Annotated in this window: 92 protein-coding genes and 1 riboswitch (1 of these 93 running past the window's edge); of the genes, 49 read left to right on the forward strand and 43 right to left on the reverse strand. The window is 43.1% G+C overall.

The features are described from left to right. Nucleotides 1-302: 302 nt before the first annotated feature. Nucleotides 303-725, reverse strand: coding sequence for a thioredoxin TrxC (gene trxC, locus AAEY93_RS06965; RefSeq protein ID WP_124013673.1), 423 nt, complete (start codon nt 723-725; stop codon nt 303-305). A 1089-nt stretch (nt 726-1814) separates the two neighbouring features. Between trxC and AAEY93_RS06970 the strand changes: the two genes are divergently transcribed. Beyond that, the gene (locus AAEY93_RS06970) at nt 1815-2825 is read left to right on the forward strand and encodes a substrate-binding domain-containing protein (RefSeq protein WP_124013672.1); all 1011 of its coding nucleotides are present in this window, start codon (nt 1815-1817) and stop codon (nt 2823-2825) included. A 545-nt stretch (nt 2826-3370) separates the two neighbouring features. Then, entirely contained in the window at nt 3371-3709 is a 339-nt protein-coding gene (locus tag AAEY93_RS06975) for a cytosolic protein (protein ID WP_124013705.1), read from the forward strand. A 728-nt stretch (nt 3710-4437) separates the two neighbouring features. Here the strand turns inward: AAEY93_RS06975 and AAEY93_RS06980 are convergent. The 5 genes from AAEY93_RS06980 to AAEY93_RS07000 form a co-directional block, all read right to left on the reverse strand. Continuing rightward, on the reverse strand, nt 4438-6144 hold the full coding sequence (locus tag AAEY93_RS06980) for an amidase (protein WP_124013671.1): 1707 nt from the start codon (nt 6142-6144) through the stop codon (nt 4438-4440). A 79-nt stretch (nt 6145-6223) separates the two neighbouring features. Then, nucleotides 6224-7336, reverse strand: coding sequence for an agmatine deiminase (aguA, locus tag AAEY93_RS06985; protein ID WP_124013670.1), 1113 nt, complete (start codon nt 7334-7336; stop codon nt 6224-6226). A 948-nt stretch (nt 7337-8284) separates the two neighbouring features. Continuing rightward, nucleotides 8285-8824 (reverse strand): type II secretion system protein, encoded by a 540-nt coding sequence (locus AAEY93_RS06990; protein WP_351075669.1) that lies wholly within the window; start codon nt 8822-8824, stop codon nt 8285-8287. 360 nt (nt 8825-9184) lie between these two features. Then, a complete protein-coding gene (locus AAEY93_RS06995; RefSeq protein ID WP_124013668.1) occupies nt 9185-10471 on the reverse strand; it encodes an acetyl-CoA hydrolase/transferase family protein in 1287 nt (428 codons plus the stop codon). Nucleotides 10472-10975: 504 nt separating this feature from the next. Beyond that, nucleotides 10976-11617 carry a YitT family protein gene (locus tag AAEY93_RS07000; protein WP_101032633.1) on the reverse strand — a complete coding sequence of 214 codons (642 nt, stop codon included), beginning with the start codon at nt 11615-11617 and terminating at the stop codon, nt 10976-10978. A 1383-nt stretch (nt 11618-13000) separates the two neighbouring features. On the opposite strand from AAEY93_RS07000, the gene AAEY93_RS07005 reads away from it, so the two are divergent. The 3 genes from AAEY93_RS07005 to AAEY93_RS07015 are packed head-to-tail and all read left to right on the forward strand — an operon-like array spanning nt 13001 to nt 17675. Further along, nucleotides 13001-15874 carry a xanthine dehydrogenase family protein molybdopterin-binding subunit gene (locus AAEY93_RS07005; RefSeq protein ID WP_351075674.1) on the forward strand — a complete coding sequence of 958 codons (2874 nt, stop codon included), beginning with the start codon at nt 13001-13003 and terminating at the stop codon, nt 15872-15874. After that, entirely contained in the window at nt 15871-16407 is a 537-nt protein-coding gene (locus AAEY93_RS07010) for a (2Fe-2S)-binding protein (RefSeq protein ID WP_101032635.1), read from the forward strand. The genes AAEY93_RS07005 and AAEY93_RS07010 overlap by 4 nt, the downstream gene beginning before the upstream one ends. Beyond that, nucleotides 16404-17675 carry a c-type cytochrome gene (locus AAEY93_RS07015; protein ID WP_351075678.1) on the forward strand — a complete coding sequence of 424 codons (1272 nt, stop codon included), beginning with the start codon at nt 16404-16406 and terminating at the stop codon, nt 17673-17675. The genes AAEY93_RS07010 and AAEY93_RS07015 overlap by 4 nt, the downstream gene beginning before the upstream one ends. 217 nt (nt 17676-17892) lie before the next feature. Here AAEY93_RS07015 and AAEY93_RS07020 read toward each other — a convergent pair whose 3' ends face one another. The 5 genes from AAEY93_RS07020 to pbpG all read right to left on the reverse strand — a co-directional run bounded on the left by AAEY93_RS07020 (nt 17893) and on the right by pbpG (nt 22794). Then, nucleotides 17893-18369, reverse strand: a complete 477-nt coding sequence (locus AAEY93_RS07020; protein WP_124013665.1) for a hypothetical protein — start codon at nt 18367-18369, stop codon at nt 17893-17895. Nucleotides 18370-18944: 575 nt separating this feature from the next. Further along, nucleotides 18945-20243, reverse strand: coding sequence for an MFS transporter (locus AAEY93_RS07025; RefSeq protein WP_351075682.1), 1299 nt, complete (start codon nt 20241-20243; stop codon nt 18945-18947). 105 nt (nt 20244-20348) lie between these two features. Continuing rightward, entirely contained in the window at nt 20349-20966 is a 618-nt protein-coding gene (locus AAEY93_RS07030) for an FMN-binding negative transcriptional regulator (RefSeq protein WP_351075685.1), read from the reverse strand. 87 nt (nt 20967-21053) lie between these two features. Continuing rightward, nucleotides 21054-21698, reverse strand: coding sequence for a cupin domain-containing protein (locus AAEY93_RS07035; RefSeq protein WP_101032641.1), 645 nt, complete (start codon nt 21696-21698; stop codon nt 21054-21056). Nucleotides 21699-21882: 184 nt separating this feature from the next. Further along, on the reverse strand, nt 21883-22794 hold the full coding sequence (gene pbpG, locus AAEY93_RS07040) for a D-alanyl-D-alanine endopeptidase (protein ID WP_101032642.1): 912 nt from the start codon (nt 22792-22794) through the stop codon (nt 21883-21885). A gap of 425 nt (nt 22795-23219) precedes the next feature. Here pbpG and AAEY93_RS07045 point away from each other — a divergent pair, with 425 nt between their 5' ends. The 4 genes from AAEY93_RS07045 to AAEY93_RS07060 all read left to right on the forward strand — a co-directional run bounded on the left by AAEY93_RS07045 (nt 23220) and on the right by AAEY93_RS07060 (nt 27179). Continuing rightward, a complete protein-coding gene (locus AAEY93_RS07045; protein ID WP_351075690.1) occupies nt 23220-24524 on the forward strand; it encodes an ATP-binding protein in 1305 nt (434 codons plus the stop codon). 11 nt (nt 24525-24535) lie between these two features. After that, nucleotides 24536-25330, forward strand: coding sequence for a mechanosensitive ion channel family protein (locus tag AAEY93_RS07050; RefSeq protein ID WP_351075693.1), 795 nt, complete (start codon nt 24536-24538; stop codon nt 25328-25330). 62 nt (nt 25331-25392) lie between these two features. Further along, nucleotides 25393-26055, forward strand: a complete 663-nt coding sequence (rpiA, locus tag AAEY93_RS07055; RefSeq protein WP_101032643.1) for a ribose-5-phosphate isomerase RpiA — start codon at nt 25393-25395, stop codon at nt 26053-26055. 554 nt (nt 26056-26609) lie between these two features. Continuing rightward, nucleotides 26610-27179, forward strand: coding sequence for an RNA polymerase sigma factor (locus AAEY93_RS07060; RefSeq protein WP_502959324.1), 570 nt, complete (start codon nt 26610-26612; stop codon nt 27177-27179). 283 nt (nt 27180-27462) lie between these two features. Here AAEY93_RS07060 and rsuA read toward each other — a convergent pair whose 3' ends face one another. After that, complete coding sequence (rsuA, locus tag AAEY93_RS07065) at nt 27463-28152, reverse strand: 16S rRNA pseudouridine(516) synthase RsuA (RefSeq protein WP_351075697.1); 690 nt, start codon at nt 28150-28152, stop codon at nt 27463-27465. A gap of 292 nt (nt 28153-28444) precedes the next feature. Between rsuA and AAEY93_RS07070 the strand changes: the two genes are divergently transcribed. The 4 genes from AAEY93_RS07070 (at nt 28445) to AAEY93_RS07085 (ending at nt 32604) form a co-directional block, all read left to right on the forward strand. Continuing rightward, nucleotides 28445-30532, forward strand: coding sequence for a M13 family metallopeptidase (locus AAEY93_RS07070; RefSeq protein WP_351075700.1), 2088 nt, complete (start codon nt 28445-28447; stop codon nt 30530-30532). 147 nt (nt 30533-30679) lie between these two features. After that, entirely contained in the window at nt 30680-31459 is a 780-nt protein-coding gene (locus tag AAEY93_RS07075; protein ID WP_351075703.1) for a RelA/SpoT-related domain-containing protein, read from the forward strand. A 175-nt stretch (nt 31460-31634) separates the two neighbouring features. Next, nucleotides 31635-32036, forward strand: coding sequence for an SMI1/KNR4 family protein (locus tag AAEY93_RS07080; RefSeq protein WP_101032647.1), 402 nt, complete (start codon nt 31635-31637; stop codon nt 32034-32036). Between the two features lie 67 nt (nt 32037-32103). Further along, a complete protein-coding gene (locus AAEY93_RS07085; RefSeq protein WP_351075707.1) occupies nt 32104-32604 on the forward strand; it encodes a DUF4447 family protein in 501 nt (166 codons plus the stop codon). Between the two features lie 59 nt (nt 32605-32663). On the opposite strand, the gene AAEY93_RS07090 is transcribed toward AAEY93_RS07085, so the two are convergent. Next, the gene (locus tag AAEY93_RS07090) at nt 32664-33296 is read right to left on the reverse strand and encodes a glutathione S-transferase family protein (RefSeq protein ID WP_351075710.1); all 633 of its coding nucleotides are present in this window, start codon (nt 33294-33296) and stop codon (nt 32664-32666) included. Between the two features lie 96 nt (nt 33297-33392). Beyond that, entirely contained in the window at nt 33393-35960 is a 2568-nt protein-coding gene (locus AAEY93_RS07095; RefSeq protein ID WP_351075713.1) for a TonB-dependent receptor, read from the reverse strand. Nucleotides 35961-36716: 756 nt separating this feature from the next. Here AAEY93_RS07095 and AAEY93_RS07100 point away from each other — a divergent pair. The 3 genes from AAEY93_RS07100 to AAEY93_RS07110 all read left to right on the forward strand — a co-directional run bounded on the left by AAEY93_RS07100 (nt 36717) and on the right by AAEY93_RS07110 (nt 40574). Continuing rightward, nucleotides 36717-37982, forward strand: coding sequence for an NRAMP family divalent metal transporter (locus tag AAEY93_RS07100; RefSeq protein ID WP_351075716.1), 1266 nt, complete (start codon nt 36717-36719; stop codon nt 37980-37982). Nucleotides 37983-38192: 210 nt separating this feature from the next. After that, nucleotides 38193-38657: a YehS family protein gene (locus tag AAEY93_RS07105; protein WP_101032653.1), complete on the forward strand. Its 465-nt coding sequence runs from the start codon at nt 38193-38195 to the stop codon at nt 38655-38657. A 228-nt stretch (nt 38658-38885) separates the two neighbouring features. Further along, a complete protein-coding gene (locus tag AAEY93_RS07110) occupies nt 38886-40574 on the forward strand; it encodes an NAD-dependent malic enzyme (protein WP_124013599.1) in 1689 nt (562 codons plus the stop codon). A 147-nt stretch (nt 40575-40721) separates the two neighbouring features. Here AAEY93_RS07110 and AAEY93_RS07115 read toward each other — a convergent pair whose 3' ends face one another. Then, nucleotides 40722-41156: a DUF3069 domain-containing protein gene (locus AAEY93_RS07115; protein WP_124013598.1), complete on the reverse strand. Its 435-nt coding sequence runs from the start codon at nt 41154-41156 to the stop codon at nt 40722-40724. Nucleotides 41157-41938: 782 nt separating this feature from the next. Here AAEY93_RS07115 and AAEY93_RS07120 point away from each other — a divergent pair. Continuing rightward, entirely contained in the window at nt 41939-43786 is a 1848-nt protein-coding gene (locus AAEY93_RS07120) for a tetratricopeptide repeat-containing diguanylate cyclase (RefSeq protein ID WP_124013597.1), read from the forward strand. 34 nt (nt 43787-43820) lie between these two features. Then, a complete protein-coding gene (queG, locus tag AAEY93_RS07125) occupies nt 43821-45062 on the forward strand; it encodes a tRNA epoxyqueuosine(34) reductase QueG (protein WP_502959325.1) in 1242 nt (413 codons plus the stop codon). A 12-nt stretch (nt 45063-45074) separates the two neighbouring features. Here the strand turns inward: queG and AAEY93_RS07130 are convergent, their stop codons facing one another. Both AAEY93_RS07130 and metE read right to left on the reverse strand, forming a co-directional pair. After that, nucleotides 45075-45287, reverse strand: a complete 213-nt coding sequence (locus tag AAEY93_RS07130) for a dodecin (RefSeq protein WP_101032658.1) — start codon at nt 45285-45287, stop codon at nt 45075-45077. Nucleotides 45288-45502: 215 nt separating this feature from the next. Beyond that, nucleotides 45503-47794: a 5-methyltetrahydropteroyltriglutamate--homocysteine S-methyltransferase gene (gene metE, locus AAEY93_RS07135; RefSeq protein ID WP_351075728.1), complete on the reverse strand. Its 2292-nt coding sequence runs from the start codon at nt 47792-47794 to the stop codon at nt 45503-45505. A 153-nt stretch (nt 47795-47947) separates the two neighbouring features. Between metE and AAEY93_RS07140 the strand changes: the two genes are divergently transcribed. After that, nucleotides 47948-48853, forward strand: coding sequence for a LysR family transcriptional regulator (locus tag AAEY93_RS07140; RefSeq protein WP_101032660.1), 906 nt, complete (start codon nt 47948-47950; stop codon nt 48851-48853). Here AAEY93_RS07140 and AAEY93_RS07145 read toward each other — a convergent pair. The 6 genes from AAEY93_RS07145 to AAEY93_RS07170 form a co-directional block, all read right to left on the reverse strand. Beyond that, entirely contained in the window at nt 48833-49573 is a 741-nt protein-coding gene (locus tag AAEY93_RS07145; protein ID WP_101032661.1) for an HDOD domain-containing protein, read from the reverse strand. The two genes, AAEY93_RS07140 and AAEY93_RS07145, sit on opposite strands and share 21 nt — an antisense overlap. A 119-nt stretch (nt 49574-49692) precedes the next feature. Beyond that, nucleotides 49693-51672 (reverse strand): TonB-dependent receptor, encoded by a 1980-nt coding sequence (locus AAEY93_RS07150; protein ID WP_351075733.1) that lies wholly within the window; start codon nt 51670-51672, stop codon nt 49693-49695. A 142-nt stretch (nt 51673-51814) separates the two neighbouring features. Then, a riboswitch (cobalamin riboswitch) is annotated at nt 51815-52029 on the reverse strand. A 302-nt stretch (nt 52030-52331) separates the two neighbouring features. Continuing rightward, complete coding sequence (locus tag AAEY93_RS07155; protein ID WP_351075736.1) at nt 52332-52997, reverse strand: hypothetical protein; 666 nt, start codon at nt 52995-52997, stop codon at nt 52332-52334. A 126-nt stretch (nt 52998-53123) separates the two neighbouring features. Further along, entirely contained in the window at nt 53124-53441 is a 318-nt protein-coding gene (locus AAEY93_RS07160; protein ID WP_351075739.1) for a DUF3622 domain-containing protein, read from the reverse strand. Between the two features lie 194 nt (nt 53442-53635). Beyond that, nucleotides 53636-55549: a peptidase U32 family protein gene (locus tag AAEY93_RS07165; protein WP_351075742.1), complete on the reverse strand. Its 1914-nt coding sequence runs from the start codon at nt 55547-55549 to the stop codon at nt 53636-53638. Between the two features lie 176 nt (nt 55550-55725). Next, nucleotides 55726-56292, reverse strand: a complete 567-nt coding sequence (locus tag AAEY93_RS07170; RefSeq protein WP_101032665.1) for a phosphoribosyltransferase — start codon at nt 56290-56292, stop codon at nt 55726-55728. 374 nt (nt 56293-56666) lie between these two features. Between AAEY93_RS07170 and AAEY93_RS07175 the strand changes: the two genes are divergently transcribed. Continuing rightward, nucleotides 56667-57326, forward strand: coding sequence for a DNA-J related domain-containing protein (locus tag AAEY93_RS07175; protein ID WP_351075747.1), 660 nt, complete (start codon nt 56667-56669; stop codon nt 57324-57326). 444 nt (nt 57327-57770) lie between these two features. Continuing rightward, nucleotides 57771-58427, forward strand: coding sequence for a thiol:disulfide interchange protein DsbA/DsbL (locus AAEY93_RS07180; RefSeq protein ID WP_124013588.1), 657 nt, complete (start codon nt 57771-57773; stop codon nt 58425-58427). 367 nt (nt 58428-58794) lie between these two features. Here AAEY93_RS07180 and AAEY93_RS07185 read toward each other — a convergent pair whose 3' ends face one another. The 5 genes from AAEY93_RS07185 to AAEY93_RS07205 all read right to left on the reverse strand — a co-directional run bounded on the left by AAEY93_RS07185 (nt 58795) and on the right by AAEY93_RS07205 (nt 64395). Then, on the reverse strand, nt 58795-59325 hold the full coding sequence (locus tag AAEY93_RS07185; RefSeq protein ID WP_351075752.1) for a cytochrome b/b6 domain-containing protein: 531 nt from the start codon (nt 59323-59325) through the stop codon (nt 58795-58797). 3 nt (nt 59326-59328) lie between these two features. Further along, the gene (gene hemG, locus AAEY93_RS07190; protein ID WP_351075755.1) at nt 59329-59850 is read right to left on the reverse strand and encodes a menaquinone-dependent protoporphyrinogen IX dehydrogenase; all 522 of its coding nucleotides are present in this window, start codon (nt 59848-59850) and stop codon (nt 59329-59331) included. 168 nt (nt 59851-60018) lie between these two features. Further along, on the reverse strand, nt 60019-61644 hold the full coding sequence (locus AAEY93_RS07195) for a di-heme oxidoredictase family protein (protein ID WP_351075758.1): 1626 nt from the start codon (nt 61642-61644) through the stop codon (nt 60019-60021). Between the two features lie 141 nt (nt 61645-61785). Next, nucleotides 61786-62949: an imelysin family protein gene (locus AAEY93_RS07200; RefSeq protein ID WP_351075760.1), complete on the reverse strand. Its 1164-nt coding sequence runs from the start codon at nt 62947-62949 to the stop codon at nt 61786-61788. A 42-nt stretch (nt 62950-62991) separates the two neighbouring features. Beyond that, nucleotides 62992-64395 (reverse strand): hypothetical protein, encoded by a 1404-nt coding sequence (locus tag AAEY93_RS07205; protein WP_351075764.1) that lies wholly within the window; start codon nt 64393-64395, stop codon nt 62992-62994. Nucleotides 64396-64609: 214 nt separating this feature from the next. Between AAEY93_RS07205 and AAEY93_RS07210 the strand changes: the two genes are divergently transcribed. Together AAEY93_RS07210 and AAEY93_RS07215 are read left to right on the forward strand one after the other, a co-directional pair. After that, nucleotides 64610-65791, forward strand: a complete 1182-nt coding sequence (locus AAEY93_RS07210) for an MFS transporter (protein WP_351075843.1) — start codon at nt 64610-64612, stop codon at nt 65789-65791. 66 nt (nt 65792-65857) lie between these two features. Further along, nucleotides 65858-66691 (forward strand): TIGR03899 family protein, encoded by an 834-nt coding sequence (locus tag AAEY93_RS07215; RefSeq protein ID WP_351075846.1) that lies wholly within the window; start codon nt 65858-65860, stop codon nt 66689-66691. Here AAEY93_RS07215 and AAEY93_RS07220 read toward each other — a convergent pair. From AAEY93_RS07220 to curA, 4 genes are all read right to left on the reverse strand, one after another. Beyond that, nucleotides 66681-67280: a hypothetical protein gene (locus tag AAEY93_RS07220; RefSeq protein WP_351075767.1), complete on the reverse strand. Its 600-nt coding sequence runs from the start codon at nt 67278-67280 to the stop codon at nt 66681-66683. The two genes, AAEY93_RS07215 and AAEY93_RS07220, sit on opposite strands and share 11 nt — an antisense overlap. Before the next feature lie 268 nt (nt 67281-67548). Continuing rightward, complete coding sequence (locus AAEY93_RS07225) at nt 67549-68169, reverse strand: glutathione S-transferase family protein (protein WP_351075770.1); 621 nt, start codon at nt 68167-68169, stop codon at nt 67549-67551. A gap of 123 nt (nt 68170-68292) precedes the next feature. Then, complete coding sequence (locus AAEY93_RS07230) at nt 68293-68970, reverse strand: type 1 glutamine amidotransferase domain-containing protein (protein WP_335687293.1); 678 nt, start codon at nt 68968-68970, stop codon at nt 68293-68295. Between the two features lie 43 nt (nt 68971-69013). Continuing rightward, nucleotides 69014-70042, reverse strand: coding sequence for an NADPH-dependent curcumin/dihydrocurcumin reductase (gene curA, locus AAEY93_RS07235; protein ID WP_351075773.1), 1029 nt, complete (start codon nt 70040-70042; stop codon nt 69014-69016). Nucleotides 70043-70246: 204 nt separating this feature from the next. Between curA and AAEY93_RS07240 the strand changes: the two genes are divergently transcribed. Further along, a complete protein-coding gene (locus tag AAEY93_RS07240) occupies nt 70247-70693 on the forward strand; it encodes a MarR family winged helix-turn-helix transcriptional regulator (RefSeq protein WP_351075776.1) in 447 nt (148 codons plus the stop codon). Nucleotides 70694-70907: 214 nt separating this feature from the next. Here the strand turns inward: AAEY93_RS07240 and AAEY93_RS07245 are convergent, their stop codons facing one another. Continuing rightward, nucleotides 70908-71873, reverse strand: coding sequence for a sensor domain-containing diguanylate cyclase (locus AAEY93_RS07245; protein ID WP_351075779.1), 966 nt, complete (start codon nt 71871-71873; stop codon nt 70908-70910). Between the two features lie 672 nt (nt 71874-72545). Here AAEY93_RS07245 and AAEY93_RS07250 point away from each other — a divergent pair. The 5 genes from AAEY93_RS07250 (at nt 72546) to AAEY93_RS07270 (ending at nt 79570) form a co-directional block, all read left to right on the forward strand. Then, nucleotides 72546-73511 (forward strand): 2-dehydropantoate 2-reductase, encoded by a 966-nt coding sequence (locus AAEY93_RS07250; protein WP_124013577.1) that lies wholly within the window; start codon nt 72546-72548, stop codon nt 73509-73511. Nucleotides 73512-73715: 204 nt separating this feature from the next. Further along, a complete protein-coding gene (locus tag AAEY93_RS07255) occupies nt 73716-76994 on the forward strand; it encodes an nSTAND1 domain-containing NTPase (RefSeq protein ID WP_351075782.1) in 3279 nt (1092 codons plus the stop codon). 42 nt (nt 76995-77036) lie between these two features. Next, nucleotides 77037-77411: a DP-EP family protein gene (locus AAEY93_RS07260; RefSeq protein ID WP_351075785.1), complete on the forward strand. Its 375-nt coding sequence runs from the start codon at nt 77037-77039 to the stop codon at nt 77409-77411. A gap of 181 nt (nt 77412-77592) precedes the next feature. Beyond that, nucleotides 77593-77775, forward strand: coding sequence for a hypothetical protein (locus AAEY93_RS07265; protein ID WP_124013574.1), 183 nt, complete (start codon nt 77593-77595; stop codon nt 77773-77775). 685 nt (nt 77776-78460) lie between these two features. After that, nucleotides 78461-79570, forward strand: coding sequence for a sensor domain-containing diguanylate cyclase (locus AAEY93_RS07270; RefSeq protein ID WP_351075789.1), 1110 nt, complete (start codon nt 78461-78463; stop codon nt 79568-79570). A 63-nt stretch (nt 79571-79633) separates the two neighbouring features. Here the strand turns inward: AAEY93_RS07270 and AAEY93_RS07275 are convergent, their stop codons facing one another. After that, a complete protein-coding gene (locus tag AAEY93_RS07275) occupies nt 79634-80803 on the reverse strand; it encodes an alkane 1-monooxygenase (RefSeq protein WP_124013573.1) in 1170 nt (389 codons plus the stop codon). A gap of 9 nt (nt 80804-80812) precedes the next feature. Further along, entirely contained in the window at nt 80813-81142 is a 330-nt protein-coding gene (locus AAEY93_RS07280) for a 2Fe-2S iron-sulfur cluster binding domain-containing protein (protein ID WP_124013572.1), read from the reverse strand. A gap of 148 nt (nt 81143-81290) precedes the next feature. Here AAEY93_RS07280 and AAEY93_RS07285 point away from each other — a divergent pair, with 148 nt between their 5' ends. Beyond that, entirely contained in the window at nt 81291-82304 is a 1014-nt protein-coding gene (locus AAEY93_RS07285; protein ID WP_124013571.1) for an AraC family transcriptional regulator, read from the forward strand. Between the two features lie 432 nt (nt 82305-82736). Here the strand turns inward: AAEY93_RS07285 and AAEY93_RS07290 are convergent, their stop codons facing one another. Further along, nucleotides 82737-83564: a class II aldolase/adducin family protein gene (locus tag AAEY93_RS07290; RefSeq protein ID WP_124013570.1), complete on the reverse strand. Its 828-nt coding sequence runs from the start codon at nt 83562-83564 to the stop codon at nt 82737-82739. A gap of 91 nt (nt 83565-83655) precedes the next feature. On the opposite strand from AAEY93_RS07290, the gene AAEY93_RS07295 reads away from it, so the two are divergent. From AAEY93_RS07295 to fdhF, 3 genes are all read left to right on the forward strand, one after another. Then, nucleotides 83656-84561, forward strand: a complete 906-nt coding sequence (locus AAEY93_RS07295) for a LysR family transcriptional regulator (RefSeq protein ID WP_124013569.1) — start codon at nt 83656-83658, stop codon at nt 84559-84561. A 159-nt stretch (nt 84562-84720) separates the two neighbouring features. Then, a complete protein-coding gene (locus tag AAEY93_RS07300; protein ID WP_124013568.1) occupies nt 84721-85437 on the forward strand; it encodes an oxidative stress defense protein in 717 nt (238 codons plus the stop codon). Nucleotides 85438-86034: 597 nt separating this feature from the next. Further along, complete coding sequence (gene fdhF / locus AAEY93_RS07305) at nt 86035-90240, forward strand: formate dehydrogenase subunit alpha (RefSeq protein WP_351075795.1); 4206 nt, start codon at nt 86035-86037, stop codon at nt 90238-90240. A 261-nt stretch (nt 90241-90501) separates the two neighbouring features. On the opposite strand, the gene AAEY93_RS07310 is transcribed toward fdhF, so the two are convergent. From AAEY93_RS07310 to AAEY93_RS07320, 3 genes are all read right to left on the reverse strand, one after another. Continuing rightward, nucleotides 90502-91359: a universal stress protein gene (locus tag AAEY93_RS07310; protein ID WP_233768568.1), complete on the reverse strand. Its 858-nt coding sequence runs from the start codon at nt 91357-91359 to the stop codon at nt 90502-90504. A gap of 29 nt (nt 91360-91388) precedes the next feature. Next, nucleotides 91389-92879 (reverse strand): SulP family inorganic anion transporter, encoded by a 1491-nt coding sequence (locus AAEY93_RS07315; protein ID WP_101032687.1) that lies wholly within the window; start codon nt 92877-92879, stop codon nt 91389-91391. A gap of 815 nt (nt 92880-93694) precedes the next feature. Next, entirely contained in the window at nt 93695-93982 is a 288-nt protein-coding gene (locus AAEY93_RS07320) for a hypothetical protein (protein WP_124013566.1), read from the reverse strand. Nucleotides 93983-94232: 250 nt separating this feature from the next. Here AAEY93_RS07320 and AAEY93_RS07325 point away from each other — a divergent pair, with 250 nt between their 5' ends. Beyond that, complete coding sequence (locus AAEY93_RS07325) at nt 94233-95075, forward strand: sulfotransferase domain-containing protein (protein WP_124013565.1); 843 nt, start codon at nt 94233-94235, stop codon at nt 95073-95075. 156 nt (nt 95076-95231) lie between these two features. On the opposite strand, the gene lgt is transcribed toward AAEY93_RS07325, so the two are convergent. Beyond that, complete coding sequence (lgt, locus tag AAEY93_RS07330) at nt 95232-96008, reverse strand: prolipoprotein diacylglyceryl transferase (protein WP_124013564.1); 777 nt, start codon at nt 96006-96008, stop codon at nt 95232-95234. Between the two features lie 180 nt (nt 96009-96188). On the opposite strand from lgt, the gene AAEY93_RS07335 reads away from it, so the two are divergent. From AAEY93_RS07335 to AAEY93_RS07400, 14 genes are all read left to right on the forward strand, one after another. Then, nucleotides 96189-97034, forward strand: a complete 846-nt coding sequence (locus AAEY93_RS07335; protein WP_101032691.1) for a pseudouridine synthase family protein — start codon at nt 96189-96191, stop codon at nt 97032-97034. A 62-nt stretch (nt 97035-97096) separates the two neighbouring features. Next, nucleotides 97097-97771 carry a DUF2057 domain-containing protein gene (locus AAEY93_RS07340; protein ID WP_164839398.1) on the forward strand — a complete coding sequence of 225 codons (675 nt, stop codon included), beginning with the start codon at nt 97097-97099 and terminating at the stop codon, nt 97769-97771. A gap of 1004 nt (nt 97772-98775) precedes the next feature. Beyond that, nucleotides 98776-99681, forward strand: a complete 906-nt coding sequence (gene nhaR / locus AAEY93_RS07345; RefSeq protein WP_124013562.1) for a transcriptional activator NhaR — start codon at nt 98776-98778, stop codon at nt 99679-99681. 158 nt (nt 99682-99839) lie between these two features. Beyond that, nucleotides 99840-100412 carry a Na+/H+ antiporter subunit E gene (locus AAEY93_RS07350; RefSeq protein WP_124013561.1) on the forward strand — a complete coding sequence of 191 codons (573 nt, stop codon included), beginning with the start codon at nt 99840-99842 and terminating at the stop codon, nt 100410-100412. Then, entirely contained in the window at nt 100409-100669 is a 261-nt protein-coding gene (locus AAEY93_RS07355; protein ID WP_124013560.1) for a monovalent cation/H+ antiporter complex subunit F, read from the forward strand. The genes AAEY93_RS07350 and AAEY93_RS07355 overlap by 4 nt, the downstream gene beginning before the upstream one ends. Beyond that, complete coding sequence (locus AAEY93_RS07360) at nt 100666-100977, forward strand: cation:proton antiporter (protein WP_124013559.1); 312 nt, start codon at nt 100666-100668, stop codon at nt 100975-100977. The genes AAEY93_RS07355 and AAEY93_RS07360 overlap by 4 nt, the downstream gene beginning before the upstream one ends. Next, a complete protein-coding gene (locus tag AAEY93_RS07365; RefSeq protein ID WP_124013558.1) occupies nt 100974-101285 on the forward strand; it encodes a hydrogenase subunit MbhD domain-containing protein in 312 nt (103 codons plus the stop codon). The genes AAEY93_RS07360 and AAEY93_RS07365 overlap by 4 nt, the downstream gene beginning before the upstream one ends. Continuing rightward, nucleotides 101278-102024: an MnhB domain-containing protein gene (locus AAEY93_RS07370; protein WP_124013557.1), complete on the forward strand. Its 747-nt coding sequence runs from the start codon at nt 101278-101280 to the stop codon at nt 102022-102024. Before AAEY93_RS07365 ends, AAEY93_RS07370 begins: the two co-directional genes overlap by 8 nt. Next, nucleotides 102021-102320, forward strand: coding sequence for an NADH-quinone oxidoreductase subunit K (locus tag AAEY93_RS07375; RefSeq protein ID WP_124013556.1), 300 nt, complete (start codon nt 102021-102023; stop codon nt 102318-102320). The genes AAEY93_RS07370 and AAEY93_RS07375 overlap by 4 nt, the downstream gene beginning before the upstream one ends. Nucleotides 102321-102427: 107 nt before the next feature. Beyond that, the gene (locus tag AAEY93_RS07380) at nt 102428-103831 is read left to right on the forward strand and encodes a complex I subunit 5 family protein (RefSeq protein ID WP_233768569.1); all 1404 of its coding nucleotides are present in this window, start codon (nt 102428-102430) and stop codon (nt 103829-103831) included. Further along, nucleotides 103828-106983: a complex I subunit 5 family protein gene (locus tag AAEY93_RS07385; RefSeq protein WP_124013554.1), complete on the forward strand. Its 3156-nt coding sequence runs from the start codon at nt 103828-103830 to the stop codon at nt 106981-106983. Before AAEY93_RS07380 ends, AAEY93_RS07385 begins: the two co-directional genes overlap by 4 nt. A gap of 35 nt (nt 106984-107018) precedes the next feature. After that, nucleotides 107019-107954 (forward strand): universal stress protein, encoded by a 936-nt coding sequence (locus AAEY93_RS07390; RefSeq protein WP_124013553.1) that lies wholly within the window; start codon nt 107019-107021, stop codon nt 107952-107954. A gap of 777 nt (nt 107955-108731) precedes the next feature. Next, a complete protein-coding gene (locus tag AAEY93_RS07395) occupies nt 108732-109670 on the forward strand; it encodes a universal stress protein (RefSeq protein ID WP_351075812.1) in 939 nt (312 codons plus the stop codon). A 447-nt stretch (nt 109671-110117) separates the two neighbouring features. Next, entirely contained in the window at nt 110118-110288 is a 171-nt protein-coding gene (locus AAEY93_RS07400; RefSeq protein ID WP_351075815.1) for a hypothetical protein, read from the forward strand. Nucleotides 110289-110527: 239 nt separating this feature from the next. Here the strand turns inward: AAEY93_RS07400 and ybaK are convergent, their stop codons facing one another. Continuing rightward, nucleotides 110528-111001 carry a Cys-tRNA(Pro) deacylase gene (gene ybaK, locus AAEY93_RS07405; protein ID WP_124013551.1) on the reverse strand — a complete coding sequence of 158 codons (474 nt, stop codon included), beginning with the start codon at nt 110999-111001 and terminating at the stop codon, nt 110528-110530. 76 nt (nt 111002-111077) lie between these two features. Continuing rightward, the gene (locus AAEY93_RS07410; RefSeq protein WP_124013550.1) at nt 111078-112043 is read right to left on the reverse strand and encodes a TDT family transporter; all 966 of its coding nucleotides are present in this window, start codon (nt 112041-112043) and stop codon (nt 111078-111080) included. Nucleotides 112044-112180: 137 nt separating this feature from the next. Here AAEY93_RS07410 and AAEY93_RS07415 point away from each other — a divergent pair, with 137 nt between their 5' ends. Beyond that, nucleotides 112181-113083, forward strand: a complete 903-nt coding sequence (locus AAEY93_RS07415; protein ID WP_124013549.1) for a LysR substrate-binding domain-containing protein — start codon at nt 112181-112183, stop codon at nt 113081-113083. A 727-nt stretch (nt 113084-113810) separates the two neighbouring features. Here AAEY93_RS07415 and AAEY93_RS07420 read toward each other — a convergent pair. Beyond that, on the reverse strand, nt 113811-115343 hold the 3' portion of the coding sequence (locus AAEY93_RS07420; RefSeq protein ID WP_351075820.1) for a SagB/ThcOx family dehydrogenase. Its footprint extends 171 nt past the window's final position; the window shows 1533 of its 1704 coding nt (coding positions 172-1704); its start codon lies beyond the right edge, outside the window — the gene reads right to left on this strand; it ends in the stop codon at nt 113811-113813.

The following is a 115343-nucleotide window of genomic DNA, read 5'->3' on the forward strand; positions in this document are numbered from 1 at the left end:
AGAGTGTAATTTGTTTCATGGGGCTATGATGATCCCATTTGGGACAAAATCAAGCATTTTCAATGATCACGGGTATAGATTATGACCAACGGCCACTATCCTCAAGGCGCTTAACTCACTGCAGATAACAGCGCAAGATCCCCTACTGCACAGATAAAACGACCGAAATCCCAGTAATGCTTGTAAGCCCGGAACGACTTTGTAATTTCAATGCTGAGTTGCGTTTAGACTAGCCATAAAAAAACGCGAGTCATTGCCGCGTTTGTTATTACTTGAGTTCTGGCCGATCTAATGTCCAAAATCTATTTCAGCGATTCGAGCCATTGGTTGAATGATGATGCAGGCATAGCGCCTGATTGTTGGGCGATTGTTTTGCCTTGTTTAAATACCATCAGGGTGGGGATCGAGCGGATATTAAACTGCGCGGCTAAAGCTTGTTGCTCTTCGGTGTTGAGTTTTCCGAAACGGAATTTAGGCTCCCATGTTTTGGCGGCTTGGGTAAATACCGGCGCAAAGTTTTTACAAGGGCCGCACCAACTGGCCCAAAAGTCGACCACCAGTGGTAGTTCTGATTTGGTAGCATGGTGGCTAAAATTGGCGGCTGTCAGCTCAATCGGCACACCAACAAAAAGGTTTTGTTTGCACTTACCACAGGTTGGTTGTTGCTCAAGACGATCTTCAGGGACGCGATTTAAGGTATCGCAATGGGGGCAAGCTATGATCATGGTTAGTCCTTATCCACTTCATTATTGAGACTATTCAATCATAAACCTAGTTGGTGTGTTAAACGAATAATCGTTTAATTTATTATATTATGGCCTGCGGCCACTAACGCTTAAGTTCGCAAGGTTCCACCCTGCACGGGCTAATTCATTTATGGCCTGCGGCCACCAACGTCGTGGCGCTTCCCCCACACCAGACCAAGAGGAAACCAACGGCAGTTCCCTCTTTATTCTTTATAAAAGAATTGGCCCAGCCGCCTCGCAACATTTTTCCTAATGACTTAAATAACAGCAGCGAAAAGTCGCCATGGGGATCGATCTAGCTTTTGACTTCGTTTGTAATCGGCTTCGGCCTTATTCGAAAATGCTAAGTTGAATTTATCCATTTTCAAGCAAGGAATTTATGGACACAAACGAACTAATGATTTGGTTTTTAGCTCGTAAGAGATGATTAAGAAAAGTATCGCAATCAGTTATGCGCCCCTAAAAATGGGCAATGAATCATCTTCAACAAGAACGTTTACTCTGACCCACTAAATTTATGTGGACGCAGTAATGCAGTTAATTAAGCATCTAGACGATTGTGAAAAAATAGATAAACATTTACGCCAGCAGATTCGGAACTTGTATTTATGAGGTCTTTACAAGATAAGCCTCAACAAGTGACATTTACAGTAAAACCCATCAAACGACCGTGATAATGTAACGTTTTCAAGGTAAACGGTTAACTTAGATTACGGTGCTGTTGAGCCTACGATCTATTTACAAATCACCTCGTAATGCCTGTATTTGTCCTCGCAGCCTTAATATCCCCACCCAGTTTCATTTGAATGTCTGTAAAAGCGCTTGATGCTTGGAATGAGCTAAAACAAGCAAGCAATAAAATTAAGACAGGCATTCTAAAATTAGAACCCATTGGTTACTTGTATGGTGTTGCGATCCTGACGCATGGGGGAGTTCAAAACACAACAATATCGATTAGCTCACACTGATATGTTCAGTAATACCGTTTCAGCTCGTATCTTTAAATGAATTTCTTTGATATGTTTTATTGTAAGCAGAGTCGCACTATGATTTATTTCAGGAGGGAGTGTGAGGAGATCACTTTTATTGTTTGTTGCCTTTAGTCTAATACCCATATCTTCTGTCTATGGAAAAGAATTAAAACTTGCCGTGGTACCTAAATTTAATAGTGTTTTTTTTGATCAAAGCAAAGCTGGCTGTATAGATGCTGCGGCTCAAATAAAAGGCGTTGAATGCATATATCGGGGACCAGATATAAGTAATGTTAGGATGCAAGATCAGGTAATAAATCAACTGATTGATGAAGGTATAGATGGTATCGCTGTAGCCGTTACACAATCTAAATATCTCGTTAAAAATAGCCTCAAGAGAGCTAAAGAAGCAGGTATCCCGATTATTACCTATGACTCTGATATTGATGCTTCAATCAACGAAGACCCTAATAGTTTACGCCTAGCCTATATAGGCACTGACAATATTGAATTGGGTAAGTCATTAGGTGAAGAGTTAAAAAAACTTCGGCCCAATGGGGGAACGCTAATAATGCAATCTGGGCGACGAGATTCTCCCAATCTGAATTTAAGACTGATGGGGGTCCGTTCCGCATTATCGGGAAAAAAATACGATGTACCTCCTGGAGAATTGCTTAATAACGATTTGGGATGGACTGAAGTTAGAGAACCTTTCTTTAATTTTGATCAACTGGCTCAATCTGTTATTCAAATGGAGTCTGTAATGAAAGGTAGGCCTGTAAAAGCAGACTCTTTTATTGCTGTTGGTGGTTGGCCGCAAAATGACCAAGCACTTTACCGTAAAATGATTGCCCCGTATCAGGCAAAAATTAATAACAACGAGGTCATCATTGTTATTACTAATACATCCTCTGAACAATTAACTATGTTGGAAGATAATCTTGTTCATATCAATATTGGTCAAGCCCCATATGAAATGGGAAGACAAGCCATTTTGACACTGTATAAAATTGTAACAGAACAAAAATATGACAGAATAATTTACACACCTATCACATTTTGCACACCAGAGAACGTTGATACATGTACCAAGGTTTCGGGATTGTAATCATATTTAAACAGCATGGTATAAAAGCTAACGAATAATTATTTATAATACTTTCCAAATATCTTTTGGACAAAAGTGAGTTTGAGGTATTAATTAACTCAGCTTACTTGGTATTGGTTTAGCTTGATTTATAACGTCGCTTCATTTGAACTTATTGCCTGCAGCATGTGAGCTACAGGACGTAGTAAATGTCGCGATCACAGGGATATGAAAGAGTGACCTTAGTGCAGATGATTAAGCGAGACGCCAGCTCTTGATTTTAAAATCAGCATCCCTGTGGGCTTAACCAAAACATCCCTGTTTTGAATACTCGCTGACTCATCTACACCTGTAATTTAACTCTCTTCGATTTAGCCGCATAGTTGTCTATAGATGAAAGCTAAATAGGAAAAGCTCAAATCTAATTAGATGACTTATTTTGGGGCAAAGACGTGTTTCAAGGTGACCTAGTGAATGACCGTAAATTGCACAGAATTACTAAATCTCTACTACGTTCTGCCCTTGATAATGTTAAAATCTCCGCATCAGAATTACCGAGAAACTCAATGTTTATCCATCATGTTAACGGCATCGACTGGCTAGTGATCACAGCTTTTGAAGAACTGAAAACTATGTTTATCGAAGAAGCCGGTACGATACCCTCTTGCTTCTCTACCGCCAGCGAATTGAACCTGGTTGATCAAGCAAAGCGAACTTATAGATATTTGCCTACTCTCAGAGGCGTAATCACCGATATCGGCACATATCAAAGACAGGGTAACGAAGAAGATTTGAACCCACAGCTTGCCTGCTTAGTTGAGGGGCTTGGTCGAGTATTTATCTATCACGGCGGCTTTGTAGCTTTTGTGGATGACGAGCAAACCTTTATTACCCGAATAGACTGAAAATTATTCAGTAAGTTGAAATCGGCGAATTGGCATCCCTAGCAAGGAATGGGGCATAAATGATTTGCATACCTTGCTGCATTGGTGTGATGCAACTCTGAACTTGAGGACGTTGAAGAAAATAGCGTGAGCCTGACATGGATGTCAGGCTAGCTTTCGTTGGCCAAGGATGGCCTATCGGAAGCGTTAGCATTTTCGAATAAGTCCGAAGCAGGCTTCAAATGAAGTTAAAAGCTGGATCAATCCCCATGGCGACCTTTTCGCTGTTCAGAAAATGTTGCGGGGCGGCTGGGAGTTCCAAGAGGGAATAGCCGTTGATTTCCTCTTGGTCTGGTGTGGGTGAAGCGCCACGACGTTAGTGGCCGCAGGCCATAGCTTAAAAACACTTTGGGGCAAAAATGAGTTAGTAATACTGGCTTAAAAGGTATTGATTCAACTCTGAACTTAAGAACGTTGAAGACTCTTTATAACAGAATGCGTGAGCCTGACAGGCCTTTCTCGCACATCTGACCTATATGGATATTGGAAAGTCGGCAACATCATTGATCATGTCCTTCAAGGCATTCAGGCATCCTGCCTATCAGAATCAGGCTAGCTTACGCGGTACAGGTCGATTGGCATCTAACCGATATGGATATGGGAAAAATGAGTTAAACAAGTATTTACGTTGGAGTTAAAAAAACGGAATTGGCGTGTAAGATCCAATCCCGTTTTTCACTTCTTGGTGCTTATCTGCTAAGCGCTGGCGTGCGTGTAGGGATCAGGCGCTTGCTGCCTGTAGCCTCAAATGCACCCGCAAACCTCAGCAGGTTGTTGTCGTCATAAGCACGGCCCGCGAAAGTTAACCCTACAGGCATGCCAATATCGGCCATTGCCCCCATCGGCACAGTAACCGTTGGTACACCTAAGTGGCGAATAGCAAGGTTGCCGTTAGCGACCCAAATACCGTTGCTCCAAGCGATGTCGGCGGAGGCTGGATTAACATGCGCATCTGCTGGACCCACGTCAGCCATGGTTGGAAACAGCACTGCATCGAGTTTGAGTTCGTCCATCCAGTCTTCCAGATCCAGCTTGCGAGTCTTCTCTAAGCCGCGCAGACCATCCGGTATGCTGTCGATTTGGTTATACGACTTGAGACCTCTTTTGGCCATATTGACGTACTCATCCATGCCAGCAGCAAGATCGCCCTCACGGTTCGGCAAGGTGCCAAGATCGTGCGGGAAAATCAAATGCCCATTAACGTCAGCTAATTTGTTCAGTTTAGGGTCATTGTTGGCACGCAAGAATTCATCTAAAGCCCACCCCGATAGTGCCCATAGCTCATCATCAAGAAACTCAGGTGTGACTAAGCCACGGTTAAATACCGTCGGCGCACCAGGCCGGTCACCTTCACAGTTAGAAACCAGCGGGAAGTCCACTTCAATCACTTCGGCTCCGGCAGATTCCAGTGCTTTGCGTGCCGCTTCCCAGAGGTCGATCACCGATGATCGAGTATTGATGCGCTGACCGGTCGGGCCTCCGATACCGGGGTTTTCGCTAGTGCCAGCCAATTCATCCTTGTTAATGAACATGCGTGGCACCCCGAAACGCTTGCCTTTAAGCGTGTCAGCTTGGGCGGCAAGATCCAGATAAGAGTCTGGACGAACTGTTGATGCTTTTGGGATCTCGACCCAAGGTTGTAGACGCCATAGGTCGCCACGGGTGATAGGGTCGTCTGCCACGATAACGTCAAGAACTTCGAGCATGTCGGCAATAGTACGGGTATAAGGCACCACTACATCCATGGTCGGTGTCAACGGCCAGTTGCCGCGCACAGAAATCACCCCCCGTGACGGGGTATAGGCGCACAGACCGTTATTTGATGCAGGTCCACGACCGCTCGACCATGTCTCTTCGGCTAGACCGAAAGCAGAATAGCTTGCGGCGGTCCCAGTACCCGCGCCATTGGAAGAACCAGAGGCGAAGGGAGCTGTAAGGTAGTTAGCATTGTATGGGCTTTCGGCGCGACCGTAGTGACCACGCTGCATACCACCATTGGCCATAGGTGGCATGTTGGTTTTACCTAAACAAATGGCACCCGCTTCGCGCAGACGTTCAACGGCAAAGGCATCGTATTGAGCAATCAAATCCTTAAACGCTGGGCTGCCCGAAGCCGCAGTGAGCCCCTTAACAAGATAGCTGTCCTTGGTGGTATAGGGAATACCATCGAGTGGGCTAAGTGTTTCACATTGAGCTCGGCGTGCATCAGAAGCCTCAGCTTCCTTGATCGCATCTGGATTGTGAACCACCAGCGCATTCAGCTTGGTCTCTGTCGCTGGGCCGTCGTAAGCATCAACCCGTGCGAGATAAGACTTCACCAGTTCAACCGCTGTGGTGCGACCGGATTCGAGCGCTGTACGCAGCTCGGCAATAGAAACCTCAGTGACTTCGAACATGTTTCGACCTCTTATTGAAAGCCAATTGTGTTAAAACAACAGTGACATACATGGTCATTGTGTTCTCCTTAGTTTTTACTTACTGTCCAGAGGGGATCTGTTGGGTGATGCAATGGATGTTACCACCACCTAATAAGATCTCGCGGGCAGGTACTCCGACAATTTCATACTCGGGGAAAATCTCCTGCAATTTTTGTGCAGCGATATCGTCAGTTGCAGGGTCGAGTAGTGGAAAAACGATACGATTGTTGGTAATTAAAAAGTTCGCATAAGAACCCGCTAAGCGTTCACCCGCCGTGCGTGGAACACCAGTCCCCTCAGTTACGCCTTGCGCTTCCTCTGCTGTGCAATACAAAGGACCTGGCTGTGGTAATAAATGGATTGTTAATTTACGGCCTTGTGCATCCACAGTATTTTGTAAAATATCCAAAGCGGCTTTTGAACGAGGATACTGCGGATCGGTTTGATCATCAGTCCAGTGTAAAACCACTTCGCCTGGGCGAGCAAAACAGCAAATATTATCAATATGTCCGTCGGTCTCATCCATGTACACACCTTCTGGCAACCAGATAAACTGCTGCACATTTAAATAATCACACAGTAATGCTTCTATTTGTTCACGATTAAGATCTGGGTTGCGATTGCTGTTAAGCAAACATTCAGCCGTCGTCATGCAGGTGCCTTCACCATCGACATGAATTGAGCCACCTTCGAGGATCAACTGAGCCTGATAACGCTCAAAACCATGCTGCGTGAGCATCTGTTGTGCGACTTGCTCGTCCTTATCCCATGGAGAGTACAACCCCCCGTTATGACCGCCCCAGGCATTAAAGCCCCAATCAACACCACGGCATTCGCCTTTGGCATTCACTACTACAGTCGGCCCTGTATCGCGAGCCCAGCAATCGTTGCTATCTATTTCGACCAACGTAACGTGGGAAGGCATAACCGTCTTGGCTTGAGTCAAAAATTCCTTAGGTACCCCCATATAAACAGGGGTAGCAGCACCAATGGCATCGGCCACTTTAGCAAAGGTTGCCTGAGCATAAGCCCCTGCAGAGCGCCAGTTATCAGGACGATATGGCCAAATCATCCACACAGCTTGCTGCGGCGCCCATTCGGCGGGCATGCTAAAACCATCTTGAGATGGTTTAGTGGTTAACTGCGTGGCATCCACATTCATGTTTGTCATGAGTTTTGTCTCCGGTAATGCTGAAAAACTATAAGGGAGTGCGCCCTAACATAGGACGACAGAATAAAAATACGCCTAACATTAATCAAATGAATAAATCGAATTACCACATTCATCACGCAAATAGTTAGGCCGAAATTGCCACGTCTACACTAGGTGAGCTTTAGCTTCGATGAAATATCACTGTATATCATATCATTTAAGACTACTTGCGCTAAATACTTGTATGCAGGTGATAGATAAGAATTTATACGGTAAAAAGCTTGCAAGTTTATTGCAAGCTAGATTAAGTGCAATCACAAAATGGGCCAAAAACGAGTGAGATTTATTGACTTAAAAATGGACAAATTCAACTCTGAACTTGAGGACGTTGAAGACTCTTTATAAAAGAATGCGTGAGCCTGACAGGCCTTTCTAGCACATCTGATCTATATGGATATTGGAAATGTCATAGTGATGTCGGCAACATCATTGACCATATACTCCAAGGCATCCGGCTTATCAGATGTGGGCTTAGCTTTCGAGGTACAGGTCACTCATTGGCATCTGACCCATATGGACATGGGGAATGTCATTTGATGGCGGCAACATTATTGACCATGCCACCACGACATTCGTGAATCCATTCACATCAGATCCCCATCGGAAGCGTTAGCATTTTCACTCTTTATTATAAGATTGGCCGAGGCTGGATTCAAATGCGATTAAAAGCTGGAACAATCCCCATGGCGACTTTTCGCATCTGTTATTTAAGTCATTAACGAAAATGTTGCGGGGCGGCTGGGCCAATTTTTCATAAAGAGTAAAGAGGGAACTGCCGTTGGTTTCCTCTTGGTCTGGTGTGGGTGAAGCGCCACCACGTTAGTCGCCGTAGGCCATAAAGGTGTTAGCCGTTAGAGGCCGCAGGCCATAAGTAAAACAGCAACTCAGTGGATGACCACTGACTAATTAACACCCTGTAATCACCGTCGAAATAACCGGTTCACCTGTAACCTTCCAATGATATTGGAAATAACAATTCGTCGCGATAACCTCTGTCGACGTTGGCTCGGCTGCAGCCAACACACCTTTTGGTGCAGCAGCTACCGCATAACTGCCACTTGATGCATAAATTCGATAAGCCCAGTCATTCACATCAAGCCCAGCGGCTTCAAATATTTCCGGTGCTAAAATATAATTGGCAGTAAAACTGGTGTTAGCGGCATTGGACGCTGCGGCCCAAGGTTGATAATTACTGCCTTTGACACCAGAGAACTCAACCGTATCGGAAATGGCCTTGCCTGATGTGAGCGTTTTCGCTTTAAATAACGAAACTGCCGTTTTCATCGACCCTGTTGCACCTTTGATAGCGGCAATATGGGCATCTTTTTTTAAATTGATAAATTTAGGTGCCGCAACAACAGCCAAAATACCTAAAATGATAATCACTACCACCAGCTCTATAAGCGTGAAACCCGATTGGCGGGAACCTTTTGTTAATGTACTCATACAACGAATGCCCTTTGACACAGTCATTGACCGCGCAGTTTGTATAAATTGAGTAAGATGATTATGTTTCAGTGACCATATTTAACTAACCATATTTAACTGACCATATTTAACTGACCATATTTAACTGACCATGTTTAACTGGCCATGTTTAACTGACCATATTTAACTGACTGTATTTCAGTGATTATTTTAACCCTGTATTTAGCCGTAATTACAGAGACTTTTACGCTGATGTTAATAGTTGCGAGCCAAGTGTGTTGTTTAATCTACCAATCTAAGGCACCGGATAAAAATAACACACTACCGTTTCGGCTCACAACTATTACCGCAATGACAAGATTAATAAATCCACAGTATTTAAACCTTCAGTCGCCACATATCAAAAGCTTCTTGGCAAAGCTGCTGTCTAAATTTTGGATGGGCGATGTCGATAAGTGCTCGAGCTCGCTCGCGCAATGACTTACCCCGCAAATAAGCCGTTCCATATTCGGTGACAATATAATGCACATGCGCCCGGGTAGTTACCACGCCAGCCCCTGGGGATAATACTGTGGCAATGCGCGAAACGGTGCCATTGGAAGCTGTACTTGGCAGTGCAATAACCGATCGCCCACCTTCAGACAGTCCGGCGCCGCGGATAAAATCCATTTGCCCGCCTACGCCTGAATAAATTTGAGTGCCCAGTGAATCGGCACACACTTGGCCTGATATATCGACCTGTAACGCGGAGTTTATTGCCATTACATTAGGGTTTTTACGAATAATGGCAGTGTCATTAACCTGCTCAATATCCATAAATATCACCGACGGATTGTCATCAACATAGTCGTAAAGTCGTTGGCTGCCCAACGCAAAACCAGTGACAACTTTACCGGGATGTACTTTCTTACGGCTGTTATTGATGACTCCAAGTTCAACCAGATTAAGTACCCCATCTGAAAATAGTTCGGTGTGTACGCCCAAATCTTTGTGCTCGGTTAAGCACGACAGCACCGCATCTGGGATAGCACCTATGCCCATCTGCAAGCAAGCGCCATCAGGCACCAGTTTTGCTACATGCTGGCCGATGGCTAAACTAATGGCATCGCTTGGGGCTAATAGATGTTGTGGTAACGGCTTGCTCTGTTCATACACAGCAGCCAGCTGATTATAATGAATAAAACCATCACCATGGGTGCGAGGCATCATAGGGTTAATATGGGCAATGATCCGCCCCGCCATTTGGCACGCCGCTAAGGTTGCCTCAACCGATATGCCTAAAGAGCAGATACCGTGTTTATCGGGTGGCGACACTTGAATAATCGCAGTGTCGATATGCTGTTCGCCGGAACGAAACAACTTGGGCACCTCAGAGAGAAAAATCGGAACATAATCGGCATCACCTTGTTGTAACAGCGACCGCGTGGGTGAACCAGTAAAAAAGCAACGATGGCGAATATGTTCTTTTAAACGGGGATCACTGAGCGATTCAGCGCCCTCGGTATGCAGCTGTAATAATGTTAAGCCATGCTTAGTTAGCGCATGTTCGGCTAATGCATCGAGCAACAATGTTGGCGTAGCGCCCATGGAGTGTGTCCATAAAGTTTCACCGCTTTCAATTAAGGATACGGCCTCTAAAGCACTGCTACAAATAATTGGTTTCATTAATATTACTCAAGGTAATTAAGCTATTTGTAGTGTAAGCGGTAAATTAATCCGTTAATAGCATTGGCCTTTGTAACATTGATCTAACACAAAAGAGTGGCATAATTGAGACATTGCAGGGCATTTTTTATTCAGCGAGCATTGAGTAGGAGTATTAAGCAAGAGTATTGAGCGGGATCATTTTGTTGGAGCAATCTCTATAACCCCCTTTGGGGTTGTGATTGTAAATGTCGCACTGAAAAATACGCCGGAGGCCAATATGACACTGATAGGCACTGATAGGTGGGGCTGAGAGATATATGACCAAAACAGCAGAGGCCACTCATTTATAAACAATATTGCGAGGTGTCTGTTGAGCCCATTTGAGCCATGATGCAGTTAGAGTCTTGCGATATTTATTTACTGTGGCCCAAGGCCAGCCTATTAATTTAAGCAAGCTTAATGTAAACCAGGTTCGTTCAAACGAGGTTTACATTAACCAATAAACAGGGTTAAGCACAGTGTTTATACGCCAACGCGGGCATGTTTAGTGTTAGCTTTCGTTTCAACATAAGCTTGGTAACGGCCAGGTTTATGATTAACCGCAATTAACACATTTAACGCAATTGCACCCATCACTGACAATAACACCAACTCAAAAGGAAACAGCAACAGCGAAGAGCTTAAAATTATCGTATCAATTAGCAAGCCAAAGTTACCGGCACGAATTGAATACTTGTTTTGTAAGTAAAGTGCCAAAATGCCTAAACCGCCTAAGCTCGACTTATGTCTGAACATAATCAACACACCGACCCCGATCAACATACCGCCGACTACCGCTGCAAATAATGGATGGACATTATCGATATGAATAAACATCGGCATATAATCCGTCATTAGCGAGACTATTGTCACCGAAATGAAGGTATTGATGGTGAAACGCTTAGAAAGCTGAGTCCAAGCGATATAGTAAAAAGGCACATTGATTAAGAAAAATAACACCCCAAAACTTAACGATGTCAGATGCATCCCAATAATCGCCAAACCTGCGGTACCACCAGTAATAAGCTGATTACTGTTAAACAGAGTCACGCCAAAAGACACCATTACACCGGCACAAAACAAAGCCATAATGTCTTCGTAAAATCGGTGTGTTGGAAATTGCATGCGATTTGCCATCCTGTAGTGAGTAGCGGTTAGTTATTAGCAACCTAGTGATTACATCATGCTGCTAATGCACTGGCCATTGTGCAGTGCTATAAAACAGCAACATATTAAGGGCGCGCAGTGTACCGAATCAACTTGGATTAAACAGTTAGCTAAATGAGACAAATGCTGCGATTTTTGCCATGAGTGTTCACTCAGATTTACGACTTTAGGTACTTTGGTAAACGAAGTGTTTATTAATTGTTACGATATCGATTAGGCTGGGGTCTAAGAGATGCGCTTGATCAAACTTCAGCCGAATATTAGCACTGTATAAATAGATGTAAAAGTTAACCGCGGCAACGATTCTAGACAACCTTAAGTAATCAATTTCTGCCACTTAAGCATGACATGGTTTAGCCAACATAACCTCGGTTTGGAATAATAAACGGCTTTGAATTAACCCTTGCCTGTTACCAAAAAAAGGCATAAATGACAATATAAATAAAGCTCAGACTTAAGCCATGCCCTCCCCCAATAACATTGAGGCCATAGAAGATAATTAACTCCGAAAGTAATGCTAACGACCTGTGGGCTTAGGCGCACATTTACCCATATGCAGGGAGTAAAACCTCCATGATGCCTGGAATATCATGGACTGAGACAGCGCAACTTATCGACCAAGAAATGACAACTTATTGGCGAAGGTGTAACAGCGCGGCTAAGTCACTTCACATATGTCGTCGGGTAAATTGTCGCTGTAACCGATCAAAAATCATCACTCAGCATAATATTGACCGTGCCCATCACCGCGAAACCATTAACTTGACTAATGATTAAACGCTCAACATAACGACACAAGCAAAACAAACTGGTAACTATAGCCTTACAAATCAAACAATTAATTAAAACCTTGATCAAAAAATTCATTATCGAGCACAATTATTTTTTATACTGACTAAAATTGAATAATCAATCTTGGTAGTAAGCTGGTCATACTGAGTTAAACCGATAACGATATGCTGTCTATCTGCTTAATTAAATAGTGAAAAATGGCAATAAGCTCAATTAAACACCACACAACTAAGCGCGATAATGTTGACTAACCTGCAGATAAACATAACCCTTTTTATAACATTCTCGACTGCTAAAAAGGAATATTTGCAGATTAAATCAGCAACAAATTAAGTTGATCAACATCACAGTTCCCATTTGAGAAGTCCTATAACAATCGAGAATATGCATGTTTATATCATTATGTTACCGTGGCGCAATGCTAAATTAGCCTATACACAAGAAAATTAGTCAATAAAAATTAGTTATTACAATCAAGTAAATGAGCCTAAATCGGGCGGCAACTAACCCGGCGTCTGATTTTCCCCTTAAGACAAACTGAGGTGAAATATGGATATATCTAACACGTCGCGCCGGACCTTTATTAAGCAATGTGTGATTGGTGGAGTCGCCGTTTATTCAGCGCCTTTACTGTGGGAAATGAGTCGGGCCAATGCGTCTATCGTTTCTCCTGAACTGGCAGCCCAATGGCAAACTCAGATTAATGGTCAATCCAAACCCAAGTTTCGCAACGATGGCATAGCCAAAGTGACAGGCCAAAAAGTCTATGGCCGAGACTACCGCGCAATGGACATGGCAGGCTGGCCAAAACAGCAAGGCTACGCTTTTATCTTGCGCGCCGCCGATGCATCCCATGTTTATCAAGGATTTTCCCTCGACCACCTCCCGGCTTCGGCTAAACCCTATAAAGTGATCACTGCGGCGGATCTTATTCGCGACAAGGTTAAGCTGCCCGAGTTTTACGGTGACAATATGTTACTGCCAGAGGGACAAACCGCAGATTATCTTGGTCATGCGGTTGCGATATTATTATTCGATAGTTTTCCTGCATTTAAACAAGCTAAGTCATTGTTGCAGTTCGATAATACCTTATTGCGCTTTGGTGAAAAAACGCCCTTTGTGTCAGACACTAAAGACCCTTATGCCAGCTGGCGTCTTATTCGGGTTGAAGGCGAAAATGGTGCCCGTGAAGATACTTATAGCCCACTACACGATGGACTATTTTTCCCCAGCGTTAAGCACCACAAACCGGTATGGTCAGGTGATGCTAATGCTCAAGGCTCGGTTTCTGAGCGCGGGCTGTATTATGCTGGCGAGATAGAAAAACAGATTGCGAGTGCCAAAGCAGATCAACAGTGGCAAGTATTAGAGCGCGAATATCGCACCCAAATCATCGACCCGATGATGATGGAACCAGAAGCCTTTAACGGCTGGTTTGATGCTGCTAGCCAAACCTTCCATACGGTTATCACCTCGCAATCTCCACAAGACTTTCAAGAGATGGCCGTACACATGCTGTCATCTGGGCCACTGGCGGGCAAGGTTAAACATCTAGTGGTGCATTCGCCTTATATTGGCGGCGGTTTTGGCGCCAAAGATCATTCGATATTTCCTTATTATGGCGTGCTCGCAGCCATTTATGCCACCGGCCCTGTGCGCTTAGCCAATGACCGCTTTGAACAATTTCAATCTGGTCTTAAGCGTCACCCTTTCACGATGAAGAGTCGCTTAGCCGTCGATAAAGCGACCCTAAAAATCCAAGCATTAACCTCACAGATGACCGTCGATGGTGGCGGTCGAGTCAATTTTAGCCCGTCGGTGACCTCCGTTGGGGCGACGGCGATGCAAAGTATTTACTACACGCCACGCAATGATATTATCGCCACCGCCTATGCATCACGTAACCCAGATGCAGGCTCGATGCGCGGTTATGGCACGTTGCAATCGATGACGGCAATGGAGGGCATGATCCACGAAATGGCAGCCGAGTTAGATGTTGATCCGTTTAAACTGCGCGCGGCTAACGTGATGGAGTCTGGGCAGCGTAATACCCAAGGCGCTATCCCCAATGGCACCCTAAGATATAGTGAAATGCTCGACATGGCAGAACAAGACCCTGTGTGGCAAAACCGCGCAGCCAATAAGACTCGTTATGAGGCTAAATACCCTGGCATGCGTTATGGCGTAGGCTTTGGCATTGCCACAAAAGATTATGGTACAGGTGCGGCGGCGCCAAGTGCGGCGGTTAGATTATCTAAAGACGGTAAAATAACCCTGGATATCGGCTTTATCGAAATGGGCACTGGTACCCAAACATCTCAAGCCGTGATCGTCAGCGATGCCTTAGGCAACTTTGCCCATGAGGTAAACCTCGCCAAGATAGACATCTGGGATGCCATGCAATTAGTGCAAACCGACAATCCTTATATTATTTCACAGCAACGTCAAGATGAAATGACGGCTAATCCACGTTGGACGCCAGTAAAAGCCATGGCATCGTCGGCGTCTATGTCGGCCTATTACCAAAGCCATGTGACCCGCATTGCCGCCGAGATTATCTATCGCCACGGACTCTGGCCTGCGGCTGTGTCTATTTGGAACGAGTTGTATTTTAACACCCCAATGGGCGCAACCAATCTCAATCACGCTCGCGACGGCCGCTGGGTCGACGGTAAACTTACCGCTATGGGCTTCCCGCCACTGGCGATCGATATTCTCGCTAAACGCGCCCACGACATGGGCTTAGTGGTTGGCGTAATGGGCCATGCCTTTAATCGCTGGGCTTGGGCCGAAGCTGATTTTGAGATCCTTGGCACCAAAGAACGCATTGCACTGGATGCGTTGGCGCTGCAATACGGCCAAAGTAATCAATATCATGGCAATGCTGCTCGCCAAGCCAGTATGAATTCCAATGGTTATCACTTAATCGACCGTCAAGCTATGCGCTACCCTAAGGCCGAGCTTAATAATGCCATGGTGACTTACTATGCCCCGTGCGCAACCTTGGTTGAAGTGGCGGTAAATGAAGGCAATGGTGAAGTCACACTGCTGAGCTCTCATACTTGGTTAGAAGCCGGTAAAGTGATTGTGAATGAGTTAGTTGAAGGCCAAATTCAAGGCGGTCTTGCCATGGGGATTGGCCATGCTCTGCATGAGGAATTACCGCCATTTGAAGCAGGGGCAGGTAATGGTACTTGGAACCTCAATCGTTATAAGGTGCCGTTAGCAAGGCATGTTGGCGTTTGGAGCCAGAGACATACCATCTTAGCGCCATTATCCGAAACAGATCCGAATCGCGGCATTGCCGAGGTGGTGATGATCCCTGTCGTTTCCGCACTGGTTGAGGCCGTTTATCAGGCTACCGCAGTGCGCTTTTACGAATTACCAATGACAGCGAAAAAAATTAAGGAGGCCATGGCATGAGCCAGTCAATTGAACTAACTATTAATAACCAAGCCGTTGGCCCGATTGAAGTCGGCGATGGCGTCATGATGATTGAATTCTTGCATGAATATTTAAACCTTACCGGCACTAAGTTTGGCTGCGGCGCAGGTGTATGCCATGCCTGCACTGTGATAGTTGACGACAACCTAGGAGTGAGTGAGGTTGTACGTACTTGCATCAATGGTGTCGAGCGTTTCAATGGCAAACATATCCGCACAGTAGAAGGTCATGCCAAGCAGAACGCCCAAGGCGAGATCACCGCGCTTAGCCCTGTGCAACAAGCCTTTTTGGAACATTTCTCGTTTCAATGTGGTTGGTGTACCTCTGGCTTTGTCAATGAATCGACCGCACTGCTAGAACGACTTGAGCGTAAACCTATCGCCAAAGATCAAGTTGAACACGTAATAGAAGAGGCCTTGAGTGAACACGTATGCCGCTGCACTGGCTATGTAAAATATTATGCGGCGATGAAAGATTTGATCCTCAAGACTGAGGGGCTAACCCTGTCATGAAACCATCATATTTGAGTTATTTAGCTCGCTTTAACAAGGCTCGACATCAGCTAAGTCAGGATCTATTACTAACCTTAGGTTTGAGTTTATTGGCATTTTCCTGCAGTGCTGCCAATGACGCAGGCGAAGGCGCAATAGAACGTGGCGCTTATTTGATGAAGATAGGCGACTGTGTGGCCTGCCATACGAGTGTTGGCGGCCGTGAATTAACCGGTGGATTGCCGTTCGAAACCCCGTTTGGGGCGGTGTATTCGACCAATATCACCCCAGACAAAGATACCGGTATTGGTCAATACAGCTATGATGACTTTTTTGATGCCATGCATCATGGTGTCGGCATTAACGGCAATCTGTATCCTGCGATGCCCTACACTTCTTATAGTCTGTTAACGAATGAAGATACTAAAGCGATTTACGCCTATTTGATGAGCACTAAACCCATCAAGCAAGCTAATCTCGACAATGATGTCTCTTTCCCCTTTAACGTACGATTTGGCCTCAAGGCATGGAATTTAGTCGCCCACGATGCCGAGGTATTTGCCCCTAAGCAAGACAAGAGTGAATCTTGGAACCGCGGTAATTACTTAGTCAATGCTTTAGGCCATTGTGCTGAATGTCACACGCCAAGAGACAGCCTATTTGCCATGGAGCAAGACAAACACTTTCAAGGTGCTGTCATTGAAGGGCTAGAGGCATCGAACATTACGCCAGCCGAGCTTAATCGACAAAATTGGACTCATGACGATTTAAAGTCTTTGTTTACTGAGGGTTATTCTCGCAAGGGCACCGTCTTTGGTGGCATGTATCCCGTGGTGTATCACAGCTTTAGTCATTTAACCGATACAGACATGTTTGCCGTTAGCAGTTATCTGCTCGATACCGACGAAAAGATTGAAGCGAAAGCGCTTACCTTTAACGGCCACCAGCGTGAACTGCCAGGATATAAGCTGTACATGGGATACTGCGCCGGTTGTCATGGTCAAAAAGGTGAGGGTCGACCTAATGTTGCTCCGGCAATGGCCGGTAACGCCACATTAGGCAAAGCCAGCCCACACAATATCGTTGCTGTGATGCTAAAAGGGATAAAGAGCCAACATTACAACACCACCACCAGCTTTTATGCCATGCCAGCTTATGCTGATAAGTTAAGCGACGAGCAGCTAAGAGATTTAGCCAACTATCTGCGAGTGACATGGAGTACTCAGCCAGGGGATCTAGATATGAACACTATCAATGATTTGAAAGAAGTGATATTCGAGCATGGTTAAGCGTTTGAATCATTGGTTTTGAATCATGTGGAAAGTAGGTGTTTACACAAAAGCCGACATCAAGTCGGCTTTTTATTTTAATAGCGTTAGCGGTAAGCAAACTCTTGAGCAGTTATCGGCAAAGGGCAACAATTCATTTTGGCTAAAGCCATGAATCTATACTAAGCCCGATTGACCTTGTAATGGCTTTCGCCTAACAAGATATTAGCCAAAAAGATTACAACACATCGTTAAGATCTTGTATTGCATCGATCACCATACCAGTACCTATGCTAATCAACAGCAAATCAGTACCCACACGGACAATCTTCTGCCCTTCTGGTGTGCGCCCTAGCTGAAGAGTCAGTGCTGGAGGCACATCATAGTACACAACATCCGCAGGCAAATGTTGACCTTTATGCCATTGCTTAACATTACCCGGTGGTTGGCAGCCATTGTGTTTCTTGGCTAACCCTGGAGGACAATGCTTAGCATCACGGGTGGTATAATAGTAATTTTTAATCACGACTTGGCGATCATTACTAAAATAGACCTCGTAGTTACTGTCATTGTGATGTTCATGCTTTTTTTGATGTTTTTCAGATTTGTGCTTGCCGCTATTACCGTGTGACTCGTGGTCTTTAGCAACACTTTGACCTGTAGAAAACACCATTAACGTGCTAAAAATGATAAGTGGTATTACATGGCGATTCATAAAATTGATTCCTTTGCGATTAAATAGGCGCTTGTCATAATGCTTAACGAGCGATAATGCCTTACCGATAAAAAAAACCAAATACGATTAGTGATACGGTTACTATAGGTGCAAATGTAGTCGTATTCAGCGCAATTGTCGACTCTAATTTATATTATCGATATCAGTGTTAAAACCCGCATCGGCGGCAACAAAAACCACCTCTGTTTTAGCCTTATATCATCCCTTAACTCATCCAAATCATATTCCGCAAAACAATAACAAAATAGCGGCACTTACTATAGTGAATAAGCCTTAATCTAGAAGCATGAGCGCCTAAAAACAAATCAAACCGTTGATTTAAAGTTAATTCACTTGAACACAGCAAAGCTAAATATTAATGGAATAACAAAATAACGAGACGATTGCGATATTGGCTCAAAACGGCTAATGAAAAAAAGCGGCAGCGACCCCTTTGGCGACCTTATCGTTTTGATAGCGCTTAGGAAAATGATGTGCGGCTGGGTCAGTTCTTCTATAATTATGTAGCGTATATAGAGTACAGAGGCAACAGCCATAAAAGAGAACCCTAACCGTTAACTTAACTTCATTGCAGCAAAATCTGGCCTGGGTAGCTTATCCAAAATACTGTATAAATACATCACCACCAAGGACAATATAGCGCCGATAATAAATAACCAATATCCACCGAGATGATCCAAAATAATCCCGCCACCCAATGGCGCAAACGCAAAGCCAATTTCATAAAATGATGCCGCGCCAAAATACGCACCACGCAAATGCTTAGGGGCTAGCCTGTCAATGTGCACATTCATAGTCGGGAACAAAATGGTTTCGGCTAGGCTCATGACAATAACGGCGCCAATCCAGCCCCAAAATAAATCGATAGGGTTATACGCTAACCAAACTTGTGAGCACACCAATAGTATCAGTCCAAACTGAATACGATGAACCAAACTATAGCCGGCCATTAATCTTAATAGTAAAAATTGGGTTGAGATGATCACCAATGCATTAGTAAAAATCATCGCTGAAATCAATGTCAGTAAATTAGGTGCATTGGCGCGGGTGAGGTATTGGATAAGCGAACTGTCCATTTGCGCATAAATGAACATACACAAAATATTGGCAACGATAAGACATTGGAGCAATTTATCTTGCTGTAAAATCGTTATTATTTGCTGCCGACTGATGAACGCAGGTTTACGCTTAACCGCAGACGTTGCATCACCCATGGCAGGGATAAGCTCATCGGGCACCTGTTCTGTTGTCGATGGGATGGTTTGACAAGCTTGGTGCCTAAAGCCCCAAAATAACAATCCCAGCAATGCGGCAAAAGCGGCGGCAGTAATATAAAAGCTCGATTGTTTACCCGTTAAGCCTAGCCAAACACCTAACATGGGGCCGACAGCGCAGCCCACGTTAACGACGAAATACAATGACTGCATCGCCAGTTCACGAGTTTTAGGGTCATCAATGATGTCACCAATAGTAGCAGACGTGAGTGGTCGCCATAACGAGGTGGCAATCGAACACAGTGTCATCACCACCACATAGCCTTTGACTGAATCAACTTGTGCCAGCAATGAAAACGAGATGATATAAAGCACACCCGTAAGATACATGAGCTTGTGGCGACCGATCCGGTCAGACAATGCACTCCCCATAAAACTGGTAAATACCGAAATAATCGCTGCACTCGACAGTACTAAGCCTACTTCAGTGGCGGTTAAGGCAAATTTTTCATACAAGATAACAGCCAAAAAGGGCCACACCATGTAATAACTGCCACGGGTAATAAATGACCCAAACAATAATATCCACATTAATCGTGGAAATTGCTTAAACCGCGCTAAAGAAACATCGCTATGCACTTTTTATCCTTAAAGAGTGATGCTGAAATGGATTATGACAGACTAAATTGATGGGACTGATGGGATTATAGGGCTAATCCTAACGGCATTTACGCGGGTGAACCACTATTTATTACCTAATCCTATGTTATTACTGATCATATAATCTAATAGCTGTTTTTCATCGGTTCTATTTGACAGCGATAAGCCTTTAACCACACCTTGTTGATCGCTTTGGTTACGGTGCTGCCCTAATTTTTGCTTACCTTGTAACTCATCGATGACAATCTTAAAACCAACAATACCCTTGGCTAATTTTTGTTGGTAATCATCGGGAATAAAGCCACCACTTTGTAGCAATGCAGGTTCATATTGTTGAATGGTAGATTCGAGTACTTGTGCGGTGGTCGCATCATCGGTTAATTCAATAATGCCTTTTGCATGAACTACGCTGTAATTCCAAGTCGGAACGGCTGGATGTGAGTCATACCAGGTGGGAGAAATATAAGCATGTGGACCATTGAAAATGCACAGTACTTTTGTGTTTACTATGTTTTTCCAATGGGAGTTACTACGAGCAAAATGGCCATACAAGGTACCATCTTCACCTTCAGAAGACACAAGCAACAGAGGGAGGTGAGATCCATCTAAATCAGTTGAAACCACTGAAGCAAAACCATATTGACGAATAAACTGGTGTATTGACTCTTTAGATCCCATATCCCACTTATCAGGTACTTGCATAATTCACTCTTTACTAAAATAATCGATAACGTCTTTATAGTGAATCTGACGACTAAATACCATCGTTTTATGGGTTTATATCGATTATTACAAATGGCCGACTTTAACTAAAATCACCGTGTCTTGTTCCACATAGGGATTGTGCTGACTTAAATGCGGGCTGCGGATCCACGTACCAGCAGGATAACGGCCAAGCTCATCGATAAACTCTCCGCTAATCACGTAAATCTCTTCACCGCCAAAATGACGATGGGGTTGAAAATGAGTCCCTGCTGGCCACATCACTAATGCCGTAGATTCGGTGCCATGTTGATGTAGCGGCATAACCCGTAATTGGCCTTGACCCGGTAACCAATCAGCGTTGTTGGTATTAATAGCCACTTGCTCAGAGTCACTCTCTTGAAACTGGTGCAGCTTAACCAATAGCGTGCAGCCTTGTACGCTAAATGGCGCATGAACAAAACCTTCAGGATTACGCAAATACGTGCCGGCAGGATAATCACCGGTTTCATCAGAGAATACACCTTCGAGCACTAAAATCTCTTCACCTAATGGATGAGGATGTGAGTTAAATTGAGCACCGGCTTGATATTTAACAATACTAGTGGCATGACCGCGCTCGGCTTCTTCGCGCGCTAAGCGTTTACGTAAGACCCCTGCAGCAGGACTGTTTTGCCATTCAAGTTCAGCGCTATTGATCACAACTCGCTGGCTAAAATCCATGTTTAACATATTGATACCTTTACAACCATGATTGCTAATAGCTTAGAGCGAAATCAACTCAATGAACAGCGAGTACCAAATGGTTTAATAGGTACTTTAAGGTGCTTTTTATTGATTAATAACAAGAAATTTTCTATAAAAAAACCTGCAAATACAATTTACAGGTTTAATGATGAACGAATGCTTGAATTGGTTAACTTGCTGAATTATTGGCTGCCATTTGGCGTTGTTTTTTATACGCTTTAGCCGAGGCAGGAATGGGCGTCGTTCTGCCCGTTTCCAACCATTTCTTAAGTCGATTAGCATCGGCCATATGCGTATATTTGCCAAACGAATCTAACACCACAACCGCCACTTTACGTTTATCCATTTCGGTTAACATCACTAAGCAATGCCCTGCTTTGCTGGTATAACCGGTTTTGGTTAACGCAATGTTCCAATTATCTTTAAAGACCAGTTTATTGGTATTTTGAAAATCCAGTGCATAGCGTGGGCGTTTAAAAATAACGTGTTTTTTATTGGTTGAACTGAGCTTACCTAAAAGCGGATATTGCTGGCTGGCTTTAAGTAATAAAATAAGGTCATTCGCACTCGATACGTTTTCAGGTGATAAGCCGGTAGGTTCGACATAATGCGTTTGGGTCATTCCTAATGCGATTGCTTTATCGTTCATCGCCCGAACAAATGCCTTAAACCCTCCAGGATAATGATGAGCAAGCGAGGTTGCAGCACGATTTTCAGAAGACATGAGTGTCATTAACAACATGGTTTCACGGCTAACTTCACTGCCTAATCGTACACGTGAATAGACATTACGCATCACGGGTGAGTCAGTAATTTTAACCGATATTTTTTCATTTAACGATAATTTGGCGTCAAGGGTCACCATGGCGGTCATGAGCTTAGTCACTGAAGCAATGGGGACCGCTTGGTGTGGATTACTGGAATACAGCACTTCATTGGTTTTTAAGTCGACTAACATCGCACTGCTTGATGCTAACTCTTGTAATGATTGTTTTTGAGACACGGGTTCAGCAACTACCGAGGAGCTAATAACGGTATTTGAACATAATAAAGCGCAGGCAAAAAAGAAACGGAGTTTCATTATTCTCACTTGAAAAATAAACCTAATAAGTTCCTTGAGTATACGATAAAGGATTAGTCCGACAATAGATAAATAATCACTATTAGTGGGTTTGTAGTGAATGCTAGTCGGTTTTTAGTGAATGTTAGTGCATTTGTTGCCGCTCCAGCAAAAAACATAAATAATAGCGAGTACTGAGCACTGTCCAAACAAGCCTAGATACACACTATCGAGCAATACTGTACTCGCCAGATGAGACATATCAACAATATACTAGTTAAGCATTTGTCATCGTTTCGCGGTACGTGAACGACCCCGCGACATCGCTTCGCTCGGATCACGGGGTTTTCTCGACTGATTCGATAAAAAAATGAGTTTTAGTGTAGATACCGTTTTTTGTTAACTTCATGTTAAGATTAAATAGCTCGTTTAAAAAGAGAGTTTAAATGGATATTAACTTGCGTTTTTTTAGTCGATTAACCCCATGGCTCAATAGCTTATTAACCTCTAAAGCCTCCCTCAAAACTGAGACAGATGATGCGGAGCAAGGACGGATTTCGCTCAAGACCATAGCAAACCAATATCCGCTTAAAGCTTGTCGAGGCCCTATTACTCAGGTGATATTATACCCATCGCTTTATTCCAGTGACGATTTTGTTGGTAGAGAAACACAAATCAGCCAAATCACCGATGTGATGAACCAATGGCGTAATCATCATGGCGAAATCAGTGCCATTGTCTCGCCTGCGGGTGCTGGGAGATCTTCATTTTTAGGACAGCTGCCGCATTTATTGCAAATCATTTACGCACAAGACGCAAAAAACACACTGACTCCCGCAGTAAAACCGCTACCGGCCCAATGGCTACTAATGAGTTTTTACCAGGCGCCATTAAGCCCAAATGAGGCCATAGCTCATGTTTGTTATTGTTTTGGTATTACGCCACCAACAACCATCACCGAGACGATTGCCGCTATTAACCAGCAACCACCGCAGCTAATAATGATAGATGACATGCATAAGCTGATGTTACGAGTGATGGGTAATTATCAAGCACTGGTCACCTTTGCCACTATCGTAATGGAAACACGTAAACATCATTGTTGGATAATAAGCTGTGAAAAATTTGCATGGCAACGATTAAGCGCACAGTACCAAATTCACCATTTTATTAAGCATGTTATTCAGCTTGATTATTTTAATGCCACCGAATTAGCCACTATTCAAACAAAAAAATTGCTTGATCTAGGTTTAATCAGCAACGACTTCATCCCAAAAAGCCACTTACTGCGCAAGGTACAAACCAACAATGATCAAGCCAATGCCGTTAATCCCTATAATGACCAACTAAAACAGCTATGCACTATCAGCCAAGGCCACCCCAAATTAGCGACATTATTACTGCAGTATTCTCTTGCGCATCAAGTCGATATCAGCTCAGACAATCGTCCAAGTCATGGCATTGATATTTGCCGTATCAACTCATCTGCATTACAACAGTGCAAAGACAATGACTTATTTTCATTGGCAGAGATTTATATTCATGGTGGGTTACGAGTGGCTCAGCATGGACATATTTTTGCCATTACCATTGAACAAAGCAGCTTACAGTTAGAGTATTTAGCCCGCCAAGGACTGATTGTTGCCCAATATTCACAACAAGATTTTGCCGAGCATTTCTACTTTATTACCCCAACATTAAGCGAAATCATCGCTAGCCATTTGGTGAATAACAATAAGTTGTTTAATTAAACGAGGCGACAATGGACGATTCACGTAAAGCACTACAAGCATTTTTAGAGATTATTTCATTTGACCGAATAATCAGTATTTTAATGCTCTGCCTAATGGCATGGCTACTATTGGTATTAGTGCAATTTTGCTTAAATCAACTCAATAAAGCATTACCTAAATATCGTTTGATTTGGAACCGATCATACCCTTTTGTGCGTTTATTTGTGTGGCTTTGCGTGATCATTTATTCGATCGTTGGCATTATTGACCCCCACGAAAACTTAATCCTCGCGGTAGTAGGCTCAATTAGTATCGTGGTGGGCTTGGCGACGCAAGAACCGGCCAAAAATATGATTGCCGGATTTATTATTATGATCAATCCGCCTTACCGCGTTGGCGATATGGTGACATTATCTGGCCATTATGGTGAAGTCATTAAACTGGAATGGAGCGTAACGTGGCTGCGCACCTTTGACGATAATACTGTGATGGTGCCCAATGCCGAGGCATTAAAAACCGCAATATGTAACGCTAATAGCGGTGCTTTAGATGAAATGGTTGTCGTGAGTTTTACGATTCCGATAAATGCAGATCACCAAAAAGCCATTGTTCTGGCTAGGGAAGCGACTCAATGCTCACCTTATACTTTTTTAAATAAACCTATTGTCGTCAATTTGGGTAACGAGCACGGCTTTGGGCAGTTTTTACACACCATTACCGTTAAAGCGTATGTGATGGACGTGAGGTTAGAAAAAAAGTTTATGAGTGACATCAATATACGAGTACTTTCAGCGTTTAAAAATGCTAAATTTTATGATACATAACAAACGGTTCTTCAGTGATTTACGCTATAATTGACCCAATTGTTAAAATGGAGAATATGACTATGACACAAGATGAAATGAAAAAAGCAGCAGGTTGGGCAGCACTACAGTATGTCAAAAAAGACACCATCGTAGGCGTCGGAACTGGTTCAACGGTTAATCACTTCATTGATGCATTGGCAACAATGAAAGATGATATTGAAGGTGCAGTATCAAGCTCTGAAGCATCGACTAAAAAACTCATCGGACTTGGCATTGAAGTGTTTGACTTAAACAGTGTTGATTTGATTGATGTCTATGTTGATGGCGCGGATGAAATTAACGACCGCATGGACATGATTAAAGGCGGCGGAGCCGCATTAACGCGCGAGAAGATTGTCGCAGCGGTAGCAAAACGGTTTATTTGTATTGTGGATAATACCAAGCAAGTACCTATTTTAGGTGAGTTTCCATTGCCGGTTGAAGTGATCCCAATGGCACGATCTTATGTGGCACGAGAATTAGTCAAATTAGGTGGCGATCCGGTTTACCGTCAAGGCGTGGTGACCGATAACGGCAATGTGATTTTAGATGTGTACAACATGAAAATTTTAGATCCTAAAGTGATGGAAACTAAAATTAACGCGATTGTAGGCGTGGTAACCAACGGCTTATTTGCTAACCGCGGCGCCGATGTATTGCTAGTTGGCACCCCTGATGGCGTTAACACAGTAACCTTATCATAACCGACAGTGGTGACTTTTTGTGTTGCCACTTAAGCAATACCAATCCTATTGAATATGTGATCGTTCAGCGGGAGTTCAAAGTGCTGTAAGCAAGGCAGATGATTGAAGCGAATAGTGATTCCATTTCGAAAGCATCTAACGAAGCATAACGTACTTTGATACCCGCCAGAATAGAGTCACTCAGTCGTTCCACTTCCGCGTTGCATTGATTTAAATGGGATAATCATTTCGGCATCAATGCGCCTTAAATCAAACCCCTTAGCGACCCCGAACTGATCAGATATTTAATCAGCTTGGTATAGCACAATAGTCAAAACATAAAACGACCTAACTTCAATGCTAGGCCGTTTTATGTTATTGGTTCACCCGTTCAAACCCTACAGACTAATCAAAAACAACCTCATTAATTAACTCATTGTTTAACTCATTGTTTAACTCATTGTTTAACATCAACGCGACTGGCATAAACTTATTTAAAAGCCAATATACACCTTTTGCCTACTTGAGAATGTCAAATATTAGTCAATTATATTGTATGTGTTGTGACAATAAGGATGCTCCCCATTAAGCCGCTAATCACAGGGCCGTTAACCCAGCTAGCCGCCGCAGCCCTTGACGATAATCAGTTAGTCGCCATGGCAAAAACCGGTTGCGAACAGGCCTTCGCACAACTGTTTCGGCGCCATCACCAGCGAGTGTATGCCATCTGTTTTCGATTAAGCGGACAAGCTAGATTGGCAGATGATATGACGCAAGCGTGTTTTATTCGTTTATGGTTCAAACTGGATCACTTTAGAGGCGACAGTCGATTCACCACCTGGTTACATCGCTTATGTGTCCGCCAAGCCATTAACGAATTAAAAGTGCAACAATCATGGTGGCAACGATTTTTACCCATGGAACAACTTGACCCACTGGACGCACCTACGGTGGATTTTGATGACTATCATCAGCTCGATAAGTACATAGCTAAGTTGCCCCAACGCACTCGCATTGTCTTTGTTCTGTGTGCCATCGAAGGCTATCAGCATAATGAAGTCGCCGCATTGCTCAATATTGCCGAAGGCACGAGTAAAGCGCAGTACCATAATGCTAAACAATTATTACAAGAGATGCTTGAATAAGTCATTCACAGCAAGACCTTGAAAGCTTAGTCAAATCGATGTCATCACAGATGAAGCCTGTAACAGATTGATAGCCAGGTATTGCATCGCAATTAAGCGCTAAACCTCAACAACAAAAATTATCTCTTGGGCTTTGGCTTATAGCGGCAAGTATTGCAACCCTGACTCTGATGGCCGTGTGATTGTGGCAACAACCGCAAATACGGCATTAATGCAGCAAACTGGCGCAATAAAGACAACCGGCATTTTTATAGATGTAAACTAATAGATTCAAAAAATACCGCTACACGGATTTTACTTCGGCTGCGGTTAAATGACGCCATTCACCTGCCGCTAAGTCAGCGTTTAAATCGATACTACCCACAGCTTCACGGTGTAAATTAACCACGTTATTACCGACGGCGGCAAACATGCGTTTAACTTGATGGTACTTACCTTCGCTAATCGTCAATCTCACATGGGTGGGATCAATAATATCGAGCAAGGCAGGCTTAGTGAGTCCATCTTCATTGCGCAACTCAACACCATCGGCAAATATTTTTATCAAACTGTCATCAATGGGATCGGCTAATTCCACTAAATAGCGTTTGCCACAATCTTTCTTCGGTGAAGTGATTTTATGAGACCATTGACCATCGCTGGTTATTAATACTAACCCGGTAGTATCAACATCTAATCGACCTGCAATGTGTAACGTGTCCATTTTTTCAATATCAATCAAACTCAATACCGATGGATATTGTTCATCAATGGTTGAACAAATGGTGTCTATTGGTTTGTTTAACATGATGTAACGCTCGCCAATCACGCTAATTAAGGTACCGTCTAAATGCACCGCCATTTGCGGAAGTACCTTAAAACCAGAATTTTTCACCACCACACCATCGCAGGTAACGTCACCACGATGCAGGGCTCTCTTGGCGAGCGACCGAGTCAGTTCGGTACTTTCACAGATAAATTTGTCTAAACGCACAATGATTACTCAATCAAAAAATATTGACACTATTATGCTGCTTACGCACTTAAATAGAAATCAATCGCCGATATTTTTCACCTCCACGGTAATTTTCAGTTACACATACTCACAAAAAACCCTGTAAAAATCACTCTGTTTGGCTTGTTTTATAGACGGTTAAGGCCTTAACATACAATTCACAATAAAAGTAATAGCTTTTCCCTTTGGATAAAGGAGTTATTACTCAATTATGCAACACAGTCTGCAATACCCCATTGAAGGGTTCTTTAAATAAAGCAAAGGAAACAACATGAGAAAACTGGTTATTGGAGGTCTATGTGCCTCGTTAATTGCAGGCTTAAGCGCTTGTAATAATGAAAAGGCAATAGTTGCACCTGCAGCAGACGTGGCTAAAACAGCCACTGCCACTGCGGTAGCACAAGCCCTCACTTCAGGCATCAACTTTGACAACATCGACAAGTCTGTTCGCCCTCAAGACGATTTCTACATGTATGTTAACGGCGCGTGGTTGAACAAATCTGACATTCCAAGTGACCGTACCAGCATCGGCGCTTTTTACGACTTACGCGAAAACGCCCGTGATGACGTTAAAGCAATTATCGAAGACTTGAGTGCAACACCTAACTTAGCCGATGGTACTGACGAGCAAAAAGTAGCTGATTTATATCGCTCATTTATGGACGTTGACACCCTAAATAAATTGGGTATTGCACCAATTCAAGCTGAATTAGATCACATCGCCGCCCTGAAAGACAAACAAGAATTAACCGCTTTTTTTGGTGAAAACCAAGCTAATGGTGGTGGTACACCTTTAGCCTTTTATGTTGACATCGATGCTAAAGATTCAAGCCGTTATGCCACACACATTTATCAGTATGGCTTAAGCCTGCCTGAGAAAGATTATTACTTTAACGACTCAGAGCGTTTCGTTAATATCCGTAAAGCTTTTGTTGAACATGTGGAAAAAATGTACAGCTTAGCTGGCTTGCCAGACGCAAAAGCCAATGCTGAAGCTATTTTAGCGCTAGAAACCCAAATTGCAGAAAAGCATTGGGACGTCGTTGAAAATCGCGACAGCACCAAAACCTACAACCTATACCAAGTTAGCAATCTACCAGAATTGGCCTCAGAAATTAACTGGGATGGCTATTTAGCAGCGTTAGGCGGCGACAAGCAAACTGATATCATTATCAACCAACCAAGCTATATCCAAGGCTTAAACGAGGTCCTTAAAAACAACGACCTTGCGACTTGGAAAAACTACATGACTTGGATGACATTGACTCACAATGCCAACAATTTATCTGAAGCATTAGATAACGAAAACTTTGCGTTTTTCTCTAAGACTCTAAACGGTCAAGAAGAGCAAGAACCGCGTTGGAAGCGTGGCGTTAGCACCGTTAGCGACACGTTAGGCGAAGTTGTCGGTAAAGTGTATGTGAAACGTCATTTTGCGCCAGAAGCCAAAACCCGTATGGAAAAGTTAGTTAGCAACCTAAGCGGCGCTTATAGCTCAAGCATTGATTCATTAGATTGGATGAGTGCAGGCACTAAAGTGGCAGCAAAAGAAAAACTGGCTAAATTTAATCCTAAAATTGGTTATCCAAATAAATGGGCTGATTACACTAAATTAACCATTCAAGCAGACGATTTAATCGGTAATGCTAAGCGTGCCGCAGTGGTTCAGCATAACAAAGACATCGCCAAGCTAGGTCAACCAATCGATAAAGACGAGTGGCACATGACCCCACAAACGGTTAATGCTTACTACAACCCAACCATGAACGAAATCGTTTTTCCAGCGGCAATTTTACAGCCTCCGTTCTTCAATCTTGAAGCCGATGACGCGGTAAACTATGGTGGTATTGGTGCGGTTATCGGCCACGAAATGGGCCATGGTTTTGATGATCAAGGTGCGAAATTTGACGGTGAAGGTAACATGCGTGACTGGTGGACCGAAGCTGACTTAACAGCATTTGAGTCAAAAGGTAATGCGTTAATCGCTCAGTATAATGGCTATCAAGTATTTGACGACCTAAACGTCAATGGTAGCCTAACATTAGGTGAAAACATTGGGGACTTATCAGGTGTCACTATCGCCTATAAAGCTTACAAAATGTCACTTAATGGCAAAGAAGCACCGGTCATTGATGGCTTAACCGGCGATCAACGTTTCTTCATGGGCTTCACCCAAATTTGGCGGGTAAAGATGAAAGAAGAATCACTGCGTAACCGCGTTGCAACTGATCCGCATTCACCTGGCCACTTCCGTGCTCTTGGTTCGCTATCGAACATGCCTGAGTTCTACAGCACTTATGACCTGAAAGAAGGCGACAAGATGTATATTGAACCTGCTAAACGTGTAAAAATTTGGTAATTCAGACGCAGTGAAAACTGATTAACGTCACAATTCCTCATAAAAGGGCATCATTTGATGCCCTTCTTTATTAAACCTTGTTCATTCAGCCCCTATTCAGCCAAAAAGCGGTACATTGAGTTACAGACATTACGCTGGAGCTATTCAATGAATAAGTTATTTCGTACCTTTTTTATCTTCTTAATTTTACTGTCTACCCGTGGTGCTATTGCTCAACCTAACGAGGTTAAATATAACAAGTTAGCCCAGCCTTCAGACTTCAGCCAAAAATCAACTAATGATATTGAGCAGCTATTGGCGCTATATGAGCACGACGCTGACATTGTCGTACAAGATACCGATAACTTACATGCTCTGATGACACGAGCACCATTAGCGCAGCAAGAACTCATTGACCTACTGCACATTATTAGCCAGTCAAGCAACACTACAACCATTATTCCTGCCATTAAAAGTTATCAGCGTGCGGCTCAAAAAGTGCAAGCAAAATTCAATGGCGACGCCAGTCAGCTGACCGATATAGCGCGAGCCAGTGTGGTGGCCAATGACGTTAAAAGCTTATTATCAAGTTACCATCAACTGCGTCAACACACCGAAATAGTGCAATTAAAAAACCGCTTTTCTCGCCCAAAAATGTCAGGCTATCGTGACTTAAATGTATTAGTAAAATTGCCCGCAAGCCAAATGGTGGTTGAAGTACAGTTTCATTTAAATGATATTGCCGACATTAAAAGTGGTCCAGATCATCATATTTATGAGCATATTCAACAGATAGAGTCACAAGCCAAAGCAACCTCTAGACGGTTAAATGATATAGAACAAGCCATGATAGCCAAGCTTCGTCAAGACTCGCACAAGCAATATCATAAAGCGTGGTTAAGTTATAAACGTCAAAGTTTATATAGTTCACAACAACAAGTTGCATAAACACTGATAACTATCCTTATGATGAACAACTCACACCGCCTAGGCCTTTTCTAATCATGACAAGTTTCCACCCTTTTAGCGCTCATATGAGCGCTTTTTTTTTGCCAAATAAGATCCACTACAATCACATCTGCTATACTCGCGCCCATTACGATACGATCTGCTGGACAATGCTATGAATGACATTATCGAACTGCTACAAGAGTTAAGTGAAACTGTACCCGTGCCACTCGAATTGCCCACCTTTGAGCAACTTGTAGAGGTTGAAGAACAGATCTTAATTGGTTTGCCCAACGATCTAAAAGAATTCTTATTGTATGGCAGTGATGTTATTTATGGCACGCTTGAACCCGTTACCGCTGCGGATCCTTACTCGCACACTTATCTACCAGAAGTCGCCTGTTATGCTTGGTCTATTGGATTGCCCCGTGAACAAATTGCCATTTGCCAAATCGGCGATAGCTTTTATTGTATTGATGAAGAAGGCCAAGTGAAGTTTTGGAAAAAAGGCCGATTTAGCGACAAAGTCTGGGAATCATTTTGGCATTGGGCCGAAGATGTGTGGCTTAATCGATAAGCTAATCTGTTAACCTTAAGTTACGGTTAAATAAACAAATAAATAAACACTAATGATGAGAACGATCATGTCGAAAAATACCGGTTTAAATGCGATTGAAATCCAATGTTTGCGTCAGTCTTTAAGCCTAACAACAGAACAAGTTGCTAGCATCACTAAGGCCAGTAATGAAGATGTGATGTCATGGGAGTCTGGTGAGAAAGAAGCGCCTATTCCCGCTCAGAAAAAGTTGTTAGACATCGATGATATTATCGAAATGCAAGTGCTCAATACCTCTGATGGCATTGAAGAGCTATTTAAAAAAGAGCCTAAACGTCGTTTAGCGTTTGTGGTCTATCCAACTCAGGCTCTCTATACCCAATACAATCCTGAATTTTTAAGCTCTTTGCCATTAACTGAACTGTACAATGCAGCAGCTTGGCGTATTAAAAAAGAATGTAAACTCGTACTTGAAGTGGATGTAAGCTTAGTCGCACTCGATGCCGAAGCCTATAAAGCTTATCGTGCTGATAACGGCATGAGCGAAAGCCGAGAAAGCCGCGCTAAATGGGCGGCGACTCAGTTATAAAAACCTCCATTTTACAGTCAATAACTAAAAGGAAGCTTCGGCTTCCTTTTTGATAACGCTTATTTAGCGACATCGGCAAGTGCTACTGTTTTGGCTAGCGCAGCGGCCAAAGCAGGACGTTGCTTTAGTCGATCGCGATAGGCGGACAACTTTGGCGGCAGATGTTGCTCGAATCCCAAAGCCCAACCTAAGGTTTGTGCGAGTAAAATATCGGCAACCATAGGCTCGCTGCCACATACAAACCCAGCCTCTGGTATCCAAGTTTCAGCAACCGCAGCCGCTTGATCAAACTCCCATTTGGCCACAGCAAACATCGCGTCTACGCGCAGTTTTTTTGGTAACGCAAAACGATGCTTACCCATACTCCACAGCGGTTGTTCAAGCTCACTAATCACAAAACTCACCCAGCGTTCGTGAATACCAGACTCTTGAGTACCTAGTTTTGGCAACCATTTACCTTGGCCATACTTTTCCGCTAAATAACGCATAATGGCCGCGGATTCGCTTAACACGAAATCACCCTCTGTGAGTACTGGCATTTTTCCACTAGGGTTAAGGGCTAAAAATGCGTCACCTTTATGTTCGCCATTAGCAAAATCGATAGCATGAAACTGCCATGCAATACCTAACTCTTCTAAAAGCCAAGATACGCGTAGCGCACGACTTTTCTGGGTTCCGTATAACGTAATCATTTAGGTTCCATATAATATAGTGAGGTTAATGAGGATAAAAAAAGCCACATTGCACCATGAGTGAATGTGGCTGTAATTTATCTTATGACGTTGTGATTAGAAGTTCATTGTAACTTTAGTATAAATATAACGGCCTAATGGGTTATGAACGCCCATTGCATAACCATAAAGGTCGGCATCACCGTCACCAATGGCAAATGATGGATCTTCATCAAACACGTTATTAACCCCTACAGATAACTTGACCGTGTCATTGAAACGATATGAACCAGACATGTCCACTAACAACTGGGCATCAACGGTACGGGTTTTATTGAAGTCTTCAAATTCGCCGATATAACTTAAGTTAACGTTGGCAGCAAAGTCATCCATGTTCCAGTTAGTTGTTGCTAACCAACGGTGCTGTGGATACTCATACTCACCAGTGTAATCAACAATATCGCCATCAATTTCTTTTTCAAAGCTGATTAAGTAGCTGTACTCTACACCAAACTTAACCGTACCGTAGCCGTCTAATTCAAGGCCATAATGAGTCGATAAATCCACACCTTGTACTTCTTGTGAACCAATATTGACGAATCCAGATTTAATCACATCAAGCGGACCAAATGTCTGACCTGCTTGCGGTGCATTTCGCAAACAGACCGTACTGTTTTGATCATTACAATTTTCATCATAAAGAACCTGGTTTTGAAGTGAGTCAATCTTGTTATCTTGGAGAATATTGTATATATCAACACCAATATCAAACTGCTGATCTGGGGCCCAAATCATGCCCACATTCCACGTTTCAGACTCTTCAGCTTTAAGGTTAGGGTTTCCAGCGAATATAAAGTTGTAATCCAATAACTCACAATCTACGTTATCAGCTTCACAACGATAGCTATCAATTAAAAAGTCACTCTTCTCAGAAGGGCCTAAGCCGATTTGTGCTAACGATGGGGCACGGAAACCAGTAGACCATGAACCTCGAGCAGTGACCTCGTCACTAATGCCCCATTGGAAAGCGATTTTAGGATTCGTGGTTGAACCAAAGTCACTGTAGCTGTCATAACGACCCGCTAACTGCAACTCAAAGTTATCTGCAACAGGGATAGAGAATTCTACATAGGCAGCATGTTGGTCTCGTGAACCAAACGCAGATATCGCTTCAGTACCAAAAATCAGACCTCGTTGAAACTGCTCATCTGGCACGTCACTGACGCTTTCTTCGCGGTATTCTGCACCGGCAGCCATCATAATATCGCGATCAGCAATCGTAAATGCTTGGCCTGTAATACTGGCGTCATAAGCAGTGATGCTCGACTTACCTTGTCTTACTAGGCTAGTGGTGATGCGATCAATCACCTCTGGCGAGTTGATAGTAGCGCCAAATGGGTTGTAGTTACCGGCATCTATTTCAGCTTGTAAATAATCGGTTCTTACCCAACCCTGTGAACGGTCACCGGTTTGGGTTGACTCACTGCGACCACGTTGCGCTGATACTTCCCAGTCCCAATCGTTTATGACGCCACGAAGGCCGGCAACAATACGCATGGTATCTGATTCGATATCCCAACGACGAGGGCCAGCATCAACCGTACGGTAGCGGCCGATATCGATGTCTTGTCCAAAAGGATTGTTAGGATGAGTACCAGGCACGGTTAAACCTGCATCTTCATCTAATGGCGTTGGTGCTCCGCCAGCCTCAGACGTGTTGTGTTGTACTGACAACTCTAAAAATGCGGTTAAATCTTCACCTAACATATAATCAAACTGGCCAATAGCACCGACACGCTCAGACGTTGGGATCGTTAAGTTGTATGGACCGTAATCAAACAAACAGCTGCCACTTGCTGTCGCATTCTCAGCGGGGCAATCTGGGTCAATCGTTTTAACACCATTGACATAGAAATAACCCGGGAAGCCACGTGATGAACGATAATCTTCACCGCCATAAACTGATTGATTAGCGGTGCCAAAACGGCCCATTTCGTCTGCAGACAAGGTGCCATTGGTAAAGTAATCAAGGATAATTGACGCACTGCCTTTTTCGGCTTTTACGCCCCATACTAAGCTGGCTGTCGTTTCGTCATAACCGGTACCACTGTCATCACCATAACCTAGGTTAAGTTCGATACCTTCAATGTCTTTTCTTAAGACAATATTGACCACACCGGCAATAGCATCAGAACCATAAATAGCTGATGCACCGTCTTTAAGAATATCGATACGCTCAATAGCCGAAACAGGAATATTATTAATATCAACAAACGAATTTGAAATCCCTTCAGCAAACGCACTCGATCCAACACGGCGACCATTAATAAGTACCAGAGTCGCATCAGGGCCTAAGCCACGTAAACTGATTGATGCTCCACCGTTGGCAGTAGAGTCTTGGCTATTTCCACGCGTTGAGAATGCACCAGAACCGTTTGCAGGCATCCGCTCTAGCAATTGTTGTAGGTTGTCAAAACCCATGTTAGCAATATCGTCTTTATTCAAAGATTGTACTGGTGAAGGTCCTTCAATATCGGTGCGTTTGATACGAGAACCGGTCACTTCAATTCGTTCAACCTTTGCATCGGCACCTGCATCAGCAGCTTGTGTAACAAAGGCGATAGGTGCAAGAGATAGTGATACAGCGATAGCGCAAGCGCTGCGTAAAAGGTTAGTTTTTTTCATGATCATCCTTAACGTTAATTTATTGTTTTAAATCCATGACTACTGCAAACTGCGGTAACAACATTACCGCCTACTACTTTGTTGGATTCTAATGTACCTGTTCAAGTTAGGTTAAAACTTAATAAAGTCAACACAAGATAGTAACGTAAATGTAACTAATCACTTAGTCGAGAGTAAATAATGAATAAAAAGTGAATTTAAATGCTTTGATATGGAGATCAGATGAGGGATAAAACACTCGTGAGTGGCCACTTTAATACCAACCTAGCTCGGTACTGGTTATGGTCTACCTACGTAACATTCTGCTTCAACGTTATGGCTATTACATTGTTACTATCATGGTTTCCATTAAGAATTTTAGTGACAAAACGTTACATCACAAATATGAGTGCTCAATTAATCGAGCAGAAACGCATTGTGCGTGCAAACTTACTCACTAATTCTGAACATACTGATAGGGCATTTATTCAAGCGCACATGATGCACATCTTTGGCCTAGATAAACTCAGCGTAAACAAACACAATTGAATCCGCTATAAGAGCTCTAATTAACCTAACAGGTGTTATTGATGCAACGGGATTTAGAGCACAAATACGGGTACGAAAATCATTCCTAAATGGGTTAAAAAAACAACACATCGACCACCCCTAATACGGATGCATTGCTCCTCAACTATCTACAAAAAATGCACGCAAGCTTATTATCGATAAAACAATCATTAACCGTTAAACAATCAAATTAGGTCGTTTTTTATCATGCTTAATCAACAAACTGCATTAGCCCTACAGTGGATGTCTCGTGTTAACACCCTCTTTAAAGCCACAGGACCGGGAATCTTAATGGCCGCTGCCGCGATTGGCGCCTCTCATTTAGTCGCCTCAACCCGAGCGGGAGCCGAGTTTGGTTGGCAGCTTGCGTGGCTGATTTTATTAGTTAATATCGTTAAATATCCTTTCTTCGCCGCAGGCGCTCGCTACACCGCAGCAACGGATGAGAGTTTATTGCACGGCTATTATAAGCAAGGTCGTGGCTATTTAATGCTGTTTACCGGGCTTAACGTTATTGCCGCCATTGCCAGTACGGCGGGGGTATGCATGTTAACGGCAGCAATGCTAACCCAGTTTATTCCGCTATCGATTGATGTATTAGCGCTAATTGTACTGGTCAGCTCATTGGCATTATTGATTTTCGGCCACTACAAACTGCTTGATAAAATGACCAAGATCATCATGTTGGCACTTACTCTAACCACATTAGTCGCCGTAGCATTAGCCTTTAATCGGCATACAGGATTCGGGGCATCAGACGTTGCCGAATCGCCTTGGCAATGGGCTTATGTGGGCTTTTTAGTGGCGATGATGGGCTGGATGCCCGCGCCAATTGAGGTCAGTACTTGGAACTCATTATGGTTAATAGAAAAACGTAAAACCCAAACGGTGACCGCCAAGCAGGCTATTTTTGATTTTAATCTAGGCTATGTCACCACGGCATTACTGGCGATTGTATTTTTAGCCTTAGGCGCATTAGTGATGCACGGCAGCGGTGAACGATTCTCAGATTCTGGCGCGGTATTTGCTTCACAATTGATCACTCTTTACAGCCAAGTGATGGGCAATGAAAGCCGTTATTTGATTGGGATTGTGGCGTTTCTATGTATTTTTAGCACCACAGTGACGGTAATTGATGGTTATAGCCGCACACTCGATATGGGCTGGCGATTGCTGACAAATAACCCTGCTCAACGCTCGCACCTAACGGCAATGATGCTAGCCATCAGCGCCTTAGGGTTATTACTGATTTTATTTTTTAAAGGCGCATTACTGCCTTTACTAGAATTTGTGATGATATTGGCCTTCATGACTACCGTCATTTTTGCCTGGTTAAATTACCGCTTAATGACCAGCAAATCTCTAGATGCTAAACATCGTTATGGCCCGGTAATGGTCGGACTCTCTTGGGTAGGCTTACTGTATTTAACCGGCTTTGCTGGGCTATTTATTTACTGGTATCTAGCTAAATAATCTCACTAAAAGCCTAGAACGCTGCGCTGCTAGTACGCTTCGCGGCTAGAGGCTATAAAATCAACAGCCTAGCAGCGAAGCGATACTAGCAGGGATAGAAATCGATTACCGTTCTAGCAGGATTAATCTGACTAATGAATGATTACCCGTTATAATAGCAATTAGTCAATTGACCTAAACCATTAATGCGCCGCCGCGCCAGAGAACCTTATGATTAACAATGATATTCTTCGCCGTATTCGCTTTGTGTTTGATTATTCAAATGCCAAGATGACTAATATTTTCAGTCAAGCCAATGTAGAAATGTCTTCAGAGCAAATTATAGCGCTGTTGAAAAAAGAGGAAGAAGAAGGTTATCAAGCATGTAATGACACATTAATGTGCCAGTTTTTAGACGGTTTGATCATTAATAACCGTGGCTTAAAGCCTGGAACAGAAGTGCCGACACCGTTAAAGCAATTGACTAATAACCTTATGTTCAAAAAATTACGCGTCGCGCTCGAAATGCGTGAAGAAGATATTATTGCCACATTAGCTTTAGCTGATTTTGCGATGACTAAATCTGAGTTAAGCGCGCTGTTCCGTAACCCTAATCATAAAAACTATAAGCCTTGTGGCGACCAAGTATTAAGAAACTTCGTCAAAGGTTTATCGATCAAACACCGCGGTAAGTAATATATAACTTGATATTGATATAATACCGTATTAATGCGTAGCTTAGGCTGCGCATTTTTGTTTCTGGGGTTTACATTAAAACAACACAATAGTGAGCGATGAATAAAAGTACTTAATAAAAATGTGATTTAACTCACTTAACCGACCACAAAAAAGAACAGACGTGATAATCTACAATTACAAAAAAAGCCCTATTCTAATAACGATCTAACACATTAAGGTTTCCCCATGGACGATAACAAACGCCCCCTCTATCTTCCTTTTGCTGGCCCAGCGATCCTTGAATCACCTCTGCTTAATAAAGGCAGTGCATTTAGTGAAGAAGAACGCGTATTTTTCAACCTTGAAGGCCTCATTCCTTGGGTTATTGAAACCATTGATGAACAAGCTTCACGTGCATACGAACAATTTAAAAGCGTCACCAATGATCTTAATAAGCACATCTATCTGCGCAATATTCAAGATACTAACGAAACCTTATTTTACCGTTTAGTGCGTAATCACATCAGCGAAATGATGCCGATTATTTACACCCCTACGGTGGGTTTAGCCTGCGAGCGTTTTTCTAAAAATTATCGTCGTAACCGCGGATTATTCATTTCATATCCAAATAAAGATCGTATTGATGATATTTTGAATAATTCCACCCGTCAGAAAGTCAAAGTCATTGTGGTCACTGACGGAGAACGTATTCTCGGCTTAGGTGACCAAGGCATTGGTGGCATGGGGATCCCGATCGGTAAATTATCGCTATACACTAGCTGTGGTGGGATCAGTCCAGCATACTGTCTTGCGGTGACCTTAGATGTGGGTACCGATAACCCACATTTACTTGAAGACCCTATGTACATGGGCTGGCGTCATCAACGAATTGGCGGCGAAGAATATACTGAATTTGTTGAAGCCTTTATGCAAGCAGTAAGTCGTCGCTGGCCTGATGCATTGATTCAGTTTGAAGATTTTGCGCAAAAAAATGCTATGCCACTACTTGAGCGTTATAAAGATCAATACTGTAGTTTCAACGATGATATTCAAGGCACTGCTGCTGTTACTGTCGGCTCACTACTGGCCGCTTGTAAAGCCGCTAATAGTAAACTTAGCGAACAACGTATTACCTTCTTAGGTGCAGGTAGTGCAGGTTGCGGAATTGCCGAAGCCATTGTGGCCACAATGGTGTCAGAAGGCATTAGTGAACTACAAGCGCGCTCACAAGTATTTATGGTCGATCGTTGGGGCTTGTTACTCGACAACATGCCTAACTTATTACCCTTCCAACAAAAGCTGACCCAACATTGCGCCACGATTGAAGCGTGGGACAACTATAGTGACAATATTTCGTTACTTGATGTGGTTAATAATGCCAAACCGACAGTATTGATTGGGGTCTCTGGCTCACCAGGCCTGTTTACTGAAGAAATCATTCGAGCAATGCACAGCCATTGTAAACGCCCTATTGTATTCCCATTATCGAATCCAACCAGCCGCGTTGAAGCAACACCAAAAGATATTATGCATTGGACATCAGGCCAGGCATTAGTGGCAACAGGCAGCCCATTTGAACCTGTGGTCATTAATGGTGAAACCTTTGAGATAGCACAGTGTAATAACAGCTTTATCTTCCCAGGTATTGGCTTAGGTGTTTTATCTTGTGGTGCAAGACGCGTGTCCGATGAAATGTTAATGGCATCAAGCCGCGCCTTAGCAGAATGTTCGCCATTAGGTAAAAATGGCATAGGTTCGCTGCTGCCACCTCTAGAAGAGATTCAATCTGTCAGTAAGTATATTGCTTTTGCCGTTGCCAAAGCGGCAATTGATCAAGGTTTAGCCTTACCTTGTACCGATGATTTGCTGCAGCAATCAATTGAAGCTAACTTTTGGGAACCTGAATATCGTCGTTACAAACGTACTTCATTCTAAGAACTGTTAAGTTTCATTGGGCACTTTAGTATTGTAAAGCGCTGATCCTTGATAGAAAAATAACTGATTTAAAAGGTTAATCGTCTTTTAAACCATAAAAAATCCCAACCTAAGTTGGGATTTTTTGTCTCTATCATCACGACGAACTTAGGCAGACATCACTTGTCTAAAGCTGTTTAATAATGGACGATCGGTACGCGCTTTTTTAAGCTTACGTAAACACTCTTTCAGTGATTGCTCAGCTAAGCGTCCAAATACACCATCATATTCGTTATTATTCATCTCTTCTTCAGACTCAGCACTATCAGCAATCTCTTGCGCTGCTCGACTTAATTGCATCCATGCATTGGCAATATAAAAACCATGAAATTCGGCTTTAGTCATCAATTTCTGTGCACTTGCTGGCAAGGCATTCCATCCATTGGTAAATGCGTTCGCTTTGTCATCCATTAACTCTTTAAACAAGCCTTCGTAAGCTTCAAGTAAGGTTTCAGGTAACTTGGCCATGGGTAATACTTTATTAGCAACGTTATACGACACTTGCTTAACCACTTGTTGATACTGTTGATCTACTGCTGTCATTGTTTATCTCTCAATTAAAATCGGCCTCTAAAATACCCAAGCCACTTCAAAATGCTCGTTTCAGACTCCCAAAGGGCAAGCCGAGAAACGACATGTTTCTGCGCAATATACAAGCTAAAAGCTACAAGCGAAAAGCCTAGAGCCTAGGACGCTACGGGGCTAGATCCTATATAATCTTGTTAGCAAGCGGTGACGAGCGATATCAATAGATGTCAAGCCAAGAGCCCAAGTGCTAGACAACTCTATCCGTGATCGCAGCGTTCGCTTGTTATCGTTTCTGAAGCTTTACTAGCAGCGCAGCGACCCTAACAGGACGCAGCCCACCCTAGAACCTAGTCGCTGTAGGCGCCCTATTCCTAGACCCTTGAAATCTGGTCATTTGGGTATACAACATACGTCGCTGCATATTTAACATCACCTGACGTTGCTAAGCTTCCTTCTGCACCACAAGGTAATAATACTGACAGCATACTTAATACGATAATTTGCGTAATTCTTTGCAGTATTTCTATCTCAGTTTATCCCGAGAGGCGTCTTTATACTCGTGAAGATGACTGAATGCAAATTGGATAATATCGCCAGAGAAAATAGCAGAAAAGAGCATGTTGTCACATTATTGATAAGACAAAAATATCATTTAACCTAACTAAAAGGTTATAATTTCATCACAAGACTTTTCCCGCTGAAGTCTGTACGATTCAAGAACAGAAGCTTCATAATAATAAAATTGAGAAATTGTAGCCTTGTCAGTCTTAAAGTTAACTCACATTATTAGTGTCATTATGCTCGTTTTTATCATTGGATTAACCAGCATCGCTTATGCTAATCCGATAGATAATCCCCGTGCCGATGAAATTTACCAGCTATTTGACAGCGGCGGTTTTATTTCTGATAAAGAAAATCGTAAGTTACTCGACGAATATAAAAGTATACTGTCCACCGACGATATTGTTCGGCAAAAACTCTATATTCGCCTTAATTGCTGGAGTTTACCGACTAACACAACCGAGAAAATAAAAGCGGCAGTTAACTACGCTGATGAATACCTGCAGATATACAGTCAGCCAACCCCATCATTAATCGGCATTGACCTGCAATATTGCAAGGCGTGGTATCTGCACGCACAAGGGAAAAATGACAGCTTATTCGCCGACCTTGACGCGGCCATCACCAGCGCTTATCTACTTGAAGATCCGCGTTTAATTGCCGATGGCCGTAGTATTAGAGGTTCAATTCTGTCCTATTTAGGCAATTTTTCTGCGGCACTTGAGGATCTGATCACTGCGCAAAACTTATATGAGTCGCTTAATTTAACTTATTGGGCCAATGTCAATTTAGGTGACCTAGCAAATAGCTATCGCCGCTTTGGCGATGCTCAAACCGCGTTAAAATATCAAATAAAGCTCGAAAAAAATTACCTACAAAATAAACAACGTTATGAAGCCAATCTAACAAATAACCAAATAGCACTATCATTGGAGAAACTTGAACGTTACGAGGAAGCCATTGCGCGCTACCAAAAAACTCACGATTTTTGGTTAACAGAAAATCACCCGATTGCTGCTGCCGATGCATCTATTAGTATTGCTGGCAATTTCATCAACTTAAATAGACTCAACGAAGCCGATGATATTCTCCAACGGGCTCAAAAGTTGATTACACCAGATAATGATAATAGTTATAGCTACATGAATTTATTTATGGCCGAGGTGCATTACCTGCAAAATGATTACGACCAAGCCATAATCAAGATTAATAACGCTGAAAAGGCATTTAACTTTAGTAATAACATCCGTGGACTCAATCAAGCATTACAACTAAAGAGTAAAATATATCAAGCTTCCCAGCAGTGGCAACAAGCCTATGAGGCGCTGGCGTTATTTGTAGAATCTCATTTATCACTCGATAAACAAGTCTTTTCAGAACGTAATGCAGAGATGCAAGCTCGATTTAATACCAACAAAATTCAAACCGAAAATGAATGGCTTATTCAGCGTGATAAAGATAAAGAAGCGCAATTAAATATTATGCAGCGCAATGAGCAGATGCAGATCGTTATCATCATCTTAGTTGCGATTATTTTATTGATTGTGTCAATCTTCGCCTACAAGCAAGTGATAAGGAAACAACTCTTTAGACGCCTAGCACTAACCGATGAGCTCACCAAACTCGCCAATAGACGTGACACATATGCTCAAGGTAATCACTTCTTATCATCATCAAAACAATCGGGAAGACCTTTTTCGATTATTTCTTTTGATGCAGACCATTTTAAAACAGTGAATGACAAATTCGGCCATAACATGGGCGATAAAGTACTGGTAAAACTGGCGTCAATTAGCGCAAGCATGATGCGAGAAACCGATATTGTAGGTCGTGTTGGCGGTGAAGAATTTTTAATTTTATTGCCTAATATTGATAAAGCTAAAGCCATTGAAATTGCCAATCGCCTAGTGCTCACCATCGAAAAATATGATTGGTCTCAAATATCAGCCGGACTGCATCAAACCGTCAGTGCCGGTGTGGCTAGCTATAGTAACGAGGAAGACTTGTCACCCTTGTTACTCAAAGCCGACAAAGCGCTCTATTGTGCCAAAGCTGCTGGGCGAAATTGTGTTAAAGCAGCATAAACGAGTATAATTTTACCGTGTTTACTTAATAATAGTGTTTATGACTGCAACCAACCCAGCTTTAGTGCCAGATATTGGCTCTGCTAGCCACTCAATCAATGAGCCAACACCCGAGCCATGTCCGTTGACAGCGGCCCAGCTTGATGTGCTCAATCGCCAAATAAAGCTATGGGGTAAAGAGCTTGGCTTTGCCCATATTGGCGTCGCAGATATTGACTTAAGCCAACATGAGACAATATTACAAGATTGGTTAGACAAGGGTTATCACGGTGATATGGCTTATATGGCCGCGCACGGAATGATGCGCGCGCGACCCGCTGAACTGCATCCCGGAACCATTAGAGTGATTTGTGCTCGGATGGACTATCTTCCCCCTGATGCGGGTTTTGCCAGTAATTTAACCGACCCCAATCTGGGCTATATTTCTCGCTACGCCGGTGGGCGTGACTATCATAAATTAATCCGTCAACGGCTTAAAAAACTCGGTGATAAAATTAACCAGTATTGCCAACAACTCGACTTTGGCGCGACTGATTTTAGACCCTTTGTCGATTCAGCGCCTATTTTAGAGCGTCCATTAGCCGACAAAGCGGGGCTAGGCTGGACAGGAAAACACTCGTTACTGTTACATCCTGATGCGGGAAGCTGGTTTTTCCTTGGCGAGTTATTAATTAACTTACCGTTACCATTAGACATACCAATCGAAGAAGGCTGCAATACTTGTGTCGCCTGCATAAAGTCATGCCCGACCGATGCCATTGTAGCGCCCTATGTTGTCGATGCTAAGCGGTGTATCTCTTATTTAACGATTGAATTAAAAGGCGCTATCCCAGAAGAGTTTCGCCCACTAATGGGCAATCGTATTTATGGCTGTGATGACTGTCAGCTAGTGTGCCCAGTCAATGCTAAAGCACCACTGACCCAAGAGACAGATTTCCACACTCGCAGCGCCCTTATTCAACCTGATTTACTGACCTTATTTGCTTGGTCTGAAACTTATTTTCTCAGCCAAACAGAAGGCAGTGCGCTGCGCCGAATGGGCCATAAACGTTGGTTACGTAATATCGCGATTGCATTAGGTAACGCCCCTGCTAATCCAGCTATTATTACTGCATTAGAGCAACGTAAACACAGTGAAGAAGTGGATGATATGGTACTTGAACATATTGAATGGGCATTAGGACAACAAATACAAAAAGCGCCACAATCGGCGCTTTCACGTAAAACTCAACGAGTGATCAGATCAATACAAAAGGGTTTACCCAGAGACGCATAAACTAAAAAGCCCCTAAGCATTAGAGTCTAAGGTAAAACCCACTTTAACGGTTACTTGCCAATGAGCAATTAAGCCTTCTTCTAAGTGGCCACGGGTTTCGATAACTTGAAACCAGCGCAAATGTAGTAAACTTTTATTGGCTTCTGCAATCGCATTTTTGACCGCCTCATCTGAACTGATTGGTGATGACCCGACCAGTTCAATCACTTTATAAGTGTGGCTCATGATAACTCCTATTGTCAGCTGAACATCCTTACTTTTATTGTAGTCAATAATGGCCCAACTCACACATTATCGATGAAGGACCAATGAAACCACCGTTACTACACTCAGCGGTCAACAACTGAGCACTGCAACGAAGTCTGCATTAAACCGCTCAGACGACTTCAGTAAAGCGACTATTAATCAGATGGATATCTATCAGGCTTATATCATGCCAATTAAGATAAACGCCTAAGCACTTTAGCCGCTGCAATCATATTCCGCAGCGCTGGCTCAACCTCATCCCAGGTACGGGTTTTTAAACCACAATCAGGATTAACCCATAACTGTTTCACCGGCACCTTTTGCGACGCTTTAGTCATTAAGTCGACCATTTCATCAACGGTTGGAATATTCGGCGAATGAATGTCATACACACCGGGACCAATTTCATTAGGATAATGAAAATCTTCAAAGGCACTCAGTAGCTCCATACGCGAACGTGACGTCTCAATGGTGATGACATCTGCATCCATCGCCGCTATGGCATTAATGGTGTCATTAAACTCGCTGTAACACATGTGTGTATGGATTTGAGTTGCATCTTCAACACCTGCAGCCGATAACTTAAACGCATCCACCGCCCAGGTTAAATAATCTGCCCATTGGCTTTGTTTAATCGGTAAACCTTCACGAAATGCTGGCTCATCAATTTGAATAATGCCAATACCTGCGCTTTCTAAATCGACCACTTCGTCACGTACTGCTAATGCAAGTTGGTTGGCAATATCTTTACGAGGAATATCTTCACGAGCGAACGACCAATGTAAAATGGTCACCGGACCCGTTAGCATGCCTTTAACGGGCTTGTCGGTTAAGCTTTGCGCATAGGTAGCCCAGTCGACCGTCATTGGTTTTGGACGAGACACATCGCCATAAATTAACGGTGGCTTAACGCAACGAGAACCATAACTTTGCACCCAACCAAATTGAGTAAACCCAACACCGTCTAATTGTTCACCAAAATACTCCACCATGTCATTACGCTCAGCTTCGCCGTGGACTAGCACGTCGAGACCCAATTTAAGTTGACGAGAAATGGTGTCTTGAGTAACTTGCTCAAGCTGTGATCGGTAATCATTGTCATTGATTTCGCCTTTACGCCAGCGACTGCGTAACCCCCGAATGGCTGGCGTTTGCGGAAATGAACCTATGGTGGTTGTGGGTAATAATGGCAGCGCTAACTTTTGTTGTTGGGCAATGATACGGCGGGCAAATGGACTGTCACGTTCAAAATCATCAGCGGTTAACTGCGACACACGTTCAACAACCTGTTGATTAGCTGCTGCAGCTTTTGCCAAGCGGCGTTGCTGGCAACGATCAATAATCGCTTGGCTAGTTGCTGAACCTTGCCCAACGATTAATTGATAAATTTCGTTAAGTTCAAATAATTTTTGTTTCGCAAAAGCTAATTGGCCAAGTAATGGCGTAATTAATTGGCTTTCAACCTCGACATCCACAGGACAATGCAACAATGAACATGAAGGTGCAATCCACAAACGATCGCCTAACCTGGTCGCTAATTCGGTCACTTTATCAGCAATCAAATCAACATCAGCAGCCCACACATTGCGACCATTAACCACCCCAATAGAAAGTACCTGTTGACTAGAAAGCGCATTAACAAACACATCAAGCTGTTCTGGCGCGCTGACTAAATCAAGATGTAGCCCCTCAACCGGTAATGCACTCACCAATGCTTGATGATGGGCAATAGAACCGTAATAACTGGCGAGTAAAATATTTAAAGATGCTGGCTTTTGTTGCGCTAACGTTTGATAACTTTGACGAATAGCTTGCTGCCACTCATCGGTTAAGTCTGCCGCTAATACCGGTTCATCAAATTGCACCCAACTCACACCTTGGGCTGCAAAACGAGACAAAATTTGCTGATAAGCAACCAGTAACGGCGGTAATAACACCAACTTATTAAACTCAGTGAGGCTTTTAGATAAGTATAAATACGTCACTGGACCGAGCAGCACAGGTTTTGCTTGATGACCTAATTGCTGCGCTTCTGTAACATCATCAAACAGTTGGTCGTAGGCTATTTCGAACGCTTGATCAGCGCTCAATTCTGGCACTTGATAATGGTAGTTAGTATTAAAAAACTTGGTCATTTCTGCCGCACACGCATGTTGGCCGGTTTGCGAACGGCCACGAGCCACGCGAAATAAGGTGTCAATATCGACAGGGGCTTGGCTGCCATCAGCTTGAGTGACCCGATGACGAGCGGGGATCACATTTAAGGTCGCACTCAGGGTTAACACTTGGTCATAATAAGCAAAATCCCCTACAGGCAGTAATTCAACACCTGCATCTGCTTGCCACTGCCAATGGGTGCGTTTTAATTCACAGGCAACGTTTTTCAACTCCGTTAATGTGGCTTCACTGCGCCAATAGCGCTCTAAAGCAAACTTCAATTCACGCTGACGTCCTATGCGAGGAAATCCTAAACTTGAAATTTTCATACTGCTTGCCTTTTCGTTAAGCAAAAATTTATACCATTTATGCAGAAAACCTGCATAGGCGTCTGGACGTCTAGAAGTTTATTGTGTTATTCTGTTGTCAAGCAATCGAATTGATTTCATCAAATAGTTGAGCAAGATTCATGTGGAGAGAAAATGATAGAGCTTAGACACCTTCGTACCCTGATGGCGTTAAAAGAAAGTGGCAGTTTAGCGGGTGCGGCTAAAAAACGGTTTGTCACCCAGTCGGCGCTTTCTCATCAAATAAAAGAGTTAGAGACACGGATTAACTCAAGTATTTTTGTTCGTAAGAGTAAGCCGTTAACCTTTACTCATGAAGGCTCACGTCTGCTAAATTTAGCGGAAGAAATCTTACCGAAAGTGATTGCAACCGAGTCGGATCTTAAACGCGGTTTAGAGGGTGAAAGCCAACAGCTTAAGCTCGGCATTGAATGCCATAGTTGTTTTCGTTGGTTAATGCCTGTTATTGAGCAATTTAAACAACATGCGCCAGCGGCTCAAATTGATATTTCAAGTCGGCATTTATTTGATTCACTCAATGCATTGCAGACGGGGAGTTTAGACATAGTGCTAACCTCAGATCCAGTGCCGGGACACAGTGTCGCTTACCAGCATCTATTTGATTTTGAAGTTAAATTAATTGTAGCCAGTGATAACGCATTAGCTCAACAAGCGTTTGTAACGCCAGCCCAATTGGCAAAGCAAACCTTAATTAGTTACCCCGTGCCGTTAGCGCGTTTAGATATATACAAACACTTTTTAGAGCCCGCGGGTATTGAACCTGGCGAGCAAAAGCAGTGTGATTTAACCTCAATGTTATTGCAGCGTGTTGCCTGTAATGACGGCATAGCAACCCTGCCAACTTGGTCTATCAGAGAAAGTCAGGGGCTGAATCTTACTGCGGTTAAATTAGGGGCAGAAGGACTAAAACGTCCATTGTTTGGTGCTTATCGCCGCGATGCCACTAATGCAAATTTAATCCAAAAGTGGCTCGAACTTGTAGCAAATGAAGGCATAATACTACAGCGGGTTGATCAGTAATTGTCGTTTAGATAACACGCGTCGAAGCACAAGTCCTGGAGAATCAGGGTTTTGTGTTTGGCGTAAGTTATGGGCAATTAAAAATTCATCGCGTAAATCATCATCCAAACCTAATGACTCAAATGCATCAAGTGATAACTGTTGTTGTTGCTTATCAATCAGTGATTTTATTACTGTCAATGATACGGGCCGAGATAACTCAGCATTTAAATAAGCAAAAGCCGTTAGCGCAATCACCTGACCAAACACACTAAATAATGCTAATGTTTGCATTTCATCCGCATCAATTTTAGTACCAACACCGATTTTATTATCTTCACGTAACTGTACTATACAATCCATCGCAATTATTTCATTTAAGGCCCAATAGCCTTGGACTAATTTTTTGTACGGTTCTGAAAGCTCATCAAGCCGTTCTTTAAGATAAAACGAAAACGCATAACGATAGATGTTCACTTGGCCTAAACGGATTAAGGCATCCTTGACACTTCGGCTTTTGGTCGATATCACCCCTGCTGTTTGTGCGGTATTACTGCGCAACAACAAATGGGCTGCCAACGCAGGGTCGGCAGACACTGTGTCGATAACAACTCTAATATCAGCTTCGTTAATCAAGGCTTTTTTTAATGGAAGTAATATGCCACGACGACCAATGACCTGTTCTTCATTGCCAATAATAGCTTGAACTTGAGTAAAAACTTGTTGCTCAAGATTAGTCATATCTATCGATTACCTTTTTAAGAATAAACACGCTATAAATTAATTTAACGATATATTAAAACGAAAGCCAGTAATAGTTTACTGGCTTTTATGGGTAACTATTTATTAAGCCAAATTATCTAGAAACGATAACCCGCAGTCAGTCTAATTGAGCGACCCGTACCAGAATAATAACCACTGCCAAACGCAGAGTAATAACCGGTACCAACATAGTCTTCATCAAGTAAGTTATCAACACGTAAACTGCCATTCCAACCAGCATGAGCATAGTTTAATGCAAGGTTGGTTAGCACGTAGTGGTCTAACTTATCACCGATATTACTGTTATCGCCTTCCATATAGCGCTCACCCGTATAAACACCTTCAACAAATGCTTGCCAATGATCGGCAAAGTCATAGCTCATGTAAGCCTTACCCGAATGCTTAGCCACCCAAGATAACGCTTTGCCGTCGTTTTCACCTTGAGTGAACTCTGCATCAATATAGTCGTACGAAGCACCTAGCAGCCAGTCATTTGATAACTGCACATCATAAGCCGTACTCACCCCAAAACGACGAGATTGATCCGCATTAACGTTAGCGCCACCACCATAAGGGCCGTCAGTTCTTCCGCCTTCATAAACAATCTCATCTTCTAACTCAAGTTGATAAGCATTGATTTTTAACGTTTGAGTGGCGGTAGTATAGTCCCAACCCGCTTCGTAAGAGCGGCCAGTTTGTGGATCTAAACCTTGTACCGTCAGCGGCGTAAAGGCTTGTTCATCTACTTTTGCAAAGCGGAAGTTATCATTGGCACGGACATAAAAACGATTTTCACTGCTTGGGCGATAGTTAAATCCTAACTCAAATGCATGCGCGTCGTTATCGATTTCAATACGGTTAGGATAAAGTAATTGGTCGTATAAATCGTCTGTTACTTCTGAATAACGCCCCCCGACGACATAGGATAATGTCGGCGAAATAGGTACCGATGCTTGCACATAGGCGCTGCTTTGTTGTTGTTCATTATTACGTTGAATATAAAGCGTATCAAAATCGGCTTCACCTTTGCTGACATCAATACCTGCAACAAAATTTAAATCACCGCGATCTAAATGATAATTGGCGCTAGCTTTAGGTGAAAAACTCAATAATTCACGTTCAATTCGCCCTGCACCGCCGAACAACACGCTGGTCGTTAACGAGTCTGAATAGGTTAAATCCGCGCCTAAGGCCCAAATATTATTTAACTGATATTGATAACCACTTCGCAGTGCGGTGCTCATTTCATGAGAGTATTCGCCCTCAGAAAAAGCCGCGGCTTGGCGTGGATCGGCCTCATATTGTGCTAACGTGAGTGCACCCGGCGTTTTACGATCGTTATCAAAATAATTAACTTCAACATAAAAATCTTCGTTAGCGGTTTGATACTGTACACGACCTAAAATAGATCCGGTTTCATTATCATTATTGTCGCGGTAATTGTCGCTTTCTTTATAGCTTGCCGCTAAAAAATAACGCCATTCGTCGTTAATGGAACCTGAAATATCGCCTTTAGCTTCATAGGTATCAAAACTGCCGCCACTGACTTGTAAGCCACCACTGGTTTCTGTTGGTGCCTTAGTAATGATGTTGATAACGCCGCCAACCGCTTGGTCACCATACAACACCCCTGCACTACCGGATAAAATCTCAACCCGCTCAACTAAGTTAAGCGGAATGGATTCAATACTCGGCGCAGCAATATCAATATTATTCAATCTGCGTCCATCAACTAAAATCAGCGTGTTGTTGGCCGCTTGTGATGCAGAAAATCCGCGCATAGAAAATACGCTACCCGAATTATTATCCGACACCTGAATGCCAGACTGTCCACGTAATAAATCGGTTAAATTGGTGACTCCGCTCATTTGAATATCGGCGGCATCAATAACATTGACGTTGGCCGCAATGTTTAGTGGATTGGCAAGATTACGCCCAATGACCACAATGGTTTCATCCATGCTGATAGCTGAAGACCCGGGGGATGTATCGGTTGACTCTGCCGCAATAGCATTAACCGTTGCCACACTGAAGACAGCACTTAATAGCAGTGCAATTTTTGTTGGTTTAGTACCCATTTACCTTTAACTCCTGAAAGGAAAAATGGGGCAATAGCGCCGTAATATAGATAACCACTGTCGCCCTAATCTACAGAAAAAATCGTCAGAATAAGTCAACAAGCAGTATCACATCACATTTCGAGATCTGCCCACCGAAATCATCGAAATCACCTTTAAGGCCGGTCTCCGGACTGAGGTTGTGGCGTTATACCGATGGCATAACCCGCGCGAGTCTAGATGATTAACGCAACCCTGTTGCGCACCTGACTCTCACCAATCACCGTTGCGGGGGCAGTACCAGATTTACACTGGTTTCCCGATTATCTTGCTTTGGTCTATCGATCCACTGCAAGCACCGTAAAGATTGACTAACTAATCTCAACCCGGGCTAATAAGCCGAGTTGAGGTTAACGCTTGAAATAACGTGAGTTGAGGTTCAACCCATCATTAAAAATATCTGTTTCGTTATGCCAGCATTAGCATTTAGTACCATAGTACCGTTTAATTATTGCTGACATCATAAAATAATAACGCAGAGATTATAACGGATCTAAAGGTGAACTTGATACCAACAAAAGAGTAACCTGCAGATTATTCAGCATGTAGAACAGTCAACTTGTTGGTTAGTGGCACCTAAGAGGGTTATCAACCACATGACGCCGCGCTAGGATTCGACGCTAGGGATACGTCATGAAGTCACGATAATTATCGATAGTGATAGGAGTCGTTTCGGTAGTAAACACGTCTGTTCGAATAGATTTATGGATTAGGTAGACATTTTCGTCATCACTTATTACAGAAAAATAGCCCATTTCGCCTTGTGGACGGCTGATATAGGACACATCTTCCACTGCTGAAGTGTCATGAATATTAGGCATACTGGTGCAGCCTAATAAACCATGTACCGCTTCGAGCCCGTCAACTTCAGAACTGCCAAGCTGTTGATAAACAATTTCCCCTTGGCAATGTTGTTGATAAGTCGCCGCCATTGAATCTAAAAAGCGTTCCGGCTCAACATCATTGGCTAACCCTTTGAACCCCTGCATGCAGACTAAACTAGACCAGTCATTTAATGACTCATGGGTTGGAATAAACTCAGCCATCGTCATGTCGCCACGTTTATCACTGAATGCAAGTTTCCAATCTAATGGCGGTAAAAAGCCGAACTTTGCAGACAAGGTTATGAGTTTCTGGACATCATCAGACATCACCATAACACCTGATGACTTATCAACGTCGCCAAATGCCATCTGTGCTGGAGGGGTAGCAGATGCACTACTGGGGAACAGGAACATTATTCCTAAACACCCCGAGCAGCCTATAATTGCAGCAATCTTGTTCATCCAAATGAATCCTTATTTGGTCAAGATAGAGATAAGTTGATCAAAAATCATGCTAATTTAGTACGTCCTATCCTGAACATACAAAAATTGAAACTTATCTATAACCTATACATAGTGGGTAAAATATTAGTTAAGCTCGTCTTCGTCTTCATCTTCAGCATCGAACAGCTCTTCTTCGTCGATGGCCGATTCAGCAGCAATAGCAGCCGCTAAGCTTTTAGCTTTAAGGTGCTTCTCAGTTTTACGCTGGTTACGATCAGCTTGCTTAGATAAAAAACCTTGCAGTGCTTGCTCGCCCCATACAATGGCTTCTGCTTCTGATGCAAAACCATCTTGGCTTTTTGATACTATGGTTTTAGTCGATGTCATACGACGAGTGATTTCAGTTTTCCAGGTGTTTTCAATTTGAATAACACGTAAAGCATACTTTTTGCTATCGCTCATAATCTATTCTTTCCTACTTAAGGTATCACAGGCTAAAACCCATGAAATTTCAGCCGCGCAGTGTACTCGAAACACACGAGTTTGGGCAGCTATTTAATGGTTATTTTTGCAGCTTATTTGAAAAACTAACCCAATGGCAAGCTTAATACTGCCAGCGGAAAAACAATGATGGTTAAAATCACGCTGTGGCGCCATTATTGTTTCACTAATTGGTTGGAGCCAACAATCATCATTTCACATTTATGGCAGTCAAAAATCAATTTCAATTTATCTTTACCTACCTCTAAAAACATAGGATCCGCTTTAATACCTTCAACTTCTTTCGGGCATAAATTAAAACTGTAACGCAGACAATGTTTAGTGACCATTAACGGAGCATCATGCAAAACGTTATTTTTCTCATAGGTGTCTTCAATTTGAATCACCCCATGTTGATGGTAAAAAGATTTCGCTTTTTCATTCGCCACATTAGATAAAAAGCTCAGTGCTTTTTGCGGGAAACGTGCTGTTTTATCATGCACCCAGCGCTCTGGTCGTTGGTAACTGGCAACTCTTGCCGTCATTAATGCACTAACGGCATCGCGGCGTAACTCATTAACAACCGAGACGGGTAAAAACCACATCTGCTGCGTGAGTAAATTAACCTTGTTCAATACAAAGTCACTGCTGCCAAGTTTACTGAATTGTTTTTTCAGATTTTCGGCGGTCTTGACTTGGTCATTAGCGGGGGCTTTATCGCACGCTAACATGACTGTCGCACTGATATTATGCCGATCTGTAATCGTTAATCCCACCCCGTCATCGGTATCAAAAAATTGCATATCGACAGTCATTTTACGGCTAGCAGAATCTTTGTTAAGGCTAGCTTCGAACTTATGGTCAAAGTTACGGAACATCATCACCCCAATTTTAAGATCTTTGGGTACCTCGGTTAAATGCAAGACATTCCCTTCAGCACGGTTGATGCGCACGCCAGAGAGTTTATCGTCAGACAAACGTTGGGTTTCGTAGTGTTCAACAAAAAAACAGAGGCCATCACCATTATTAAAGTGAATGTCTTTGCCACTTTCACGGGTATCGATTTTAATAAAGTCTTTACCCACTTCGGTGATACGGCCCACTTTTTCACCAATGAACTTAGGCGAACTAAAATGCTCAATGGCCTCAGTACGTTCATTAACAAAATAATCCGTTTTACCACGGTTAAAACTTTTATCAGGATCGGGGATAAAGTTAAACGTGCAACGACCATGAGAAATTGATTCTACATCATCACGTTTAGCCATAATCGCATCAAGTTGCTGACGATAATGAGCGGTGATATTTTTAAGGTAAGTAATATCTTTTAAGCGGCCTTCAATTTTAAACGAACTAATACCAGCATCAATTAACGCTTCTAAATTATCGGTCTGGTTATTGTCTTTTAATGATAATAAGTGCTGATTTTCAGCTAAGACGTCACCTTCGCGAGTGGTCAAATTGCACGGTAACCGACACATCTGTGAACATTCACCGCGATTAGCACTGCGATTAGAATACGCATGGCTCAAATTACATAAACCGCTATAACTGACACATAATGCGCCGTGAATAAAGAACTCTAACTTCATTTTTGTGCTAGCAGCAATATCGCGAATTTGTGGGATATTGAGCTCACGGGCTAATACGACTTGCGAAAAACCAACTTGCTCTAAAAAGACCGTTTTTTCAGGGCTGCGGTTATCCGTTTGCGTACTGGCATGCAACGCAATAGGCGGCAGATCAAATTGTAAAACACCCATGTCTTGAACAATCAAGGCATCAACCCCCGCTTCATAAAGCCGCCAAATAAGCTTTTGGGCTTTATCAAGTTCGTCATCCATTAAAATGGTATTTAACGCCACAAAAACCTGAGCATGATAACGATGAGCAAATTCTGCCAAACGAGCAATGTCTTCAACACTGTTACCAGCATTATGGCGCGCGCCAAAGGCAGGACCACCAATATAAACCGCATCAGCACCATGGCGAATAGCCTCAATGCCGTAATCAGCATTTTTAGCAGGCGCTAATAGTTCTAATCGACGTTTTACGGGTGCCTCAGGTGTAAACAATTCTACAGTAACCATAATGTTAACTAAATTTCGCATTAATTCGGATAAAAAAAGTGCGCCAGCATACTAATATTGTCGCATTGACATAAGTATGTTGACGCATTCAAATAGCGGTATACTTTAGCAAACTTTACATAAAGTTATACATGAATTCGTTGTTATCAACGCCTAAAATGGCTGCAACGCTAGGCTTATAAAAACAGATCTTGGATATTTTTAAAGTCAGTTTTACCTTCAGCAATTTCTTGTGGGTTTAAACCAGACACTTCATGTGGGAACACTAACCAATCTTCAGATGAATGAATAAAATAATCTGGCTTTAGATCGACTTTAGTGTTTTTGGGTTTGTAGTAAGGACATGCTATACGAATATCGGTTGGCATGTTCAAACGCATAAATTTTCTTAATTTACCAATAAGCGCATCAACACTGCGCCCCGAGTCAAATACGTCATCAACAATCAACAAACCGTCGCTAGCATTGGCATTTTCGATAATGTAATGCAAACCGTGCACTTTAATATTTTTATCTTGTTTGTCAGTGCCAATACCATAATAAGACGAGGTTCTAACTGCAATATGGTCTGTTTCGATTTTCTTAAAATCAAAATACTCTTGAACGGCAATACCGATAGGTGCTCCACCGCGCCAAATACCCACGATAAACTGTGGTCGAAAGCCACTGTCATATACTTGTGCAGCGAGTCTAAATGAATCTTCCAAAAGTTGTTGCGCACTAACAAAGAGTTTATCTGTCATTGGTTAAAGCCCCAGTTATTTTATTGCGGCGAATTTTATATCAAATAAGCTTTTCTTGCCTGCAAGAAAAGGAATTAATTGATCAAAAGCAATAAAAAAATCAAAACGTTCGCCACATCGCCATTATCTCAAGCGCCACTAGTAGCGTCAACCGATCCTAATGTGAACAATAATCCACCTCATTAACAAGTATCCTTTATCAATACAATATAGAGTAGGCGTTAAGTTTGCTATCTCAAGCTTGAAGGCAAAGTTCAAGGTCAATACCTGGGTCGTAATGACAATAAAATCTACTTGTCATTAAAAACGACTATGGCATAGTGGGCTGCCATGAAAAGCAGATTTTATCGCCAATTCAGGACCCATACGCCACTATGCTAGTCAATAAAACCTTACACCATGCCTATGGAACTGAACAGGCAAGCACCACAGACAACAACGAACTCAAGGTGCCTAAAAGTGACAACCCGCTCATATGGCCTGTGCTGAGTTTGTTGCAATCAACCAACCAAAGTTGGAAAGTACATCATTTGGCGAGCGAGTTACAAGCCAAAGGATTAATGTATAATCTTGACCCTTTACCCGAAAAAGACCTCTTTAAACTCAACTTTCTACTGATGAACGCCTTATATGAATTACAAGACATATTAATCCCCAAACAGTGGTTACAAGTAAAGGCAATGGAGATCCAAATATTTAGGATTATTCCGGCCAATGCTGATGTGCAACATATTTGCGATGGTGCATTACGCGATTATTATCTCGATTGGGCCAATTATGATGCCAGCGTTAACGTTATACAAGAAATGCTGGAGTCATTCTGGTCAAGTTATCAGGAGTATATTGGCGTCAACACCCAGTTAATGCACCAAGGTCATGCCTTGACAGTATTTGAACTTGATGACACTGCCACCGATAAAGACATTCGCAAACAATGGCGCAAACTCGCGCTTAAATGGCACCCCGACCGCGAACAAGGTAATGCCGAACGTTTCCGTGAAGTATGCGAAGCATGGCAAACCCTAAGAAATTAAGCGTAGGCTGCCAATAATTTACAGGCTCAATATCTTGGTCGAACACTCATAGACCATGATAGCGATTGTCCACAGAACTCTGCATGACTAACTGTGCTTTAGTTATTTAGCGATGCGCATTAGCCATTTAATCGTTAGCTATTTACAGCCATCAATAAACAGGCTTTGGTTAATTATCCAGATTAACCTTCTATATCGCATCATCTAGATTGAACAACTCAATGCCACTTTATGATGACATTCCTTAATAATCATTAAGTTCACTTCAATATCTTGCCTTAATTCAGAGGTTAACCTCATAAAGCACGCACGGATCACGAAATTAACGCCTTTTTAATTGATGATTTAAGCCATAATTCAGCTTAGAAACTTACCCTAATTAGCTCGAGCAGATTAATCTAATCCTATTGATTACTCGCTAATAACATTGATCTGAGGTTTTACATGATTAAATATTTCGCCGTTGCATTGACGCTCATAGCAGCCTCATTTAGCACATTTGCTGCGCCATTTGTTGCAGGCAAGCATTACACTCAAATTTCCAATAATATGGTTACTAGTACGCCAAAAATCACTGAGTTTTTTTCATTTTACTGCCATAACTGCTTCAATATGGAAACTCAGTATCTTGCTGAGATTAAAGCAGGATTAGATGAAGAGGTCACCTTCGATACTAAGCATGTTGACTTTATGAACAGCGATTTAGGCACTGAAGTGATGCGATCACTGGCTGTTATTCATGAGGTTGGTCAAGCAGAAAAGCTCAACCACGCAATGTTTACGGCTATCCAAGGTGATAAAGGCGCCAATGGGCATGATCACAATGCTCAAGGCCACCAGCATGAATCACAAATAAACAGCCGTGAAGACATTAAAAAAATCTTCAGCCAATTTGGTGTCGATGCCGCAACCTATGACACATTGGCCGACAGCAGTACTACCGATAAAGCATTGGCTTTATGGCGTCAGCAACAAACGTTATATAACGTCAGTAGCGTACCCGCATTTATCGTTAATGATAAATACGCTATCAATATGAATGAAATTAGCACTTTAGATGAACTAATTGAGTTGATGAACTATTTAGCCACCTCAAAATAACGGCCGCATCTTGATGAGTAATCAACACTAATGAAAAAAATGGCTATCAATTGATAGCCATTTTTTTCGATTTATCCCATCTGTAATTCAGAGATAAGAACCTATACTCAAACGACCTCGAAATGCAGGATTACGCATGTGCAGACTGCTAAGTTCTAGGGCGGACTCCGTCCTGCTAGGGTCGCTACGCTTCTAGATCCTAGGACCTAAGACCTAGCACCTAGAAGGAGCGAAGCACCGCCCTCTGGCGAGCTTGCGAGTTCCTAGCAGCGCAGCCCTCTAGGCTCTTCCTACGGGAGCGCTGAAACGAGCATGTTGAAGTGGCTTGGGAGGATATAACCAGATCATCAGAACCAGACCACGCTCTCTAATCAAAAAAATCACGTAAATGCAGTAGTCCAAGTAACGCATGTACGAGTAATAAGCCAGCAAAACAGTTTGCAAATAAACTATGGTAATAGCGTAAACTCAGTGCATATTCACCACCTTGAGCCAACCACCACCCCACACCTGTGACAGATACCAACAGCAATAACAATAAACATATCCCGGCAATCACACTCAATAAGCCTTTACCGCCAGATAGCGGTAATTGCCCTTTAGACAAGCCCAGTAGGTCTTGCTGACATTGACGCCAGTCGCCCACTATCCAAGGGTAAAACTGACGCCATTGACCTTGCCTACAGACATCAAAAGCAAAAGCTACGGCTAACAAAGCACAACACAAACCACCATAGACATGCCAGCTATTCCAACCACTGCTATTAGGCTGCAAACGCCGCCCCATTAATATCCACGGGCTAGTGGCAATAAGCAAAACGCTCAACACCCCTGTTACGGCGTGCAATTTAGTGGCTATCGCATCGCACCACTGCGATGCTGTCATCGCTGGCTTCATCAATTATGCCTCAATGATCTGCTGAGCAAATTCATCAACTTTATGCCAGTCGGTAAACTCTACCTTGGTATTAGGATCGGTAGGGCCTTTGGTTATCCACATAATAAACCGAATAATATTTCGGTCCATCACACCGTAGCCTTGGTAGTCTAAATTACCACCAAACACTTGTAATAATGTTGGTTGCCAAACACTTTGCTGTAAAAATTGCTGCATATAGCTATTAGTTTGCGGGGTGTTTTTTTGCGGTTTACGCGCCACTAAGCTAACCGAAAAAAAACCACTGGGTTTGTTTTCTAATTCCGTACGATGAGCTTCAATAAATTGATACAACGCTGGACGATGTTTGCCATGACGAATACTGGCACCGATGAACACTTTATCAAACAGGGCTAAATCGGGAGCATCTGCTAAAGATGCCACCGTGACCTGCTGATCTTGCGCAGCTAGCTGACGTTGTAAATACTCACATATTTTTTGAGTGTAACCATGGACACTTGAATGGATCAGTAAAATCTGACTCATGCTGACCTTCATTGAAATCATTTAAAGTAATTCAATATTTTAGTCCACTAGTGCCAAAATTTACATGAAATAGATCACGTCATCATGATCCACAATAGCGGCAATGTGAAATACTGCGCAAAAAACGCCCTAGAAAAGGATCTAGGGCATCTGGATTTTTAAAAACATTTATAGCGACTGTAAAAATGCGATAACTTGAACTCGCTCAGTTTGGGTTAATGCCATAAAGTCTTGCTTAGATGTTTTGGCTTCACCGTCATGCCATAAAATAGCTTCTTCCAAGGTTGCCGCACGTCCATCATGTAAAAAACCAGCTTGTGGGTTAACGGTTTGCGTAAGCCCTATTCCCCATAACGGTCGTGTGCGCCACTCATTGCCATCGGCTAAAAAGTCTGGACGACCGTCAGCTAAGCCCTCACCCATATCGTGTAATAACATGTCACTAAATGGATAAATAGTCTGGCCTTTTAAACTGTCGCTCATCGGAATTCCGCCAATATCACCCGACGTTTTGGTCACAAATGATGGGGTATGACAACTACTACAATTGAGCTGTTCAAATAATCGAGCGCCTTGACGAACATCGCTATCGTCTACATTACGTCTACCGGGTACCGCTAACGTTTCAGCATAAAAGACCACAGAGTCACTGAATTCTGCGCTAGCCTCTGGCGCACCATCAACATCTTCACCAGTATCGACAAATCCTGTGCGGGTTAAATATGAATCATGTAAACTCGTGCCGACAATGCTTTCATCGGGAAATAACGGGTTAGTAATACCAATATCACCACGCAAAGCGCCTAACGATTGTACTCGGACACTTGGCGTGTTGGCTTTCCAACCAAAGCGACCTAAAGAAACAGGTGTACTATCGCCATTTTGTGCTTTTACGGCATCAAATACCCAGTTAGCTCGACCAGAAATCTCATCGCTATTACTGTCATCGGCATCAACGTTGGCCAAAATGCTTGCTTCAGGTATAGCTTCTAATAAACCTAAACCGAACACAGGCATGCCATTACGCCAACCCATCAACACATCATCTTGAAGTAAATTAGACGTCACATTCGCACTTTGCTTGGTTTCACCTGGCGCGTCATAAGGATTCTCCACTTCAAAAATAGGCTTTTTCAGGCTAACCGTTTCACCGTCCGAATAGACCTCATCATGACGTTCATAAGACAAATACACGTCAGCTTGGCCAACAAACGAATTGTCTTGCCAATCAGCACGCGCTTTTAATACCCCACGATGAAATAGTTGATCACCAAAATCAGGCACTTTAATTGGCGCACAATAATTATTATCTGCCGTACCTTCAATACAAGGTTCTGCTGAAGCTTTGCTAATACGCAAGAAAATTCCATCAGCAGAGCTTAACTTAATGCGCGTTTCAGTTGCCGCGACAAATGGTGTTGAATTTCGGCCATCTCGTTGATGACAAGAATTACAGTCTGCGTTATTGAATACTGGGCCTAAACCATCAAGTTCAGGATGTTGTTCATTCGGTGCGGTAGTAAATGACACTTCAAAATTGGCATCACCTTCTAAATGTAACTCGAGTTCATCGTCAGTTAAATTAACTGATGGTGTCGAAAAACCATGGCCAGAACTATTGGCATCAAACGTAGTGGTATCACCGCCTAAGGCAATAACAGAGGTGTAGCTAGGATAAGTCGTAACGGGGTCCACTGGCTCAGAGATAACTTCATCGCCACTGCCACCACAAGCACTTAGGCTAAGCCCCAGTAATGCTACAAACCAATATGGTTGTCTTAATAATTTGTTCATCTTTGTCTCACACATTCACACTAAAATTGAGTTTATTTGGCAGTAATGCGACCTTGTTATGAGTTGATTCTCTATTTTTTGGTCACACTTACCCTCCCAATAAGGTCGTTCCATGGCCTTATTGAGGCGGTAACAGCTAAATTATGAGTTCCAATCAGATAATAAAGGCAGCACATCTGACTGCAGCGTCGCTTGTAACTTTGTTAATGCATCCACAGCGACCTGGGTTCTAGCACGGCCATCATCATCTAGAATCGCTTGGCGGAAAGGCATGCTAGTGCTACCCGAAATGGCTTGAATTTTTAAAATGGCATCATCAATTTCGCTGGCGACACGCGTAGCTAAAGTCGCATCAGCTGCTGTCACAAAATCAATTAAACCTTGCTTATCGGCACCACCCGTAAACTCACCTTGATAAACGTTACGTACACCAATGATGTTATTTGAAAAGTCGGTTAGTGAGTTCCACGAATACTGCGACTCCACCTTAGAAGTGTCTGCCGTGGTTAATGACTCTCCGAATGGATCGGCAATTTTACCGTTACCCACTTCATCAACAATACCAATCATGCCGTTGATCAATTCTTCAATAACAGCTAATTGTGATGAGTAAATAGTGTTAGTTGCATCGCCAGGGGTTTTAAGTAAATCGGCATAAGGTATAGCAGTAGCACCTTCAGCGTTATAGTTCACTTGCCACGCATCATCTAACAGCGCGGTATAATCACGAAACACTTCCGCTAACGCTATTAAATATTCACGTTCACTGGTGGTAAGGTTAGCAATAAGCTTGGTATTGCTGTCAACGCCATTGCCAAATAACAAGTATTCCATGGTGTGAAAACCTTGAACGTCATCATTCCAAGCTTTAATAGTTTCGGCATCAAAACCACTGTTACTATCTAACTGAGTCTGTAAATCGGTGGTGTTTAATGGCCAGCTGTCTAAATGCGGATCGATACTTAATGAATCTACCGGACCAAAAATATGCGACTCACCTTGCTCCCAAGGTTCACGAGCTGATTTCCACGCATTCTGTGCCGCTACTAAATCGGCTTGAGTAGTAGAAGCACTTAGCAATGCTTGTGTTGCCAATAATAAAGCATCACCTTTAGCGGCTAAATTTGCATAACCGGCCACAATGACATCATCGGTTAAATTGGTGATCATTTCAGTAGCGACAAAGCTAAACCCCGTTGTTGGTACCACTGGGGTTTCGGTGCTTGTATCATCAGAACCTGAACCGCCACATGCTAAAAGCGTAGTGATTAAAGCCAGTGTAATTGCAGTGTGTTTAACGCGCATAATAAAACTCCGTGTAAAAAAAATGACTCAAAATAAATAAACTTATAGCGAGAATTGATATCCCACACCCAAAGCAAAAAAGTTAGTGTCAGGAATGCTGGCAACTGCCACTTGATGCAGACCACCTTCGGCTTTAATAACAACCTCAGGTATAGGGGAATAGTTAATACCTACACTGCTCCAAGTGTTTTCATAACGCTGGGTTGCTGTGCCCGTTTCAACGGCCATAAGTGGATTGGAATAATCGATATTGGCAAACACTGTCATCGGAATATCAAACCATTCGTCGAGCTTTACACCTGCCTCAACAAAGAACGATTGTGACTCTGAACCCAATTGAGCAAAGTTACCGGGCTGTAAACCTGGGGTGGTTTTGTTGGCTAGGGTGATCGCATCAGCATTGTCTAACGTGCCATATAAATATTGACCACGAAGTATCCAAGGCCCTTCAACAAACGCACCTGCGACAGACACAATCCTTAATGCACCATCAACGTCTAACTTGTTACTTTTATGACGATTACCACTGGTATTACCCAAGTAATAAGCCACTCCAACAGCACTGCCAGTTTTAAAGTTACCGTAATCAAGACGGCCAGCAAACGCTAGGTCATCTGTATTGACTTCTTCAAAGCGTTTTTGATGGCCAGATGCCACCCAATCATAGGTGCGAAAATACTCAGAATTTAAGCCACTAATGACTTGTGCTTGATAATGAAAGTCTGACATTTCGCCGTAAACACCAATACCGTTTTCGTTCCAAACGGTCGGCATCATTGCAGCCTCACTTTTATGGCGCTGCACGGTCAAATATTGGCTAGGCTTATGCAGAATGCTTGATAAGCCAATGGGCAAATGAATGTTACCGAACTTCACCCCAAACGCTTTGCTAGGGCGGTAGCGAATTTCCGCTTTTTCAACGACCACTTCACCACCCGCTTCAACTTCAGATTCAAACTCACCAAATTCATCAAAGCCGTCATATTCTAATGCGGAGCCAGTGCCACCATGTTCATATTCAATTTCAACCTCCATGCTCCAATCATCAGTAAACTGATAACCAAACTCAGTCACTATCCGCTCTAAATCCGTACGATTACGTCGCTCTGCAGAGGTATCTTGGACGTTATCGAAATATTCATCACTGGTGTAAACCGCGCTGCCATATGAGTTAACACTAAAACGGCTAAAACGATCATGTGCTTCAGCAGTTTTCTGTACCACGGTGTCAACTTGAGTCGCCACCAGTTTGTTTTGTTGCTGTTGTTGCTTTTGCTCAGAAGCTAATGTAGCAAGCTGTTGTTTTAGTAGTGCAATTTCAGCTTCCTGTTTAGCAATTGCTTTAGCTAATATTTCGGTATTCGTTGCGGCGTGTGCATTCGACATAACACTTAAGCCCAATACACTTGCGACAGATACTGCCAACAAAGTTAACTTGTTATTCATCTTTTTCTCCGACATATCACATTAATGCTCCCTCAAAACGGGATAAGCATATTACAAGTGATAATCATTCGCATTACAATTTACACTATTATAAGCAATTAATTTACAGCGATATGCATTTCACTTAACAATCGGTTTTGTGTCATGATGGATTATCCCCTTAAGAACAAGAATTCCATCCATGTCGGACACTTCACTTACAAGAGGTAACGCCATCGCTAGCCAACAAACAAATCCACAACAGTTACTGCTATGGATGACCTTTGTGATGTCAATGGTATTTGCTGTTTGGCAGGCATTATTAAATAACTTTGTCATTGAACGTGCTGCGTTTACCGGAGCTGAGATAGGCTTATTACAAAGCCTAAGAGAAATCCCAGGATTTTTAGCCTTTACCGCAGTGTTTGTGTTGTTAATGATCAAAGAGCAAACCTTTGCATTATCATCGTTGGCGTTATTGTGTATTGGTGTGGGCATTACCGGCTGGTTTCCCGATGTCATCGGGCTGTATTTAACGACGGTACTGATGTCGATTGGCTTTCATTACTTTGAAACTATAAATCAATCGCTTACATTGCAATGGGTTGAAAAGGCCGATGCACCAGGCTTTATGGGTAAAGCATTAGCTTGGCGTTCGGCGGCGGCGCTACTCGGCTACGGATCAATTTGGTTGATAATGAGTTGGCTTAGCCTCGATTACATTTGGATGTACAGCATCATTGGCGGATGTGGATTATTGATGGTGTTTGTGATGACGGTATATTTCCCTCGTTTTACCATTGGTTCCATTCAACACAAGCATTTAATAATGAGAAAACGCTACTGGCTGTATTATTTACTGACCTTTTTCTCTGGTGCGCGCCGGCAAATATTTATGGTCTTTGCAGGCTTTATGATGGTTGAAAAGTTCGGTTATTCGGTATCCGAAATTACTGGGTTATTTCTAATTAATTATGTGGTTAACTTAATCTTTGCGCCTAAAATAGGCCGCTTTATTGGTCGAATAGGTGAACGCAATGCCTTGATTATTGAATACATTGGCTTAGTCATTATTTTCAGTTGTTACGCCTATGTCAACGACGCAAATATTGCTGCAGGATTGTATGTCATTGATCATCTTCTTTTTGCAATGGCGATAGCGACAAAGACTTATTTTCAAAAAATTGCAGATAAACAAGATATTGCTTCAACCATGTCGGTCAGCTTTACTATAAATCATATAGCAGCGGTTATTATTCCGGCGTTATTAGGTATTTTGTGGTTAAGCTCGCCTAAGTCGGTTTTCTTTATCGGTACTGGATTTGCCGTATGCTCACTCGCGCTAGCATTCAATGTTCCGCGCCATCCACGACCAGATAAAGAAACCTTATGGTCACCATCAAGAACAAAGCACTAAACGATTCAGCGTAGATGTCATACCATACAGACATGACGCAAGCGCAATGCATAAAGAGGTTTAATGATGGCTGATGTTGATGTTACGCAAATCCAAGATGGCAACACTCAAGTGTCCGCTCGCAAAAAAACCTTATTGCTCGGGCGCATTATCGGTTTAGCAAGCGAAGAAGATTATCGGCCTTCAACTGCATCCGTTGCAGAGCGTGCAGAACACCGTCAACGCAAACAACTCAGCCAACATCAGGCCAACCTTGAAAGCATTTTTGCCTTAGCGCTCACTTACACCCCATCGGATGTTACTGGTGTGGAGTTAGATCCTGATTGGCGCTATCAATTCTTTCAAATGGCAGAACAAATTCATAATCGTAAGATGCAAGATTTATGGGCCAAAATTTTGGCCAGCGAAGTCGTCAACCCTGGTAATTTCAGCCTTCGCACCTTGGCGCTGCTCACACAATTGACGCTTCGAGAAGCACAGATCTTTGAAAAAGCGTTAGGTATGTCAGTCAAAATTAATACTGAACCCAGATTTAAATTACTCAGCAGTTATCGTATTAATGGCGGGATAAAGCAATATTTTCGTAAGCATACTCAAACCAACTTCGGCCTGTCACAGTTCGGGTTACCTTATTCGAGTATTTTAACGTTAGTCGATGCGGGGTTGTTACATAAAAGCGAATTTGAAACTGGACTATTAAGCAGTAATGAAAATATTCAGTTAACGATGTGTAATGCCACTTTGACCCTAAAACCCAAAGATCAGCACTTGCTGTTTACCTATTATCGATTTACCACTGTAGGTGATGAGTTATGCCAATTAATTCAGCCAAAAAGTGATAATGAATTTATCACTACGCTTCAAACCATATTAGCCAAGGACTTTATTGTTAGCGGTTAATATTTTTATAAAGGTGCGAATACTTAGCTTTATGTTCGCTAAATAAAAATTGGCGCAAAATTTCACGCGACTCACCCTCGGCACTAATTTTTGCCGCCATGATCCCGTTCTCGGTCCTTACAGGTTCAAAGACCATATCAAGGTGCACACCATTAGGTAAAATAAGCTGGGTTAAATGTGGCATTTTGGCATTAAGTTCTTGCGGCACTTTAATCGTCATCCCTGAGCTAGACAAAGATAATACCTCAACATATTTCGCGGAGTCATTATCCATCACCTTGATGTTTTTGACATGTTCAAGCCGCCAGCTGCGTTCTCCACCGCGCATATCAATCACTTCAGGGACGCCCAACTGTGGCGAAAATTGTCCTAGGTCATCTTGTTTTAAGGTTAACGGAAACCACAACTGATAATAGCTTATCTCAGCGAGCAAGGTTAGTTTGGCATTCCCCAGAATATGAGCAAGTACTTGAGGTATTTCAGTCGCGACACTTAATGAATGTTTCGCTAATGAATTATCGGTACTGTCATCTTCCGGTGCAAAAACATCGCTAAAGTAAGCGAGTTCTTCATCAGATAAAGTAGACATAAGGTAACCTTATTTCAAACAAGAACACTTTTATTATACTAACACCTTAGTATTATAACGAACAAATTTTAAACAAAAATGTAACCTTTAACATGTAGCAAGCTAATTAATACCCAACAAAAACATTATAAATAATGTATTTATAGCTTGTCGCTAATATCAACACCACAAAAACCTTATAAATGATGTATTTCTAGCTTATTGCTAATATCAACACCAACAAAAAAGACGAACTGAGTTCGTCTTTCAAAATGCCACAAGATAATGATTAACGATCGTGCTCAGCTTCTATTTGCAGCGCTTTTTTAAATGACGTATGGCTCATTAATTGCTGATAATAGTTTGCAATATTTGGATATTTTTCAAACTCGCCATTTTGACCGACAATCTCTGCAATAAACGACATCATAATATCAGCACCACTGAGACTGTTGCCGACTAAATATGACTTACCATCTAGACGGTCATTAACATAACCGATAACTTTGGCGGTTTCAGCATCGGCATATCCACCAATAAACTGGGTTTCGGCTCCCTCCATTTTGACAAACATTTTCAACAATAATGGCAGTGCGGCTGAGCTTTCAGCAAAATGCATCCATTGTTGATAATCAATATAATCAGCCGTGCCTGGTGCTGGCATTAATCGATCCGCGGCATACGTTTGGATCAAGTAATCGGTTATCGCACCAGATTCGGCAATAGTATATCCGCTGGCTTCTAATACCGGAGACTTGCCTAACGGATGCACTTTTTTAAGCGATTCTGGTCCTAAAAATGTGCTTGCATCACGTTGGTAGGCGACTAAGTTATAGTCAACACCCAATTCTTCAAGTAACCAAATAATGCGTTTTGAACGTGATTTATTTAAGTGATGTAAGGTAATCATTTAGATGTTCTCTCTAGGGTAAAGGCGTTCGCAAAAGAAGTCATTACAGTCCACTTCAATGCCAATCCTGTGATAAAAAAAGAGACGCTAGATTGCTCTAGCGTCTCTTAACTATGAACAATATTACGCTAATAACGCTAACATTTTTTCTGCCACTAACTCTGACGACGCTGGGTTTTGACCCGTAATTAATTTACCGTCAACCACAGCATATGGATGCCAATCATCACCCTTAGAATAAGTAGCACCGTTTTGCTGCAGCATATCTTCAACTAAAAATGGCACAATATCGGTGAGTTGTACGGCTGCTTCTTCGCCATTGGTAAACCCAGTCACATTCTTACCTGCAACTAATGGGGTGCCGTCTGGCTTTTTAGGGTACTTAAGCGCAGCAGGTGCATGACATACCAAGCCTAAAAGCTTGTCGGTTTTGTAGCACTGCTCAATTAACGCAATCGAGTCTTTATCATTGGTTAAATCCCATAACGGACCATGACCACCAGGATAAAACACCGCGTCATACTCAGCTACGTCAATTGATGCCAATGTGTGCGTATTGGCTAATAACGCCTGTGCTGTAGCATCGGCAGTGAAACGACGGGTAGAATCAGTTTGAAAATCTTCTTTATCACTTGTCGGGTCTAATGGCGGTAAGCCACCTTTAGGTGACGTCAGCACAACCTCAACACCTTTGTCTGTAAATGCGTAGTATGGTGCCGCTAGCTCTTCTAACCAAAAACCGGTTTTCTCACCTGTGTCGCCTAATTTGTCGTGCGATGTTAATACCATTAATACTTTCATTGTTATTCCTTAAATAGAGTTTGTTTATCCGTAATCGGTTAGATTACAGAGGATTGTTTACTTTAATGACAACCTTGCCGAAGTTTTCGCCCTTTAGCAGCCCGATAAAGGCTGAGGTCATGTTTTCAAGACCATCGACAATTTGTTCACGATATTGAATTTTGCCTTGTGCCAACCATTGCCCCATATCATTGGCAAATTCTGGATAGCGGTCGCCGTAATCGTCAAAAATAATAAAACCTTGCATCTTAATACGCTTAACCAGCAAAGTGCCCATCAGTAATGACAAACGATCAGGGCCATCGGGTAACGAGGTCACATTGTACTGAGAAATTAATCCACACAATGGCACTCGAGCACCGGTATTTAATAACGGTAAAACCGCATCAAACACTTTACCGCCAACGTTTTCAAAATACACATCAATGCCGTTATCACAATGTTTTGCCAGTTGCTCAGCAAAATCAGCCGCTTTGTGGTCAATACATTCGTCAAAACCTAGCACTTCTTTGGCGTGACGACATTTTTCTGCGCCGCCGGCAATACCCACCACTCGACAACCTTTTAATTTACCAATTTGGCCAACCGTTGCACCAACAGGGCCAGTAGCGGCTGCCACTACAATGGTTTCACCCGCTTTAGGTGCACCAATGTCCAATAAGCCCATATAAGCGGTAAAGCCTGGCATGCCCATAATACCCAAGGCATAAGAAGGATTGCTTGGATTATCGCCCAACTTCATTAAGCCTTCGCCATTTGATACCAAGTAATCTTGCCAACCACCAAACGATAATATCCACTCACCCACTTTGTAATCTGGATGATTAGACACTTCAACTTGTGATACCGCCGCGCCCACCATAACATCGTCAATGGCGACGGGCTCTGCATATGATTTGCTATCATTCATGCGGCCACGCATATAGGGATCAAGTGATAAATACACCGCGCGCAATAACACCTCACCTTCTGCCGGTACAGGTTTGTTGACGGTTTCTAAGCGGAAGTTGTTGGCAACAGGTTCCCCTTGAGGACGGCTGGCGAGTACGATGCGACGATTTTGAGTGTTCATTTTGTGTCCTTTAAATAACATAAGCACCATAAAATGGTACTGAGAAGACAATATGACCTCGGTTGTTAAAAGCTATTTACAGCAGTAATACTGATATCTTGCAAACACTGCTACCATAAACAACCAAGGCCAAATAATACGTTTCTTTTACTTAAGTTGATCAGTCCAAATCTGATCAATGACTTTGCGAGCTAAATAACTGATATGAATAAAAATCAACCTCTATTACTCGAAAACCAGTTGTGTTTTGCTGTTTATTCAACGTCATTGGCCATCACGCAGCTGTATAAACCGTTACTTGACTCTATCGGACTAACCTACACCCAATATTTGGTGATGTTAGTCCTCTGGGAGCAAGATGGCTTAAGCTTAAAAACCTTAGCCGGTAAACTCGGTCAACAATCGGGTGCATTAACACCTGTGATCAAACGTCTCGAAACCGATGGGCTACTGACACGCATTCGCGATAGTCAAGACGAACGGATGTTATCCATGCAATTAACCGAAAAAGGTCACCAACTTCAACCCCGAGCTGAGCAGATCCACAAATGTGTTATTGAACAATGCGGTATCGATACATCTGAACTCACCGAACTTAAACAACAATTGGACCAATTTAGAGCAAAACTCCCATCACATATTGAGCTCTAACGCACAAAATGACCAAAAACTTGCACTAAGTTTGCTTTGCACTTGCTATATGATAATCACGATAACCAATTGCGTGCAACTTAAATTAACAATTTTTAAGATCAATGAGCTATTTAATATGATTATTACATCGGATTGTCACATTAACTGATGGCCATGATACTCAATGTGATCCGCTGCGACGCACAACACATCAGTCATCAAGTACATACTATTACGCTATATTGACACTATTACGTCCGATATTTTTTGACGAATATAACGCCTTATCTGCCCGCTTAAAAAGCTCTAAAAATGTCTTATCTTGAGGATGTATTGTTGCTACACCAATGCTAATGGTTATTGGCGGTGCCAGCGGTTCATCATATTGTTGTTGAGCTTCCCTTAAGCGTTCTGCCAGTATATAAGCAGAATCAATATCAGTATCGGGTAATAAAATGGCAAATTCTTCGCCGCCAATTCGAGCCAATACATCGGCCTCGCGGATCTGGTCATGACATATATTGGCAACGCGCTTAATCACCTCATCACCCACTAAATGGCCATAAGTATCGTTGACCGCTTTAAACAAATCAATATCAATAATCATTAACGAAAAAGGTTGGAAATAGCGGCTAGCACGCAAAAACTCGTGTTCACAAAATGAGGTAAATGAGCGCCGATTGAATAAGCCGGTTAACGGATCAGTATTCGCCTGCAGCTCTAATTTTGAACGTAAATGATACTCAGCGGTGACATCGGTAGAAATACCAATGAGACCAATTAATATGCCTTTTTGATTATATAAGGGTTGCTTAACCTCGTGGTACACAATCAAAGAATCTTCGGTATCAACAATAATATCATCAGCTATTTTACTTTGTGAATTAAGCACTTTATTGTCATTATGATGTAAAATATCAGCGATATTGGCAGGGAAATAATCTCGTTCTGAAGTGCCTTTTAGTTTCTCAAGCGTGACGCCAAAATAATCGAGGGTGAGTTGATTGGCAAAAATATACTTATACTGGGTATCTTTGACATAAATATAGACATCGACTTGGTCTAAAATAAGTTCATAGGTATCTGATATCATCTTTCTAGCTTGATGCTGACGATATTGATTAAGATTCAAAAACAGCAACAAGGCAATCAATGATAATAAGATGAAAATCAATAATCCGATGGTTTCAATCGACACGAGCATTCCTTAGCTACTATCCACATCCATGTATGTCATTAATAGTGTTAACCACAAAAAGTAAATAACATCTATTAATAACGATATAGTCAATCATACTGTTTAAATAAGTATGAGAGCATCTGCAGTAAAAATCAAACCATTAAAGCCTTTTTATCAAGTTATTGAAAATAAACTAAAATGTATTAATTCCATTGTACTGTGATCGACAATATCGATAATCTCGCGACAACATATATTATCGATATTACTGATCGACTATGATTAATAACATAACTGCTTATAAATAACGCTGGCTTTCATCACAAAAGGCACCTCTAACAACGCCTCTATTTGCTCAACAGGGCTCACTGGCATCGACATACTATCGCTATAGTATCGCTATAGTATCGCTACAGTATCGCCATAGTTGCCCACTTCAAGCGTAACAAGCTATCGTCTACCCCATCGTTAATCCAAGCACCGCCAAGGCAATGGTGCTAATAGTATTTTTATTCATGGATACTCCCTTTTTTATTTTAATGGGCTAAATTTTTACACTGCCAAAATATCTGTTATGTTACAAGCAAGTAAAAGGTCATGTTACCTTTATAGCGATTTAAAAAATCGTCTAGTCATGAATAAGCGATTAAATAATAAGCCGCTAACTAACTAACAGTGAATTAACCCACAATGGAAATTGCAATTTTTGGCGCAGGTTCAACAGGATGTTATTTAGCAGGACAATTGTGCCTATCGGGTTTAAAAGTGACGTTAATTTGTCGCCCAGCAATTAAGCAAAAAATCATCGCCAATAACGGCATTACCTTGAGTGATTATCAAGGGTTTAATCAGACCGTGATGCCGCAAGCGTTAATCACTGACATTACTCAACAATCATCAATTAATGGCAAATTTGATGTGGTATTTGTTACCTTAAAATGCCATCAAGTCAGCACTATTGCCAATCAGTTAATGGCCATTACCCATGACCATAGCAGCATTATATTTATGCAAAATGGCTTCGGCAGTTTTGACAGCATTAAAGACTCGCTCGATCATTACGCCTTACTCCAAGGGATCACGCCGTTTAATGTACTGCAACTGCCTAATGGCGTGTTTCACAAAGGCACTGAAGGCGTATTTACCTTGCAAAAAAATCCTCATACTGTCGCGATTCAGTCGGCATTAATTTGCCAAGGATTTGGTTGCGACATAGCAGCAGACTTCACTCCGATGATTTACGGTAAATTATTATTAAATCTCAATAATGCCCTTAATGCTGTCACCAATTTGCCGATTAAACAGCAGTTAAGCCATTATAAAAATCGCCGCGTACTGGCTAAGGCAATGAAGGAGTGGCTAGCAGTATGCGAGGCAGCAGATATCCAATTACATCAATACACTAAGGTCAAGCCCACTTGGTTACCCACCATTTTATCACTGCCAAATTGGTTATTTAAGCTAGTTGCTAAACAGATGCTCGACATCGATCCCAAAGCGCGTTCCTCAATGTGGCAAGACATCCAAGCTAAACGTAAAACTGAAGTCGATTTCATCAATGGTGCAGTCGTCAGTATTGGGGAAATATATGGCGTAAAAACGCCAGTTAATCGGGCAATAGTAGAACACATTAAACAACTAGAACAACGACATTGACCAGAAGTTATATGCGATATCGTTGTCGAGGCAAATGTAATTCACTGTTATTTTTGCACCAAAAATACAACTGACGTAATCGCACCCTACAATCAAACGCGCACAAATAGTATGACCCAGGCTATCTCTGGATGAGTGTGATCATGGTGTAACTTAAATTGGCCTAAAACTTAACCCGATTAACGTATTGGAAAACAATCAAACATGAGCAACAGCAGTTTCTTTTTTGGCGAATGGCAAATTAATCCGCAAAGTAACAGTGTTCAGTCGGGTGATATCATTCGCAGTCTTGAACCCAAAGCCATGGATGTATTGCGTTTACTGTGCCAACACCAAGGGGAAGTGCTCACCGCTGATGATATTATTCACCACTGCTGGAACAGCATCGCCATTGGCGATAACCCGCTACACAAAGTCATTACCCAACTGCGCAAAGCCTTAGGCGACCAAGCATCAAACCCCAGTTACATTGAAACCATCCGCAAACGCGGTTACCGCACCCTTGCCAAGGTTGAGTTTCCCATTGGTCACCAAACAAGAATTACGACTGAGCCATGGCAAGGCCAATCACCCTTTCCCGGCTTACGCGCATTTGAACCGAACGATGCCGAGGTGTTTTTTGGTCGGGGTGAACAAGTCGATACCTTACTCAATCGTATTACAGCACAAATCAAATTCGGCCGCGCATTTTGCTTAGTACTTGGCCCAAGCGGCACAGGTAAATCGTCGTTAATTAATGCCGGTGTTATTCCTAACCTAAAAAGCGCCAGCGGCTTTAATGGTGTCGGCGTGCTCGATTATGCCAGCATAGATTTAGCCGATGTCACCCAAGATAGGCTGCTTATTGATATTGCCTGCGCCATGCTCGACTGGGAAGTTAACCACATTGCCGTTTTCAGCGAGTTAAGTGCACAAGATCTTGCCCGGCAGCTTGAACAAGATATGCCTAGCGTCATCGCCCAATGCCAACAGGCAATAACCGCGGCTAAACCAAGTTATCAATACAGCCAAGCGCAGTTTTGCTTGTTCGTTGACCGTTTAGAAGTGTTGTTATCATCGCCTATTTATAGCGAACAACAGCGCACAGATGCCTTAGATATTCTCGAGCGTTTAGCCACCTCAGGGGTTGTACTGGTGCTCAGTGCTTGCCGCAACGACTTTTACCCCCAAGTGGTCAGTCATCCAAGCTTAATGGCAGGCAAAGCCAATGGCTCACATTTCGATTTATCTGCGCCAACCCGAACCGAATTGATGCAAATGATCCGCTTGCCGGCCAATGCCGCTAACCTCACCTGGTCAGTAGACCCTAATACCGCCATGCCATTGGACGAAATGCTCTGCAGCGACGCCGCCTCAAACCCCGATGCCCTGCCCATGTTGCAATACACTTTAGAAGCCCTGTACCTCAAGCGCGATGAAAATGACCAGCTATTAGTCTCGGTTTATCACTCACTAGGCGGTTTAGAAGGCGCTATCGGTAAAAATGCTGAACAAGTGCTCGCCAATCTTAGCGACGCTGAACGCGGCGCATTACCTAAAGTGTTATCCATGTTAGTGACCTTATCCGAAGATGAAAAATCGGTCACCAGCCGCGCGGCAAGTTTGGAAAGGCTCAATAGCGAAGCGGAACGAAATCTGGTTAACGCCATGGTCAACAAGCGCTTATTTGTGTCACATCTGCAATACGACCAAGCCTGTTTTAGTATTGCCCATGAAGCATTGCTAAGACGTTGGCCCCGTGCGACTCAGTGGATAACCCAGCACAGCGACAGCTTAGCCATTAAAAGCCGCTTACAGCATCAGTCACAGCGCTGGCTAAATGAGTCAAAAAGCACCGCCTATTTACTCACCGAAGGTAAGCCCTTAATAGAGGCACAAAGCTTAGTCGCCAATCCGTTATTTACCTTAGAGCCACACGAAGCCGCCCTGATCCAAGCGTCAACCAAACAGGCCAATGCTGGCCGGTGGCGTCGCCGCGTTACCATGCTGACCCTGGTTACCTTAACGATTATTGCTATCGCCATGAGCGCACGCAGTATTAAAGCCGAAAACCAAGCCCAGCAAAAACGCCTTGCGGCAGAAAACTTACTTGGTTTTATGGTGGGCGAATTCGCCGATAAAATGCGCGGCATTGGCCGCATGGACTTGCTCGATGGGATCAGTAGCAAGGCGCTGGAATATTTCAGCGACTTTTCTGCCGACGATGTCAGCACGTTAAGCTTTGAAGCCCAGTTTCAACACAGCCAAACCTTAGAGGCCATGGGCGAAGTGGCCTATTCGCGCGGCAATACCGACGAAGCCCACAGCGCATTAATCGCCGCCCGTGAACGCATGCTGCCGTTACTTGAAATACAACCCAAAAACCTCAGTTTACTTAAAACCTTAGGCGCCAATGCCTTTTGGCTCGGCCAGCTTGAGTACGATCAAAGTGATTGGGCTGCGACGCAGCCTTGGTTCGAGCAGTATTTAACCTACAGCCAAGCCATGTATCAATACGCGCCAGAGGACAACGATGCGGTCATGGAATTGTCTTATGCCCACAACTCCTTAGGCTCGATTTACATGAAGCAGCAACACTTTGCTGCCGCCCGAGAGGCATTTGAGCAATCATTGCTGTTAAAACTAAACATATGGTTTAAAGATCAAACCAATAGCCAGTTAATCGCCGATATTGCTAATGCACGCTCGTGGCTTGCCAGCGCCGCCACCGCCCAAGGTGACATTACCGCGGCAATACAAATACATCAACAAATTCAACAACATTTGGCCAATCAAGCATTAGTAAAACAGCCCTATTTACTTGAACGGCTATCCAGTAGCTACCAACAACTGGCGATTTTGTTAAGTTATCAAGGCCAGCGCCAACAAGCCTTTATCAAAGCACAACTTAGTTTAGTAGCGATGACTAGCGCCCTTAAACAAGACCCGAAAAATGATATTTGGAAGACCCAACAATATTACGCTTACCTTGATATGTTGACATTTAGCCCTGACCCAATTGAACAGGGCACTGAATATAGTATTGAATCTTTAGCAATTATACTTGCTACAGATATGACCTTAGTAACATCAACTAAGAAAAATGACCTATGGGCTAAATATCAGCTGGCTGCGGCAAATTATTTAGCGTCACAAGGACTGCTTTCAGAAAGCCTTGTTTATGCGCGCCAAGCTATTGTGTCTTTTAGCCAATTAACCACGGAATTTAACCAAAACACTTCCTATTCAGCAGGTTTAGCTCAAAGCAACATGCTTGCGGCAACATTGCTGACATCCTTAGGTCAGGCCAAAGAGGTAGACATACTGTGTGAACAAGCTAAAAATCAATTGGCACCTATTATCGATCACAATAACGATCCACAATTTACCATTCCTTATGCTAAAGCCCTCGACTGCCTCAAAGAGCTTAAGCAACACCCAGATATAGTTCAACTGCTAGAGAATTCGGCCATAACCGATTTTAGGTTTAGCCCTAAACCCTAAACCCTAAACCCTAAACCCTAAACAAAAAGTATGGAGAATATAATGTCAAATACTCAAGGCCAAGCAACGTTTTTTAACCTCACCGTCACCCTCGACAATGATGTGCCAATATTTACTTACACCAACCTAGATGGCACCGCAGTATGTGGCAATGTGGTCATTAACCAATACAGCACCATCTCTTACCGGCTAATTGACAAAACAGGTAAGGGGCTTAAATTTGTTGGCGCGGCCTTTACCACCCCGTTTGATAAAATTATCGATGCCATCACCATCAGCAGCGATGGCAGCTTAATTCAATTAACTGATTTAGATGAAACACCAGGCAATACCGGCTTTCAATTTGTGCTATCAAACAGCAGCAATACCTTACTGGTACTCAGTCCAGATCCTGAAATTATCAATCACCCAAACTAGATATTAAATACATTAAACATTAAAGCTCAGGCTTGCCCTGAGCTTTTTATCTTGTTCAACCTAGCTAAACCAGCAATAGCTAAACCAATCCATAGCCTAACCATGGCTAAAACGGCGTGTGTTATTCATTAACACACTGTGTTTTTTAAAAGTTAACTTATTATATTTAAAAGGAATTAGTATGAAATGTTCTATCTCTTTGGTGTTTGCCGCCATATTGTGTGCCGCTCCGATTATCAGCCAAGCGGCAACCCAACAAGAGATTGATTTAGCACTGGCACCGATCAAAAATAGTGCAGAACGGCAAGTGCTATTAAGCGATATGTCAGCGTTAGATGCCCTCGAAGATACCTTGCTCAACTAAACTAAACTAACTAACTAACTACACTAACTACACTAACTACACTACACTACAGTTCAGTTCAGTACAGTACTGTCTATGTTGTTCAACAAAACGCCCCCCATAGAATGCTTATCCTGATATAAAATATATCGCCGCTCGACAATCTTTAGCCTTATAAAAACCAATCACCTCTCACTATCAAGCCGCTAGTATCAAGCAACTAATATCAAGCCATTAGTATCAAGCCGCTAGCATCAAGCAACTAATATCAAGCCATTAGTATCAAGCCATTAGTATCAAGCCATTAGTATCAAGCCGCTAGTATCAAGCCGCTAGTATCAAGCAACTAATATCAAGCCATTAGTATCAAGCCGCTAGTATCAAGCCGCTAGTATCAAGCCGCTAGTATCAAGCCATTAGTATCAAGCCGCTAGTATGCCCCTATACAAGGTTTTTTTACTCAGTCATGTCTCTATTTTGGATCAACTCACACCTGCAGATCGCTGTAACACTCAAGCGCTAACCAATAACATTTAGCCAATAGCAATACTTTTACTCAATAAACATCAATTTGCAATCCATTTAAATACATTCAAATCAACAAGTTAAAACCAGAAGGTTACCGAAAGGTAAAAAGGCATTATTCCTAATAGAGTATTTGACATCAGCACCGAGTCGACAGTCGAAACACACAAAGGAATGCACCATGTTTAACCATGACAAATTAACTGAACTCAATGACACCATTTCCCGAGTGACTAAATTAACAGACTCGTTTGCTAAATATCCTGGCATAGTCAAAAAGCAGATTTCAAATAACCTTATGACTCGCGAAAACGTTATGTATAAAAACATGGTGACTGCACAACAACATGGTCAAATCACCACCGCAGAAAACCTACAAATCACCACTTTGCTCAATGTGATAAGTGCGATATCAGAAGCGATTTTTGTGATTAATTCTGCTGGTGTGATTGAGATGATAAATCCATTGGCGGCTAAATTATTTGGTGCACATAATGAGATGTTAATTGGCCAAACTTGGACCGATTATTTACAAAGCCCGTTTAAAGATGAATATCAATCGTTATTTGATGTTTGGAATAAGGCAAATGCAAGCAATAAACAAACCGCGCCGTTTAATCACGGTCCAAAAGAAATTATCATTAATCGCGGTGGCAGCACCTTACTCGAAGCCGACTTGTCATTGTCATGCTTACCCTCAATGCAAATGGGATCTGAACCATTATTCATCGGTATCATGCATAACTTAACCAACCATAAAGCTGAGTACCATAAACTGCGCCACTTGGCTCACACAGATAAATTAACTGGCCTTGCAAACCGTCACGCCTTTGATGATGCCCTGCAAACCAACTGGAATGACAGTATTAACCACGACCAACCCTTGTGTTTAATCATTATCGATGTCGATTATTTTAAAATATTTAACGACCAATTTGGTCATGTGAATGGCGATAAATGTTTGCAAAAAATTGCCAAGGTGCTTTTGGATGCATTGCCATCAAGCAATGCCATGGCAGCCCGCTATGGTGGCGAAGAGTTTGTGGTCATTTTACCCAACAGCAACCCATTAACAGCTGAATATATTGCTCAAAAAATTCAGCGAAGTATTAATCAATTAACCTTTACCGACTTGGGGTTGCCTGCGCAAACTAAAATCAGTGTCAGCCAAGGTATTGCCTGTGAACGCGGCGGTCAATATCGCACCCCAACAGCCCTAGTATGCGCAGCAGATACCGCACTTTACCGCGCAAAATCAAGCGGGCGTAATCGAATCAATATCAGTGGCTAACCGTTAACGACTAACAATTAGCCATTAGCGAATAGCCATTGGCAGATAAATCCGCCTACTGGTTCAAATACTTGCTTTAGCACAGGTTTGATAAGCTGCAATACCACTGTTTGCATTGGCTTGCAGGGCAAGTTGATACTCGATAGCTGTGGCAAAATGTGCATCCCAATGCTGCAATTTGGGCAACATAAGTTGATGCCACAATGGTGGAATAAGCGTAAGGACAAAAGTACTCAGATACCCGCCAATCATTTGCGGTGCGTGCGGATACGGTGACAATTGATGATAAGGTAATTGGCCTTGGGCGTGATGATGCGAATGGCGAGTTAAATTAAACATCGCCCACGAACTCACCCGTTTATTGGTATTCCAAGAATGGTGTGGTTGTACTGGCGAGTTGACCGCTCGAACTAAGCCATAATGCTCCATGTAATTGACTATTTCTAAGGTCGCTTTAGCCCACAACGCCATTAGTACAAAAAAACTTACCCCCTGCCAACCCGCTAGCCAAAACACCCACCCCATAATCACTAAGCTCATGGCATATCCTCTTAAGGCTTTGTTGTGCCAACTCAATAGCGCAAGCTGTTTACGCATAAGCCTTTGTAGCTCAATGTGCCAGGCACTTATATTGCCTTTAATGGTCGACATAACAATGTGCGCATACACATTCCGGCCACGGGGCGCAGTCGCAGGATCGTCCAAGGTACTAACATACTTGTGATGCCCATACACATGCTCAATGGCAAAGTTAGCATCAAAGCTAAAGGCCAATAACCAGCGGCCAATCAATAATGACACCGGCTGCCAAGTTCGGTGGCTTAACTCATGGCCGGTAATTGTTGCCATTACACCAACCACTAAGCCTAAATAAATCACCATTACCCCATACTGGATCAGGCTGGTATTTTCTCGCGCCAATAACACATCATAACCACTGATACGGGTGATCAAAGCGCCATATTGACCGATATCCTGGCTGGCAAACTGCCAACTGCTAACAAACACCAACATCACGGTTAAGGGCAGCGCCAACCATAATTGCCACGTCAGCAAGGCCGGAAACTGATAGCTCGGCGTGTGTACATCATCACCAAATAAAATATCGCCACCTAAATACACCGCCACCCATATAGCAAAACCTATACTGATGTATGACTCACCCAAGGTAATACTGGCAATGGCAATCAGCGCCATAAGGTGAAACGACATAAACTTAAGATATTTAAACATCACAGTGTCCTACTCTTGCGGCTCATCAGCCAGCTGACGCTGACGAAAATTCAGTTTAATACTGACATTAGACCTTGGCACACTTTGGCACGCCAAAATCATTCCTTGAGCTATCGCCTTGGCTGATAACACGTAAGCACTGTCGGTTAACTGTTTAACCTCACCAGACACTAACTGGCACCGACAAGCGCCACAGCTGCCCACCTGACAATGGTGAGGAAAGCGAATGTTGGCCGCCAGTGCAGACGTTAAAATGGTTTGCTTTACGCTGACTCGCTCAATCACTTTCTGGTCATTAATCGTTAGGGTCACAGGTTTGGCCGTAAACATTGACAACATAAGCCGTCCTTTAAGGTTAAAGGTTAAAGGTTAACTTTACGCCAGCATCCAAGATAGAAAAGAGGGGGAGATGGACATAAAGGGGTCATTAATAGACAAATGCAACAAAATCCGTTACAACTAAGTTAAATCCATTGATAAGAATGTTATGCAGCCACTGCCAATTTTTTACTTAAACCAAGTTTATCAACAACTAAGCCTGTGGGAATGTAATGTTAACATTTGGCTGAGGCATAACGGCATCACACTTGAGCAATTACAAGACCCGTACTATCAAGTGAGTTTTGATGATTATCAACGGCTAATAAACTCTGCAATCAATCTTTCGGCCAGACCAGACCTAGGTTTACATGTCGGCAATCGAATAAGCATTAACACTCATGGCATGATGGGTTTTGCCATGCTTAACAGCAGCACGCTTAAACAAGCCATTGATACATTGAAGCAGTTTATTAACACCCGCACGCCGCTGGTTAGGGTAAATATCCACGAAACGGCCGACACCATGGTCATAACATTCCAAGAAGTACAACCACTAGGCGTAATACAACAACCGTTTATGGATGCACTCTTGGTGACTATTGCTAAGTTGCTGCAACAACTCAGTCCGCACTCTCCGGCGTTATGTCAGATTAATCTGAGCTTCCCTGCGCCAACTTATTGGCAGCAATATTCGGCATTAACTAAGGTGCCAGTTCATTTTAACCAAGCTAGCACCCAGTTTATATTAACCCAAACATTGTTAACCCAACGCCTTGAGATGGCCGATCCCAGCTCATTTATGCAAGCCAGACAATGGTGCATTAACGAACTCGATCTACTTAACGGACAGCAGAGTTTGAGTGATAAGCTGTATCAGTATTTATTGCCAAGCCCGATGCCATTACCCAGTTTGAGTGACACCGCAGCGCATTTTCACATGACACCACGCACCCTGCATCGCCATTTAGCTCAACAGCAAAGTAGCTATAAAACTATTGTGGCGTCGGTGAACCATCACATTGCTAAGCATTATTTATCGCAATCTCAAGGCAGCATTAAACAACTGGCATATCAATTAGGTTATGTGGATGTGACTAATTTTCGGCGGGCATTTAAGCGCTGGCAAGGCATGACCCCAAGTGAATACCGCCAGCAGCAAAAGACAGGATCCGAAATATGAGTTTTTAAGATGAGTATCTAATGTGAGTATCTAATATGGGTCGCGAATGTGAGTTTCTAATATGGGTCGCAAGTGTGAGTATCTAATATGAGTCGCGAGTGTGAGCATCTAATATGAGTCGCGAATATGGGTCGCGAATATGGGTCGCGAATGTGAATATCTAATATGGGTCGCGAGTGTGAATATCTAATATGGGTCGCGAGTGTGAGTATCTAATGTAGGTCACGAATGTGAGTATGCCATAAACGTAAAAAAGCAAACTGCGTTAACCTTAAACCCATGCTAAACATCATCAAGACAAGCGCCAAGGGTCGTCGTATTCCGCTAATAATCAATCTGTCATGGGCGGTCATTTTTGTTCGCTAAGCAAGCTTAGCGAACCTCAGATCACCATAATAAACGCGTATTAAACTGCTTTGTGGCTAAACAAGCTTAGTCTAAAAAGCTGTTATCTTGAGCCAGCATGACTTGATACAGAGGTTGAAAATTACCCCAAGTGACTAAGTCAGACCCATTAAATTGACGGGTTTTTGTGGCAATATCATGGCCAATCAACTTAAGTTCACCTGCCGCTTGTGCCAGTAATTGGCTATGACAACAACTGTCTAGCATAACAAAGTTGGCCGTGGCCGCATCAACTGACTTCCCTACGGTCAATAAGCCATGATTTTGTAAAATCACCGCCGCATGGCCTTGCAGCGCCTCAGCAATCATGTCGCCTTCAGACACCTCGGCAACCACACCGGTAAAGGTATCAAACACACTGTGGTTGTCATAAAACATGCAAGCATCTTGTGAAATCGGTTTCAGTAACTCACCTAATGCCGAAAACGCACGACCATAAGTGGTATGGGCATGGGCTACCGCATTCACGTCTGGGCGCGCATGATGAATACGTGAATGAATCGCAAACGCGGCATTATTAATCGGGTGCTTACCTTCCAAAATTTGACCTTTATGGTTAACACGCACTAAGTCTGATGCCCTAATTTTAGAAAAATGCACCGCCAAAGGGTTTACCCAAAATGAATCGGGATCAATACAATCACGCAAGGTAATGTGGCCCGCCAAACCTTCATCGAATCGATAATGGGCAAACACTCTAAATGCAGCGGCTAGGCGCTGTTTTTCAAATTGTTGTTGCTGTTGTTTACTGTCAAATTTTGGCGGTAACGGCATCGGATACTTATCGGTACCAATGGTCATTTTTTTAATTTGTTGGGCTTGTTGTGCTTCGTGTTCGTCGTGTGAAATGGTCATCTTGAGTCTGCTTATATTGGTTTAGTTTGACTTTAATTTAACCAAGCCTAAAATAAATTCAAATGATACTAACTTATAGATAACTATTAATATGCTGCATAATAAGATTGATTTGAATCTATTTCTGGTCATGGTCACGGTTTATCAGCAAGGGAGTATTACTGCCGCAGCCACTAAGTTGCACTTAACCCAACCTGCGGTGAGCCATGCTATCGCCCGCTTACGCAGCAAATTTAACGACCCATTATTTGTCCGTCATGGCCGTAAAATGGTGCCAACAGCCTTGTGCCAAAAAATCATTCCCGATGTGCTGCAAGCGATTAATTTACTTAATAACACCGTCAGCCAACCTGCCACATTTGATATTCAGCAGCATAAACGGGAAATAAAACTCGGTTTAAGAGATATTTTAGAGTCGATGTTTTTCCCAATATTGGTGCCTGACTTACTTAAAAACACCCCTAACCTCACCATAAACAGTCGTCAAATTAAGCGGACAGAACTTGAACCCTCATTGGCTCAGCAAAGCTTAGATATTGTTATCGACGTGCTGATGCCAACCCATAAAGACATACGCAGTAGCTTAATTTGTCATGAAGGTTTTTCGCTTATTTGCCGCAAAGATCACCCCATACTGCAACAGCTAACCCTGGAACATTACGCTAAAGCGTCACATGCGTTAGTCAGCTTAAAAGACTTTACCATCGACACCGTCGACATGGCATTAGCCACCCAAGGGATCACCCGCAATATTGCCTTGCGCTGCGAGCACTACTTTGCCGCCATTAACGTTGTTAGCCAGTCAGACATGATAATGACCATGCCCAACAGCTATGCCATGTTGCTGCAACAATCTATGCCTATTGTGGTGTCACCCTTGCCATTTGACGTACCCAATTTAGCCGTACACATGTATTGGCATAAACAAGCTGAAGAAGATCCAGTAAACCAATGGATAAGAACTAAACTGCTTAATATCTCAGCGCAGTTGTTCTAGTGGTCTTTAAAATAACAAATAGAATAACAATAAAAATAATCACCCATAAAACAATCACCCATAAAAACCCTTTTTTAATCTAGCTCCGTTTACACACATAACAGACCAAGATTAGCGGTTTAAAAAATAGCATAAAGCGAACTATTAGCGGAGTCATCAATGAACAGACCATTACTTATTAGTATCCTCTCGGGCGTATTATTCACCTTAACCGCAGCCAGCAGTTTATCGACACTGCAAGCGGCTGAGTTAAGTTTCGCCCATATTGAAACAGAAGGAACCAGCACCATAGAAGCCCCGGCAGACATGGCCATCATCAATGTCCAAGTATCAATAGAAGCGGATAGTGCCAAAGCGGCTAAAGACAAAGCCGACGATGCCGTCAGCCAATTTATGCAGCGTTTACTCAACGCGGGTATCGACAAAAAGCACATTCAAAGTGCTAATTTACAGCTCAATCCACAATACAGTTATGTGCAAAATGAACCACGAAAATTGACCGGCTATAGCGCAAATCGTCAAATGACGGTAACCGTAATGGACCTCAACAGCTTAAATGAATTACTCGATAGCGCTTTGGTTGAAGGGATTAATAACGTTAATAATATCGAGCTGAAATCCAGCCAAGAAGCACAAATCATTGCCCAAGCTCGCCAAGCCGCCATTAACGATGCCAAGCAAAAAGCCCAATCGCTCGCCAAAGGCTTTGGCGAACAAATCGCTGGCGTATGGGAAGTAAGGTACTTTCCGCAGCAATCACATCAACCTGAAATGTACCGTGCCAGCATGAAAATGAATGCTGATGTGGCGCAAACCTATCAACAAGGTCAAGTGACGATTAGCGACAGAATCGAAGTGGTATTTAGACTCAAATAGTCATACTGCCGGAAGTCGCTAAAGGCAATGTGCCAGAGCTTATCGCTACGCTGGCACATTAGCTTGCAGCCAAGCAACAAAACCAATGGTGATAAGCATCCGTTAGGGTAACTGAACGAGTCTACTCTTTAAAACAGAGCAGCTTGGTGGATTAACACAGTATATTTCACCTCAGATCGGATAATAAACAGTTATCAAACAGCCCTTTGTACGGCTAACTTCATTATATTTATTGGCAATAGGATCGTCCAGAATCATAAACAATGGCAATAAACATTCACTTTTATCTGTAAAAATAACAAGCTCAAACAAGTAATAACCTTATATTTATTAAGGTTTTATTATAAAAATTTCATTTAATTGCCACAAAAATGATCTGAGTCACATATGGATCTCGCTCCTCAAACTAAACTTAATGAATTGAATGTGACTGTGGATGCGAGAAAAAGGTTAGCAAGATTAATCTGCATTACTGACATAAAAACCACTATAGGCATACTCCATTTACGCTGTTGTACCCTAATGATGTCCTACTCGTCGCATCCTCAAAGGCATTAAGACTTAGCCAGTGACTCCGAAAAATTAAAAGGCCTTGCAATGATTGATATCACTATCGACGGCACAACGCTATCGCTTCCCCAGACAAACAACTTGTTAAAGGCAGCCATTGACGCCGGTATTAATATACCTAGCTTATGTGACTTCTCCCACAATCAAGAGAAGCAGCACTGTAATTTATGCCAAGTACAAATAAAAAACCATGATGGCAGTTTACGGTGTGTTCGTGCCTGTGAGACACCGCTGGAAGCCGGCTTAGATGTGATTACCAAGTCGAGCTATTTAAGCAAAATTCGTCAACAGGCACTCAAAGATATTCTTAGCGATCATTTTGCTGATTGTGAAGCCCCTTGCCAAACCGCCTGTCCAGCCGGCGTTGACGTGCAGTCGTATCTGTATCATATCGGCAGAGGCGATCATAAAGAAGCTGTCAAGGTCATTAAAAAAACCTTGCCTTTGCCACTGTCCATTGGTCGTGTTTGTCCGGCATTTTGTGAAGCAGAATGCCGTCGTGGACTGGTTGACGAACCGGTGGCTATTCGCCAACTCAAACGTCATGCAGCCGATCTGGATTTACATGATTTGGAATCTTATGTTCCGCCAAAAGCACCGGCTACCAATAAACGCATTGCGATTATCGGCAGTGGCCCTGCGGGATTAACCGCGGGTTATTATCTGTCTAATAATGGTCACGATGTGACCATTATGGAATCTGCACCTAAAGCTGGGGGCTGGTTACGTTATGGCATCCCAGAGTATCGCTTACCTAAAGATATTCTTGATAAAGAAATTGAACTGCTCACCCGTAACGGACTTAAGATCCAAACCGGAGTGGCACTGGGTCGTGATACCAATTTAACCGAATTAGTGGCCAATTATGATGCAGTTTGCCTTGCTATTGGGGCACAAAAAGCCGTACCAATGAACTACCCTGGCAGTGATTTAAAGGGCTGTTATTTAGGTGTAGATTATTTGCGCGATTATTGCACCGACAAAAAACTTATCACAGGTAAAAAAGTAGCCGTGATCGGTGGCGGTAACACGGCTATCGATTGCGCCCGCACCGCGGTCCGAGATGGCGCTGATGTGAGCTTAATCTATCGTCGTAGCCGTGATGAAATGCCAGCAGAACCCTATGAAATACATGAAGCCGAAGTGGAAGGGGTTAAGTTTCATTTTCTCACCAATCCAATTGAAAACCACAGTGATAGCCAAGGCCAAGTGAAATCAGTCACGTTTGCTAAAATGGCGCTGGGTGAACCCGATGCTTCGGGCCGACGCTCTCCCAAGGCTACAGGCGAAACGTTTGAGGAAGCGTTTGATACCGTCATTCCCGCGGTATCTCAAAAAGTGGATTTAGCCTTTTTAGACCAGCCAGAAAATCAGATAGACAGTGGTCACATTGCCTTGACTCGCTGGCATACTTTCCTTGGCTGCGAACAGACCATGTCTGCCGGGGTGGAAAAGTTATTTGTTATCGGTGATTCACGCACCGGCCCCTCGACCGCTGTGGCTGCGGTTGCCGATGGCCGAAAAGCCGCTGAGGCCATTGAGGGATTATTAACTGAAGGGTTAACTTGCCATTTAGAACCCGCAGCGTTTAACTCGATAAAAGCCAAGAAAACGTCTTCATTGTCTGCTGAATTATACCCTGACACGGCCAAACGGCCACGCTTGAAAATGCCAGAATTAAACCAGTTAAATCGAGCGCTTAACTTTGCCGAAGTCGAGCTAGGATTCATTCCCGATGCCGCAATGAAAGAAGCCATGCGCTGTTTAGAATGTGCTTGCCAAGCCAATACAGATTGTCAGTTACGCGACTATGCCACCGAATATAAAGTAGACGGTAAAGCACTTGATCAGAGTCAGGCACGTAAATTTAAAGTCGATAACAGTGCGCCTTTTATTACCTTTGATGCCAATCGTTGCATCAGTTGCGCCGCTTGTGTTGAAGCCTGCCATCAACAAAGTGGTCATAACGTTATCAGCTTTGAACCCAATAGTTATCAAGCACTGCCAAATGCGACCGCCGCCATTAGCCGCAATGCCCCTCGTGTCGGCTTCACGGCTTCAATGAGTGACAGCGATTGTGTTCAATGTGGTAACTGTGTTCAAGTCTGTCCAACTGGCGCCTTGGTTGATGCCAGAGATAAAACTCAAGGCCGTGATATAGCGTTAACCAAAACCTCAACGGTGTGCACCTATTGTGGTGTCGGTTGCCGTGTTGAACTGCATGTTGACCAAAGCAAGAATCACGTTATGCGGGTAACCGGTGACAGTCATTCGCTGGTAAATGAAGGCATGTTGTGTGTAAAGGGCCGCTCTGGCTTTGACTTTTTGAACAGTCCTAAACGCCTCACTACGCCATTAATTCGCAAAAATGGTCAGCTCCAACCAGCCAGTTGGGCTGAAGCCTTAGGCTATATAGCAGAGCAACTTCAACCGATTAAAGATGCTGCGGGCCCAAGCAAGTTCGCCGCATTGTCATCGGCTAAATGCACCAATGAAGAAAACTATTTAATGCAAAAGTTCACCCGTAGCATTATGGGTACCAATAGCATAGATCACTGCGCTAGACTGTGTCATTCATCGTCGGTTGCAGGCTTATCCGATACCATTGGCGGCGGGGCCATGACCAATGATATTCCCAGTATTAAAGATTCAGATGTCATTTTTATCATCGGCTCCGATACGACCACTGCCCACCCGATTATCGCCTCGCATATCAAAAGAGCAGTCAATCAACATGGCGCGCGCTTAATCGTCGCGGACCCAAAGAAAACCACTATCGCAGACAGTGCCAATTTATATGTATCACATAAACCTGGCACAGATGTGATGCTACTCAATGCCATCATGCAACAAATTATCATCCATGATTGGCAAGACATGGAATACATCAACAAGCGTATTGAAGACTATCAATTGCTAAAGCAAGAAGTGATGAAGCCTGATTATAATTTAGTCAATGCGGCGTTAATCACTGGGGTGAGCGCCGAAGACATTGCCGCCATGGCAAAAATGATCGGCACCGCTAACAAAACCGCCTTGTATTATGCAATGGGAATTACCCAACATACTTCAGGTTATGACAATGTCGTGTCCACTTCTAACTTACAGTTACTGTGCGGCAACATCGGCGTAAGCGGCGCGGGACTGAATCCATTGCGCGGCCAAAGCAATGTTCAAGGCGCTTGTGATATGGGGGCGTTACCCGACTTTTATCCCGGTTACCAGAAAAACAATAATCCCGTCAATAACGCTAAATTTGCCAACGCATGGGGAAATACTTCGCTGCCGTCAGAACCAGGACTGGCGGCGACTGAAATCATGCAGGCTATTGTTAAAGGCAAACTAGATGCACTTTATGTATTGGGTGAAAATCCGGTACTAAGCGATCCGGATCAAGCCCATGTGATAGCAGCACTGTCAAAAATCAACTTTATGATTGTGCAAGATATCTTTTTAACCGAAACCGTCCAGATGGCCCATGTGGTATTACCCGCAACCGCCTTTGCGGAAAAAGATGGCCATTTCACTAACACCGAACGTCGAGTACAACAGTTACGCGTGGCATTAACGCCACCGGGTGAGGCGATTGTAGACTGGAAAATTATCCAAATGATTGCCAACACCCTGGGTGCCGATTGGCACTACCACAGCACAAAAGATATTTGGCAAGAAATTAACCAGCTCACGCCACAATATCAGGGCCTGACTTGGCAACGACTTGAACACAAGGTAGATGGTTTACAGTGGCCATGTTTTGATGAAAACCATCCTGGCACACCGATTTTGCATACCGAGACGTTTTTGCGCGGCAAAGGTAGAATGATCCCGGTGAGTTATCGTCTGCCCGCCGAAATGCCAGATAGCGAGTATCCATTAATCCTGTCAACAGGTCGCTTGCTGGAGCAATTCCATACCGGCACCATGACACGCAAAACACCTGAACTCGATATTAAAGGTTCACCCAGAGTGATGATTTCTGTTTATGATGCAGAGCAGTTAGGCGTGGGTAACGGTGATATGTTAAAACTCAGTACCCGCCGAGGTGAAATAGAAATAGCCGCCTTTGTGACTAAACGAGCCCAAGTAGGGGTATTATTTTTACCCTTCCACTTTGCCGAAGCCGCAGCCAATAAACTGACCATCAATGCATTGGATCCTATCGCTAAGATCCCCGAGTTTAAAGTGTGTGCCGTTAAAGCTGAAAAGTCACTGCAACCAAGCACTATGGTCTAGGTCTAACCGCACGTGTCTTAGCAAGTGCCTAGAACGCTACGCTGCTAGGACGCTTCGCGGCTAGAGTCTATAAAATCTTAGCAAGTGCCTAGGACGCTACGCGGCTAGAGGCTATAAAATCTTAGCAGCGAAGCTGTCCCTAGCAGCGAAGCGATACTAGCAGGACGCAGTCCGCCCTAGCAGTGACGAAGTCACGTCCTAGCAGCGAAGCGATACTAGCAGTGACGAAGTCACGCCCTAGCAGGACGCAGTCATGATTGCTTAGCGCAACAATAACAATGGAATATGACTTTTACTGATCATCCGTGTCGTGTTGCTGCCTACAAAAAATTCGCGAATACGTGAATGACCATAAGCACCCATGACCATTAAATCAATTTGGTTTGCTAGTTGGTAAGCTTCAAGGGCGATTTGCACCTCTCCCTGACAAACCGCTGTTGTCACCTCAAAACCTGCCTCGGTAAGAGATTCTGCAACCAAGGTCAATTCGGTCATTGCTTGAGATTGATGGTCAGATGCCATCACCAAATGGCATTCGAGCCCTTCAAGTAGTGGACTGCTTACCACTCGATTAAGGACTGTTTTAGAGGTCTCACTACCATCGTAGGCAATCATAAAACGTGTTGGTATTTGAAACTCAGCCATGACAACTAAAATAGGCTGTTTAAGAGTTCGAATAACACTTTCTAAATGAGTTCCAATCGCCTGCGCCTGATCTTGATGTTGCTCTCCTTGACGCCCGATAACCACGAGTCTGGCATCGGATTCTTGCTCTAGCAGCGTTTCAACCAAATCCCCATGCCGCTGTAGCGTTTCAACCACAACTAAAGGTTGTGCGTCAATAATGCGCGTTTTGGCATCTTGAAGCATATATTTGCCTTGTTCGAGTGCAAGCTTGCTCATGCGCCCTTCAAGTTCAACCATTTCAGCAAGTAGATGTTCTCGGCTACCAAGGCCAATATTTCCCGACAGGTTTAACTCTGTAGGATAGCCCGATTTATCCAATACATGTAGTAAGGTTACTGGGGCATCTAACTGCATGGCCGCCCATCCACTGGCATCGGATACGGCGAGTGTGGCTTTTGAACCATCGATACAGGCAATCACATTTGTCATCATTATTATCCTTTTATGCTGTTGCTATGGGCTTAGTGACCAGACATTATGTTTTCAACGTCTTCAGGCTTATCATGCACACCAAATTTATCCACAATGGTCGCACTTGCTTCGTTAAGACCAATCAATTCAACTTCAGTCCCCTCTCGGCGGAATTTAATCACCACCTTATCGAGTGCCGATACGGCAGTAATATCCCAAAAATGTGCTTGAGATAAATCAATGGTGACCTTATCGACCACTTCTCTGAAATCAAATGAATCAACAAATTTTTCAGCTGAGGCAAAAAATACCTGTCCGACAATTTGATAATGACGCTCAGCTTCGGCTGTCGTCGAGGTGCTCTTAACAACCATGAAACGGCCAACTTTATTGGCAAAGAATAGCGACGCGAGTAACACGCCAACAAATACTCCAATGGCTAAATTATGGGTTGCCACGACAACAACTACTGTGGCGACCATCACAAGGTTAGTCGATAAAGGATGATGTTTAAGATTACGAATAGAATCCCAAGAGAAGGTTCCTATAGACACCATGATCATCACGGCAACGAGTGCGGCCATAGGGATCATTTTTAACCATTCACCCAAAAATACGATTAACACTAATAGGAAAATACCCGCTGAAAAGGTCGACAAACGTCCACGACCGCCAGATTTAACATTGATAATTGATTGACCGATCATGGCACAACCCGCCATTCCGCCCAGTAAACCGGCACCGATATTGGCAATACCCTGCCCTTTACATTCGCGGTTTTTATCGCTTGGCGTATCGGTTAAGTCATCAACAATGGTGGCAGTCATCATCGATTCTAATAAACCAACAACAGCCAGTCCTGCAGAATAAGGAAAGATAATCATCAAGGTTTCAAACGTTAACGGCACATCAGGCCAAAGGAAAATAGGTAACGTATCAGGAAGTTGCCCCATATCACCGACAGTACGGATATCTAAACCAATAAACGCAGCAAACACAGTTAGCGCGACAATACACACTAAGGGCGAAGGCAGCGATTTACCAATCACAGGAATTAATGGAAATAAGTAAATGATACCCAGGCCTGCTGCTGTCATGGCGTACACATGCCAAGTCACATCAGTGAGTTCAGGCAACTGAGCCATAAAGATTAAAATGGCTAACGCATTCACAAAACCCGTCACCACCGACCGCGAGACAAAACGCATCAAACTGCCAAGCTTTAAGTAACCTGCCGCAATTTGGAGTATGCCCGTCAATAGAGTCGCTGCTAATAAATACTCAAGACCTTGTTCTTTAACTAAGGTCACCATCAATAGTGCCATTGCACCCGTGGCAGCAGAAATCATTCCCGGACGACCACCCGTAAAAGAAATCACCACAGCGATACAGAACGAAGCGTACAGGCCAACCTTAGGATCAACCCCAGCAATAATAGAAAAGGCAATCGCCTCAGGAATTAACGCTAGCGCAACGACAATACCGGCTAACAGATCTCCACGGATGTTCGAGAACCACTCTTTTTTCATGCTTTGTATCATGTATTTTACTCTGTTTAAATTTTGGCCAATATATCAACAACATAAGCTAACGCTCGATCTATATCTGCGTGTCACCAGTGAAATTAACTCATTAATACGACAAAATGATATTGGATAATGAGATACGACAAAAACTACCAAGAAGGCAGCGATTACGGACGGATCTAAGCGATCCAAATAGGGAAGGAAATACTAATGCGGCTAGTGCTCATTAATGAAAAAAACCTCGCTATTTTGGTGTTAATTAGGTTTAACATTAATTACACAAGCACTCTATAAAAAGTGCTGGCGGCAGTATAAAGGGTTGTTTAAGCAAAATCAAAGAGCGTAAAAGTAACCTTGCAGACGCTTTTACTAAATGACTGTCTCGTCAGGGCTGTATAAAGTGCCACAAGATATTGATAGCTCAGGTCTAGTTTCATTGAGACAGATGTTGCAAATCGATAGAAAATGATAGTAAGAAAAGCTTTAACCCAGTTTTAGATTTACCATAACAAACTAACCAAACCAATTAGTCTCGCCGATTAATTGTTGCGAGACTAGTATGTAGTCTATCAATAAAGCGCTTAGTATTTAGAAGGCTCACGCATCGTTGCCGCTACTCAATGATCTCCATTTAAGAGAGTGGCGACTTCTGAATAGTTTTCTTTTATGTCTAACAATAGCGCACCTGCATAATGGCTATCTTTAAATGTAGGCTAAACAAGTTTGCATCCGATGACCCATGTACCCGCGTTCGTCATCTGATTATCTAAGGTATTGAAACAGGTAGAATTAGCAATAAATGCTTTAACAAAGCTTCTGATTTTTATTGATTAAAAACCATAATATGCAGGCGCTAAATAAATAATCTCAGCTTCACGGGTTTGAAACACGGTCTCAATTTTTTGAGTTTTTTCATTAATCAGTCGATATGCAAATTGATGCGTTAAACGCTTTTTTTCAATAGGATCGTTTTGAGCATCTAATTCAACTAAATGTACTGATATTAACGTCTTGGGTTCATTTTCAGCATTATCCTGAGCGCTTACATTTGCTGATAACACAAATGTAGCAGCACACAATAACAATTGACTGCCGAACAATGTTGAATTGAAAACCACGTTAACTCTCCTTGTTGATAAAACAAAACAACTTAAATCGCATAGCGCTATTAACTCAAGCATAATGTAATAATCATGCTATATCTGCAGAAGGGTAAGCGGTAAAGCATTAGGTCGTTAGTGCCTTAAAACCGCATCTTCATCAGGGATTTAAAAACTAACCAACCCTGCGCTAAACTTGCCATTTTGCTCAATTATCGGTACTTTTAACCCTATTGAAAGACCTAAAAATAACAACAAAGGATTACGGATGGGAAACATACTTTGGGTGGCCTCTTACCCTAAATCAGGTAATACCTGGGTGCGTGCATTTTTAGAAAACTACATTCAAAATCAAGATCTGCCCATAGACATCAATACCATGCACACCATTTCGACAGCAGAATCGGCGGCGCATCGTTATCAAGCTTATTTACCAAAAGGTAAAACCGCCACCACCGAGCTCACGTTAGAAGAAGTCAGTCTACTGCGGCCACAGGTTCAAGCCGATATTGCTCAGCAAGCTAATGGCACTACGTTTGTAAAAACCCACAACTACTTAGGCGAATATAACGGCCAGCCACTGCATAATTCTACTGTCACATCAGGAGCCATCTATGTGGTTCGTAACCCGCTAGATGTGGCAATTTCAATGGCTAATTACTTTGGTTACAGCATCGATGAGGCCATTGCTTATATGGCAGAAGAAATGACGGGTACCCCAAATGAAGCACCACATGTGCCGCAAATTATTACATCTTGGTCTATGCATGTATCTAGTTGGACAGCCGATGATGCCTCAAAGTTGATTTTACGTTATGAAGATATTTTGGATGACCCCAAAAAAGCCTTCAGAAAAGTTGAGTCATTTTTGGGGTTGAAAAAAGATCCTCTGCGGTTAAAAAATGCCATTAAGCATTGCTCTTTTGCGCAATTAAAAGCCCAAGAAACCAAACGCGGCTTTGTGGAAAAACACGAAAATGCCAATGCTTTTTTTAGAAATGGCGCCAAACATCAGTGGAAAACAAAACTCACCGCTGAACAAGTGCAAAAAATTGTCGACACTCATTATGAACAAATGAAGCGCTTTAAGTATTTACCTGGGGGCAAGTAGCCTTATTGAATAAATGGCGCTTGAAACAACTGACCTTTAAAATAAGTCACTCTTTCGCGCAATCGCGCCGATAAAAAATGTCCTATGGCATCAGCCATAGGACATTTTTATTGGATGTTATTTAGGGTATCGAAGTGATTAATTGTATTTAAGCGCTTAACTGGGTTTACGGTAAGCCATGATCAGCAGCACTACACCGGTGAGTAGAAACGGTAAGCTTAACCACTGGCCGGCACTGAGTATCGACTCATGGTAGGCCGCTTGACTCACTTTAACGCTTTCAATAGCAATACGGGCGCTAAAGACTGACACTAAAAACACACCAAAAATCGCACCGTGTTTTTGCTTCATGTTGGTATATTTATAAATGGCGTATAAGCCAATAAATATCAATAAATAAGCAAACGATTCATACAACTGTGCAGGGTGGCGCGGTAACATATCAATCCGCTTAAAAATAATTCCCCATGGCAGAGTCGTTGGTTCGCCCAAAATCTCTGAATTAGCAAAGTTGGCTACACGGACAAAAAAGCCAAATATCGCAGTGGCGATCGCTAAACGATCAAGCAAAAACAAAAACGGTAACTTCACTTTGCGTTGGTAGTAATACAAGCCTATTATCGCCCCGAGCCCACCACCATGGCTGGCGAGTCCGCCTTCCCAAATTGCAAAAATTTTCAGCGGATGAGCAAAGTAATAACTCGGATCGTAGAAAATACAATGGGCTAAACGCGCACCAACAATAATGCCCACCACACAATAAACCAATAGGTTATCGAGTGATTCAATATCTAAGCCTTCTTTTGTGTAAATTCGCTTCATCACCTGAAAGCCAGTCGCAATCGCTAACGCAAATAACGCCCCATACCAATGAACCTTTAACCCCATAAAAGAGATCAATACAGGGTCAAGATCCCAAATGATGTGTTCCAAATTACCTACTCCAATTAATGCTGTGTTTTATCGCATTATGCTAAAACAACTTTGCTGCAGATGATACCCAGATACGCTGCACAAGAGAAAGTTTCATTAACTAATAAACATACTGCGGCTAAATAAGGTAACATTTAGCGCTTATTGACCGTGTGCCAAATGAATGTGTAGAGTTATCTAATGATTGCTGATAAGACCGAATACCATATTGATATAACAGAGCATGGTACTGATGCCATTAATTTGCTGGCGCAAACCAGTGGCTTAAGCAAACAAGTGTTAAAAGGTGCCATGCAAAAAGGTGCCATTTGGCACAGTCATGGCAAGCAAACCAATCGTATTCGACGCGCAAAAAAGCCTCTGCAGCCCGGTGACAAACTACACCTTTATTACAATCAATACATTTTAGACGAACAGGTGGCACCGGCAGAGTTACTGTTTGATGAAGGTGAGTACAGCATTTGGTACAAGCCTTATGGTATGCGTTGCCAAGGCTCAAAGTGGAGCGACCACAGCACCATTAATCGCTACGCAGAGTTGCATTTACAACCGCAACGTAATGCCTTTATTATCCATCGCCTTGACCGCGCAGCAACCGGTTTATTGCTGCTTGGTCACAGTAAAAAAACCACCGCTGCTATCACTCAGTTATTTCAAAGCCGCGCACTGGAAAAATATTATCAAGTGATTGTCGAAGGCGAGTTTCCTAGCCAACCCATTAGCATTGATAGCCCAGTCGATAATAAACCAGCACTGTCACATGCGACTCGTCTGGTCCATAATCCAGTGCTTAATCAATCAAAGGTGCAGGTAAAAATAGACACTGGCCGTAAACATCAAATTCGTATTCACATGGCTAGCCTTGGTCATCCCGTGGTGGGGGATCGTTTACATGGTCATGGTGACGAGCATTCACCTGATCTGGCACTGACATCGTGTTTTTTTCGCTTTGTTTGCCCAGTCAGTAACACCCTAAAAACCTTTGAATTACCAGAGCATTACCGTCCAGCGTTTATCGTCACCTAAGCAATAGCAATGTGATTCATAACCACAATCATTGTTCATCAACAGTCATGGAACCACACACTATGCGTCACATTATCATGTTACTTTGCCTTACTTGCAGCCAATGGAGCATAGCCGCCAGTTTACAACTGCCCGACAGTACTGAAACGGTATTAGTTAACGGTAAGGCCTCTGAGCAATCTAGCGTGAAACTCGACTTAACCCTGCCTGATGGCATGCAACAAATAGCCTTTCGCTATCAAGCCCATTACCGCGATAATGGCCGTCAAGATAACTTTATCTCTGACGTCGTTATCTTACGCTTTCAGGCCGAAGAACAAACCTATCAGTTAACCCTTCCGGCCATTAACTCAGCCTCAGACGCCAAGCAATTTAATGCTCAACCCGCTTTAGGGTTAATTGATCAAACAGGCAAAACCATGGCGTTTACCCAAGATAAACTGATGAAATCTGGCTTGCAAATTGGACGAGATTTTGCCCAAGAAAATGCTCAGTATAATGACTCTGATGCCATAGCCGCTATCGCACCTAATACAGCCATAATCAGAAGATTAGCAACAGCAGCCATGGCAATAGCAAGCGAACAGGGCACCCAAGTAATGAGCAATTCCGCAGTTCCATTGGTTAAAAAGCCTGAAGATATAACCCAAGCAGAAGTCAGTAGAATGCTAGATTATTGGTATCAAAAAGCGAATAACCACACCCAAGCCGAGTTTAAAGCTAAAATAAATCAATAATGATAGATTGTTATAAATCGAGTGTTGAATTTAGATAGCTTGAATTTAGATAGCTTGAATTTGATAGCTTGAGTTTAGATAGCTTGAGTTTAGATAGCCGCAAACATATCGATGATAATCGATTGGTTAGGAAATATATCGAAATGTTATTGGTGCTAATGTCAAAAATTAGCATCAGCCTGTAGTTAAAGAATTAAAAAACGAATATCCGCTTTATCGAATTAAGCCACAAGGTAATAATTGAGAATAATGACTGCATTGTCGGAATCGCTGCCGTTGGTTACCCCAGCGCTAAAGTCAGTAAGATACTTTGAAGCCCCCTTATGTGGATATATCCTCAAGAGTATTTAGAATCAATTAAGACAATCAATTAAGATAATCAATTAAAAAAATCAATTAAGATAATCACCTAGGCTTGCTTACATACCATATCTCCAGCTTTAGACACGCTTAATTATCTAATAAATAGTCAGTCGACTTTGTAGACCTCTTTTATATCGATTATTTATAGAAAAAAATAGTCCACGGTTAGCCACATGGTCACTGTTTTTTTCTTCAAATTTACAACATACATTTTATCAACATTCATGTTCTACAAAATACATTTAAGCTCAACGTCTTGGCTGGTGAACTTTTGCTATCGATTCATTTCAATGAATTAAAATCATATCAATTTTGATAAACGCATCGAAACACGGTATTAAATCATTGACTACCTTGAGTAAGCAAAGTGCAGCCAGTTTCAGGGTTTCAGTCGTTATATCTTATAAATTTTAAAATATTACTTTAGGGAACGAGTGCCGAAACAGTTAGGTGTAAGGGAAATACGGGTTTGCCTGCATACAACCGACCTTGGCCGCGTAGTTCTTATTTGGCATAGGCTACACCCTTTATTTTACTGTTAAAACAACTACAATTTTGTTATTGAGTTGTTAAATTGATAATATCCTTGTCATCGCACTGCTATACTCTAATTTACACGATTAAAAGCCTTGAGGTACTCTTTGTCCGAGCTAATTAACTATAAGCATTTGCGTTACTTCTGGGCTGTTGCACATGAAGGAAGCATAGCCAAGGCAAGTAAAAGCTTACATATCACACCCCATACTATTAGCGGACAACTCTCTTTATTAGAGGCTCGCATGGGCTGCGCATTGTTTGAAAAACAAGGGCGAAACTTGGTTTTAACGGAACCCGGTAGAACAGCGCTGAAATACGCTGATGACATTTTCAAATTAGGTCATGAACTCAGTAGTGTAATGCGAAGTTCTGCTTCATGTAACCAGACTGATTTTATGGTCGGTGTGGCAAGCTCTTTACCTAAAACGATTGTATGTAAAATTATTGAGCCCGCATTTCTCATACCTGATGGCATCAACCTGATAAGTACAGAGGGCCCGGTTTCAGGACTATTGGCTGATCTATCCATGCACAAATTGGACATGGTTATCAGTGATGCGCCGACTAACACAACCCAGGGAACCAGCGTTTTTAATCATTACCTTGGTGAGTCTGGATTAACCTTTTTTGGGGTTCCTGAACTCAAAAAACGATTAGCACCGAGCTTTCCAAAATCGCTTCATCATGCTCCAATTTTATTGCCTACAGAACAATTTGGAATACGGCAGTTATTTGATCAGTGGATTCATAGCCAAAAAATATTTCCTGATGTCGTGGGCCAATTTGATGACAGTGCCTTAATAAAGTCATTTGGACAACGAGGTCTAGGGGTCTTTTTTATGCCTACAGCGATAGCAGATGAAGTATGTCAGAACTTTGGTGTTCAAGTTATAGGGCAAACTAATGAGGTGAAACATAGGTTTTATGCGATTTCGGCTGAACGTAAAATCAGTCACCCTGCGGTTTTGGCCATTTGTAAGACGGCAAGGACCTCTATATTCTCTGATTGAGCTGCACATGTGTAAAGCATCTCCGAGCTTTAATGCTCCTATTTTATCGATAAATTCTACTTAAAATGTCGTTTTATTCGACTGTTAATTAATCCCCCTGTGGTTAACAATCTAGGCTTATAAATACACCTGAAATTGACCTAGGGTATTAAGAAACAATGAAACGTCTTAATGAGGGAAATGAAGCGCCGCGTGCACAGTGCACCTTTAGTTTTCGCTCGGTGATCAGCTGGGCGTTCTTGATCCGAGTCGTCTTTTTCAGCATTTTTTGGGCATTACTGGTGCGTTGGCAACAAAGTTCGCTGGGGGTAGGCATTGTTTTTATTACCATTGCGAGCCTGCTCAGCCTCTATTTGGCACAACAAAAACAGCAAAAAAATCAGTGGCTAAGAAGCCCTCTCAATCTATTATCCTTTCTACAATACTTCATTGTACAGTCCTTACTTGGCGGGTGGACTATCGCAAAGCTGGCACTTACCGCTAAGCCTAACCTTGCACCTGGTTTTATAACGTATTACACCAATTTGGCAAACGAGTCCCAAGTTTTGACCTTTATGCAAGTCTTAAGTTTGTTGCCTGGTACGGTAAGCGCCAAGCAGAATGGTCGAGTGATCACCATTCATGTGATGAATATGAACGAATTTGATCATGCCGAAATCGACGATTGCCAAATGCGCATAAGCAAGCTTTTAGGGACTCCCGTTCAACCATTCATTGAGGAGAAAAAATGATGACGACTTTTTTATTAATAGTCGCCCTCGCGTTGGCTATGTTACTGCTATTGAGTCTGCTGCGTCTATTGCGCGCGCCAAGTTACGCCGATTGCCTTTTGACAACACAGTTGGTGGGAACTATCGGTGTGGCTGTACTCGCGCTAATGTCGGTTATCCAACGTCAGCCTTACCTGCTCGATGTCGCCTTGGTACTTGCGTTGCTAACGTCAATAACGATTGTGACCTTTACACAACTTCGAGGGACACCTCAATGAATATAGCTGACAGCTTCAGTTTGCTATTTTGCCTAGTAGGTCTTTTCTTCTTCTTTGCTGGCACGGTCGGCTTAATCCGGTTCCCGGACGTCTTAAGTCGCCTACATGCCATAACAAAAGCCGACAATCTGGGTCTTGGGTTAATCGCAATTGGGCTATTACCACAGTTATCTTCGCCTACTGATGCATTGAAATTAGTACTCATTTGGGGATTAGTCATTTTTTCAAGCGCAGCCTGTAGCTATTTGATCGCATCTCAAGTGATTGAGGAGCAATCGCCGCCGCATTCAGTTGAGGATAAATCATGAGCCTTATGACAATTTTCGATGCACTGTTAATACTAAGCATCCTCACGCTTGGCTGGATGAGTATCTTTTCGATATCTCTGTTTCGCTGTATCGTATTTTTTGTTTGTTTGGGGCTTTTAGCCACCATTGCTTGGGGACAGCTCGGGGCATTCGACGTGGCTATTGCCGAAGCCGCTATTGGTGCAGGAATTACCGGCGCTCTGCTGCTGGCGGCATGGAACCGTATTCGGCCTCGCCATTCAAAGGAAGTCGATCGAAATCCTGCCTCGGCGAAGATCAACCCATCGGATACTAAAGAACATGTTTAATAAAATAGATATTGAATATGCAGGAGCCGCAGTCGATCAAAATGCATCAAACTTGATTGCCTCACTATTGGTCGCGGGGCTTTTATTTGTACTGATTCTAATAGTACTTAACTATGACGCCCATTACGCGGGGTTAGAACCCTTAGTGACGCAGAGTATCGACCTCAGTGGTGTGACGAATCCAGTTACCGCAGTGTTACTCAATTTTCGCGCTTACGACACCTTGCTTGAAATCGCAGTGCTGCTGGTTGTAGTCATTGCTGTTCTGCCTATTAACGATCGTCATGCATCGTTCTTTAAACGCACCGTGGAAACAAAAAACAACCTTGTTCTATCGGCACTGCAGCGCTGGATTGCGCCTGCAATGGTGCTCTTTGCTGGTTATCTACTTTGGGCTGGTGCTTCTCAGCCTGGTGGCGCATTTCAGGCTGGCGCTTTGTTAACAGGCGCTAGCGTGCTGCTTTTCCAAAGTAACACTTATCACGTCAACTACACGTCTATCATGGCACGCATTTTGTTGACCATTGGTTTGGCCGTCTTTGTCATCATAGGCACAGGGCTAATTTGGTTTGAAGGCGGATTGCTTGCTTATCCATTAGCATTTTCAGGCATGCTTATACTCCTTATAGAGGCATGCGCTACCGTGTCGATAGCGCTTGCGCTAGCGTCGCTCTATAGCAGCCTTATTGATACTGCATATTCCACTGTCAGTAACATTACACATAGGCCTGCAAAATGACTTCCACATTACTTTACAGCCTTGCTGGTTTAGGTTTATTTGCTATTGGTCTTTTTGGCGTTGTCGTTGCTAGCCATGTGATGCGAAAAATACTGGCGTTAAATGTAATGGGCGTGGGTATCTTTATGTTCTTAATTGCATTGGCCAAGCACAGTCAAAATGTGTTCGACCCAGTGCCTCACGCCATGGTATTGACAGGCATTGTCATCGCCGTAGCAGGAACCGCACTGGCGCTTAACCTGATGGTTAGAATTCATAATATGGATGAGCCTAGCCAAGAGAAACCCAAGTTATGAATAGCCTAACCTCATCGCTGTTTTTACCGGCCATCGTATTTTTGCCGCTAGTGGCATCGATAATGGCGTTTCTGATAAGTCGAAATAGGCAGCAAGGCCGTATCAATGTGTATTTTGCCATTTTGCAGTTTTTGGTGGTTATTTTAATGACCATTCTGTTTTTAAATGAGCAGACTTATCAGAGCGACCGCTATGTGATTGGTGGGTGGGGAGCACCTCTTGGCATTGACCTAGTCGTCGATGGCTTTTCAATCCTGATGATCGCGCTTACTGGATTGCTTACGCTCTTAATAACGATCTATAGCGCATCATATTTTTCAGAAAATTATCCTTCAGCTGAAAAAGGCGTGCGTTTTTGGCCTCTATGGTGGCTATTAATCTCAGGGCTCAATGCGCTATTTGTGTCAGGAGATGCTTTTAATATTTATGTCTGCCTAGAAATTATTGGACTTTCTGCCGCTGCGTTGGTCGCTCTGCAAGGCACTAGAGCGGCTTTAATAGCCGCGTTACGATATTTGTTAGTCGGCCTATTAGGTTCACTGTTCTATCTGTTGGCCATTGTAATACTCTATCGTAGTCATGGAACGCTAGATCTCATGCAAATCGCAGCCAGTACGGATAATGGACTGCCTGATAAAGTCGCGATGATACTTATCACTATTGGACTGCTGCTCAAGATAGCCTTATTTCCGCTGCACTTTTGGTTACCCCAAGCACACGCAAACGCCCCAACACCAGTGAGCGCAATACTTTCTGCGCTAGTAGTTAAAGCTTCACTTTATATATTGATAAAATTTTGGTTTGACGTATTAGGTGAAACGACGACTTTTGGTGCTTCCCAGGTGTTGGGGGCCTTGGGTGGTGCGGCAATTATTTATGGGTCATGGAGCGCATTTCGTGCCACGCAGTTAAAGGTTCTCATTGCCTATTCTACCGTCGCCCAACTTGGCTACATTTTTTTATTGTTTCCGTTAAGTGAGTATTCCATTGGTGTTAACTCGTTTTCGGGTTCAGCATCACAGGCAGCCATTTATTTCATCGTGGCACATGCGTGCGCAAAGGCGGCGATGTTTTTATCGGCAGGTAATTTGATCCTATCACAAGGTAACGGCGAGATTGCTCAACTCAAGGGTATCGCGATGCGCGAACCGCTTAATGTTTTAGTGTTTGCGATCGCGGGGATCAGTCTAATTGGCTTACCACCAAGTGCGGGCTTTATCGCCAAATGGTTACTACTGACAACATCTATCGAGAGTGGTCAGTGGTGGTGGGTGATCGTAGTGATTGCAGGTGGTCTCTTAGGGGCTATGTATTTGTTCAAAATATTAAGTGTGGCGTTTTCTGGCAACACAGTTGATGCAGAACCCGCCTACCAGCAACCGAAAGAAAAAGTCTCCGGCGTCATGACCACGGTCGCACTGATACTTGCATTGATTACCTTAGCGTTAGGTTTCAACTCAGAGTTTATTCTTAATATCAGCAATACAACAAGCGAGGTCATTGGCATATGAACCTAAGCGCACTATTACCCGCATTGATTGTAATTTGTCCAATTTTGGTGGGCGTTGCTGTAATGGCGACGCCGGAGCACAAAACTACTTTGCGTAGAAGCCTAAATATTGGCGGCGCACTGATCACACTCAGTCTGATAGCCATGCTGTTGTCGGGTGTATCCAATGGCTTAGATTTTGAAACGCGTCTGCCACTATTACCCAATATTGATTTTGTACTCCATGGCGACTCTCTGTCACTTCTCTTTGTCAGTTTGTCTGGATTCTTATGGTTATTTACCACTATCTACGCCATCGGCTATTTTAAAAACACACTTAATCGAAGCCGCTTTTTTGCCTTCTTTAGCTTATGTGTAGGCGCGACAATTGGATTAGCGCTTGCTGGCAATTTAGTGACGTTTTTGATCTTTTACGAACTACTCACACTCGTTACCTATCCGTTGATTGCTCATAAAGGGAACCCGGCATCAATCAAAGCCGCACGGATCTATCTTGTTTATACCATGATTGGCGGCGCATTGCTTTTAACCGGCGTAGTATGGCTAAAAGTGATAGCAGGCCCTCTCGACTTCACGTCAGCCGGGGTGCTGGAGGGAGTACCAGGCCTAGATAGGACACATTTACAGATAATTTTTGTACTACTTATTACGGGTTTAGGCGTTAAAGCGGCGCTGTTTCCATTGCATGGCTGGTTGCCTATCTCGATGGCCGCCCCTGCACCGGTCAGTGCCTTGTTGCATGCCGTTGCGGTCGTCAAAGCCGGCGCATTTGGTATTGTGCGAGTCGTTTACGATATTTACGGTGTTGAATTTACCAGAGACTTGGGGCTGACCATTTTACTGGCAGCTATCGCCGGGTTTACCATTATCTACGGCTCTATTCGTGCCTTGAGTCAAGATGATCTAAAAAGACGACTAGCCTACTCAACGGTAAGTCAGGTGTCGTATATCGCACTCGGAACGGCGATTGCGGGGCCAATTGCGACTATTGGTGGCCTTATTCATCTGGTTCATCAAGGGTTAATGAAAATCACGCTGTTTTTCTGTGCGGGTAATCTCGCCGAAACGATTGGCGTTCACAAGATTAGCCAAATGAACGGCGCAGGCAAGCGCATGCCGCTTACCATGGCGGCGTTTACCATCGCTTCGTTTGGTATGATCGGCGTACCTCCGATCGCAGGCTTTGTTTCAAAATGGTATTTAGGTGTCGGCGCACTGGAGGCAGAGGCCTATTGGGTTCTCGGTGTTCTGGCCATAAGCAGTCTGTTGAACGCCGCTTATTTCTTGCCAATAATTCACGCTGTTTGGTTCAAAGAGCAAGATCAGCCGTGGCCCAAAAATTCACCAACATTAAGGTTAGAAGCCCATTGGATGCTGCTTTTACCCCCTTTGGTTACCGCTTTTTGTGCATTCGCTGTGGGGCTATTTGCGTCTTCGTCTTTCAGTCCACTCGCGTGGTCGTCGTTAATCGCGGCGCGGGAATACCAATCAATCCTCCCAGACATTTCTGGCATAGTGCCTAAGTACAGCACCGGCCATCTTTGGATTTTGATTTTACCCAGTCTCTTGCTAACAGCCATGGCGTTTAAGAAATTACGAGATAGGGTGATCCTATTGACGCCTCTTGCACCACTGCCTGCATTGGCCGCGGCGCTATTTATCGTTAATGAAGATATAGTTGAACACTCTTTTCTACTATTGACCGCTGCGATTTGGTTTATTGCAGCTCTCTATGCCCAAGCTTATATGGCTATGGATAAGAAACGAAACCGATTTTACCTGTTCTTTCTACTGACGATGGTGGGCAACTTCGGCGTGGTGTTATCTCAGGAAATATCATCATTTATTACCTTTTTCGCTCTGATGAGTTTCTCTGCCTACCCACTGATCCTCCATTCAGAAAGTGACGAGGCAAAATCGGCGGCGACTACCTATATAAGATGGGTAATATTTGGAGAAATAGTCTTATTTCTCGCATTAGTTGGCAGGACTTATTACGATCAATTCGGGGGCGACCCGCTACCTATCGTGTGGGTATCCGCATTGTTGATTATCGGTTTTGGCGTTAAAGCTGGCCTTGCAACCTTGCATGTATGGCTACCCAAAGCTCACCCCGTTGCCCCCATCCCAGCCAGTGCATTGCTCAGTGCAGTTATGGTGAAAGTAGGTTTGTTAGGTTGGATACGTTTTCTCCCGTTGGGTGATGAAGCTATAAATGTGCTGGCACAACCTATGATGGCACTTGGTTTTGCTGCGGCATTCTTGGCGGCTATTTATGGTGCACTCCAAGACAACCCCAAAACCGTATTAGCGTATTCAACCATTAGTCAGCTCGGCATTATTGTTGCCAGTATTGGCTTTGCCTTAGCATTCCCTGACAGCTGGGAGCTATTGTTGCCCGCCGTAGTGCTGTTCGCTATGCATCATGGGTTTGCCAAGGCGACCTTGTTTTTTAGCGTTGGACTGAGTTCAGCGCTAAAACCAACCAGTAAACTTGCCCCCTACTTATGGCTGCTGATATTCATTCCCGCCCTATCATTAATCGGCGTACCCTTTAGCAGTGGAGCATTGGCAAAGGTATCGCTTAAAGATGCAACGTCAAGCTGGCCATTGTTCTCGACGCTTCTGATCATTTCAGCCATTGGTACTTCATTGCTAATGGTGCGATTTATCGAACTAATGAGAAAACAGGCCACCTTAAGTACACCCCGCGCGACACCATGTTGGGGGCTTATCTTGCCAACTGCGCTTTCAGCCTTTATGTGTGTAGGCTACTTTTATACAAGATCATTTTTTGAATTTAACAGTTACCACGCGATTGTATCAACACTAAGTTGGTCTGCGCTTTGGCCTGTTTTTGCTGGGGTGTTGGTTATGTTAGCCACTGCAAAACTGCGCGCCAAGATACCCACTCCACCCGCGGGTGATTTATTAGTCATCTATCGAGAAGTTGCACGGTTACTCGATAAAAGCATAAGAATAACAGTCGCTTTGAGTAACATAATTGCGCGCTATTTAAGTATTCTTGGTGACCACTCAAAAGTATGGGCGCTATCCATGCCAACCCGTTTAAGTAAGCAATTATCGATCGAGACTCCTGGCATGGTCATGGTCGTCATTTTAGCCGCGCTACTTTATTCATTTCTAACCTAACCCGATGCGTCAAATCAACAGCTGGAGATAAACCTATGAAACGTTTTAAGCATATAATCGTAAAAGTCAATGCGCCAACCAATCTTGAAATGGATATCGCAGTATTACGAGGCGTTGAATTGGCAAGAAAAATCGGTGCAAGAATAACCTTATTTGACGTAGTCGAACCGCATGAATCTATCCTAAGTAGTTATGCCGATATTGTCAGTCCATCGGAACTTACCGAACTGATTATAGCGCAGCGGCTTGACCAACTTAATGAGCTAGCAGAAAAATTACACCGCAATGGTTTAGACATTTCAGCACGGGTTACTAGTGGTAAAAACTTTATCGAAATCGTTAAATTCGTCATTTTGAACCAAGGTGATTTACTGATCAAAGCGGCGAATAAAAGCGAAAAGAGTTTTGATAGCAATGACTTTCATATCATGCGCAAATGCCCTAAACCCGTTTGGCTTATTAAGGAAGAAAAAAACGATAAACTTAAAAAAGTATTAGCGGCAGTGGACCTTTCAATGGAGCAACATGCAGAAGGCCGCGCGCAAAATCGAATGATAATCGACATAGCCACTTCGTTGAGTCGATATAAAAATGCCGAGCTAACAATCTTATCGTGCTGGTCATTATACGGAGAAGAGGCTCTCAGACGCGGCGCATTCACTAGAGTCCCACAGGCAAAAATTGAAACATTATTAAACAATGAAGAGCGCGAATATCAAGAGAGCCTCAATATATTGGTTAACGAATATGCGGAGTTCAAGTTTGATCAACAATTAATAAAAGGCAAACCAAAATCCATCATCCCAGAGTTTGTAAATAGTCATGAAATCGATGTTGTCGTAATGGGCACTATTGGCCGCTCTGGCATTCCTGGCTTTTTAATCGGCAATACATCTGAATCGGTACTTCAGGCAATTAATTCGTCTGTGATCACCTTAAAGCCAGAAAATTGGGTGTCGCCGATTTATTAACAAGGACGTATCACTGTATTGGGAAAAGTCGAAGATATAAAGGTGCTTATGAACATAGTAATCTTGATACTTTTCATATTTACCTATCTTCGATTTGCCTATCTCTTTCTTAAAAATAAATTTGGCTCACTGGAGTAACACGAAAAAAAAGCCAAGTGCCATTGTTACCTTATCGAATAATGATCGCCAGTATCACCACCACATTGGTTAATAACATTTTAGCGGGTCGACTAACGTCGCTCGACAACTGATTAAAACCAGACGACGATGAAGCCTATCTAGATGAAAAAACGACCTACGGCTCCGCGATCTAAACCTCAATAACAGCGACGTTTTCGACTGGCTCAATAATCGCTTAAACGCCAGTTTTTCACTATTGCAATATCCACTAATAACAATACTTTCAGAGGTATAAGCGGAATGATTACATTAACGTTTAGTGGCGTACGTTAATACCGAACACGGTATTTATTTAGACCATAGCGTGATTATAAGCATCAACTAACGTTGACAAATTTTACAATTAATCAGTCGAAAAATACGAGCAAAGTACAACAAATATTCGAATATAAATGATAAGCACCTCATGCTAAATTAAGCTTACTTTTCGGGTAAAAGCAGCAAGTCATTATCTTTTCAGCATTTGATAAATGTCATCACGAAGTGGGCAAAGCCAAAAAAGGCAGTGCTGCCTAATGCGACTACATCATCACAGGAGATGATGATTACAACCAAAGCATAATATAAGTATGAATTTAATCATCATAGGAGAAAACAATGGTTACTCTACATAAGTTATTGGTCGTTTCCCCTGCAAGCTCAATCCAACCTTCGGTTATTGCGCAATCAATTAAAATAGCAAAAAATCATCAATCACACGTCACTTTCTTTAGCGTTGCGGAAGAAATCCCTAAAGATCAGCTTGCGCTAATAACCCTCTTGCCACCACAGGAGATCATGGACAATCTACTCAAAGAGCAACATGCCATTTTAAAAAACAATGTCGAGCAATTTCATCATAACTATCTTACTGTTGATGCACAAAACGCAATCGGTGTACCCTTTATTGAAGTGACTAAAAAAGTACAGCAAGAAAATTATGATCTGGTTATTTTAGCAGCAAAGACCAGTGAGCATCCCCGTAAAAGGTTTTTTGGTAGTACCACTATTCATCTCATGAGAAAATGCCCTTGTCCTGTATTAACGATTGGTACAAAAGAAGATAAACCCTTTAAGCGCATAGTTGCGGCTATTGATGTATATGCCCCAAGCGAAGAAGGCCTAGCGCTTAACCATAAAATTTTAACATGGGCCGCCGACTTAGCGGTGTCAGAAAATGCAGAATTACATGTTATTCATGCTTGGCAATTACCTAGTAAAGACTATTTAAAAGGTTGGGGCCATAACTCTAAAGTTGATCGACTCGAAATGATCATGAAGGAGCAACAGGATAGACAAAAACGTTTTGATAACATTATTGAAAGTAACTTTGCTGCTAACAATTTGCCCATTGCAAAACTTATTGAAGGTATTGCCCAAGAAGAGATACCTAAATACATAGAAGATCACGATATTGATCTTGTTATTATGGGCACGGTATGTCGAACGGGTATTGCGGGGCTGTTTATTGGCAATACGGCTGAATCTATCCTAAGTGAAGTCTCATGTTCAGTATTAACATTAAAACCGCAGGGATTTATGACACCCGTTAAGTAATGTTTCCTTTTATGGTAAAAACGGTTTATTTGTTACGGTTACAAATTTAACCATGGGGGATGCTTTTACCGCCGATCAGAAGAGAAAATATAATATTGCCGCTTAATTTCTTCAACGCGGCCAATAATATTAACAGCATATTTATCAGTAAGGTATTCTTCAATAAGTCTAGGAAAGCTAACAATACTGAGGCCTGCTTGTCCAAAAGACTTCATTAATGATCTACCATCACATTCTTCAACACTATTTGCCGAGAGATTATGCTGTTATAACCAAGATGATAAGCGGACTTTTACCGCTGATTTTTTGCGTTGCAAAACCCAAGAAAGGGCGGATAGCGATTGAGAAATTGAAATCAGTAAGTGATGACTCATATTTCAATCCTCTTAGCGGAAATCGATAGGGTCAAAGACAGCGAAAAAGACTTTCCTTAAAGAGCCACCCTCAATGTACTGGGCATATTATGCACTAGCAAATTTTGGCTATAGACACGACAGCAAAGCAACCGGAGTGGTTCGTTCAGAGGCATTATGGAATGACGGGTTTGCACTAAAACAACGTTTAGAGAATGCCAAATTCATGCAGCAACAGATAAAAAATGGGGTCAAGATAGTTTAACTTTAGGACGTTTGAGTGTAGAAACTTAAATTTGGATAATTTGAGTCTAGCATCGAGTTAGTTTGAGTCCAGATAGTTTGAGTCTAGATAGCTTGAACCAGAAAGTTTGAGTCTGGATAGCTTAAACCAAATAGCTTGGGTTTAGATAACGTCAACCTAAGAAATTTAAATCTGGATAGTGAGAACCTCGCTCATTAAGTTAATACCGCCATCTGCAGCTATTTAACCACAATAAAAACTTAACCTTGGGCGCAGATGTCAGCAAACTTTGCGTTCAATAATCGTTGTAAATCTGCGGGGCTTAGCGATATTTCTAAGCCTCTTTTCCCGGCACTAACGTAGATACGTTGATACTGCTGAGCAGAAGTATCAATCACAGTCACCAAGCGTTTTTTCTGCCCTAATGGACTGACACCACCCAGTACATAACCACTTGATCGTTCCACTGCTAACGCCTCTGCCATGTGGGCTTTTTTAGCGCCTGCCGCTTTAGCGATTAACTTCATGCTGAGCATCGACGACACAGGTACGATGCCAACCACCAGCGATTGATTATCCAAGCTCACCACTAAAGTCTTAAACACTTGTTCGACTGGCACCGCTAATTTTTGCGCCGCTTCTAATCCATAAGACTCGCTGTTGGTATCATGATGATATTCATGCACCTCAAAGTCTATCTTGTGCTTTTTCGCCATCTCAATTGCTGGGGTCATGTTTGTTGGCTCATATTAGTGGCGTATTTAGTGGTTAATGAATACGCTGATTATACATTAATACCTTGAGTGCAAATTAAGAGGACAGCGACACTTTACTCGGTTGGTAAAAATGTAAGTACCGCAGACAAACATAACTGACAACCACGGTGGCAACAAGCAGTTCAAATTCGGCTAGGCCATGAATTTGTTGTACATACTCGGTTGCGACGCCAATACTCTCCATCCAAACAGCCATTTTAAATAACGCAGTAGACCCTATTACCATCGGAAACGTAAATGCCGCAAAGCCAGGACTAAAAGGCAAGCGTAATAACTTAAAAAACGACAGATAAATAACGGCGGTCATCAGCACCCCAATGCCAAATAATAGTGCGACTATTACCGGTGAAGGTTGTTGCGTAATCGTTAAATAACCCGCCAAAGATAAACTCGCTGGCGCGGCTAGAATAGCTAATGTGGGTTTAGCTGAATCGGGAATTTGTTCCTTAAAAATAAGACGATAAATCATCATGGGTAACATTACTGCATAACATAACATGCCAAAAACAAGCGCCACTTGGGCAACCCATAATAAATGAACGTTACCTGAAAAAGACACATCGGCCACCACAATACCAATAGGCGGAATAAACCAACTGGGCACCATGTGACTCAGTGAAAACTGCTTACTGCGGTGATAGATAAAGCCTACCAAAAAACTAATGTGAAGTAACACCGCAAAAGACCATAACAAATCACCTGCAAGCGCTGATAAGTAACCCAGCGAGTTTGACACCACCATTAGCGCCATCGCAAAAGTCGGTACCACACTTCCCACGACTGGATGAGCGAGGTCTTGGCGCAAGAGGTCTGAATGAAATAAAAACTTACCACTGAGGATCAGTAATAATACACTGGCAATAACGGCACCCGTCCATTGACTGTAGTGATGCAAATCAACTAGCGTTTCCCAGCACCAACCTAAACTTGCAATCCCCAGCGCCAGTCCTGCCATCGGTGTTGGCGCTGCCATTAGGGTATTTTTTACCGCTCGAATCATTACAACCTCAAAACTAATCATCAGAGAATAAGCTTATATTACGCTTGCACTTTGTTTATATATATCCAATTATATGGAACATTCGTTCAGAAAAACTAAACGACTTCTTACTTAACAACAGAGCCTGACGACATTCGATGAATATTTCGCTGAAACAGCTCAATGTATTTACCAGTATAACCCAGCATAGAACCTTAACGGCTGCCGCCGAGGCGTTGCATTTATCTAAAGCGGCGGTAAGCATGGCACTGGCTGAATTAGAAAAACAACTCGGCCATCCGCTATTTGACAGAGTCAATAACCGCTTAATTCTTAATCAAGAAGGACACAAACTATTACCCCTTGCCGACGAGCTGCTTAGTAGAGCAAATAATATCAGTCAATTGTTTGATGCAGACCACGCTTTTTCGGGTCAATTAAAAATAGGTGCCAGTGATACCTTAGGTAACCATGTTGTTCCTGGGCTACTGAGTCAATTTCGGCATCAACATCAGCATTTCTCTCAAAGCGTAGTAATTTCCAATTCACGGCTAATTTGCCAAAAGCTGCTGGATTACGAGCTAGACATAGGCTTAATTGAGGGTAAAAGTCATTATCCAGAACTTATAGCAAGCCAATTTAGCAATGATAAAATGTGTATTATCGCCGCGTCTCATTTACCGATAAGCCAGCAAACGCAATGGAAGTTTACCGATTTAGCACGAAGTGAATGGGTATTGCGTGAGGCAGGTTCAGGCTCGCGAGAGTTTTTTTTGCGCACCATCGCACCGCAAATAGAGTCTTGGCATGAAGTGTTCGAACTTAACACTACAGAGGCCTTAATTAACAGTGTTGCTGCGGGGCTAGGTTTAGGCTGTTTATCGACTTTAGCGGCCCAATATGCCATAAATGATGGCCGAGTAACTCAGCTTAGTTTACCTAAAGCTACTGATAACATTGATATGCAACGACCCTTTTGGTTGATGGTACATAAAGATAAATATCATAGTCCTTTACTGAAAAGTTTTATTGAATTTTGCCATCAGTGGGACAATACATAAAGTAGCTACCCCTTATGCAGATAATAAGGTTTTATCTGTTTTATAAAATCTGCCCATTTACATTTGAGTTTAGGATATGGCCTGCGGCCACTAACGCTTAAGATCGCAAGGTTCCACCCTGCACGGGCCCATTCGACCGTCATTCCGGCATGGCTTTTGAGCTGGAGTCCGGCTCATTCTTTTATGATTTAAGTTTTATGGCCTGTGGTCACTAACGTCGTGGCGCTTCGCCCACACCAGACCAAGAAGAAACCAACGGCTGTTCCCTCTTGGTTCTTTGTTAACGAATTGGCCCAGCCGCCCCGCAACATTTTCCCTATGGATTAAACAACAGCTGCGAAAAGGTCGTGATGGGGATTGATCCAGCTTTTAACTTCATTTGCAGACTGCTTCGGCCCATCTTGCAGTAAAGAGTGAAAATGCTAACGCTTCCGATGGGGATCTGATAGGCAGGATGCCTGAATGCCTTGTAGCACATGGATGTGCGAGAAAGGCCTGTCAGGCTCACGCATTCTTTTATAAAAAGTCTTCAACGTACTCAATTTTTATTGAGCCTGAAGCTATGGGCCAGCTCACGCATGCTGTTATAAAAAGTCTTCAACGGCCTCAAGATCAACCATTAATTTGGCTCTTCCTAAATGAATATGACGGACTCGTTTGTGTCCCAAAGCTTGTTAGCACTAAAGCGCTATAGCACCCAGCATTGGTATAAAGGTGAGTATGCTCATTACTCTTCCTCTAAATCATACGCAGGCAAGGTCGTAAGCCGATTATCATCGACCGGGCTACCCACAGTGAAGTGGTAGAAACTTTGCCACTCGCGTGTTTCGATGCCGAAGGCCGTATGCACTGGGTCATCGAAGTAGCAGCCGATCCCGGTGGCGCCAATGCCCGCCGCCTCGGCCTCAAGGTAGAGCACTTGCCCGATCATTCCGGCCTCCCAGAACAAGTTCCGGTAAAAGCTGGCGCCATAGGTCGCCAGGCTATCCATGTAGTCGGCGAGCATGGCCAGGCTAAAAGCGCCATCTGCGGCGATGTTCTGGCCGCAGGAGACGGTGCTAGCCAGCGTTCGACAGTCGCCTTTTCGCAGTAGGTATAAGGGCAGTCCACTCGGGCAGTCCGGCACGCGCTGCCAAGAAAAATCGGCATGCATCACGCGCTTGAGGGTCTCCACCTTGAGAGGATCTCTGATCAGCGCGTAGATGCCCGGCACCAATCCGTCGACGCGGTGCACGAACAGCCCTAGATGGATGCGAGAGCGCCAGGAGAGTGTATCCCAAGGCATTGCTTGATTCTCTTTAGTTGGCATCAGTCGGCCGAGCATAGCAAAGAATGTTGCCCGCGAGATCGCCGTCGTGCCATCCATTGCGACCGCACTGCGGCGACCAATAATAACCCGCTCCGCAGTGAGCTCGGCCTCACCGATGTGGCCACTATTAGGGGTGACGAGCAACGCATCCGCCGATGGAAAGCCTGCGAAGTTTTCTTTAATCGGCGTGCTGGAGCAGCTTCGTATCGCCTGTGTAACTGTGTCGATTGCGGGCCACGCCACACTGTTGGCGGGGCTCAGCATATTGGCCCTGCCCTGCCAAAGCACGTCACTACCGTACGCTGTCAACGGCGTAGATATCAATGGAGCGACAGTGATATCCGCTACGGCTACATTCGGTGAAATCACTGCGAATAGGTCCGCTTCCTCGCGTTCCGCCGCCGCGAAATCCTCATCACGGTCTAGTCCTAGCAGGTTGGCGAGGGTGGCATCACTGACGTTGCCTTTCAGCACCAATGTCCATCCAAGCGCCGCTGCCGCGATACGCAGACTGGCCAGCGCGTGCCCAACATCATGCTGGCAGTAACGGAACGCGCGCTCACCATACTTCCAAGCTTCACGCCATTGCACCGACGACAGACCAACCAAAAAAGAGCCTTCAGGGAAAGAACCCTCACCAAAATACTCAGTCAGTTCGGACCACCGCGCAGCATTGAACACCGCGCGCCGTTCAAGCGCGTGCTCCCTCGGCGCATAATGGTACAAGGCTGGCGTAGCGCCGATCTGCTCAATCTCAGGCAATAGGGCATAGCCCTCGGTTGGATGCAGATTTCCGCTCGAGGGATTGACCCGCAACGGCCACTTGGTATCACCAGATTGTTTCCATGCCGTCAGCGACAGTGCATAGCGGAAAAAAAGCGAGACCGACGCTAAAGACAATGGCATCGGCGGCACGCTCGCGCTCACATAGAGCTGCCAATAGGGTAGCGG

Origin of the sequence: Shewanella sp. CAL98-MNA-CIBAN-0140 (assembly GCF_040309905.1) — a bacterium.
In the GTDB taxonomy this organism is placed as follows: Bacteria; Pseudomonadota; Gammaproteobacteria; order Enterobacterales; family Shewanellaceae; genus Shewanella; species Shewanella psychromarinicola.

What these genes read in the sequence shown, in the direction of transcription:
- AAEY93_RS07400 (WP_351075815.1), top strand. Translation starts at nt 110,118, where the DNA reads ATGTACTGGGCATATTATGCACTAGCAAATTTTGGCTATAGACACGAC.
- AAEY93_RS07270 (WP_351075789.1), top strand. Translation starts at nt 78,461, where the DNA reads ATGTTTAACCATGACAAATTAACTGAACTCAATGACACCATTTCCCGA.
- AAEY93_RS07275 (WP_124013573.1), bottom strand. Translation starts at nt 80,803, where the DNA reads ATGTTTAAATATCTTAAGTTTATGTCGTTTCACCTTATGGCGCTGATT.
- AAEY93_RS07155 (WP_351075736.1), bottom strand. Translation starts at nt 52,997, where the DNA reads ATGAACAAGATTGCTGCAATTATAGGCTGCTCGGGGTGTTTAGGAATA.
- AAEY93_RS07085 (WP_351075707.1), top strand. Translation starts at nt 32,104, where the DNA reads ATGTCGAAAAATACCGGTTTAAATGCGATTGAAATCCAATGTTTGCGT.
- AAEY93_RS07240 (WP_351075776.1), top strand. Translation starts at nt 70,247, where the DNA reads ATGAATAAAAATCAACCTCTATTACTCGAAAACCAGTTGTGTTTTGCT.
- curA (WP_351075773.1), bottom strand. Translation starts at nt 70,042, where the DNA reads ATGAACACTCAAAATCGTCGCATCGTACTCGCCAGCCGTCCTCAAGGG.
- AAEY93_RS07015 (WP_351075678.1), top strand. Translation starts at nt 16,404, where the DNA reads ATGAAACCATCATATTTGAGTTATTTAGCTCGCTTTAACAAGGCTCGA.
- AAEY93_RS07230 (WP_335687293.1), bottom strand. Translation starts at nt 68,970, where the DNA reads ATGAAAGTATTAATGGTATTAACATCGCACGACAAATTAGGCGACACA.
- AAEY93_RS06990 (WP_351075669.1), bottom strand. Translation starts at nt 8,824, where the DNA reads ATGAGTACATTAACAAAAGGTTCCCGCCAATCGGGTTTCACGCTTATA.
- AAEY93_RS07360 (WP_124013559.1), top strand. Translation starts at nt 100,666, where the DNA reads ATGAATATAGCTGACAGCTTCAGTTTGCTATTTTGCCTAGTAGGTCTT.
- AAEY93_RS07140 (WP_101032660.1), top strand. Translation starts at nt 47,948, where the DNA reads ATGATAGAGCTTAGACACCTTCGTACCCTGATGGCGTTAAAAGAAAGT.
- AAEY93_RS07370 (WP_124013557.1), top strand. Translation starts at nt 101,278, where the DNA reads ATGTTTAATAAAATAGATATTGAATATGCAGGAGCCGCAGTCGATCAA.
- AAEY93_RS07150 (WP_351075733.1), bottom strand. Translation starts at nt 51,672, where the DNA reads ATGGGTACTAAACCAACAAAAATTGCACTGCTATTAAGTGCTGTCTTC.
- AAEY93_RS07185 (WP_351075752.1), bottom strand. Translation starts at nt 59,325, where the DNA reads ATGAAGCCAGCGATGACAGCATCGCAGTGGTGCGATGCGATAGCCACT.
- ybaK (WP_124013551.1), bottom strand. Translation starts at nt 111,001, where the DNA reads ATGACCCCAGCAATTGAGATGGCGAAAAAGCACAAGATAGACTTTGAG.
- AAEY93_RS07225 (WP_351075770.1), bottom strand. Translation starts at nt 68,169, where the DNA reads ATGATTACCTTACATCACTTAAATAAATCACGTTCAAAACGCATTATT.
- AAEY93_RS07265 (WP_124013574.1), top strand. Translation starts at nt 77,593, where the DNA reads ATGAAATGTTCTATCTCTTTGGTGTTTGCCGCCATATTGTGTGCCGCT.
- AAEY93_RS07195 (WP_351075758.1), bottom strand. Translation starts at nt 61,644, where the DNA reads ATGAACAAATTATTAAGACAACCATATTGGTTTGTAGCATTACTGGGG.
- AAEY93_RS07020 (WP_124013665.1), bottom strand. Translation starts at nt 18,369, where the DNA reads ATGAATCGCCATGTAATACCACTTATCATTTTTAGCACGTTAATGGTG.
- rpiA (WP_101032643.1), top strand. Translation starts at nt 25,393, where the DNA reads ATGACACAAGATGAAATGAAAAAAGCAGCAGGTTGGGCAGCACTACAG.
- AAEY93_RS07005 (WP_351075674.1), top strand. Translation starts at nt 13,001, where the DNA reads ATGGATATATCTAACACGTCGCGCCGGACCTTTATTAAGCAATGTGTG.
- hemG (WP_351075755.1), bottom strand. Translation starts at nt 59,850, where the DNA reads ATGAGTCAGATTTTACTGATCCATTCAAGTGTCCATGGTTACACTCAA.
- AAEY93_RS07070 (WP_351075700.1), top strand. Translation starts at nt 28,445, where the DNA reads ATGAGAAAACTGGTTATTGGAGGTCTATGTGCCTCGTTAATTGCAGGC.
- AAEY93_RS07220 (WP_351075767.1), bottom strand. Translation starts at nt 67,280, where the DNA reads ATGTCTACTTTATCTGATGAAGAACTCGCTTACTTTAGCGATGTTTTT.
- AAEY93_RS07415 (WP_124013549.1), top strand. Translation starts at nt 112,181, where the DNA reads ATGAATATTTCGCTGAAACAGCTCAATGTATTTACCAGTATAACCCAG.
- AAEY93_RS07335 (WP_101032691.1), top strand. Translation starts at nt 96,189, where the DNA reads ATGATTGCTGATAAGACCGAATACCATATTGATATAACAGAGCATGGT.
- AAEY93_RS07200 (WP_351075760.1), bottom strand. Translation starts at nt 62,949, where the DNA reads ATGCGCGTTAAACACACTGCAATTACACTGGCTTTAATCACTACGCTT.
- AAEY93_RS06980 (WP_124013671.1), bottom strand. Translation starts at nt 6,144, where the DNA reads ATGTTCGAAGTCACTGAGGTTTCTATTGCCGAGCTGCGTACAGCGCTC.
- AAEY93_RS07395 (WP_351075812.1), top strand. Translation starts at nt 108,732, where the DNA reads ATGGTTACTCTACATAAGTTATTGGTCGTTTCCCCTGCAAGCTCAATC.
- AAEY93_RS07325 (WP_124013565.1), top strand. Translation starts at nt 94,233, where the DNA reads ATGGGAAACATACTTTGGGTGGCCTCTTACCCTAAATCAGGTAATACC.
- AAEY93_RS07105 (WP_101032653.1), top strand. Translation starts at nt 38,193, where the DNA reads ATGATTAACAATGATATTCTTCGCCGTATTCGCTTTGTGTTTGATTAT.
- AAEY93_RS07255 (WP_351075782.1), top strand. Translation starts at nt 73,716, where the DNA reads ATGAGCAACAGCAGTTTCTTTTTTGGCGAATGGCAAATTAATCCGCAA.
- AAEY93_RS07175 (WP_351075747.1), top strand. Translation starts at nt 56,667, where the DNA reads ATGCTAGTCAATAAAACCTTACACCATGCCTATGGAACTGAACAGGCA.
- AAEY93_RS07205 (WP_351075764.1), bottom strand. Translation starts at nt 64,395, where the DNA reads ATGAATAACAAGTTAACTTTGTTGGCAGTATCTGTCGCAAGTGTATTG.
- AAEY93_RS07035 (WP_101032641.1), bottom strand. Translation starts at nt 21,698, where the DNA reads ATGTTAAACATGGATTTTAGCCAGCGAGTTGTGATCAATAGCGCTGAA.
- AAEY93_RS07410 (WP_124013550.1), bottom strand. Translation starts at nt 112,043, where the DNA reads ATGATTCGAGCGGTAAAAAATACCCTAATGGCAGCGCCAACACCGATG.
- metE (WP_351075728.1), bottom strand. Translation starts at nt 47,794, where the DNA reads ATGAAAATTTCAAGTTTAGGATTTCCTCGCATAGGACGTCAGCGTGAA.
- AAEY93_RS07215 (WP_351075846.1), top strand. Translation starts at nt 65,858, where the DNA reads ATGGCTGATGTTGATGTTACGCAAATCCAAGATGGCAACACTCAAGTG.
- AAEY93_RS07285 (WP_124013571.1), top strand. Translation starts at nt 81,291, where the DNA reads ATGCAGCCACTGCCAATTTTTTACTTAAACCAAGTTTATCAACAACTA.
- AAEY93_RS07110 (WP_124013599.1), top strand. Translation starts at nt 38,886, where the DNA reads ATGGACGATAACAAACGCCCCCTCTATCTTCCTTTTGCTGGCCCAGCG.
- AAEY93_RS07100 (WP_351075716.1), top strand. Translation starts at nt 36,717, where the DNA reads ATGCTTAATCAACAAACTGCATTAGCCCTACAGTGGATGTCTCGTGTT.
- AAEY93_RS07095 (WP_351075713.1), bottom strand. Translation starts at nt 35,960, where the DNA reads ATGAAAAAAACTAACCTTTTACGCAGCGCTTGCGCTATCGCTGTATCA.
- AAEY93_RS07375 (WP_124013556.1), top strand. Translation starts at nt 102,021, where the DNA reads ATGACTTCCACATTACTTTACAGCCTTGCTGGTTTAGGTTTATTTGCT.
- AAEY93_RS07000 (WP_101032633.1), bottom strand. Translation starts at nt 11,617, where the DNA reads ATGCAATTTCCAACACACCGATTTTACGAAGACATTATGGCTTTGTTT.
- AAEY93_RS07280 (WP_124013572.1), bottom strand. Translation starts at nt 81,142, where the DNA reads ATGTTGTCAATGTTTACGGCCAAACCTGTGACCCTAACGATTAATGAC.
- AAEY93_RS07315 (WP_101032687.1), bottom strand. Translation starts at nt 92,879, where the DNA reads ATGATACAAAGCATGAAAAAAGAGTGGTTCTCGAACATCCGTGGAGAT.
- AAEY93_RS07390 (WP_124013553.1), top strand. Translation starts at nt 107,019, where the DNA reads ATGAAACGTTTTAAGCATATAATCGTAAAAGTCAATGCGCCAACCAAT.
- AAEY93_RS07010 (WP_101032635.1), top strand. Translation starts at nt 15,871, where the DNA reads ATGAGCCAGTCAATTGAACTAACTATTAATAACCAAGCCGTTGGCCCG.
- AAEY93_RS07145 (WP_101032661.1), bottom strand. Translation starts at nt 49,573, where the DNA reads ATGACTAATCTTGAGCAACAAGTTTTTACTCAAGTTCAAGCTATTATT.
- AAEY93_RS07080 (WP_101032647.1), top strand. Translation starts at nt 31,635, where the DNA reads ATGAATGACATTATCGAACTGCTACAAGAGTTAAGTGAAACTGTACCC.
- AAEY93_RS07075 (WP_351075703.1), top strand. Translation starts at nt 30,680, where the DNA reads ATGAATAAGTTATTTCGTACCTTTTTTATCTTCTTAATTTTACTGTCT.
- AAEY93_RS07295 (WP_124013569.1), top strand. Translation starts at nt 83,656, where the DNA reads ATGCTGCATAATAAGATTGATTTGAATCTATTTCTGGTCATGGTCACG.
- AAEY93_RS07250 (WP_124013577.1), top strand. Translation starts at nt 72,546, where the DNA reads ATGGAAATTGCAATTTTTGGCGCAGGTTCAACAGGATGTTATTTAGCA.
- trxC (WP_124013673.1), bottom strand. Translation starts at nt 725, where the DNA reads ATGATCATAGCTTGCCCCCATTGCGATACCTTAAATCGCGTCCCTGAA.
- AAEY93_RS07170 (WP_101032665.1), bottom strand. Translation starts at nt 56,292, where the DNA reads ATGACAGATAAACTCTTTGTTAGTGCGCAACAACTTTTGGAAGATTCA.
- AAEY93_RS07310 (WP_233768568.1), bottom strand. Translation starts at nt 91,359, where the DNA reads ATGATGACAAATGTGATTGCCTGTATCGATGGTTCAAAAGCCACACTC.
- AAEY93_RS07090 (WP_351075710.1), bottom strand. Translation starts at nt 33,296, where the DNA reads ATGATTACGTTATACGGAACCCAGAAAAGTCGTGCGCTACGCGTATCT.
- AAEY93_RS07160 (WP_351075739.1), bottom strand. Translation starts at nt 53,441, where the DNA reads ATGAGCGATAGCAAAAAGTATGCTTTACGTGTTATTCAAATTGAAAAC.
- AAEY93_RS07355 (WP_124013560.1), top strand. Translation starts at nt 100,409, where the DNA reads ATGATGACGACTTTTTTATTAATAGTCGCCCTCGCGTTGGCTATGTTA.
- AAEY93_RS07365 (WP_124013558.1), top strand. Translation starts at nt 100,974, where the DNA reads ATGAGCCTTATGACAATTTTCGATGCACTGTTAATACTAAGCATCCTC.
- aguA (WP_124013670.1), bottom strand. Translation starts at nt 7,336, where the DNA reads ATGACAAACATGAATGTGGATGCCACGCAGTTAACCACTAAACCATCT.
- AAEY93_RS07350 (WP_124013561.1), top strand. Translation starts at nt 99,840, where the DNA reads ATGAAACGTCTTAATGAGGGAAATGAAGCGCCGCGTGCACAGTGCACC.
- AAEY93_RS06975 (WP_124013705.1), top strand. Translation starts at nt 3,371, where the DNA reads ATGTTTATCCATCATGTTAACGGCATCGACTGGCTAGTGATCACAGCT.
- pbpG (WP_101032642.1), bottom strand. Translation starts at nt 22,794, where the DNA reads ATGAAACTCCGTTTCTTTTTTGCCTGCGCTTTATTATGTTCAAATACC.
- AAEY93_RS07130 (WP_101032658.1), bottom strand. Translation starts at nt 45,287, where the DNA reads ATGAGCCACACTTATAAAGTGATTGAACTGGTCGGGTCATCACCAATC.
- AAEY93_RS07115 (WP_124013598.1), bottom strand. Translation starts at nt 41,156, where the DNA reads ATGACAGCAGTAGATCAACAGTATCAACAAGTGGTTAAGCAAGTGTCG.
- AAEY93_RS07050 (WP_351075693.1), top strand. Translation starts at nt 24,536, where the DNA reads ATGGACGATTCACGTAAAGCACTACAAGCATTTTTAGAGATTATTTCA.
- AAEY93_RS07060 (WP_502959324.1), top strand. Translation starts at nt 26,610, where the DNA reads ATGCTCCCCATTAAGCCGCTAATCACAGGGCCGTTAACCCAGCTAGCC.
- AAEY93_RS07385 (WP_124013554.1), top strand. Translation starts at nt 103,828, where the DNA reads ATGAACCTAAGCGCACTATTACCCGCATTGATTGTAATTTGTCCAATT.
- AAEY93_RS07260 (WP_351075785.1), top strand. Translation starts at nt 77,037, where the DNA reads ATGTCAAATACTCAAGGCCAAGCAACGTTTTTTAACCTCACCGTCACC.
- AAEY93_RS07120 (WP_124013597.1), top strand. Translation starts at nt 41,939, where the DNA reads ATGCTCGTTTTTATCATTGGATTAACCAGCATCGCTTATGCTAATCCG.
- AAEY93_RS07290 (WP_124013570.1), bottom strand. Translation starts at nt 83,564, where the DNA reads ATGACCATTTCACACGACGAACACGAAGCACAACAAGCCCAACAAATT.
- AAEY93_RS06995 (WP_124013668.1), bottom strand. Translation starts at nt 10,471, where the DNA reads ATGAAACCAATTATTTGTAGCAGTGCTTTAGAGGCCGTATCCTTAATT.
- AAEY93_RS07300 (WP_124013568.1), top strand. Translation starts at nt 84,721, where the DNA reads ATGAACAGACCATTACTTATTAGTATCCTCTCGGGCGTATTATTCACC.
- fdhF (WP_351075795.1), top strand. Translation starts at nt 86,035, where the DNA reads ATGATTGATATCACTATCGACGGCACAACGCTATCGCTTCCCCAGACA.
- AAEY93_RS07030 (WP_351075685.1), bottom strand. Translation starts at nt 20,966, where the DNA reads ATGCAAGTACCTGATAAGTGGGATATGGGATCTAAAGAGTCAATACAC.
- AAEY93_RS07340 (WP_164839398.1), top strand. Translation starts at nt 97,097, where the DNA reads ATGCGTCACATTATCATGTTACTTTGCCTTACTTGCAGCCAATGGAGC.
- AAEY93_RS07045 (WP_351075690.1), top strand. Translation starts at nt 23,220, where the DNA reads ATGGATATTAACTTGCGTTTTTTTAGTCGATTAACCCCATGGCTCAAT.
- AAEY93_RS07165 (WP_351075742.1), bottom strand. Translation starts at nt 55,549, where the DNA reads ATGGTTACTGTAGAATTGTTTACACCTGAGGCACCCGTAAAACGTCGA.
- AAEY93_RS07180 (WP_124013588.1), top strand. Translation starts at nt 57,771, where the DNA reads ATGATTAAATATTTCGCCGTTGCATTGACGCTCATAGCAGCCTCATTT.